Source organism: Nocardia sp. bgisy134 (assembly GCF_057708325.1).
Window position 1 is genome coordinate 113,769 of sequence record NZ_JBYIRW010000001.1, and the last position, 115,343, is coordinate 229,111.

The following is a 115,343-nucleotide window of genomic DNA, read 5'->3' on the forward strand; positions in this document are numbered from 1 at the left end:
TCTTCGATCGGCTGGCGAGCGCGGTGCCGCCGATCGGTCTGTGCTACCTGGATCTGGACGGCTTCAAAACGGTCAACGACGAATGGGGACACACCGTCGGCGACCGGGTGCTGCACGAGGTGGCGCAACGCTTGCGTGCCGCCGCCGAATCGCTCGGCGGACTGACCGCCCGCATCGGCGGCGACGAGTTCATCGTGCTGGTCGAGCGCTGCGCGGGGGAGCCGCAGCTGACCGCGGTCGCCGACGAACTGCGCGCCGCGCTGGCGACGCCGTTGTGGGTGGCAGGTCATCCGGTGCACGTCGGCGCCAGCGTCGGCACCGTGTTCGTGGTGGACCGGCCGAGCGCGATCGACGCGCTCATGCACGCGGTGGACACCGCCATGTATCGCGACAAGACGGGCCGTTCGCCGCGCGGACCGTAGACGGCCTGACGTCTCAGGCGATGTCCGCGACGGGTTCGGCCAGCGAGCTGTCCCCGGCCGCGGCGATCACCGCGCCGTGCTCACTGATCAGCCAGCGCCCGCACACACAGCGCAGATAGCTGATCTCGCCGTGCGCGGACACGACCGTGGGGGAGGGCCAGGAGCAGGAAGGGCAGATGGCGGACATGCCCTCAGCCTGATGTAATGGCTTTGTGCATTTCAACCCTTACGGCGGCACGGCCGCCGAGCTGGCCGCACGCCTGGTGAACGCCGACCCGGACGCGGACCTGCTCGCGGTGCTGGACGCGGCGGGATACAAGCCGCTGGGGTCGCTCGACGCGCGGCAGACCGCCGAATTGCGCCGCTGGATCGCGCGGCTCGGCGAGGTCTTCGACGCGCCCTCGGTACCGCAGCTCAACGCGTTGCTGGCGGAAACGACCAGTCGCCCATACATTTCGACGCACGACGGCCGCGCGCCGCATCTGCACTACGCCCATGAGGACGCGCCGACCGACGAGCGGGTGAAGGCCTACACGGCCGCCGGGCTCGCGGCCCTGTTCTGCGAAGACCCCGACCGCATCGGCCGCTGCGCGCGGCCGGGCTGCGCGCAGGTGTTCGTGGACACCTCACGCAACGGGCGGCGTCGCTTCTGCTCGACTCGCTGCTCGAATCGAGTGCACGTGGCCGACCACCGTATGCGGCGCTCGGCGTGAGCAGGCCGATTCGCGCGACCGGATGCCGCGCGCGTCGTTGGGCTCAGTTGGTGACAACGGGTCCGTGCAGCCGGAAGTGCGGATGCTCCTCGGCGCGCATCCAGCGCCCGTAGGTCGCCTGGCCCGTGTCGTCGTCGCGCTGGATCGGGCTGACCCAGGTGCGGCGCGGAATCTGGCCGCCGCTGCGCGGGCCGTGCGCGACCAGCGGGACCTGCCTGGCCACCAGGTAGTAGTCCTCGTCGGAGTGGGTCTCCGGGAGGTATTCGCACAGTTGCTCGGCGGCGTCGCCGAGATCGGCGCCCGCCACCACGCCGTGGCGCGGACTGGGCCCGTCGGCCTCGACGACGACGGCCGAGACCGTCCACATGCGATTGCCCGGCAAACGGGCAGCGGGCCCGTCCGGGTCGGTGGCGGTGCGATGACGCGGTTCGGTGGTGTCTGCCGCCTCGGCCGCGTACGCGCTCTCGATCATCCTGCACCTCCGGGTGTGGGCCGCGGGTCGGCCGGACCGAAAGGGCTGTAATCGATCATCTTGCCTCCCAACGTAATCAGAAGAGAACAGCCGGTCATAGGTCGGGACATCTTGTGTCCGGGGTCAATTCGGCAATTCGGAGGAGAACTGACCTACAAAACAGTGTATAGCCCCCGCGCGGACGCCGTGGCCGAACCGTCCGGTTGACGTGGTGAAACACGTTCCCCGGCATGATGATTCAACCGTCGAGCGGCTTTCCGGCGTTACAGGCGGCGGGGGTGCGCCGAATCGGCAAATCGCAGGCAATTGGCGTGTGTGATCGAACGTGTTCGGTTCTCCGCGCGTTCGTGCGCGATTACGCGGTGCCGTTGAGCCGCCCGGCCACCGCGGGCAGTCGATCGATCATCGCGATGGTGAAATCCGCGAGCAGATCGATCAGGCCGTCTCGGTCGACGTCCAGTCCGCCGTCCAGCCAGACGAGCACCAGTTCGGCGGCTCCGCCGGTGATGAGCTGGGAGGTCGCCGCGACCGCGGCGTCCTGACCCTCGGGCAGGTCGAGGACGATGCGGGTTTGCTCGATGATCGTCGCGGCGACGCTGCGCATGCCCGCGAAACGGGTGCGCATCAGCACCTCGTCGCCGTAGGCCTGCGCGAAGACGATCTTGGCCCGGCGCGGGTCGTCGGTGAGTTCGGTGATCAGCGCGGCCACCCCGGCGCGGATGCGCCGCGCGGGCGCGCCCTCGGTCTCGGCGATGGCCGTGCGGGCCCGGTCGAGCGCCGAACGCTGCACTGCGAGCAGCAGTTCGGAGGCCAGCGCGCCCAGGTCGGGGAACGCCTCGTAGAAGAACCGGGGGCCGACTTTGGCCTGTTCGCAGACCCCGCGCACGGTCAGCGCCGCGAGGCCCTGGGTGCCGACGATGGCGAGCGCGGCGTCGAGCAGGCGCCTGCGCCGATCCTCGCGGCGCTCGGCGCTGGACACCCCGCGATAGGTGCCGGTGAATGCTCGGGTCACCCGGCCAGCTTGGCACAGCACAAGTTGGGAAACAAACGTATACGGAAACGTACGTTTCCTATATGGTCGATGCATCGCAGCGTCGCGAAGGGAATGGGACCATGAGTCTTCTCGTGCCACAACGAGTCAGTGCGGTGTCCGACGGGGCCCGGCAGCTGCGGACCCAGCTGTCGTGGCGGGTCCAGCGGGTCGGCGTCCGTTTCGTGCAGCACTATCCGACCAGGGTGCGGACGCTGGCCGAACCGCCCGCGGGCAGCGGGCTGCGGCCGACTCTCGGCGACTTCGGACCGCCCGGCATCGGATACACGCTGCACACCCTCGCGGACCCGATCGAGTTCGCGCGCAAGCGTTTCGAACGGTTCGGCCCGGTGCAGTGGATGGGCGTCCTCGGCAGGCCGGTGGTGACCGTCGGAAGCCCGGAGGCGTTCGAGGTCGTCATGCTGGACCGGGACAAGGTCTTCTCTGCGCAACGCGGCTGGGAGTTCCTCATCGGCCCGTTCTTCCGCGGCGGGCTGCTGCTGCGCGATTTCGACGAGCACATGTTCCATCGCCGGATCATGCAGCAGGCCTTCACCCGGCCACGCCTGGTCGGCTACCTCGACCTGACCACGCCGCTGCTGCGCGCAGGCATCGAGAAGTGGCGTCCGGCCCCGGATTTCCCGGTCTACAGCGCCATCAAGAAGCTGCTGCTGCAACAGGCCACCGAGGTGTTCGCGGGCGCCGCGCTCGGTGCGGAGGGCGACCGGCTCGAGCGCGCCTTCGAGGACGCGGTGCACGGCGGGAAGGCGCTGGTGCGCGCCAACCTGCCCGGCGGTGTGTGGGCGCGCGGGCTGCGCGGGCGCCGGGTGCTCGAGGAGTACTTCCGCCGCGAGCTCCCGGTCAAGCGCGCGGGCGAGGGCAACGACCTGTTCAGCGTGCTGTGCCGGGCCAGCACCGTCGAGGGCCACGCCTTCACCGACGAGGAGGTCGTCCAGCACATGATCTTCGTGATGATGGCCGCCCACGACACCAGCACCATCGCCTCCGCCATGCTCGTCCACGAACTGGGCAGGCATCCCGAGTGGCAGGACCGGCTGCGGGCGGAATCCCGTGCGCTGGGCAAGGTTTCGCTCGGCTACGACGATCTGGATCGGCTGCCCGCGCTGGACATGGCGTTCAAGGAGGCGCTGCGGATGTACGCGCCGGTCGCCCAGCAGGCCCGCGAGACCTTGCGCGACACCGAGATTCTCGGCCACTACGTGCCGCGCGGAACGCTGATCATGTGCGGCCTGTACGCGATGATGCGCACCGACGCATTCTGGCGCGACGCGCACGCGTTCGATCCCGAGCGGTTCGCGCCGGAGCGCCGCGAGGACAAGGCGCACCGCTTCGCCTGGTCGCCGTTCGGCGGCGGGGCGCACAAGTGCATCGGACTGTACTTCGGCGGGATGACGGTGAAAGCCGTGCTGCACCAGATGCTGCTCGAGTACCGCTGGACGGTGCCCGCCGGTTACCGGGTGCCGCTGGTGGCGGGGACCGGCCCGACGCCCGCCGACGGATTGCCCGTCCGGCTCGAACGGATCGGGCGGTGAGGCTCGCGGCCGATCGCGGCCGGTGCGAAGGGCACGGCATGTGCGAGGCGCTCGCGCCCGCGCTGTTCCGCGTCGGCGCGGACGGTGTCGTCGCGCCGCTGGTCGACTCGGTGTCCCCGGCGGACGCCGAGGTGGTGGCGCTGGCCGTCGACAGCTGTCCCGTCCAGGCGTTACGGTGGGCAGAGGATTGATTGTGATCGACGAACAAGTGGCTGAACTCGCGAAACCGTCCCTCGGAGGTCCGTACGAGGAGGCTCATGAGCGAGCCGGATGAAGCTGCGTCGTCGAGTGCCGGACGCGTGATCACGCGCCGCACGATGCTCGGCTGGGCGACCACGACCGCCCTCGTCCTTGCCGCGTGCGGCCGCGACGACGAGGGTGCCGCCGCCACGAGCGAAGCCGCCGTCATCGCGGAAGACGCCTACGCCTTCGGCTATCCGCTGGTGCTGATGCACGAGACGCGGGATGCGGCGCTGAAGAGCACACCGGTCAACCACTTCCAGCACTCCGACGCGCTGCCGACGCCGGAGCGGCGCGACATAGTGCGGTTGAACGTGGACACCCTGTACTCCAGCGCCTGGCTCGATCTCTCCCGCGGTCCCATGACGTTGCAGGTCCCGGCGGTGAACCCGGGCCGCTTCTGGCTGATGCAGGTCATGGACGCGTGGACCAACACCGTCCACAATCCGAGCAGCGTGCGCCCGCAGGTGCGGCCGGGGGCGCGCACGCCGCCGTTCAGCTACGTGATCACCGGCCCGAACTGGTCCGGCGCGCTGCCCGAGGAGTTGACCCCGCTGCCGATGCCGACGCCCACCGTGTGGGTACTCGGCCGCATCCAGGTCGACGGCGTCGACGACATCCCCGCCGTGCGCGCGATCCAGCGGGATTTGCGGCTGGCCTCGCTGGACGACTGGGTCGCGGGGCGGCCCGTGCCCGTCGAGCCGATCCGGCCCGCACCGTCGCGGCCGCCCGCCGAGCAAGTCACCGAGATGGACGCCAGGAAGTTCTACGACCGGCTCTGCACGCTGATGGACACCGATCCGCCCGCGCTCGCCGACGCACCGGCGATGGCGCGGTTCGCCGAGATCGGGATCGAGCCGGGCGGCCGGGTGACGGGACTCTCGGACGCGGCCCTCACGACCGCGGCCACCGATGCGAAACGGACGATCGGCGTCTATGTCGACCCGCAGACCCGGTTGGACAACGGCTGGACCTTCGATCCGACAGCGGGCGAGTACGGCACCGACTACCTGCACCGTGCCGCGACGGCGGACAAGGGGCTGGGCTCCAACCTGGCCGAGGACGCGATCTATCCCACCTTCTTCGAAACGGCGGACACCGACGGCACGCCCAAGCGGTTCCGGCTGCGTTTCGCGCCGGGACAGACCCCGCCCGTCGACGCGTTCTGGTCGCTCACCGCGTACGGTGCGGACGGCTTCCTGGTGCCCAATCCGGCGGGCATCTATGCGGTCGGCCATCAGGAGCCGGTCGTGCCGGGACCGGACGGCGCGGTCGAGCTGGCGATTCAGCACCGGAATCCGGGACCCGCGGTGCGACAGGGCAATTGGCTGCCCATCCCGGCGGACGGCGAGTTCTCGCTCATCATGCGGCTGTACGCGCCGCGGCCCGAGGCGATCGACGGTCGCTGGCAGCTGCCCGCCGTCACGACTGCCACGTGAGCGGAGACCGCTTCGCGCTGCATACCGTCCGGGCTGCGTAGGCTGGTCGAGACCCGCCCGCCGATCCGCGACCGGAGCGCCTCGTGACCGATCCCAGTCCCTTCCCGTTGCGTGCGAGCGAGCGTGCGGCGCTCGACCGAGTCACCGAGCTGGCCGCCGAATTCGCCGCCGTCGCAGCCGATTACGACGAACGCGCGGAGATCGCGGTCGCGCATCTCACGGCGTTGCACGAGGCCGGGGTCGATCGCGCGGCGCTGCCGGAGTGGGTCGGCGGGACGGGACTGAGCTACCGGGCGTTCGGGCAGCTGGTGCGCACGCTGGCGAAGGCCGACCCCTCCACCGCGACCATCTGGACCATGCACGCGGGCGCGGGCGTGGCGCTGGCCGAGATCACCGCGGACACGCTGGGCTCGTTCTTCGCCGAGGAGTTCCTGGCGGGCAAGCGATTCGCGAACGCGCTCTCCGAACCCGCCAGCGGCAACCGGTTCCTCCAGCCGCAACAGGAGGCCGTGCCCGCGCCGGGCGGTTGGGAACTGACCGGCGCCAAGCGCTTCGTCTCCGGCGCGGAGATCGCCGACTATCTGCTGGTCAACGCCCTGGTCGACGGAGCGCCGACGTTCTTCGGCCTGGCTCCGGACGCCACGGTGTCGATCATCCCGATCTGGGACACCCTCGGGCTGCGCGCCACCCGCAGCCAGCTGCTGTCCTTCGAGCGGACCGTGCTGCGCGCCGAATACCGCGGCCGTCGGCCCGACGCCGGTGATTTCGCGGTGATCCCCGCCGGGCTGCCCGCCCTCTCGCTCGGCATCGCCGACGCGGCGCTGGACGCCTTGGTCGAGCACGCCAGGTCGCGGGTGATTCTCGGCGCGCCGCTGTCGCACCAGCAGTGGGTGCAGCACGAGGCCGCCGACGCGCAGACCAGGCTGGCCGCGGCGCACGCGCTGTACGAGCAGGCACTGTGGCAGGCGGACAACGGGATTCCGGCCTTCCTGCCGACGCTGGGGCGGGCCAAGTACCTCGCCAACAAGGTGGCTGTCGACGTCGCGCAGCTCGGCGTCCGGGTCGGCGGCGCGTCCGGATATCTCAAGCGCTCGCCCATTCAGCGGCATCTGCGCGACGCCGAGGCGGGTCAGCTCATGGCGTACTCGACCGAGGTGCTGGCCGGCGTCATCGGCAAGGAAGTACTCGGCGTCACCGACTGATCCGCCTGCGCCCCCACCGGATTCGCGTCACGGGGTGACGATGGCGAAGCCGGGATCCGGCTTGTCGAACAGTCCGGGCAGCTGCGCGAGCGCCGCCGCGTTGCCCTCGATACCGATCTCGCCGTCGCGCACCGCCGCCCGCAGATCGCCGCCCGCCACGAACGCCCGCAGCAGCGCGGGGCGGGTGAGCGTGATGGTGGCGTCCGGCGCGGGCAGCCCGTCGTCGGGGCGCCGGTCGTAGTGCACGAGCACCCCGTTGCGCAGTTCGGAGCGGTGCGTGCGATCGCCCTCGTCGCGGAAACGCCAGTCGATGACCAGCCGGGTGTCCCACGCCTTCGGCCCGTCCAGGCGCAGCGACATCGCGTCGAACGCCTGCTCCACGCTGAGCGCGCTCAGCAGGCCCGCGGAATTCGCTTGGGTGGGCGTGCCGAACGGGCCGTTGCGCAGTTCGTGCGCGCCGCTGAGGAAGAAATTGCGCCAGGTGGCGTTCTCGGATCCGTACGCGAGCTGTTCGAAAGCGCTGGCCTGCAAGTGTTTCGCGGTCGTGTCGGCCGGGTCGGCGAAGAGGGCGTAGTCGAGCAGTTGCACCGCCCAGCGATAGTCGCCCGCATCGTAGGCCCGCTGCGCCTTCTTCAGCACTTCCTTCGCGCCGCCCATCGCCTCGACGTGGCGCTCGGCGGACTCGACCGGCGGATGCTGCCACAGGTGCGCGGGATTGCCGTCGAACCAGCCCATGTACCGCTGGTAGATGGCTTTGACGTTGTGGCTGACCGAGCCGTAGTAGCCGTGCGTCGACCAGGATTTCGTCAGGCCGGGGGGCAGCTGCATCATCTCGGCGATCTCGGCCCCGACGTAGCCCTTGTTCAGCAGCCGCAGCGTCTGATCGTTGAGGTAGCCGTACAGATCGCGTTGCACCGAAAGGAATTCGACGATCCGGTCGGTGCCCCAGACCGGCCAGTGGTGGGAAGAGAACACCACATCGCTGGCGCGGCCGTAGCGATTGATCGATTCGGTGAGGTACTTCGACCATACGTGCGGATCCCGGACAAGGGCCCCGCGCAGCGTCACGATGTTGTGCATGGTGTGCGTGGCGTTCTCGGCCATGCACAGCGCCCTGCGGCCGGGGAAGTAGAAGTTCATCTCCGAGGGCGCCTCGGTGCCCGGCGTCAGCTGGAAGACCATGCGGACACCGTCGATCGTCTCCTCCTGATCGGTGCGGACGATGTCGACGGTGGGCGTGATCAGGGTGACGGTGCCGAGCGAGGTGGTCTGGCCGAGCCCGGCGCCGATCTGCCCCTTCGGGCCGCGCGGCAGGGCGGCGCCGTACATGTACGCCGCGCGGCGCGCCATCGCCGTTCCGGCGTAGATGTTCTCGGCGACAGCGTGTTCCAGGAAGCCGACGGGCGCGAGCACCGGGCAGCGGCCCGCGGCGACGTCCTGTTCGGTCGTCACGCCGAGCGCCCCGCCGAAGTGGTCGACGTGGGAGTGGCTGTAGATCAACCCGGTGACGGGGCGGTTCCCGCGGTGCGCGCGGTAGAGCGCCAGCCCGGCGGCCGCGGTCTCGGCCGAGATCAGCGGGTCGATCACGATGACGCCCGTGTCGCCCTCGACCAGCGTCATGTTCGACAGGTCGAGGCCGCGGATCTGGTAGAAGCCCGGCGCGATCTCGTACAGCCCCTGCTTCACGGTGAGCTGGGCTTGCCGCCACAAGCTCGGATGCGCGGACTGCGGGCAGGGTTCGCGCAGGAAACCATAGGAGTCGTCGTCCCACACCACCTTTCCCTGAGCGTCGGTGACGACGCCCGGGTCGAGCGCCGCGCGGAAGCCGCGGTCGGCGTCGGCGAAGTCGGCGGTGTCGGAGAAGGGCATGGTTTCGGCGGCCTGCCGGTTCGCGGCCAGGATGTGGTCGCTGGGGTCGGTCGGTGTGGCCGAGGGGCGCACCGGGTCGTCGTCCGCGCAGCCGCCGAGGCCGACGCCGACCCCGGCGGCGGCGAGCGCCGCGGCGCCGACGCCGAAGACGCCGCGCCGGGACACCCGCCGGGCCGCGGTCTCCTCGTTCTCCCGCTCGACCATGCACGCTCCTCGCTCGTCCCGTCGGCATGTGCCCGACAGCCGCCGTCCGTCGGCGTTCGGTCGACCATACGCACTATTACAGTGATACTGCAATAGTGATCTCGCCGCCGACTGCCGCCGACACCTTCCTGCCCGGTCGCCGCCGCAAGGGCGATCTGTGATCGGATGCGGTCATGGGTGAGGGCACAACCGGCGCGCGACGGCGCCGCAATCCGGAGCAGACCCGGGGCGCGATCATCGACGCCCTGCTGGCCGCAGTGAAAGAGGGCGTCTTCGCGCCGACGGCCAAGGACATCGCGCAGCGCGCGGGCGCCTCCGAGCGCAGCATCTTCGTCCACTTTCCCGGCATCGACGAGCTGCGCATCGCCGCCGTCGACCGGCAGTCCGAACAGGTCGAGGCCCTGATCCGGACCATCGACCCCGAACTACCGCTGGATACCCGCATCGATCTGGTCGTGGAGCAGAGCGCCGACATCTTCGCGCTCCAGCGCAACCCGCGGGTGCTCGGCCTGCTGGAATCGCACAGCCTGCCCGCGCTCGACGCGCGAATGCGACTGACCGACAGGCGTATTCGCGCCGCGCTCGCGCAGGCCTTCCGCGCCGAGCTGACCCGGTCCGGCGAACCCGACGAGCAGCTGCTCGACACGATCGACGCCACCGTCGGCTGGCCGTTCCGGCATCACCTGGTGGAACGGCGCGGACTCTCCCGCGCGGCCGCGTCCGCCGCCGTTCGGCGCGCCCTCGCGGCGCTGCTGCACGCGGACCATCCTGGGCGGTCCGATTTCGGGTAGTCCACTACTCAAGCGATCGCGGCTCGGGTGAGCAGAATCGGCGAGTGACAAGCTGTCCGAGATCAGGGGGTGCCGGATGTCCGACGATCACCAGGCGTTGTCGCCTGCTCCGCACAACGAGCCGCCGCTGCGCGGCTTCCACGCGCCGCCGCGACCCCGGTCGTGCCGGGTGCGCCCGCGCGGCGCGACGCCCGCGGTCGCCGGGGCGGGAGTGCAGCGTGCCGTCCGCGAGTCGCACGCGGCGGACCGGGACGAAATGGTCGTCTCGGCACGAAAGTTCGCCGAGCGCGCGTTGCGCATGACCCTGGAGGTGCTCGATCAGCGCAGGCCGATCGGCCAGCTGGCGTCCGTCGCGGACGGCGCGGTGGTGTCGGCGGTGCGCACCCTGATCGCCGGGGAGCTCGCGCCGGGACGCGGTTTGGGCGTCGCCGTCTTGGCGCGCGTCGCCGTGACGCCGGTCGACGCGCGCACCGCCGAAGTCTTCGCCGGGTACGACCGCGGGCAGCGGCGCTTCGCGCTGGCCGGGCGCATCGTCCACAGCCGCGCCTCGGGGTGGCGGGTGACCGCGCTGCGCGTCCGGTGAACCGGCGGGATGCTCAGCGGGGACCGTTGGTGTTCAGGAACAGCACCGGACCCGCGCCGAAACCGCCGTCGGCATTGCGGGCGAGCAGCGCGGCGAGCGCCTTCGCGGTGTACACCGGCTCGAGGTCGAGTCCCTCGTTGTCGTGGGCGATCGCGGCGGCTTCGGCGGCCGCGGGGATCGGATGGCCGTAGCCGGGGCCGAGCCAGTCCTTGGTGAGCTCGAGATCGTCCGCCGAGATCGCGGGCGCGTCGAATCGGGCGCCGCGCTCGCGCAGCAGGGCGATGGTGCGGTCGGCCAAGCCGAGCAGCGCGGGTGCGTCGAGGCGCAGCGTGTCGTTGACGACGACGCCGAACACGCGGGTGCGCAGCCCCGCCAGCCGCAGGCCGACAACCAGCCCGGCCGCCGTCCCGCCGGAGCCGATCGCGGTGACGACGTGCGAAGGTTCGGGCAGGATGCCCGCGCGGACCTGGGCGGCGATCTCCAATCCCGCCTCGACGTAACCGAGTACGCCGAGCGGCGCGGAGCCGCCTGCGGGCAGGTAGTACGGCGCAGCGCCCGGTCGCCAGTGCTTGGCGTACAGCAGCGGAGCGGTGAGGACGGTCCGCGATTTCGTGTGCGTGCGGTGGATTTCCGCGCCGGAGGCCGCAAGCCGGACCAGCTGTGCCCGCACGTGCTCGTCGACCGGTTGATCGATGAGTGCGAGCACTGTGTGCAGTCCGAGGTCACGCCCGTACAGCGCGGCGGCCAGACCCCAGTTGGTGCCGATGCCGCCCACTGTGAGCAAGGTGCGGCGACCGGTGCGAATCGCCTCGGGTAGCAGCCATTCCAGCTTGCGCACCTTGTTGCCGCCCCAGCCGCCGTCGCCGTAGTCGCTCTCGTCCTTCAGCCAGACCGGAGCGACGCCGGTCGTCAGCCCGGGCAGCGGCCGGACCGGTGTCGGCGCGGCGCCGAGCCGGTGGAAAGGAAGGTTGTCCCCGACCTCGGGAAGGCGCGCGTGCAGCAGCGAGGATGTTGGTCGATTGTCCAGTTTCATGGCGTATTCAGCCTACGACGCGGTGGCCGTCGGTGCGGGTCGAATCGCGCCGCTCGGTCCACTCAGTGACACGCATACGCCGGTAATCGACCGTTTGCCCGTTGACTGAACTACCTTTGACCTGGTGCGACACTGCACGGGTGCGGTCGAGCTGATCACGGCGTTCGTCGCCGCCGTGGTGGGTGGACTTGCGCTCACCACACCGATCTCGCTGGCATTGGTGGCGCACGGGACAGCGACGGTGCAGATGCAGCTGCTGGCGCACAACATGCCGAGGGCGACCGCGATCGGCTTCATCGTCGCCGTGATGGCCGCGGTCTTCACCTACACCGCCGACTCGGCGGTGGTGGCGTGGCTGGTGGCGCTGTTCGGCACGTTCGTGCTACTGACGAATCACATGTTGGGCCGCAGCTTCTCCTCACTGGCCCCGTTGACCACGCTCAACGACATCGATTCGCTGGCGGGCGGGATGCTGCTCGGCGGTTTGATGACGGCGGCGCAGCGGCACATGGTGTACGCGGGCGCGGCCACCCTCGGCGCGCTCACCAGCATCGTCATCGGCGATTTGAGCGTGCCAGGCATCGGTCATCCGGCCGAGCCAGAGGAGCCCGCAGGCTTGGTGACGGACTCGCCGCCGCTGTGGCTGCTCTGGCCGACCGTCGCCCTGGTGCTGATATGCACTCTGCTGCACCGGCACCGGCGCCGCGAATCGGTGATCGCGGTCGAGCTGCCGCTGCGGCCGATCATCGCCGTGTTGCTGACCATGCTCATCACCCTCGGAAGCTCGGAGTGGCTGGTCCGCCGGGGCTCGACGCTGTTCGAGGTGCTGCTCGTCGCCGCCATCACGGTGGTCACGGTGCTGGTCGCGGCGCTGCTGCTGCCCGGCCGCGACGGAGTGATCGTCGTCCTCAGTGCGGCCATCGCGGCGGCCGGTGGCGCGATCCTGATGACCGGTCTGTCGGGGTGGACGGTGCCGTTGCTGATCGGGGCCACGGTGGGCGGCATGATGCTCGGTTTGTACCGCCCGATGCCGATGGCCGGGCTGGCGGCCACCGCGATCCTCAGCGCTTTCGCCACGGCCGCCGCGCGGCCCGAAGGCCTGACGCCCGCGGCAACCATCACCGGCTGTCTGGCGCTGGCGCTGATCACCGGATATTGCTTCGGTACAGCGCAGCCCATCCAGAGCCCGAGCAAGGTGCTCGCCCTCTCGCTGCTGTTCGTGCCCGGCGTGGTCGTCGCGCTCCGTGGCCGCATCTTCGGCGGTGAGCTGGACATCCCGCGCGGCTACGCCAATCCCGACCGGCTGCTCGCCACGGTGCCCGGCCTGACGGCGATCTTGATCACCGGTGGTTGCACGCTCGTGGTGATGCTGCTGTACCGGCTGCGCACCGAGGAGTCCGAGGCGGAGTCCGCCGACGCCGCCCGCCCCGCCGCGCGCTAACGTCGCTGCCATGCGGCTTCACGTGGGATGTGCGATGTGGACGCACGCGGCATGGCAGGAGCGGCAGCTGGGGCCCGCGCAGCGGTTGCGCTGGTACGCCGATCGCTGCACCGCGGTCGAGGGCAACACCACGTTCTACGCGACCCCGGCGCGCCACACCGTCGAATCCTGGGCCGAGCAGACCGCGCCCGACTTCCGTTTCGTGGTGAAGCTGCCCAAGCCGATCACCCATGAGCGCAGACTCGCAGGCGCCGACCGGGAACTGCGTGCCTTCCTCGCGGCGATGGAGCCGCTCGGGCCGCGCCTGCACACGCTCTGGGTGCAGCTGCCCGGCTCGTTCGGCCCGACCGATCTCGGCGCGCTCGCCGCCTTCCTGCGCGAGCTGGCTCCGGCGTACCGGTGCGGCGTCGAGGTCAGGCACCCGGCGTTCTTCGAGGACCATCGCGCGGGCCAGGCGCTGGAGCGCGTGCTCGGCCGCGTCGGCGCGGAGTGGATAACCTTCGACACCACAGTGCTTTTCGACGGCGTCGCGGCGGGCCCCGCGGAGCAGGAGGCACGGTCGAAGAAGCCCCGGGTGCCCCGGCGCACCGCCGCGCTCACCGAACATCCGATCGTGCGATACCACGGTCGCGACGACATCGATCGCACCGTGGCGGGGTGGCGTCCGTGGCTCGACATGGTGACCGCCTGGTTGCGCGAGGGCCGCTCGCCGACGGTATTTCTGCACACCCCGGACAACGCGGGGGCCTTGGACTTGGCCAGACGCTTCCACGACGAGGTTCGCGCCCGGCTCCCGGAACTCGACCCGCTGCCCGAACCGGTGGCGGACGAGCCGATGACGCTGTTCTGAATTCCGCTGCGTCAGCGACTACTTCGCCGCTTCAGGGGATACCGAGCACCGTGGACGCGAAATCCACGAACAGCGGCGCCAATTCGGGCACTCGCGCCGGTCCGTCCGAGACCATCCTGCGGCGGGTCCGCTCGCCGATCGCCTCCGGGATGAGCGCGATCAGCTCGTCCGCCAGCTCCGGCAGGGTGGGATCGGCCGCGCGCGCCTGGTTGTAGAAGACCCGGTAGAGCTCGGCGAAGCGGTCGACGGCGAGGTCGCGGTAGGCCACGGCGGCCTGGTCGACCTTGAACGATTCCACCAGCACGATGAAGGCGAAATCCGGTTCGGCGGCGATCATTTCGCAGTAGGTGTTCACGATCGAGCGGATCTTGATGCGGGCGTCGGCATCTGGAGGGAGCTGGGCCAGTTCCTCCGCGATACGCGTCGCGACGATGTCGATGCCGGTGTGCACGGCCTCGACGAAACACTCCTCCTTGTTGGCGAAATGCTCGTAGAAGGTGCTGCGCGAGACCCTGGCCCGGCCGACGACGTCGGAGAGCGTCGTGGCCGAATAGCCTTTGGCCTGCACGCTTTCCACCATCGCAGCGATGAGCCTGCCCCGCTGCGAGGCGAGGACCGCTTGGCGGGTCGCACGGTGCCGCTCGGCGAATCCGCTTCTCGGCAGCGTCATCGGACGCATGGTCGCCTGCTCTCGGCGCATGTGTGCCTCTCTGTCGAAACGATCGAGATCGGACACGGCCCCGCCGATCGTGTCGCCTCAGCTCCCACCCGGGCGGCGACAGTTCGTGAACCACCTTGTCCGCGACCACCGCCCGTGACCGGCACGCCGTTGCGACGACGCCAACCCCACCGGTGCAGCGAGGGTACCGGAACCGGCACACGGCGTGTGCCGTGTGGTCTTCAGCCCGTCTGCGCCATTCGGCCGTCATTTTCGGCGCATCTGTGCAATCTTGTTATTGCGCAATGGCATTGATACGGAGGGTGCGGCGGAGTCATGGCGTCGAACGCGTTCGATCTCGGCGGCCGCACTGTCGCGCGTCGCGGTGCGCTGCGCCGCGGGCGGGACGCGCCGACGGTGCCGTTGTGGCCAGGCATGATTCCGCCGCAACAGGTCGGGCAGCCGCTACGAGCGCCGAAGCGCCGCAGGCCGCCGCCGCGGCGTGGACGACCGCGAAACCGGCGCCGCCCGTGGCTCTTCGGCGGCGCCACCATCTGCGCGTCGCTCGCGGCGGTGGCGGTGGTGCTGGTGTACGCGGCGGAGGTGACCGAGCCGCGCCAGTCGGCCACGGTCGCCGACCCGGTGCTCGGCGGTGGACCCGGCTGCGAGCCGACCAGATCCGATCAGCTGGTGCGCGGCAACGGCACCGGCTCGCTCGCCAGCGGACCCGACGCGATCCTGGCCTTCCAGCACGCCTACTACGTGACCAAGTCCGGCGCGAAGGCGCGGGCGGTCACCACGCCCGACGCCGCCGTGTCCCGCGTCGACGTCATCGACGCGGGCATCGCCTCGGTCCCCCCTGGCGCGCGGCACTGCGTGCTGGTGCTGCCGCTGCCGGACGGCCGCTTCGACGTCGTGATCACCGAGACCCGCCCGGACGCCGTCGTGCGCACCTACCGGCAGTTCGTGACGGTGACCCCGCGCGGCGACGACGTCCTGATCAGCAAGATCGCCCCGCCGGACCGGTAACTCTCCCTCGGGACTTTCCGCGTCGTTCCCTGTTCTCGCGCGCTCGAGCGCTGATACATTCTCGTATCGAATACACTCCTGTATCGAATACGCTGACGTATCGAACCGCGCATTCGGTATCGAACCGCGCGTCGCCGAGAGGAGTCACCATGGCGTCGTCCCCCGGGGAGACATCGGCGCGTCCGGCCACTCGAAGACGGGTGGCGACCAGGAAACGGCTGCTCACCGCCGCGTACGAGGTCTTCGCCGAGGACGGGTTCGGCCGCGCCACGGTGGAGCGGGTCTGCGAGCGCGCTGGTTTCACCCGTGGCGCGTTCTACTCGAACTTCACCTCGCTCGACGAGCTGTTCCTCGCCATGTGGGAGGAACGCTCGGCGGCGATGCTCGCCGATGTCGGCACTGCTCTCGACGACATCTCGGTCGATGGCGTCGCCGACCTCCGCGACGTGGTGGACCGCCTGCTGCGTGCCGTCCCGCTGGACGATGCGTGGTACCGCATCACGGCGGAGTTCACCAGCCACGCGCTGCGCACACCGGCGCTGCGCCGGGTGATGGCCGCCCGCGAGGACGCGATCGTCGCGGCGCTGATGCCCGCCGTGGTCGGCACGCTCGCCCGGTTCGGGCGCGCCGTGCCCGACCCGGGGGCGCTCGGCCAGGCGATGGTGGCCGTACACGACGGCACCGCGGTGCAGGTGCTGATGGAACCGCGCAGCCGCACCGCCCAGCGGCGGCGCACCGATCTCTTCTGCCACGTCGTGCTGGCCTACAGCACGCCAATCGAAGGATGAACATGACCAATTGCAGTCCCGAATTCGCGCGCGAGGCCGATGTGATCGTGGTCGGCGCGGGCCTGGCCGGCCTGGTCGCCGCCTACGAGCTGGTCAAGGCGGGCCGCAAGGTGCACCTGCTCGACCAGGAGAACCGCAACAACCTCGGCGGGCAGGCCTTCTGGTCACTGGGCGGGCTGTTCTTCGTCGACAGCCCGGAGCAGCGCCGCCTCGGTATCAAGGACTCCTACGAACTGGCGCTGCAGGACTGGCTGGGGTCGGCCGGATTCGACCGCGACGACGAGGACCACTGGGCGCGGCAGTGGGCCGAGGCGTACGTGCGGTTCGCGGCCACCGAGAAGCGGGATTACCTGCACGCCTTGGGTTTGCGGGTGACGCCGCTGGTGGGCTGGGCCGAGCGCGGCGGCGCGCTGGCCGACGGCCACGGCAATTCGGTGCCGCGCTTCCACCTCACCTGGGGCACCGGTCCCGAGGTGGTGCGGGTCTTCCAGGAGCCGGTGCTCGAAGGGGAGCAGCGCGGGCTGGCCGGCTTCAGCTTCCGGCACCGGGTGGACGAGTTGATCGTCGAGGACGGCGCGATGGTCGGCGTGCGCGGCGCGGTCCTGGAGGACACCGACCTGGAGCGGGGTAAGGCATCCTCGCGAACGGAGGTGGGGGAGTTCGAGTTCCGCGCGAAGGCCGTCGTGGTCACCTCCGGCGGTATCGGCCACAACCACGAGATGATCCGGCGCAACTGGCCCACCGAGCGGCTCGGTCCCTGCCCGGAGACGCTCATCTCCGGCGTCCCCGCGCACGTCGACGGTCGCATGCTCGCCATCTCGGAGACCGCGGGCGGCGCGATCGTCAACCGGGATCGCATGTGGCACTACACCGAAGGCATCAACAACTGGGATCCGATCTGGCCGGACCACGCCATCCGGATCATCCCAGGTCCGTCCTCGCTGTGGTTCGACGCCAACGGAAAGCGTTTGCCCGCACCGTGTTTCCCCGGATTCGACACCAACTCCACGATGAAGGAGATCCTGGCCACCGGTTACGACTACTCCTGGTTCGTGCTGACCCAGTCGATCATCGAGAAGGAGTTCGCGCTGTCGGGTTCCGAGCAGAACCCCGACATCACGGGCAAGGATCTCAAGCTCACCCTCAAGAGCCGGGTGGCCAAGGGCGCGCCGGGCCCGGTGGAGGCGTTCAAGCAGCACGGCGTCGATTTCGTCGTCGCCGACACGCTGCGCGAGCTGGTCGACGGCATGAACAAGATCGCGCGCGGACCCCAGCTGGACTACGACGACCTGGAGCGTCAGATCGTCGCGCGCGATCGCGAGATCGGCAACAAGTACGGCAAGGACGCCCAGCTGATGGCGATCACCAACGCCCGCAAGTACTTCGGGGACAAGGCGGGCCGCGTCGCCAAGCCGCACCGCATCCTCGATCCCAAGGCGGGCCCGCTGATCGCGGTGCGGTTGAACATCCTGACCCGCAAGACGCTCGGCGGCTTGCAGACCGACCTCGACTCCCAGGTGATTCGGCCGGACGGCGCCCCGCTGCCCGGCCTCTACGCCGCAGGCGAGGTCGCGGGCTTCGGCGGCGGCGGCGTGCACGGCTACAACGCGCTGGAAGGCACCTTCCTCGGCGGCTGCATCTTCTCCGGTCGCGCCGCTGGCCGGGCGTTGGCGAAGAAGCTCGCCTGACGCCCGGCGGCGACCCGGTCACCGGTGCGGCTCAGCGCACTGGTTCGATCGGGAGCCGCAACGCCGCCGGTGCGCTCGGCGGGACCACCGGGCGGCGCGGCGGGATCGGGTCCATGCGCCGGTAGGGTGCGCCGAGCGCGGGTCGCGGGTCGGCCTCACCCTTGTTGGGCCACAACGAGACCGCGCGCTCGGCCTGCGCGGTGATGGTCAGCGACGGATTGACCCCGAGGTTCGCCGAGATCGTCGAGCCGTCCACGACGTGCAGCCCGGGGTGCCCGTAGAGCCGGTGGTACGGATCGACCACGCCGGTTCGCGGCGAGTCGCCGATCACGCAACCGCCGATGAAGTGCCCGGTCATCGGGATGTTCAGGACACCGGAGGTGGTGCCGAGGGGGAAGCCGTCGATCTTGTCGGCCACCCGCCGCGCCACCTCGTGCCCGGACGGCACCCAAGTCGGGTTGGGTTGGCCCGCACCCTGTTTCGTGGTCATCGTGCGGCGGCCGAACCAGTTTCGCTTGGTGTAGGTCGTGATGGAGTTGTCCACCGACTGCATCACCAGCAGGCCGATGGTCTGCTCCGACCAGTGCCGCGGGGTGTGCGCGCGCAGCACGTCGCGGCGGTTGCGCCACAGCGCGCGCACCCACAGCCCGATGCGCGGGGTGTCGCCGCTGACCATCACGGTCGCCATCAGCGAGAGGGCGTTGCTGCCTTTGCCATAGCGCACCGGTTCGACATGGGTGTCGTCGTCGGGGTGGATCGACGAGGTGATGGCGACGCCCTTGGTGAAATCGCTGTCCCCGCGGCGGCTGCGCGCCCCGAGCAGTTCCTCGGAGTTGGTGCGCGAGAGTTGTCCGAGCATCTCCGAGATCGCGGGCAGCGAGCCGGTGTCGCGCAAGCGATGCAGCAGGCGCTGGGTGCCGAGCGCGGCGGCGGAGAAGACCACCTGCTCGGCCGTGAACTCCCGGCGTCGTCTGCGCACCGTGCGCCCGGTGCGCTGCGTGGTGATCGTGAAGCCGCCGCCTTCGCGGGGACGCACGTCGGTCACCGTGGTGAGGGGATGCACCGTGGCGCCCGCCTTTTCCGCCAGATACAGGTAGTTCTTGACCAGGGTGTTCTTCGCGTTGTGGCGGCAGCCGGTCATGCACTCGCCGCAGTGCGTGCAGGCCCGCCGGTCCGGTCCGGCGCCGCCGAAGTACGGGTCGGGCACGTCCTGTCCCGGCCGGACGCCCGCACCGCCGAAGAAGACGCCGACCGGCGTGCTGCGGTAGGAGTCGGCGACGCCGAGATCCGCGGCGACCTCGCGCAACACCCGGTCAGACTGGGTCGTCGCCGGGTTGGTCGTCACGCCCAGCATGCGCTTGGCCTGGTCGTAGTGCGGCGTCAGTTCCGCGCGCCAATCGGTGATGTGGCCCCACTGGCGATCGGTGAAGAACCGCTCCGGCGGCTCGTAGAGGGTGTTCGCATAGACCAGCGAGCCGCCGCCCACGCCCGCGCCCGCCATCACGAAGGTGTCCTTCAGCAGCGCCAGGCGCTGGATGCCGAAGCAGCCGAATCGTGGCGCCCAGAGATATTTCCTGATGCGCCACGAGGTTTCGGCGAACTCTTCGTCGGTGAAGCGCCGGCCCGCCTCCAGCACGCCGACCCGGTAACCCTTCTCGGTCAGGCGCAGCGCGGTGACGCTGCCGCCGAACCCCGAACCGACGACCACCACGTCGTAGTCGAATGTCATGGACCCGCGCCTTCCTCGTTGCCGCTCACGTTCGTGCACCAACGCTAGGAGCGAGCGGCCCGGTGACAGGACAGACCTGCGGCCAAGAAATCGACATTTCCGGCCATCGGGTGTGCGCCCGCCCGATCGGGCCTAGGTCCGGCGCAGGGCCAGTTCGACGAGGTCGGTCCAGTCGGCGAGCACCTGTTTACGACGAGCGCGGTCGCGGCCGACCATTTCGTCCAGGGTGGCGCCGCGGACGAGGTTGATGGTGAGCCAGAAGGCGGAGTCGAGGCGATCGCGGGAAATGTCGGGGCCGACAAGGGCGGCGCAGCGGTCGAGCAGTTCGACGGTGAGATCGTGTTGGACGCGCAGCATTTCGCGGCGCAGCTCGCGGTCGTTGGCGATCCCGACGTAGAGCTCGACGCAGGCGCGGCCGAGTTTGCCCGCGAAGGTGGCGGTCACCAGCTCGACGAGCACGGCGCCGGCCGCCGTCTCCGCGGGCACGGTGCGCAGGCGGCGGTGCAGCGCCTGGCGCTGGCGCTCGGTGAGATGCCCGATGGTCTGCGCGAACAGCTCTTGGCGGGTGTGGAAGTGGTGCAGCTGGGCGCCGCGGGTGACGCCGGCGCGGGCGGTGATGTCGGCGATGGAGGCGCCGCCGTAGCCCACCTCGGCGAGGCTGTCGATCGCCGCGTCCAGCAGCTGCGCGCGGGTCCGCAGACTCTTCTCCTGGTGCTTGTTCGGCGGCAGCTCGGAAACCATTCGAGCAGTATAACCGGCAAAAAGTACATGCTGCCTTGCATGCAATTGGATGTTGGCCATAATGTGTTGGCAAGCCGACCACACGCCGCGGAGATGATGAGATGCCTGTCGACCGACTGCTGCCCACCGAGGAAGCCCGCGATCTGATCGAGCTCACCAGGGAGATCGCCGACAAGGTGCTGGAGCCGCACGCGGCGGAGTTCGAGAAGCGGCAGCAGTACCCCGAGGAGGCGTTCCGCGCGCTGGGCGCGGCCGGGCTGCTGAGCCTGCCCTACCCGGAGGAGTTCGGCGGCGGCGCGCAGCCCTACGAGGTGTACCTGCAGGTGCTGGAGGAGCTGGCGGCCCGGTGGGCGGCGGTGGCCGTCGCGGTCAGCGTGCACAGCCTCTCGTGTCACCCGCTGTTCGTCTTCGGCACGCCGGAACAGCGGCAGCGCTGGCTGCCCGAGATGTTGTCCGGCAACGTGATCGGCGCCTACAGCCTCTCCGAGGCGCACGCAGGATCCGACGCGGCGGCGCTGCGCTGCAAGGCCACCGCCGTCGAGGGCGGATACCGCGTCGACGGCTCGAAAGCGTGGATCACCAACGGCGGCAGGGCGGACTACTACACCCTGTTCGCCCGCACCGGCGAGGGCTCTCGCGGCGTCTCCTGCTTCCTGGTTCCCGCGGGCACCCAGGGGCTGAGCTTCGGCAAGCCCGAGGAGAAGATGGGTCTGCGCGCGGTGCCCACCACCACCGCCGCCTACGACGGCGCCTTCCTGCCCGCCGAGCGGCTGATCGGCGACGAGGGGCAGGGCCTCTCGATCGCGTTCAGCGCCTTGGATTCCGGACGGCTCGGCATCGCCGCCGTGGCGACCGGCCTCGCTCAGCGCGCCCTGGACGACGCGGTGGCCTATGCCAAGGAACGCGAGGCGTTCGGCCACCGCATCATCGACCACCAGGGCCTCGGCTTCGTCCTGGCCGACATGGCCGCCGCCGTGGACTCCGCCCGCGCGACCTATCTGGACGCCGCCCGCCGCCGCGACGCGGGCCTACCCTATTCGCGGCAGGCCAGCGTCGCGAAACTGGTCGCCACCGACGCCGCCATGAAGGTCACCACCGACGCGGTGCAGGTCTTCGGCGGCTACGGCTACACCCAGGATTTCCCGGTCGAGCGCTACATGCGCGAGGCCAAGATCACCCAGATCTTCGAGGGCACCAACCAGATTCAGCGTTTGGTCATCGCCAGAGACCTGGCCCGCTGATCCTCAGAGGCCGCCGCCACCACCGATCAACCACGGGTTGAAGGCGCACGCCAGCTCCGACTGCGCCGCCGGGTCGAGCGCGCGCAGCGCGATCGAGGTGGAGCGGGGTGAGTACATCATGGTCAGGTGGTCGGAGATGTCCTGCTCGCAGCCCGCCTGGAGGGTGATGTTGTCCACGGTGGCGTCCGGGCCCGCCGTCAGGAAGGTCCAGTCGTAGGGGTTGGAGATCTCGTCCCAGCGCGAGCCGACGGAGGTGTAGGCCACCCCGGGGACGGTGTCGCCCACGGCGTTCAGCGTGGCGTAGAACGACGAGCCGACCGCCTGCTGAATATTCGACAGCCCGACGATGGGCTCGTAGAAGCCGAGGATGTTCACGCCGAGGTTGTTGATCGCCCTGCCCAGCGTGGCGATGCCCATCAGCGAGGTGCCGTGGTGGGTGGCGCCGAAGCTGATCAGCTTGCCGACCTTGCCCTCACCGCCGTCGAACTTCAGGTACCGATTGGCCACCGTGCCGCCCTGCGAGTGCCCGATGATGTCGACCTTGTCCGCGCCGGTCGCGCCGCGCACCTGTTCGACGAATTCGGCGAGCTGGCGCGAGGATTCCTCCATCGGCCCCACGCCGAACCGGCCCGGCAGCACCGCGCCGAGACCGCCGCCTTCCATCAGCCCGGAGCGGCCGAAGTTGAAGGCGAACACGCAATACCCGGCGCGCGCCAGCCGCGGCGACATGTAGGCGAAGGTGTCGTAGGCGTTGAGCCAGGTGCCGTGCAGCAGCACCACCGGGTTCGGGTGTGCGGCGCTCGGCTTGCAGTCCCACCGGTTCGCGCCTGCGGGCGCGGCGTCCGGGTGGGTGAGACCGTAGGCGAACGCGGCGAGCGCCGCGGTCATCTCCGGCCCCTCGCCGATGGCCGCCGAGGAGGTGCTCTTGGCCCAGCCGGAGCCGGAGCCGGTGTCGACGATCGCCTTCGGCTGCCTGCCGTCGGCCGCGGGCAGCAGCCCGGCGTCGATGGCGTCGGCGAGCGCCTGCGCTGTCGACTCGACGCTCCCCTCGACGGCCGGGTTCGCGATCGTCACCCCCGCGCCCGATCCCTGCGCCAGCGCGAGCCCCGCGATCATCGCGGCGCAGGCCATGGCACGCCTGCTTCGTTGCCTCGTTGCAAACATCTTTCGTACTTCCCATCAGCTCGACTGCCGCCCCCCGAGGGAATTACTATGGCGCAGCTCACAATTGGACGTCGTCTGTGACGCGCGCCATCTCGCGACGGCGGTGATGAAAATGTAAGACCGGATGGTCTATCGCGTCACTGCACGCCAGGACGAAGAAAGTCGACGGGCCCTTGTCGCCTGCGACAAAGTTCTTGGCCGTGGCGACGGACGCATTGTCGTCAACCCTGTCGTGGGTAACAATCGGGCCATGGCTGTCGCTTCACCCCCGGTCACCGGGGACCTCCCGCTGGTGTCCCGATTGCTGACCAGGTGGCCGCAGATCGCGGAGCGCATGCTCGCCGCGGGTCTCGGCGCCACGCCGCCCGCGTCGGAATTGCCCGCGGGCCATTTCACCGCCGAGGTGTTGCCGACCATCTACGCCTGCGGCCGCGCCGTGCTCCAGGCCATCGGCGAACGACGCGAGTTCACCAGGGCCGAGGTCGCCGGGTTCGTGGTCCCCGTCGCCGAGCGGCACGCCGAGGACCGCTTCCCGCTGGGTCTCCTGATCGAGGCGATGCACGGCTCGGCGCAGTCGGTGCTCGCCGAGGCCGCCGCGCAGGCCAGGCCCGACGAGAAGGACGAGCTGGTCGTCGTCGGCTCGCGACTGCTCGACCTGCTGATGCACATCAACATCGTCGTCGTCGAGACCTACACCGAGGTCGAGCAGTCCATCTACAACGCCGAGCGCGAGGCGCGCCGCGAACTGTGTACGGCCCTGCTGCGCGGGCTGCCCGCCGACGAACTCGCGGCTCGCGCCGATACGCCGCTGACCGATCGCTACACCGTGCTCGCCATCCACCTGCGCCCGGACGAGCAACCGCATACGGTGGCCGACCTGGTCGCCCGCCGCCGCATCCGCGTCCTGCACCGCACGCTGGACACGCTCAGCAACGGCACCGCGCTGGTCACCTTCGACGGCTCGAGCGGAATCGCCTTGCTGCCCAACCACTCCGAATCCGCCAAAGCGGATGCCGCGCGCCATCGCGGCCTCGCCACCGAGCTCGCCGAGCAGTTCGGCACCCAGGTCTACCTCGCCGAGTGTCGCGGCGTGCCGCGCGCCGATCTCCCCGGCTCCGCGGAGCAGGCCGCCGAGGTGGCGACGCTGGCCAGGCTGCTCAACCGCCCGACCGGCCGCTACCAGCTCGACGATCTGCTCCTCGAGTACCAGCTCACCAGGCCGGGCCCGGCGCGCGACCGGCTGGCCCAGCGCATCGCCCCGCTGCTGCGCAATCCGCACCTGCTGGAGGCGCTGGAGGCCCATCTGGAGTACGGCTCGGACCGCAAGGCCGCCGCCGCGTGCCTGCACGTGCACCCCAACACGTTCAGCTACCGGCTGCGCCGCATCGCCGAGCTCACCGGCATCGACCCCGCCGAACCCACCAACTCGCGGATGCTCGCCGCGGCGCTCACCATCCACCGGCTCTATCCGGCGGTCGATCGCCCCTGAGCGCTCGCGGCGGCCTTCTCGCGGTACATCGCGGTGTCGGCGTCGTGCAGGATCTCGGTGGCGGTGCGCGGATCGCCCGGCGCGATCGTGGTGACCCCGATCGAGGCCCGCATCGCGAGCCGTTGTCCTTGGGCGACAATCGGTTCGGCGACCGAGGCGGCGAGCCGCCGGACGATCGGCCCCGGGCCGATCTCGTGTCCGCAGAGCAGGACGAGGAACTCGTCGCCGCCCAGCCTGCCGACCAGATCGCCGTGTCGCACGGCCCGCCGCAGGCGCTGCGCCACGACCTGCAGGACGACGTCGCCGACCACGTGTCCGTGCCCGTCGTTGATGGCCTTGAACCCGTCGAGATCGACGAACAGCACGGCCGACAGCGTGCCGCCCGCGGGATGGGCGAGGGCGGTGTCGAGGGCGGACAGGATGGTATTCCGGTTGAGCAGCCCGGTCAGCCCGTCGTGGGTGGCCTGATACTGCAGCTCGCGCTGGCTGGCGCGGGTGGCGGTGATGTCGGTGAACGAGCTCACCACCGGCGATGTCCCGTCGGCCGGATCGAGCAGCCTGCAGCTGCCCGTCAGCCAGCGGCGGTGATGATCGGTGCCGTCCACGCCGAAGACGAAGCGGGTGACCGGCTCGCCGGTCGCCATCGTCCGCGCGACCGGATGCCGGATGGCGGGTAGCGGGACGCCCTCGGTGTCGACCATGCGCAGCGGTAGCCTGTCGAACCGGGCGCCGACGAGTTGTCCACCGCGACAACCGAATATGCGCAGCGCGGCCGGGTTGATCGATTCGATCATGCCCTGCCTGCTGATCACGATGACGCCCTCCTCCAGCTGCGAGACGATCGCGCTGAAGTGCTGCTCGGCTCGGCGTTGGGCCTGCTCGGCCGCGTGCTGCGCGCTCAGATCGTGCAGCACCACCTGGTACGCGCGCCTGCCCTGCCAGACGGTGAGCACCGAGACGGTCTGCACCGGTACGCGGCCGCCGTCGGCGTGCAGCAGCGTGAGCACGGCTCGTTCGGACGCGTCGCCGTTGCCGCGCAACCCGTCGATCCTGGCCAGGGTCGAGGCGACGGAATCAGGTGCGATGAAATCGCTGACCGGGCGTCCGACGATCTCGTCCGCGGACCGGGCGCCCACCAGGCGCACGCCGGCCGGGTTGAGATACACGACGACGCCGCGTTCGTGCACGCAAATGGCATCGGGAGAGTGTTCGACCAGCGAACGGTACCGCTCGGCCGCCTGCTCCGGATCGCCCACCATGGTCTTCTTCTCGTCCATGCGAATCCCCGTTCGACGAACGACGCGCGGTCGGTGTCCACATCAATCCACAGTGCTTGGAACCCCGCCGGGTCCGGCGATCGCCCACCCTGCCGATCCGAACGAGGTAACGGTGCTGCCATCCACTAGCCGAGAGCGAGATTATGAGACTAGTTGGTATCGAAGGTCAAGGATACCGCCCGCGGTTAATGAACAGCAATCACCGAGCTCGCGTCGCGGGGCGCCCTGACCAGCGCGCTGCTTAGCCTCGTTAAAGAGGCCGTGCCGTTCACCGGTAAGCTCGCCGCGTCGCAGCATCCCCTTGATCTATCAGTACGACACAGCAGATCGCTTGTGGCGCATGGCTTGGTCGCGCGCGAGTGCGCGCGGCCGCCGGATGCGCTTTGTTCCGAACGCAAGATCGCAACCGTTGGACGATCAGAACCAGGGCATCTACATGACCAATACGACCATCCAGGCTCCGGCGCCGACGCCGGACCTGGCGGCCGAGGCAGGCACGCAGCTGTCGCATCGGCAGATTCTCACCATCCTCTCCGGCCTGCTGCTCGGCATCTTCCTGGCCGCGTTGGACCAGAACATCGTGAGCGTCGCGATCGTGCCGATCGCCAACAGCCTGCACGGATTCGACGAACAGGCCTGGGCGACAACGGCATACCTGATCACCGCGACCATCACCACGCCGCTCTACGGCAAACTCGCCGACATCTACGGCCGTAAACCGTGGTACCTCACCGCGATCGGGCTGTTCGTGGCAGGCTCGGTGGCCTGTACCTTCGCCACCTCGATGTACGAACTCGCCGCGTTCCGCGCGTTCCAGGGTCTCGGCGCGGGCGGCCTGATGTCGCTGGCCTTCACCATCGTCGGCGATATCGTCCCGGCCCGCGAAAGGGTCAGGTACCAAGGCTATTTCATGGTGGTGTTCGGCTCGTCCACCGTGCTGGGGCCGGTGCTCGGCGGACTGTTCTCCGGCTACGACGAGCTCGCGGGCCTGGAAGGCTGGCGCTGGGTGTTCCTGGTGAACGTGCCCATCGGCGTGGTCGCTTTCCTGGTGGTCGCCAAGGTGCTGAATGTGCCGCATCAGCGGCAGCCGCATCGCATCGACTGGTTCGGGGCGCTGACCCTCACGGTGTGCGTCGTCCCGCTGCTGATCGTCGCCGAACAGGGCAGGGAGTGGGGCTGGAGCTCGGATCGAGCGCTGCTCTGCTACGGCGTCGGCGCGGCCGGTCTCGTGCTGTTCGTGCTGGTGGAATTCCTGATGAAGGACGCGGCGCTGATTCCGCTGCGGTTGTTCCGCAACTCCACCTTCAGTGTGTCCATCGTGGGCGGCTTCATCGTCGGCGTCGCGATGTTCGGCGCGATCGTGCTCGTGCCGCTGTATTTCCAAGTGGTGCGCGGATATTCGCCGACCAAGGCGGGCTTGCTGATGCTGCCGCTGGTGGTCGGGATCATGGTCGGCTCGCAGATCGCCGGGATCATCACCAAGCTCACCGGCAAGTACAAGATCCTGCCGGTGGCGGGCTGCTTCCTGATCGCGCTCGGCGCGGTGCTGCACGGCGGGGTGCGCTACGACAGCCCGCTGTGGGAGCCGCTGCTGTACGGCGGTGTGATCGGCTGCGGGCTCGGCGCCTGCATGCAGACGTTGATCATCGCCGCGCAGAACGCGGGTCCGCGCACCGACATGGGCGTCTCGACCGCCGCGGCCACCTTCTTCCGGCAGATGGGCGGCACCCTCGGCGTCGCGATCTTCCTGACCATCCTGTTCAACCTGCTACCCGGCCGCATTGTCGACGCCTTCGGCGGGCGGCTGCCGGACGGTTTCGACGCCGCCAGGCTCGGCGAGTTGCAGAGCAACACCGGCGAGCTCGCCGCCATGCCCGCGGATCTGCGCGTGCCGATCCTGGTCGGTTTCACCGACTCCATGCAGGGCGTGTTCTACGTCGCCGCCGCGGTGGCCGTGCTCGCGGGCGTCGTGCTGATGTTCATGAAAGAGATTCCGCTGCAAGACGATCCGATCGTGCCGCCGGATGGCCCCGACGGCGCGAAGGGCTCGTCGAGCTGGGAGGAGGCGCAGGTGTGGGCTGGCGCCGCCGAGGTCTTCTCCGAACCGGAACCGGTGCTCGCCGCCGCGGCCGAGTCCCGCTCGTTGTTCGGCCGCATCCAGCACGAGGACGGGCACCCGGTGCCGGACGCGGCGCTGACGTTGATCGACAAGGGCGGGCGTCAGATCGCCAGGGCGGTGGGCGACACGAACGGCTCCTACGCCATCGACGTGCCGGACGCGAGCACCTACGTGCTGATCGCGGCCGCGGCCGGACATCAGCCGACCGCGGTCAGCATCGTGGCCGGTTCGTGGCCACAGGAACTCGACGTGAAGCTGAGTGGCTCCGGTGCGCTCTCCGGGACGGTCAGATCCGCGGGCAGCGGAAATCCGCTCGGCGGCGCGACCGTCACGCTGACCGATCGGCAGGGCGAGGTCGTCGGGGCCACCGTCACCGCGGACGACGGCGCCTACGTCTGCCACGGGGTGGTCTCGGGCACCTACACGATGGTCGCGCTCGCCGAGCACATGCGCCCGCACGCGACCACGCTCACCGTGCCGGACAGCGGCCTGCTGCGCCACGACATCGACATGGAGCCGAACGCGGTGCTGGCCGGGTCGGCGCTGGCCGACGGCAGGGCGGTGCCGGACGCGCAGATCATGCTGCTGGACTTGGCGGGCGATCTCACGGCGACGGTGCGCACCGACGCCAACGGCCGCTACGTCGTGCAGGACCTTGCCGAGGGCCAGTACACCGTGGTCGCGCGCGGATATCCGCCGGTGACGAGCCGGGTGACGGTGTCGGGCGGCGAGGCCGTGCACGACGTGCGGCTCGGCTACGGCCGCGACGGTGAGGACTGAGCGCGGCCGGTCAGTTCGCCGGTTCGGATCGCCGCGCCGGATCGCCGCCGCGGCTCACCTCGTAGCCGAGCAGGAGTTCGGCCTCTTCGATGCCGCCCTGGAGGTCGCCGACGGCGTTCATCTTCGACAGATCGAGGCCGATGGTGACCAGGGTCAGCGCGATCTCCGAGGACAGGCCGGTGATGATCACGCTGGCGCCCATCAGGCCGGAGGCGTCGACGGTTTGGACGAGGTGGTTGGCGACGGTGGAGTCGATGGTCGGTACGCCGGTGATGTCGATGACGACGACCTTGGCGCGGTTGTGGCGGATGGCGCGGAGCAGCTGTTCGGTGAGCTGGCGGGCGCGCTGGCTGTCGAGCACGCCGATGATGGGCAGGATCAGCAGCTGTTCGCGGACCTGGAGCACGGGGGTGGACAGCTCGCGGATGGCTTCCTGCTGCTGGCGGATGACGCGTTCGCGTTCCTGCACGAACGAGATAGCCACGGTGCTCGCGATGCGGTTGGCCGCGGGCTCGTAGGCGTCGAGCACCCGGTTCAGCAGGTCGAAATCGGACTGGTACTTCTCGAACAGCGAGCGGGCCAGCACATCTCGCAGCAGGAGCACGATGCCGAGCACCTCGTCGGTCTCCACCCCTCGGGGGAAGATGCGCTCGGACAGGTCGCGCGCGTAGGCCTGCAGCGCCTCGACGCTACCGGTCTCCAGCACCGCCACGTAGTTGTCGTAGACCGCGGTGACCTCGGAGAACATCTCCTCGGCTGTCATCGCGGTGAGCAGCTGCGCCTCGGTGATGAGCCGCGCCCACTCCTCGCGCAGGGCGGTCCGGTTCTGCCTGAGGTGTCGCACCAGTTCCGATAACAGACCGGCCCCGCCGCCGTTCACGCCGATTTCGGTCGCGACGGGGTCGAACACATCGGACACGTGGCCCTCCATCGATTTCGCACCGAGGGGCATCAGCGGTACTCGGGAATCGTATACCCGAGCGCGTTTCGGGCGCGGGGGTTTCACCGGTGCCGCGCCATCCTCCGGACGACATGTCAAGCCCGCGTCGCGGCCAGCTCCACGACGGTGATGTCGGAGGGCGCGCCGACCCGGACGGGCGGGCCCGCCGCACCGGCCCCGCGCGTCACGTACAGCTGTGTGTCGCCGTAGCGCTCCAGTCCGGCGAGCGTCGGATTCGCCAGCGCCGCAATGAAATTCCCCGGCCAGAGCTGGCCGCCGTGGGTGTGTCCCGACAGTTGCAGGTCGACGCCGTGCGCCACGGCGTCGTGAATCTGCACGGGCTGGTGCGCCAGCAGGACAGCGGTGCGCGCACGGTCGCGATCGCCGAGCGCCTTGGCGAAATCCGGTCCGTGCCCGGTGTGTTCGCCCTCCACGTCGTTGACGCCCGCGAGATCGAAACCGGGCAGCTCGGTCCGATCGTTGGCGAGCAGGCGCAGCCCGAGATCCTGCACGTGCTCGACCCATTCCTCCGCGCCGGAGAAGTACTCGTGGTTGCCGGTGACGAAGTACGCGCCGTGCCTGGCGCGCAGCCTGCTCAGCGGTTCCACGGCGGGGCGCAGGTCCTCGACGCTGCCGTCCACCAGATCGCCGACCACCGCGATCAGATCGGGCTGGGTGTCGTTGATCGTGCGGACAACTCGCTCGGCGAATCCCCTGCCGAGAATCGGGCCCAGGTGCACGTCGCTGACGACGGTGATCCGGAATCCGTGCGCCGAACGGGGAAGCTTGGCCAGCGGCACGGTCAGTCGTTTGACCTGCGGCCCGTTCAGCACGCCGTACGTGCCGACGCCGACGGTGGTCGCCGCGGTGAGCGCGGCGGTCCCGGCCACCGCGCGGGACACGAAGATCCGCCGCGAGATCGGCTTCGGCGTGGCGGTAACCGCCTGCGCCGCTTCGGTATCGCCACTCGTACCGGTGTGCTTCCGAGCGCTCGCAGCGTCGGCGGGATCTCGGACTTGCTGCGCCGGAGCTGCCGACGCGGATGTCCGGCCTCGATCTGTTGGTGTGCCTGCTATGTCGGTGGATGCCGCGTGGCTGGTGGCCGGAGTGGCTACGTCGGTGGATGCCGCGTGGCTGGTGGCTGGTGTGGTTGCCGCCGCGGTGGATGCCGCGTGGCTGGTGGCCGGTGCTCCCTCGGTGGATGCTGCGCGGCTCTTATCCGGAGTGGTCGGCATCTCTGCCGGTCCTACGCCGGGTTCGGCCGAAGCGCTTGTCGCGTAGGCGGATTCGTCCCGCCGTGTCGAAGTGCTTGTGCCCTCGGCGGATTTGCGCGCGAACCAGCGCAGCAGCAACGGCCGCATTGCCTCGCCGACCAGCAGCGCGAGCAACAGATACACCATCAGCGCGCCCCACAGATAACCCGGCCACGCGATGGCCCGCACCAACGGGAACGGCAGTCCGGCCGAGTCGCCGACGGACGCGCCGATCAGCAGCAGCGGACCCGCCACCAGCACCGCGGTCCCGATCCGCCGCGCCATCGTTCGCGGCGCGGTGGTGTCCCGCACCAAGCGCCGCCACAAGTACAAATGCAGCCCGGCGAACACCGCGAGCACCCCGACACCGACCAGTACCATCACAACGACCACCGCGCAGCCCTCTCCCGTACCGACCGTCCCGACCTTACGCGGGACCGCCGTGCGGAGCTCGCGACGATGTCGGACACCCTCGGTAGCCTCGAAGCATGTGCCGAAACATCACTGCCCTGCGCGGGCTGGAGCCCGCGGCGACACCGGAGGAGATCCAGGCGGCGGCGCTGCAGTACGTGCGCAAGGTCGCAGGTCTGTCCAGCGTCTCCGCGGCGACGCGTCCGGTGGTGGAGTCCGCGGTGGCCGACATCGCCGCGGTGACGACCCGCCTGCTCGCCGAGCTGCCGGACCGCAAGGTGCCGCCGAAGTCGGTGCCGCCGCTGCGCCGCCCCGAGGTACAGGCCAGGATCGCCGCGCGGAGCTGATCCGCCGCCGAAAAATCGGATGCGCCCGCGGACGCGTTTGGCTTACTGTCGCGCCCATGCGAATCGTGAGCGGCAAGCAGATCCGCGAGGTGGACGTCGGTTAAGCCCGAGAGCTGATCGGCCGCCATCCGGCGGTCCAGATCGACCTCGGTACGGGCGACGGACGCGCGGTGCTCGCCGCGGCGGCCGCCGTCCCGGAGCGGCTGGTGATCGGCGTGGACGCCCATGCGGCGGGCATGTCCGGGGCCTCCCGCAAGGCAGTGCGCGGCAAGCTCACGAACACGCTGTTCGTGGTGGCGGCCGCCGAGCGGCTGCCGCGGGAACTGGACGGCGTCGCCGACATCGTCACGGTGTATTTCCCCTGGGGTTCGCTGCTGCGCGGCGTAATCACCGCGGATCCGGTGATCGTCGCCGGGCTCGCGCGGGTGATGAAGCCGGGCGCGGCGCTGTCGATCCTCGTCTCGGTGACCGAGCACGACCGAGGTTCCGGCCTGCCGCCGATCGACGAGCACGCTCTGCACGGTCTCGCCGAACCTTGTGCGGCACAAGGTCTCACGATCACCGGAGTGACGCCCGCGACGGCCGCCGACATCGCGGCCACCGGTTCCTCGTGGGGCAAACGCCTCGGCGCGGGATCGCAGCGCAGCGCCTGGCGGATCACCGCGTACCGCTCGGACGGTCCAGGCGATCCGGAACCCGCCACCGAGCATCGGGCGGTGCCCGCGTGAGGGCGGTCCGGAAGGCCGATGTGGCGTGGATCACCCGTCCCGGATGTCACGACGGCGAGGACGGGATCCGTCTCGAGTCTGTCAGCGAAAGATCGACAGCGAAGGACGCGACGATGACCGAGATCCTGATCCTTGGCGCGGGCTACACCGGCATGACGGCGGCGATGAGCCTGGCCGCCCGCACCCGCAAGCGTGACGACGTGCGCATCACCCTGGTCAACCCGCAGCGGCGGTTCACCGAGCGATTGCGCCTGCACCAGACCGCGGCAGGCGAAGAACTGACCGATCTCCGGATTCCCGACATGATCGAGGGCATGGGCATCGACTTCGTGCAAGGCCGGGTGACGGCGATCGACGCCGCCGCGCGGACGGTGCTGGTCGACGGCGCCCGGACGCTGGGCTACGACACCCTGGTCTATGCCCTGGGCAGCGTCGCGGACACCGAGTCGGTCCCCGGCGTGGCCGACCACGCGCACACCCTCTACAACCTCGCCGAGGCGCAGCGGCTCTCCTGGCGGCTGCGGGGCCTCGACGCAGGCGCCCGGGTGGTGGTCTGCGGCACCGGGCTCACCGGCGTGGAATCCGCCGCCGAGATCGCCGACCAGCACCCCGGCCTGCGCGTCACCCTGCTCGGCCGGACGGAGCCGGGCGCGGCGCTGAGCGACAAGGCGGGGACGTATCTGCGCGACGGGCTGGCGCGGCTGGGCGTCACCGTGCGCGCGGGTGTGGAGGTCGCGAAAGTCGGGCCCGACACCGTCGAGTTCGTCGGCGGCGACCACCTGCCCGCCGACGTGGTGCTGTGGACGGCGGGCGTGCGGGTCTCGCCGCTGGCGGAGCAGGCCGGGCTGACGGTCGACGACCACGGCCGGATCGTCACCGACACCGTGCTGCGCTCGGTCTCGCACCCGAACGTCTACGCCGTCGGCGACGCGGCCGCGGTGCGGCAGAACTACGGCGTCATCCACGGCACCTGCCAGAGCGGCATGCCGACCGGAGCGCACGCGGCGCTGGCCATCGCCCTCGAGCTGAAGGGCAAGCGGCCCAAGCCTTTCCGGTTCGGGTACTTCCATTTCCCGATCAGCCTCGGCCGCGGCGACGCGGTGGTGCAGTTCACCAGGCCCGACGACAGCCCGAACCGGTTCGTGCTCACCGGCAAGCGCGCGGTGGCCTACAAGGAGGCCGTCAACGCCGCGCCGTGGGATGTGTTCGCCCGGGTCAAGAAGTACGGCGCGCTGGCTTCGGCCGTGTGGCGCAAGGGCGGTCGCAGCACACGAATCGAGGCGGCATGACCGACCGGGATCAGGAAATCTTCGCCGAGTACCGGAATCTGTTGTTCGCGGTCGCCTATCGGATACTCGGGACCGCCGCCGACGCCGAGGACATCGTGCAGGACGCGTGGTTCAAATGGTCGGCGGCGGACCGGTCCTCGGTCGCGGATGCCAAAGCGTATCTGGCCAGAATCGTGTCGAATCTGGCGATGGATCGGCTGCGGTCGGTGCGGCACAAGCGGGAAACCTATGTGGGCCCGTGGCTTCCGGAGCCGATTCTCACCACCGGCGACACCGCCGACGCGGTGGCGGGCGCCGATTCGGTGTCGCTGGCCATGCTGGTCGTGCTGGAGACGCTGAGCCCGTTGGAGCGCTCGGTGTTCGTGCTGAAGGAGGTGTTCGACTTCAGCTACGCCGAAATCGCCTCGGCGGTGGAACGTTCGGAGCCCGCGGTGCGGCAGGCGGCGCTGCGCGCGCGCAAGCACGTGCACGCCCGCAGGCCGCGTTTCGAGGAGGACAGCGCCACCAAACAGCAGGCCACCGAACGATTCCTGAGCGCGGCCACCGGCGGCGACATCAACGCGCTGATGGAGTTGCTCGCCCCGGATGTCACGCTGTGGACCGACGGAGGAGGCAAGGTGCGCCAGGCGCTGCGCCCGATCGTCGGTGCGGGCACGGTGGCGGCCTGGTTCGCCGGGCTGGCCCGCCCGCGGACCTACGAGGGCGTCGAGGTCTCCGAGATGACCATCAGTGTGCTGCCGATCAACGGCGGGCCGGGCATCGTGTTCACCGGAGCCGACCGGGTGATCGCGGTGATCACCCTCGATCTGGACGCGCACGGCCGGATCGTCGCGGTGCACAACATCGCGAACCCGGACAAGCTGGGTGCCATCGCGGGCGGCACCGCGCACGACGTCGGTCCGCACCGCTGATGCGGCACGGACGTCACGTCGCCGCGCCGACGGTCCTGCCGAGGCCGGATCGGGCGCGGCAGTGTCGAATACCGTTGTGCCGCAGTAGAGGCCAGGTGGCACAACGGACTTCGCTCACAGCGACCTTGCGATGATCTCCTTCATGATCTCGTTGGTGCCCGCGTAGATCATCTGCACCCGGTTGTCGACCCACATGCGCGAGATCGGGTATTCGCTCATGTACCCGTATCCGCCGTGCAGCTGGAGGCATTCGCTGGCCACCGACATGGCGCGCTCGGTGGTCCACCACTTCGCCATGGCCACGGTCGGGATGTCGAGTTCGCCAACGATGTGCTTGGCGATGCAGTCGTCGGTGAAGACGCGCGCGATCTTCGCCTCGGTGGCGACCTCGGCCAGCTTGAACTTGGTGTTCTGGAAGCCGAAGACCGTGCGGCCGAACGCCTCGCGCTCCTTGACATAGCGCAGCGTGTGCTCCAGCGCGGTCTCCATGCCCGCCACCGAGCCCACCGCGATGATCAGGCGCTCCTGCGGCAGCTGCTGCATGAGCTGGATGAAGCCCTGACCCTCCTGCGTGCCGAGCAGGTTGGCGACCGGGATGCGCACGTCCTCGAAGAACAGCTCGGAGGTGTCCTGGCCCTTCTGGCCGATCTTGTCCAGCACCCGGCCGCGCCGGAAACCGGGCCGGTCCGCCTCCACGAGCACGAGGCTGATGCCCGCCGCGCCCTGGGTGGTGTCGGTCTTGACCACGACGATGATCAGGTCGGCCTGGGCGCCGTTGGTGATGAAGGTCTTGGAGCCGTTGACGACGTACTCGTCGCCGTCGCGGACCGCCTTGGTCTTGACGCTCTGCAGGTCGGAGCCGGTGCCGGGCTCGGTCATCGCGATCGCGCCGACCACCTCGCCGCTGGCCATCTTCGGCAGCCAGTGCCGCTTCTGCTCCTCGGTGCCGTAGGCGAGCAGGTAGTGCGCGACGATGCCGTTGTGCAGGCTCTGGCCCCACGCGGTGTCGACCACCCTGGCCTGCTCCTCGATCAGCACGGCCTCGTGCGCGAAGGTGCCGCCGCCACCGCCGTACTCCTCCGGGATGGACAGGCAGAGCAGGCCGAGTTCGCCGGCCTTGTTCCACAGGTCGCGATCGACGTGGTGCTGGGCGATGTACTTGTCGACGTTCGGCGCGACTTCCTTCTCGAAGAAGGCGCGCGCGAGTTCGCGCAGCGCGTCCAGGTCGTCGTTCATCCAACACGACCGGTAGGCGGCCATCGAGACTCCTTAGGCTCGGTGTACTACTGGCGATACTTGTGACCAGTATTTACGGGTACAGTGTGTACCATCGGGTGCGCTGGGACAAGACGGAACTTCGAGCGCCGAGGACGTCGGATACGGTGAGCCGCGTGGGACGACAGCGCTGGACCGACACCGCCGAAACCCGCCGCTCGGGCGCGCGGGGACCGGGCGGCGTCGAACGCCGCCGCGCGTTGGTGGCGGCGGCCGTCGCGGCGATCGAGGAACACGGACCCGACGCCTCGATCGGGCAGATCGCCGACCGTGCCGGACTGGTGCGCACGCACGTCTACCGGCACATCGCGGGCAAAGAGGAACTCGACCGCGCGGTCGCGCGCCACGCGCACGCGGAACTCACCGCCCGCATTCGGGCCACCTTCGACGTCGACGGCACGCCGATCGACGTCATCCGCGCTCCCATCGCCGAACACGTCGCCTGGGCGGGGGAGCATCCGAATCTGTATCGCTTCCTCGTGGAGCGCAACTACCGCAGCGGCAACGAGGAGCCGCGCATCGGCGGCAGCGCCTTCGCCTCCGAGATCTTCACCGCCGCAACGCGATACATTCCGCGCTTCGGTTCGGACCGGGCCGCGGCGGAGCGGCTCATCATCGCGCTGCTCGGGTTGATCGACGCCTCCGTGCGCTGGTGGCTCACGCATCGGGAGAGCACGAGGGAGGCGCTGGTCGACCAGCTCACCGCCGAGGCGTGGCTGCTGATCGACCACCGGCTGCGCGCGCTCGGCATCGAGCTCGACCCCGCGGCGCGACTGCGGGACCTGCTGATCGCCGGAGAGGACTACCGCGGCGAGGCCGCCGTGATGTGAGGCCGCGATCAGGAACCGAACTTCCGCCGCGTGTGCGCGACGATCGCGTCGAGCCGGGCGTGATGCGCGCCCTTCCAATAGGTTTGGCCGCAGTCGACGCACTGCGCGAAGGTGTCGTAGGTCTGTTCGGTCTGGTCGGGCAGCCGCCCGCGCATGTCCGCCTTGTCGGCCTCGCGCAACAGGCCGTTGCAGGTGGTGCATCGCGTCCACGGGGCGAGGCCGGGTACGAAGCGGGAGAGCACGTCGTCGAGTTGTTCGGCGGGCTTGTGGCTGTAAACGTAGGCGCCCGAGTAGATTTCGCGTCGCCGTAGCAGTCCGCGATCGCGGGAGAGCAGGATCCGGCGCTCGGCCGCCGAGCGCGTGGCCAGGGCGGCGTCCCCGATGTCGGGGTTCTCGTAGGCGGCGTCGATGCCGAGCAGGCGCAGCCGCCGCGCCAAGGTGCCCAGGTGGATGTCGAGCAGGAAGCGCACCGGCTCGGGCATCCGCTGCGGACGCGTCACCGCCAGCACCGCGAGCGAATCCCCGTGGACGGGCACGTACGCGGGTCCCACCGTCTCGTCGTTCACCACCAACGCTCCCACCTCGGTGAGCGGCGTCCCGAGTGACTCGACCACGTGCCCCACGGTCGACACCCCGTCGACGCGCACGGTCGACGGACCCCCGCGCAGCCCCGCGGCGACGAACAACGTCAGCTCGGCCGCGAACTCGACCGTGATCTCCCCGGTACCCACCAGCCAAGCATGCCAGGCTGGGTACTGTGAGGCAGCCCGGCGAGCCCGCCGGTCGCGCACGTAGCCGACGTACCGTCTGCACTCGCGCTCGATCGGGATGCGTATGCCAATGCCTTGGGCGAGCGTCTGGCGATACCCGGCGCGGCGCTTGTCTGTGGCCTCGGCCCCGCGCTGTCCCGGCGCCGGCGTGCATCGGTGTCTCGGTGCGGCCCCCTTTCGGCGCCGTGGCGCTGCGCCTTTCGGTGTCGCTGCCGTGCAGAGCCGTAAGTCGTCTGAGGATCGGCGCCCTATCGCTGCCGTGGCACGGCGCTCCCCATCAGCGCCTCGGCGAACTCGGCGAACTCCGCGCGGAAATTCACATAGGACGCGCGAAGTTCGCGGCCCGGCCAGTGCGGGGGCAGGAGCTCGGCGGGCAGCATCGGGTCGTTGAGGATGTGGCGCACGGTCGCGGCGGCGACTTCGAAACGGTCGCCGATGAATTCCGCCTGCGCCATCGCGGACAACAGTAACCGGGCGTTCTCGGCCCAGGCGTCCGGCCGGAAAAGCCGTTCGGCCAGTTCGCCGTCCGGTTCACCGGGATGGCCGGTGAACGCGGTCAGGCGGCGTGCCGCGCCGGCGGGGAACTCGGTGCCGAGATTGTCCGGGCGAGTCCACACGCCCTCGCGCAACTCGCCGAACTTCTTGGCGCGCAACATTTCCCGGAAAGCAGCCCGGTCGGTGGAGTCGTCCGCACCGACGGTGACGATGGCCAGCCGCCAAGTGCCGTCCCATGCGCCGGTGGGCGGGTGCATGGCCTCGTCCTGGCGGTGCTGGCGTTCGATCAGCCGCGGCGCGAGGCGGTAGGCGCTGTCGCGGCGCTCCAGATCGCCGCCCGCCACCATCCTGGTCAGCGCCGCGCGCACCGCCGACTCCTGGAGCCCGAGCCCGACCGCCACCCGCACGATCCAGCTCACCGGCGCCTCGGCGGGATGCGCGCCGAGCAGCGCGCTCAGGATCGCCGACCGCGCGGTGAGCTTGCGCACCGGCGTCCCACGCGAATCCATGCCCCGATGCTAACCACTTCCGGTTCCCGCACATCTCGTGCACGCCTCGCACAGCCACCGCCTGTGTGAGGCGTGTGGACGGGTGTGGCAGCGGCAGGGTATTGCAAAGTTGTGGCGCGTGACGCAGGGTTGTAATAGTCGAGTTGGAGGACGGGGTGCGATGGCGACGCATGTGGTGACGAATCAGGTTCCGCCGTTGGTGGATTTCGACGCGGCCGAGCAGCCGGCGATTCTGGAGGCGCTGCGCAGGGCGGGGGCCGAGCGGGCCATCGAGGACGTGCGGTCGGTCGGGAGGCTGGCGGGCAGCGCCGAAGCCCAGGCGCTCGGCGACCTCGCGGAGGCGCACCCGCCGGTGCTGCGGACGCACGACCGCTACGGGCATCGGATCGACGAGGTCGAATACGACCCGAGCTATCACCGGCTGATGGAGTACGCGGTGGGCTTCGGCCTGCACGGCGCGCCGTGGGCCGACAGCGGTCCGAGCCCGCACCTGGTCCGCGCCGCGAAGATGAGCGTGTGGAGCCAGGTCGACGCCGGGCACGGGTGCCCGATCTCGATGACCTACGCCGTAGTGCCCGCGCTGCGCGCCAACGCCGAACTCGCGGCGCAGTACGAACCGCTGCTCGTGGCCAAGGAATACGATCCCGGCCTGCGGGTGCCGTCGACCAAACGCGGTCTTATCGCTGGCATGTCGATGACCGAGAAGCAGGGCGGCTCGGACGTCCGCGCGAACACGACGACCGCCGTGCCGGTCGCGGACGGCACGTACCGCCTCACCGGGCACAAGTGGTTCACTTCGGCGCCCATGTCGGACCTCTTCCTGGTGCTGGCGCAAGCGCCGGGCGGACTGTCGTGCTTCTTCGTCCCGCGCGTGCTGCCCGACGGCACCCGCAACACGTTCAATCTCCAGCGGCTGAAGGACAAACTCGGCAACCACTCCAACGCGAGCAGCGAGGTCGAGTACGACGACACCGTCGGCTGGCTGGTCGGCGAGGAGGGCCGCGGCGTGCCGACCATCATCGAGATGGTGAACCTGACCCGGCTCGACTGCACGCTCGGCTCGGCCTCCGGTATGCGCGCGGGCGTCGCCATGGCCGTGCACCACGCCACCCACCGCCGTGCTTTCGGCGCGCACCTGATCGACCAGCCGCTGATGCGCAACGTCCTCGCCGACCTGGCGCTGGAGGCCGAGGGCGCGACCACCGTCGGGCTGTGGCTCGCCGAGGTGACCGACCGGGCCGTCTCCGGCGACGAGACCGCCGATCGGCTTCGCCGGATCGCCTTGGCGGTCAGCAAGTACTACGTGTGCAAGCGCGGGCCGATGCACGCGGCCGAAGCGCTGGAATGCCTCGGCGGCAACGGGTACGTCGAGGAATCGCGGATGCCGCGGCTGTACCGGGAGGCGCCGCTGATGTCGGTGTGGGAGGGCTCGGGCAATGTGGCCGCCCTCGATACGCTGCGCGCGCTGGCCAAACAGCCGGAGACCCTCGGCGTCTTCTTCGACGAGGTCGAGTTGGCCCGCGGCGCGGACGCCCGGCTCGATGCCGCGGTCGACGACCTGCGCGGCCGATTCGCCGACTTCGACACGATCCAGTACCGCGCCCGCCGCATCGTCGGCGAGATGGCGCAGGTACTTCAGGCCTCGCTGCTGGTGCGCTACGGCCATCCGGCCGTCGCCGACGGGTTCGTCGTCAGCAGGCTCGGTCACGATCGCGGCGATGTGTTCGGAACCCTGCCCAACGGACTCGACACCGGGGCGATCATCGAACGCGTCACGCCCAAGTTCTGACCCGCACCCGTCCGATCCTCGAAGGGAATTCCCGTTGCCCGACTACACCGACCACGCAGGCACCCGTCCGGCCGCCTGGTACGAAGGCCTGACCGAAGGCAAGGACTCCTTGTTCGCCGACCGGGAGCAGGCGCCGTCCGACATCAGGTACCGAACACTGACCTACGAGGTCACCGATCGGGTCGCGCGCATCACCTTCGACCGTCCCGAACACGGCAACGCGATCACCGCCGACACCCCGATCGAGCTCGCCGCGGCGGTCGAGCGGGCCGACCTCGATCCGCGCGTGCACGTGATCCTGGTGTCCGGGCGCGGCAAGGGCTTCTGCGGCGGCTACGACCTGTCGATCTTCGCGGAGAACGGCTTCACGCCCGACGGCGGCGCGGCGCCGGTCGACGGCACCGTCCTCGACCCGGCAGTGCAGGCACGCAACCACAATCCCTGGGGCACCTGGGATCCGATGGTCGACTACCAGATGATGAGCCGCTTCAACCGCGGCTTCGCCAGCCTGCTGCACGCGAACAAACCGACCGTGGCCAAGCTGCACGGCTTCGCGGTGGCGGGCGGCACCGACATCGCGCTGTTCGCCGACCAGATCATCTGCGCCGACGACACCAAGATCGGCTACCCGCCCACCCGCGTGTGGGGCATCCCGGCGGCGGGCATGTGGGCGCACCGGCTCGGCGACCAGCTCGCCAAGCGGCTGCTGTTCACCGGCGACTGCCTCAGCGGCAAGCAGGCCGCCGAATGGGGTCTCGCCGTCGAATCGTGCCCGGCCGACGAACTCGACGAGCGCACCGAGGCGCTGGTCGCCCGCATCGCGCGGATGCCGGTCAACCAGCTCATCATGGCCAAGCTCGCGCTCAACAGCGCGCTGCTCGCGCAAGGCGTGGCCAATTCGGGCATGGTCAGCACCGTGTTCGACGGCATCTCCCGGCACACCCGCGAGGGCTACGCCTTCCAGTTGCGCTCGGCCACCGTCGGATTCCGCGAGGCCGTGCGCGAGCGCGACGAACCGTACGGCGACTGGAAACGCGCGCAGTTCCGCGCATCCGGTGAGGAGGACGCCGAGCACTGACCGTTCAATCCGGCAGCTGACGCATCTCCAGCAGGGTGAGGCCGAGATTGTCGATCATGGCCAGAATGGCGCGCATCGCCGTGGGATCGGACACCGGCCCGAACAGCGAGGTGGTGCCGCTGCTGGACGGCGCGGCATCGAGATCGGGGAAGGCGGCCACGGCGCGGTCGGACAGCTCGCCGTCGATGATGAACTGGTATCTGGTCGGGACCGGCATGGCTCTCCTCCCTGTGGTTGCGCGATGGTCGAGTCTGCCGCGCCGCGCGCGTGGCTCACCTCACACACCGCGGATGAGATTTCCGGAAAGGCGAGCGCGCGTGGTCAGAGCACGCCGCTGCGCCGGGCGTAATCGAGCGCCGCGACGCGGGAGTTCGCGCCGAATTTCGCGTAGATCGACCGCAGATGCGTTTTCACGGTATTGATCGAGACGCCGAGGTCGGCCGCGATCTGTTGCGCGGTCCGGCCCGAGGGAAGGTGTTTGAGCACGGTCATCTCGGCCTCGGTCAGCGCCGGGTGCGTCGAGTTCCTCGCGGCGTTGCGATTCTGCCGGACGATATCGCCGAACGCGTCGAGGCGACCGAATCGGCCCGCGTACACGTCGAGCAGTTCTATCGCGTTCGGAACGTCGAGGAAGGGACGGACCAGGTGATCGACCGCGGCGTCCCGCAACGCGTTCTCCAGACCGCTGTGCGCCTTCGCGCCGTTGCCGAGGCTGTGGTGTGCCGACGAGTACAGCAACCATCCGGTGATCCGGGTGGACGGCCGCACGGCGCCGGCGCACTCGAGCAAGGGCTCGAGCAGCGCCAGCGCGGCCTGGCTGTGCTCGGCCGTCTCCGCCACCGCGGCGCGGGCCACGACGACGTCGGGCAGGTCGCCCAGCAACTGCTGTGCCCGTTCGGCCAGCAGCTGCGCGGCCAAGGGTTCGTGCACGCTCAGCAGGGCCCACACCACGTGCGGAATCACGGTGGCGGTCACGCCGGGCACGCTGTTCTTGTCGAGCAGCAACTGCGTACTGCGCCGCAGGTCGTCGATGGCGGCGCGCTTGTCGGCGGCCTGATCGACGGCCAGTAGTTGTCCGATCACGTAACCGTGCCATCCGGCCAGCGGGCTCGCCGACCCGTCCTGCACCGCGTGACGGGTCAGCGCCGCCGCGACGTGCGCCCGATCGGGCTGCTCGCCGCGCAGGTAGGCGGCCACGCCTGCGGCCGTCATCGCCTGTGCCGCATCCGGTGTGTCGTTCAGGTCGTGCTCGGCGGCGACGACGAGCGCCTTGGCCGCCCTGTCCCGCATCGAGGCGGTGGCCTCGCGTCCGCAGGCGATGAAGGTGAGGCGGGTGAGCGCGCGCAGCGCCAGGCGCGGATGGCCGGTGTGCGATGCCAGCGCGAGACCGCGCAGCAGCACCTCCTCGCCTCGGTCGAGCTGTCCGCCGACCACCATCGCGGTGGCCGACTGAATCGCCAGGTAGCAATCGATATCGGGGTTGCCGGTCGGCGCGGCGTCCATGGCGAGATCGCCCGACACCGATCCGGTGGCGACGGCGGCATCCACCGTCGCGGCGAGGGTCAGCGCGTCGATCCAGTGTGCGGGCACGAACGAGGGCCGGTCCCGGCGCGAGCCCGCGACATCCAGGTAGGCCAGCGCGTCGGCGGCGCTGCCGTGGAAGAGCGCGTCGAGGACGCGCAACAGCCACACGAACGGGTCGTCGAGCAGGCTCGGCCGCGCGCGGTGCAGCTCACCGAACAGCGCCGCGCCGTCTCCGTCGAGGACCATCGTCGTCCCGCATTCGGCGAGGAACTCGCGCAGGTGCCGCGGATCGGCGACGGCGAGTAGATGCGTCAGCGCGTGACGCGGCAGCCCGGCGGCGCGCAGCGCGTTCGCGGTCCGCAGGTGCAGTTCGGAACGGGCCCGCGCGCCGAGGCGGTTCACCTCGGCGAGGAAGTACGCCCGGAGCATCGGGTGGAAGGTGAACCAGATGTCGTCGCCGCGCGCGATCGAGGTGAGCGGGAAGTTCATCCGGTCCAGTTCGTACAGCGTGAGTGCGGACCCGCCGCCGATCAGGTCGTCGGCCAGCCGCTCGGTGAACGAGTCGGGAACGCTGGTGTAGGTCAGGAACAATCGCACGTTCAGCGGCAGGGCGCCGATCAGTTCGCCGACCAGGAAGTCGGAGACGGCGCGCGGCGGCCGGGCCAGCACGGCCAGCGCCGCGGACCGGTCGGGATTGGCGGCCAAGTACATCGCGGCGATGCGGACGAGCGCGGCCCACCCGTGGGTCAGGTCGAGGACCGTGGCGAGTTCGGACTCGTCGAGTTCGCAGTGGTGTTCGCGGCACAGCGCGGCGATCTCCGCGCCGGACATCGCGAGGTCCGTTGCGCCCCAGCGGGTCGATCGCTCGGTCAGCCCGAGCAGATGCCAGCGCAGCGGCGGGGCGAAGCGGCCGGACACCACGGTGGTGACCGTCGGCGGCGCGTGCAGCAGGAAGTGTTCCAGCCCGGCGAGGGCGAGCGGTCCGGTGACGAGGTGGGCGTCATCGATGACGATCACGGTCGGTGTTCCACGTGCGGTCAGCGTCTCGACGAGCTGTGCCGCGTCGAAGCCGGGAGCCTGGACGGACGGGCGTTGCGGCGGTTTCGGCAGCCCCAGCTGGTCGCGCAGCGTCTGCCACAGTGCGGCACCGGGTTCGGGATGCTCGGACACCGAGACCCACCCGAGCGCCGGACGCCGGGCCGTCCGCGCCCGGAGCCGGCTCGCCCAGTCGGCGAGCAGGACGGTCTTGCCGCTCCCGGCGGGCGCGCAAACCACCAGCACCCGCAGTTGGTCGCCCGTGAGGAAGGCGTCGAGTCGGTCGATCAGCGTCGATCTGGCAATCGGCGCCGACGAGAACGTCGGCATTTCCGAAGGAATTCCGCTGTCGTCAGCGGAGATCGAACGTAGAGCAGGGCCGTGCGAGATGGTCACCGTGCCTCCTGGACCGACTGCCGACATAATTTTTCGCGCCTGGCTCAGGAATCTCTGTATTTCGGTTTTCATACTAAAGGTGTCCGGAAGGGAAATAGCGACGGCGCATCCGAATTTCGTGTGGCACGGATCGGAGCATGCACTGGCGTGTCATCGGAGAGATATCACCGCCCGGCATGCGAGGCTTGTCCGGTTGTACCCACGGAAAACGGAAAGGAGACACGATGACCCTCGGTTCCGCCGTGCTCGATCTGGTTACTACGGTGTTCGGAGTCCTCATGGATGTCATCGAGCTCGTCACCGGCTCAGCGGATTAAGAGTCCGGGCGAAGCTGGAGCGCGGGGAGGGGTGTGCGCCCCTCCCCGCGTCCGCGTCACCCCCGCGCGCGGAAAGCGTTCGTGTGGTGGGAGTACAGGTTCAACAGCCCGAGGACCTGCCCGTCCGAGACGAGCGGATGACAGTACAGCGACCGTATGTCGAGTTCGCGCAGGTGGGCGCAGTAGTCGCGCCAGCGCGTCTCCTCGGCCAGATCGGTGATCAGCATCCTCTTGCGCGTCCGGATGACGTCCATGCCAGGCGAATCCGGGAAGTCGGCGAGGGCCTGCTCCAGTTGCGCGGCCTGCCGACTCGACCAGCCGACGACTTCGAGGCCGTCGAGGCCCCAGGCCGTGATGCCGACCAGGGGGTGGTTGGGCAGCAGGCGCGCTATGTTCGCAGCGGCCTGCGCGGGTATCGCCGATGACTTGTTCGGGAAAAGACCGACTGAACCGGGGAAATTCGTCGAAATGGGTCGGGTATCGAGCATTCGGACACCTCACTCCACGGCGCGCACCGGCGGCAGGGCCACACGGGCCGACCTGCTGGTGTCTCCGGACGCGCCGACTTGCTACCACCTTGGAGCTGCCCTATCGGCAGCTTCGCCTCGCCCGTCCCCCGAACGGGCTCCTGCCACCCCGGTGTGACCGGTGGTGGCGTGAACGGTTGTGCGCCTGGGTCTCTCGAACCGCTGCCCAGGGCTTCCGGAGAGAACCGTTCACCTTCACGCGGGTCACATGCCACCGTGCGGCGATGTGACGGCCACCACATTAACACCGGGTGGTCGGTTCGGGTTCGGGTTTTCGCGGCCGAATCCGACCAACTGGCACGAGCATGTTTCGGTTTACGGCCGAGCGCAGTGTCGCAGCATCTGTCTCAGTCGCGCGTCGGTCAATTAGTAACAAGAACTGCTGATCCCTACGAAAATCGCGCCGAAAGGGTGGCGCGACACCCGATCGATTGTGACTGTCTGGGTCACACTTCTACGGTCGCGTAGGAAACAACTTCTACGCCCGAGTAAGTCACGGGAGACCTCGCCAACCAGTCGGTGGCCTGGCTTTCCGTGTGCTCCGACGAAGGGGACGCAGTCACGTGAGCTTGCCTGGACGTGCTCACCATGAGCCCGTTGACCGGCGCGATCTCGGGATTCGCCCCCACGAGGGAGCTGGCTCCGCTGCTGGCCACCTATGACCACTGCTTCCACCAGTTCCTCGACCCCGTCGACGTCGCGTTCTCGGCGCTGAAAGTGGCCGTGTTCGTGCTGCTCTCGACGTTCGTGCAGTGCTACTCCGGGTTCGTCGCCTCGGACGGCCCCGAGGGTGAACTCGCTGTCGGAGACGCTGGTCAGGCGGTCCAAGGCGACGGTGTCTCGCTCAGCGCGCTGATCACCCAGGCTGCGGATCTGGCGAATGGCCAGGGCGCTCGTCACTGGGTTGGACGAGCAGGGCGAGATGCTGAGGGTGGCCTTCGATCGGATCGCCGTCGACCGACCGGCTCGTGAGTCTGGTCGCGGAAATCCAACCGGGCATGGCCCGGGCCCAGCAGTACGCGACCACGGCCCGTGCCCGCGCTGCCACTATCCCGCACGCGCGTATCTGGTCACCACGGTCTTCGACGATGGCACGCACAGCGCGGCCACCGTCGCGACTTGCGATCTGACCTGCGGGTGGAGCGGCCCGGCCCCGCTGACCACCATGACTCCGATTCCGTGCGCGAAACAAGCTGCGCCACAACGAGAATCACATAATCCAGCGCGGAGGATACCTCCCAGCCGACCCCGATGAGGCGTATTGTTCCAGGTGACCAACTTTCCGTCCTTCTTTCTTCCGATTGCCCAGTGACATCGCGGCGCCGTCGCTCGATACTCGGCAGCATCGGTTGATAGCTACTGCACGGCAACGTCGCTGGCGGAACGGAGTGGACATGCTCGCACATCCCTGTCCGGACGGCGAACTGCTCGGCCAGAGCGGCGATGCCGGGGTCGTCGCGAAATTCACCGACCGCGCCTTGCGCCGGTTCGCCCAGACCGTCGAAGGTCTCCCCGAGGCCACCCTGGAAGAGATCCTCGCGGTGGTGGACCTCTTCCGTGTGGCCGAAGGCATTCACATCGGCGTCGGCGACGTCTGAAGCCGGTGCTGCCGCGCGTGTCCGCTACGACCGGCGGCGCGCGCGGTTCCCGGTGGACGCGCGGCGGCGTGCGCCCTCCGAGGAGGGCGGTCGGTGCTCGGCCGCCACGCGGTTGTCGGTCGCGTCACGGAACAGCGCGACGGGCGGACCGTCGCCGATCGCGAGGGCGGCGAGCCGTTCGCCGTTCGCCGGGTCCAGATCCGCGGGGACGCCGACGACGGGGGAGAGGTCGATGCCTTCGCCCGGCCCGAGCACGCGCAAGCCGCGGTCGGCGCAGAATCCGTCGAGATCGGCGTCGGCGGTGAACGAGCCGTACATCAGCCGGACGCGTCCGGCGGCCGCGCGGTCGGCGGCGCAGCGCAGCAGCTTCGCGCCGACGCCCGCGTTGCGGAACTCCGGCTCCACCGCGAGCACGCCCACCTTCATGAGGCCGACGAGGGCGCGGGCCTGCGCGGTGGTTCCCCAGGGCTGGAGGCGTTGCACCACAAACGCTTCCGGTCCCGCGTAGAGCCCGCCGATGACCTCGCGATCGCGCTGGGCGACCAGGACCAGGCTGCGCGCGGCGACCGCGCCCGTCAGCCCGCCCCGGCCCGCGGCCGCCGAGATCGCGCGGACACGCGAGGGCGCCATGCCGGAGGCGAGCAGGCCGCGCCGCTGCGCCTGCGCGAGCTCCTGGCCGTAGTCGCCCAGTGGCGTGTCGCCCATGCCTGCCATGGCGCACCACCGCCGGTAGTTGCCCTCGATCTCCGCCGCCGACGCGTACGAGATCGTCACTCGCTCTGGTGAACTCATGTGCACAACACCTCATCGCTACCGTGGGACCGGCCGTCGGCGCCGTGATCCCCCCGGGGCGGACTCGCGTCCGCCGAGCGCGCCGATCGTGCCCGCTCGATCGCGGCGATGACCGCCGCGTGCGCCACGGTTCGCCGTGGCGCCGACCTGGCGTCACTCAGTGTACAGTTGTGCACCGAATCTTGTGGTGTTCGGTAAGGGCGCCCGCCCCCGTCGGCACGGGTAGGTCAGCTCACCAGGCCTCGGCGAGCCAGCAGCGGTTCGATCTCGGGGGCGCGTCCGCGGAAGGACTCGAAGGCGGTGAGCGGATCCACCGAGCCGCCACGGGAGAGCAGTTCGCGCCGGAAGATCTCACCTTTCTCGCGGACGGGCGCTGCGCCGTCCTCGAACCACCGCACGGTGTCCGCGTCCAACACCTCGCTCCAGATGTAGGAGTAATAGCCCGCCGCGTAGCCGCCGGAGAAGATGTGGGCGAAATACCCGGTCCGGTACCGCGGCGGGATCGTCGCCATGGCCACGCCCGCTTTCTCGAGCGCCTGCTCCTCGAACGCCTCGGCGTCGACGTCGGTCAGCGCGTCGGGACCGGGGACGCGGTGCCACGCCCAGTCCAGCAGCGCCGCGGCCAGGTACTCGACGGTGCGGAACCCCTCGCCGAATCGCCCGGCCGCCGCCATCCGTTCGACCAGCTCGGCGGGCATCGGCTCACCCGTCTCGACGTGCTTGGCGTAATTGGCCAGCACCTCCGGCCTGCTCATCCACATCTCGTTGACCTGCGAGGGGAATTCGACGAAGTCGCGCGGCACCTCGGTCCCGGCGAAGAAGGGGAATCGAACATCCGAGAACAGGCCGTGCAGGGCGTGCCCGAACTCGTGGAAGAGCGTCCGGACGTTGTCCCAGGTGAGCAAGGCGGGCGCACCTTCGGGTGGCTTCGCGATGTTCAGGTTGTTGACCACCACCGGCCGCGTGCCGAGCAACCGGGACTGGCTGACCAGCTCGTTCATCCACGCTCCGCCGCGCTTCGACGGCCTGGCGAAGAAATCGGCGAGGAAGAGTCCCAGCGCGCCGCCGTCGGCGTCGAACACCTCGAAGACGCGGACCTCCGGGTGATAGCCCACCAGATCGTCGCGCTCCGCGAAGGTGATTCCGTAGACCTGCTCGGCGGCGAAGAAGACGCCGTCGCGCAGCACCCGCTCGAGTTCGAAGTAGGGGCGCAGCGCCTCGGTGTCCAGCGAAAACCGTTCCGCCCTGAGCTTTTCCGACTCGAACTGCCAATCCCATGCGCGCAGGTCGGCGTCCGCGTCGTCCGCGCGCATGGCCGCGGTGAGCTCCGCCGCCTCCCGTTCGGCATTGGCGATCGCAGGCGGTACCAGCCGCCCGAGCATGTCCTCCACCGCACCCGCGGTCTTCGCGGTCTGGTCCTCCACCGCGTACGCCGCGTGGTCCGGGTAGCCGAGCAGCGCCGCCCGCTCGGCCCGGAGGGCGGCGATGCGAACGGCCAGGGCGGCGTTGCGGCTGTCCGGGCCGAACCCGCGCCCGAGCGAGGCCGCCAGCATCCGGCGTCGCACGTCGCGGTCGGCGAGCTCAGCGAGAACAGGCTGGTTCGAGACGTTCTGGAGGGGCAGCGCCCACGCGTTCTCCCGGCCCAGCGAGCGGGCGTTCTCGGCAGCGGCGGACACCGCTGCGGACCCGAGACCGGACAGCTCCTCCTCGTGCTCGACCACGAGCGTCGCCGCGTTTGTCGCCGCAAGCAGGTTCTGGCCGAACTCGGTTGCCGCCGTGGCCAATTCCGCGTTGAGCTCGCGCAACCCGGCCTGCCCCTCGGTGTCCAGCCGCGCGCCCGCCCGGACGAACCGGATGTGGTACTGCTCCAGCAGTCGCGCTTCCTCGGCCTCCAGACCCAGCTCCGCGCGCCGCTGATACAGCGAGTCGATCCTGGCGAACAACTTCGGATCGAGGTACACGGCATCCCGGTGCGCGGCCAGCCGCGGGGAGATCTCCGCCTCGATCGCCTCGATCCGCTCGCTCGAATCCGAGCTCACGACATTGAAGAACACATTCAGCACCCGCGTCAGCAGCGCACCCGAACGTTCCAGCGCCACAACGGTATCGGCGAAGGTCGGCGTCCCTCCGTCCACCGTGATCGCCCCGATCTCGGCCAACTGCTCCGCCATCCCCCGCTCGAACGCGGGCAGATAATGCTCGTCGCGGATCTCCGCGAACGGCGGCAGCTCGTAGGGCAGCGCACTGCGCTCGAAGAACGGGTTGCTCGTCATGGGTGAACTCTATGCCCGCCCGGCACACCGCGGACAAGGGTTTCCCGCACGCCCGACCGAACGACGAGGCTGGGGCACACCGTCTGTCCTGACAGTTATACGGCCGCTTATCGAATGTGAGGCGTGTAACAAGCAAGCTGCTGCGGCCGAATAGCACTGCGTCGCCGCTCGATTGCGGTGCCGATGCAATGGGGGTCAGCATCTGGACCGGCTGAACCCGACTGACCGTGATCGCGTGTGCCGAATCGAAGAGGGGTTCTCAGCTGTGACATCTCCGATGCTGTCCAAGGGCCAGAATGTGCCGCTTCCGGACGATGTCGATCGCATCGACGTCGTCATCGGATGGACCGAATCGGAAGTCGAGGTCGACGCGTCTGCGCTGTTGCTCGGTGCAGGCCGGAAGGTCGGTTCCGACGCCGACTTCGTCTTCTACAACCAGCCCGAATCGCAGGACGGCTCGGTACGGTTTCTCGGTACCAGTGCAACCGAGGAGGGCGCGCAGGCACGGATCGCGATCGACTTGTCGTCCGTTCCGAACACCGTCCACACGGTTGCCCTCGCGGGCAGCGTCGGCACCGGAACGTTCGGGGAACTGGGCAAACTCGCGCTGCGGGTGGTTGACGCTGCTGGCTTGTCGCTGGCGGAGTATGTCACTGCGGACGCCACCACGGAGTCGGCCTTCGTCTTCGGGGAGATCTATCGCCGAGAGGGCGAGTGGAAGGTCCGTGCGGTCGGGCAAGGGTGGGAATCCGGTCTGGCAGGTTTGGCAAAGGACTTCGGTGTCGACGTCGACGACGCCGAACACGAAACAGCCACTGCGGAACCGGACGCGCCGAACGTGAGCGAACCGGTGCCATCCGCCATCGTCGCCGATCCCGTCAGCCGCGCTGAGCAGGCGCCTGCGTCGAACGGGCGGACTTCCGGGGTGAGGCGAGGCGTGCGCACAGCCAAGCGGGCCATCAAGAAGGCCAAGCCGATGGAGTTCGAGCTGGCAGAGTTGGACACCTGGCAACCGGCCCGACTGTTCTCGGTGGTCGGTGTCGGTGCTGGGGAGGAACAGGAGCGTCGCGCCACATCGGCCCTGATTGCCGCGATGCAGGCCGTCCGGCCGTTCGCGCGTGCGGTGTGCGCCAGGATGGGCGCTCCGGTCGGCGCCTTCGAGGGGTATGTCGAGGTGCAATACGAACGAGGCGAATCGAAGGTCATCCCGGACGCAGTCCTGAGGGTGTCGCGAGGCGGCAGGGTGTGGACCGCGCTGCTCGAGGTCAAGACCGGAAGCGGGAAGCTCAAGCGTGACCAGCTCGAGAGCTATCTCGATGTGGCGCGCAAGAAGAAGTACGACGCGGTGGTCAGCTTGTCGAACGATGTCCCGGCAAGTCCCGGCGAGCTTCCGGTCGAAGTCGACCGGCGCAAGCTGGCCAAGGTCGCCCTGCGGCATCTGTCGTGGGCGGAAGTGGCTCACGAGGCGCGAATGCTGCTCTCACACGGCGGCATCGACAACGAGCTGCACGCCTGGATACTGAGCGAGTTCCTGCGTTACCTCGACCACCCGCGTTCCGGGGCAGCCGAGTTCGTCGACATGGGACGACACTGGGTGTCGGTGCGTGACGCCGTGACTGCAGGCACCTTGCGAGCAGGCGACCAGAAGGCATTGGCCGTCGCCGACACCTGGGTCTCGTTGTCGCGGCACCTCGCCTTGCGGCTGACCGCCGAGCTCGGCGTCACGGTCAAGCACGTCTTGCCTCGTCGGCACCGCTCCGAGCCCGCTGTCCGCAACGCGGCGGTCGCTGAGCGGCTGGCGGCGGACGGAACGTTCGAAGCGGTGTTGCGCATTCCCGACACCGCGGGAGATCTGGTCGTGGTCGCGGACGTACGCACGAACAAGGTTCGCTGCCGCACCGTTCTCGATGCGCCGAACGAGGGATCGGCAGGTCGACGAATGTCGTGGCTGCTGAGGCAATTGGAGGACGCACCGGGGGACGTCCAAGTCGAGGCCGTCTTCTCGGAGCGCGGCAATGAAGCATGCGAGCACCTCGCGACGGTCCGTGCGAATCCGAAGGTGCTGACCGATGGTCGATCGGGCGTGATCGTGTCGTTCTCGTTGGAGCAGACGTTCCCGATGGGCAACCGGCGATCCGGAACGGCGGCTAGTTTCATCGCCAGCGTGACCTCGGCGACCGATACCTTCTACGGATCGATTGTGCAGCCGTTACGCGGGTGGGTGCCCGCCGCGCCGAAACAGCCGGAGTCGGCGCAGTCCGATATCGCAGTCTCCACGGACGCATGACATCTCGAGATGCGGGGAATGCCCACGTCTAGTCAGCCGGGGCGCGGGGCTATCGTGGAGGTGTGGGCGTCATCGGTGAGCTGTTCCCGAGTAAGAAGCTGACCGACGAGGGCAGTGCGGACAGCGATGGACAGGTGTACGAACCGCGGGTCGACGTGGATCTGGACGCGGGCGTGGTGCGGCTGTCTCGCCCGGCACGTGTGGAGGACGAGCTGAGCGAGTGAACTCGCGTCGCCCGGCGGGTAGTTGCGTCGTATCACTTCGCCTTGCGCGATCAGGCTGTGACCTCGGGACTCATGTTCGACCGGTGGTCCACACTGCGCTGATCGGCAGGCAGGACAGGCCGTCGCCGAATGGAAGTTGCTGGTCACCGCAGTAGAGGACGAAGCCGGCGTGAAAACGTTCGCCCAAACGACGTTGCAGCACGCGTAAGCCTCGGAAGTCGTCGGTTCGAATTGTCTCGGCTGCTTTGACTTCTATGGCGACGATCCGCCCGGCATCGTCCTCGAGAACAGCGTCGACTTCGTAACCGTCTCGGTCGCGGTAGTGATGAAGCGGAGCCATGGTCTGGCTCCAAGTGAGCCGACAAGGTTGCTGTCGATCTGCCGAAGGTTTGGGCGTTGTTTTGCCGAGAGGTATGCCGTCGATCTGCCGAAGCGAGTGCCGACGATCTGCCGACCGTATTGCCGTCGATCTGCCGATCGCTCGTCGGCCGCGAAAGCGCGAGATCGACCGCGAGCGGGTGCCGAAGGAGTGACGCGCGGAGGACGAGCCGAGCGAGTGAATTCGCGCCGTCGGCGGTCGAGTTGCGTCGTATCACTTCGCAGTGGTCCGACCGGGCCGTGACCCCGGCTGGGACGTCGATCAGCCGTCGGTCTGCCGATGGGTGGACGCGCTTCGTTTGCGGCGGAGGGCGGCGGACGAACGAGCGGACAGCTATCGTCGTCGGCGGAGCCGGTTTTCGGGCGCCGGCCCGGTTCGATGAGGGCCTGGCTCCCTTGCGCCTCAGGCGGTTTCGGCGAGGGCGGGGCGGGGTTGGCGTCGGGTGAGGAGCCAGCCGACGATGGTCGCGAGCGGGAACATCAGGACGCCGTAAACGGCTGCGGGTACGGCCATTTCGGTGCTGTCGAGGACGCTGATGGCGATGGTGATCGCGATGGTGCTGTTGTGGATGCCCACCTCCATGGAGCAGGCGATGGCCTGGCGGTCGTCGACGCCGAGCCACCGGGGGACGAAGTAGCCCGCGGTCAGGCTGACGAGACAGAACAGCGTCGTGACCGCGCCGACGTCCAGGGCGTAGTCGACCAGGTTGTCCCGCTCGGCGGCCATGGTGCCGACGATGACGAGCAGGAGCGTCAGCGCGGACCCGATGCGCACCGGCCGATCCATGCGATCGGCGAAGTCGGTGGACAGCCGCCGCACGGCCATCCCGATCGCGACCGGAACCAGCACGATGGCGAACACCTGGACCACCTTGCCGAATTGCAGGCCGACGGTGCCCGCGCCCTGCTCGGGTTCGAAGTAGTCGATCGCGAAGTTGGTCGCCAGCGGCACCGTGACCACCGCGATGATCGAATTGACCGCGGTGAGCGACACATTGAGCGCGACGTCACCGCGGAACAGGTGGCTGAACAAGTTCGCGGTGGTCCCGCCCGGCGAGGAGGCGAGCAGCATCATGCCGACCGCGAGGATCGGCGGCAGATCGAACAGCAGCACCAAACCGAACGCGGCGACCGGCAACACCAGCAGCTGACAGGTGAGCGCGATCGCGACGGTCTTCGGGTTTCGTGCGATCCGGGTGAAGTCCGCGACCGTCAGCGACAAGCCGAGGCCGAACATGATCACCGCCAAAGCGAGCGGCAGGGCGACGGATACGAGCGGAGAGTCCATATTCTTCCTCGACATTCCGCGGGTAGGGCCCGCATCTGAGACCAATTCGTCTCAGAATGAATGGAGGGTAGCGGGATGTGACCTACGTCGCAACCAGTTCGGAGCGAATCGGGCCGCCTGGGAACGAGAAACCCCTTCCGGGCGAGCGGAAGGGGTTTCGGCATCCGACCCCGGGGTCGTCGGAGATTCCTACTTGCCGGAACCGCTCGCCGACAGCGAGCTCAGCAGGCAGCCCCAGTGCGGAGCGCCGCCGGGGCAGCCCGGATTGGCGACCTGCTCGGACTGCTGGGCCGGTTCGGCGGGGCTCCAGCGGGATGGCCGACGCGGGCACGGCTGTGGCCAAGGGGGCCAGCAGGATGGCGCCGGTGAGCATGCCGGCGCGAAGGTACTTGCGCATCGAGAGATTCCTTTCGAGCGGCGAGGGGTGGCCGCTGCCGGAGACGCTATCGATGGCGATGGTCGCGGACAGACGAGGAAAGGTGGGCCACCGAAACTGGGGTCGGCGTACCAGCGTCTTCGCGCGATGCGTCCATCGACCGGGCATTACCGCTTTTCGCGGCCACCGATCTTGCACAATCGGTATATGGCCAAGCCCTGCTTGCTCTTGCAGTTGCGGCCCGAGCGTGCCGCGGCGGACGACGAGTATCGCGCGATCCTGCGCGCCGGCCTGCTCGACGCCGGCGATGTGGTGCGGGTGCAGATGGACGAGGAGTTCCCGCATATCGAGCTGGACGACTATTCGGCGGTCATCGTCGGTGGCGGGCCGAGCAACGTCAGCAGCCCCGACGCCGACAAGTACGACTATCAGAAGCGCTTCGAGCCCCGGCTGAAGAAGCTGATGATCGAGATCATCGGCCGCGATTTCCCGTATTTGGGCGCCTGCTACGGGCTGGGCATTCTCGCCGACGCGCTCGGCGGGAAGGTCGGCGACGACCGCTACGGCGAGACAGCGGGCGCGCAGACCATCGAGCTCACCGAGCACGCCGATGACGACCCGCTGCTGCGTGATCTCCCGCAGTTGTTCCGCGCCTTCGTCGGGCACAAGGAGGCCTGCCAGGAGGTGCCCCCGGAGTCGACCTTGCTGGCGGGCTCGTCCGGCTGCCCGGTGCAGATGATCCGGACCGGGCAGAACGTGTACGCGACCCAGTTCCACCCCGAACTGGATGGCGAGGGCCTCGCGATCCGCATCGATGCCTATCGCCACGCCGGGTATTTCGCGCCGGAGGAAGCGGACTACCTCACCGAACTCGGCCACCGCGAATCGATCACGGTGCCGCCCGAAATTCTGCGCCGATTCGTCACCCGATACCGCAGCGACTAGGTGAGGCGCGGCTCGGCGTCGAACCGGAGATTCGCTCCTAGGCCGTCCGAAGCTACCTCCAGGCGATCCACCACGGTCTGTGACCTGCATCGCCTCCGAGATCGGCGTGGATGTCCCGACGCCGCGGCTGCGTCTCGACCGCCTCGTCGCCGACCGCCCCGTGCCGGTCGGGTGTCTGGGTCACGTTGCCCTGTGGCTAAGATCTGGCAATCGTTGAGGCAGGCCCCTGCCTGGGCATATGTCGCTGACACGTCACGACGTCGCGACCTGTGGTCTGATAGGGGCCGAAATTGCCCCGACAAATCGATTCCTTCTTGCTTTGTTCGACACCGGGCCGCCCGACGGCGGACCGGATCCGGCCGGGTTCGTGGGTCTCGACGAAACCCGTCGGCTGGATGTGAGAAGGATGTTGTACTCGGATGGATGGAGTTCGTCGTGCTGTTCGGGGTCGAATTCGTCGCAGGTCGAGTAATCCGCTCTTCGTTCAGCTGCTGACGGCCACGGTCGAGTCCGCGCCCGATTCGATAGCAATCTCCTATGACCCCACCGGTGCACCGGGCGCCCGGCGCGAACTCAGCTACACCGGGCTGGACCAGGCTTCGTCGCGGCTGGCGCGTGAACTGATCGACCGCGGCGTGGGTCCCGGCGATGTCGTCGCCGTCGGCTTCACCCGTTCGATCGAGTCGGTGCTGGCCGTCTGGGCCATCGCCAAGACCGGGGCGGCCTACGTGCCGGTCGACCCCGCCCTGCCTCCGGAGCGGATCGCCTATCTCGTCGCCGACTCCCGCGCCGTGCTCGGCCTCACCGACTCCACGCATCGCCCGCGGCTCGGTGACGGCGTCGAATGGTTCGAGCTCGACGATCCGCAGCACGCGGAGCAGATCGCGGCACGGCCCGCACACCCGATCTCCTACGTCGACCGGGTGCGCGCGCTGAGCCAATTGCATCCGGCCTACGTCATCTACACCTCCGGCTCGACCGGTCGCCCGAAGGGCGTCGTCGTGACGCACGCCGGTCTCGCGAGCCTCGTCACCGCCGTCCGGGAGCGCTACGCGGTGGACGCCGGTGCGCGGGTCCTGCACGTGTGCTCGCCGAACTTCGACGTCTCGGTGCTCGAACTGCTGCTCGCCTTCGGCTCGGGCGCCACGCTCGTGGTGTCGCCGCCGACGGTGTTCGGCGGCGCCGAGCTCGCCGACCTGCTCCGCCGCGAGCGCGTCACCCACCTGCTGATCACGCCCGCCGCGCTGGAGTCGGTCGATCCGGCCGGGCTCGACGCGTTGCAGGTGGTGGTCGTCGCCGGTGACGCGTTCGGTCCCGCGCTCGTCGAGCGGTGGGCGGTCCCCGGCCGGTCGTTCTACAACGGCTACGGCCCCACCGAGGCCACCATCCTCGCGACCGGAAGCATCGCGCTGGAGCCGGGCCGTCCGATCACCATTGGCGCCGCCCTGCCCGGCGTCGGCGCGATGGTGCTCGACGCGCGGTTGCGTCCGGTGCCACCCGACGTGACCGGCGAGCTGTACCTGTCCGGTCCCGCGCTGGCGCAGGGCTACCTGGGGCGGGCGGCGCTCACGGCGGAGCGATTCGTGGCCGGTCCGTTCGGCGGGGAACCAGGCGCGCGCATGTATCGCACCGGTGACCTGGTGCGCCGCACCGCGGACGGCGACTTCGAATACCTGGGCCGCACTGACTTCCAGGTGAAGATCCGCGGCTTCCGCATCGAACTCGGTGAGATCGACGCCGCGCTCACCGCCCACCCCGATGTCGACTACGCCGCGACGCTCGGCAAGGTCGCACCCTCGGGCGCCACCGTGCTGGTTTCGTATGTGCTTGCCAGGGAAGGCGTTTCGCTGGACTTCGGCGAACTGTCCCGCTTCGCGGGGGCCGCGCTGCCTGGCCACATGGTGCCGTCCGCGTTCGTGACGCTCGACGCGATCCCCTTGACTCCCAACGGAAAACTCGATCGGCAGTCCTTGCCCGAGCCGGTGTTCGAGGCGGTGTCGCGTGCACCGCGGGGTGAGGTGGAATCCCGCATCGCCGAACTGTTCGCCCAGGTGCTCGGTGTGCGGCGGGTCGGGGCGGAGGATTCGTTCTTCGCCGCGGGCGGCGACAGCATTCTGTCCATTCAGCTGGTGTCGCGGGCCAGGGCGGCGGGAATCTCCTTCACCCCGCAGGATGTGTTCGAACACCGCACGGTCGCCGGGCTGGCGCGCGTCGCGGTGCTCGGCGCCGAGTCCGCTCCCGCGCTCGCCGAATTGCCGGGCGGCGGGGTCGGAGAGATTCCGCTGACGCCGGTGCTGGCCGCCTATCTGGCAGACGGCCAGTCGTTCGGGCGCTTCACCCAGCACATGGTGCTCGCGCTGCCCGAGCACATCGATCGTGCGGGCCTGGTGGCCACGCTCGCCGCGGTGCTGGACCACCACGACATCCTGCGCGCCCAGGTCCGGTCCGTCGACGGGCACTGGCGGCTGCGCACTCTCCCCGTGGGCGCGATGGACGTGGACGCGCTGATCACCCGCGTCGACGTCCCCGCGGGTCTCGGCCTCGAAGAGCTATGCGAAACCGCCAGCACCGCAATGGATTCCGCCATCGACATGTTGGAACCCGCGGCGGCCCGGATGATCGCCTGCACCTGGCTGTCCCGCCCGGACGGCCGTGACGCGCTGATCATCGCCGCGCACCACTACGTGATCGACGGTGTGTCGTGGCGAATCCTGATCGCGGACCTGGTGGCCGCGTGCGCGCAGCACACCGGCGGGCACCGGATCACCCTGCCCGCCGTTGGCACGTCGTTCCGGCGGTGGGCGCACGGCCTGGTCGAGGCGGCCGCCGACCGCGCCGACGAATTGCCCTACTGGCGGCGAACTCTGGCCGTCGCCGACCCGCCGCTCGGCGCGCGGGCGCTGAATCCGGCCGTCGACACTTCGGACACGGTGCGGCGCTTCACGATTGCCGTGCCCGCCGACGTCACGCGCGCGGTCCTGACCGAGCTGCCGACGGTGTACCGGGCCGGGACCAACGACGGTCTGCTCGCCGCGCTGGCGCTTGCAACGCGCGTCTGGCGGGCGAACAGGGGCGTCGACGCCGCGGCGACAAGGGTGCGGCTCGAGGGGCACGGCCGCGAGGAGGCCACCGTCGCGGGCGCCGATCTGACCCGCACCGTCGGCTGGTTCACCACCATGTACCCGGTGGCGCTCGATCTGTCCGGTATCGACGCCGAGGCCGCTTGGCGCGGCGGTGAGGCGACGGCGGCGCTGGTCAAGGCGGTGAAGGAGCAACTGCTAGCGGTGCCGGACAAGGGCATCGGTTTCGGCATGCTGCGGTACCTGAACCTGGACACCGCGCCCGAACTCGACGGTGCGCTCGGCCAGATCGGCTTCAACTATCTCGGCCGGATCTCCGCGGGCGACCTGCCGGAGGCGCTGACCGATCGGAGCTGGCTGCCGACCGACGACTGGGGCGCTCCGGACGCCGCGCAGGACGCGGCCATGCCCGCCGCCGCGGTGGTCGACATCAACGCGCTCGTCACCGACACCGACGCGGGCGCGCAGCTGACCGCGTCCTTCGCCTATGCGTCCGAGATCCTCGACGCGGACGCCGTCCGGGAGCTGGCCGAGCACTGGGTGGCCGCACTCACCGTCCTGGCCGGGCACGTGCGCGATTCGTCCGCGGGCGGTCTGACCCCGGCCGACGTCCCGCTGGTGCGGGTCGAACAAGCGGAGCTCGACACCTGGCGGCGGGAGCGCCCCGGGCTGGTCGACGTGCTGCCGCTCTCGCCGCTACAGCTCGGATTGCTGTTCCTCACCCAGATATCGCCGACCGCGGACCCCTATCTGCTCCAGCTGGCGGTGGAACTGTCCGGCGACATCGATCTGGAGCGCCTCCGGCGGGCGGCGCAGGCGGTGCTGGATCGGCACCCCATCCTGCGATCCGCGTTCGGGTCCTCGGCCGCGGGCGCCCCGGTCCAGTTCGTCTGCGAGGAACTGGAGGTGCCGTGGCGGGTCGTCGACACGCCGGACACCGATCCGGCGGCGTTCTTCGCCGCCGAGCAGCGCCTCGGATTCGATCCGGCGCGGGCGCCGCTCGTGCGATTCACGGTGTACCGCGGCGATTTCGGGCGCACGCACCTGGTGCTGACCGTGCATCACATTCTGCTCGACGGCTGGTCGATGCCGTTGCTGATGAAGGATCTGCTGATTTCCTATGCCGCGGACGGTGTTTCGTCGCCGCTGCCGGTGGTCCGGCCGTATCGCGACTATCTCGCGTGGCTCTCGCACTACGACCGGGACGCCGCCCTGCGCACGTGGGGCCGAGCGCTGGACGGCCTGACGCCGACCAGGCTGGCCGCCTCCGTCGCACCGCCCGTCCACCCCGCCGAGGGCTACGGCGTGTGCGCCGCCGACCTGTCGCGGGACGAGACCGCGGCCCTGACGGCGTTCGCCGCGGCGGCGGAGGTCACCGTGAACACGGTGGTGCAGGCGGCGTGGGGCCTGGTGCTCGCGGCCTGTGCCGGACGCGACGACGTGGTCTTCGGCGCGGTGGTGTCCGGGCGGCCGCCACAGCTCGACGGCGTCGACGCCATGGTCGGCCTGTTCGCCAACACCGTCCCGGTCCGGGTCCGGTTCGACGCGGACACCTCGCTACGGCAGCTGCTGACTCGGCTTCAGGCCGAACAGGTTTCGCTGCTCGACGGTCATCACGTCGGGCTGGCCGACATCCAGCGTGCCGCCGGTGCGGGCGAGCTGTTCGATTCGCTCCTGGCCTACGAGTCGTACCCCGTCGACGCCGACGGCCTGCGGCAGGCCTACGGGACGATCGACGGCCTCGAGATCGTCGACCTGCAAGCCGTCAACTTCACCCACTACCCGGTGGCCGTCCAGGTCGACATGGGCGCCGAGCTGCGGCTGCAAGTCCAGCACCGCCGCGACACGATCACCGCCCCGGCCGCACGGGCCCTCACGGACCGATTGCGGACGCTGATCGGCGAATTCGTCACGACGCCGGAACGCACGGCGACGGAAACGCTCGCGCTGCTGGACGATGGCAACGATCTGATCGCGCAGACGAGGTACTGGCGCGACGCGCTCGCGGACCTGCCGGACGAGCTGAACCTGCCCACCGATCGCCCGAGGCCCGCGGCGCCCACCGCTGCGGACGGCCGGATCGGCTTCTCGATCGATGCCGACCTGCACCCGCGACTACACCAGGTCGCGCGGACGGCCGACACGACCGTGTTCACCGTCGTCCACGCGGCTTTCGCGGTCCTGCTGGCCCGACTATCCGGCGCCGACGACATAGCGATCGGCACACCGGTCGCCGACGGATCGGGCAACACCCTGGTGTTGCGCACCCGGGTGCCGGGTGACCTCCCCTTCGACCATCTGCTGGCGCACACGAAAGACGTTGCGCTACAAGCCTTCGCGCGAACCGATTTGCCTTTCGACGGCCTGGCGGCGCTGCTGGATTCGGACCACCCGCTGGTGCGGACGATGTTCTCGGCCGGAGATCGGGCTCCCCATGCGGCCGAGCCCTCCGGTTCCGGTGACCCTCACTCGAAATACGACCTTTCCCTGCACATTCGGGAGCACGCGGCAGGTGTCGCGGCCGACTTCACCTTCTCGCGGGCGCTGTTCGACGAGCGCACCGTTCAGGTGTTCGCCGAGCGCCTCCTCCGGCTGCTCGCGGCCGCCGTGCGCCGACCGGAGGTTCCCGTCGGCGACCTTCCGCTGCTCGACGCGCACGAGCAGGCGCTGCTGACCCGAGTCGCCGCCGACGACGTCATGGCCACCGGCCTCTTGCCCGACCTGTTGACCAGCGGCGTCGCGCTGGGTCGCGATCGCATCGCGGTGCGCGACCGGAACCGTTCGATCGGCTACGGCGAACTCGACGAGCGCACTTCGCGATTGGCACGCTTGCTGATCCGCCGCGGCGTGGGCCCCGAGCGATCGGTCGCCGTCGCCCTGCCTCGCTCGGCCGACCTGGCGGCCGCGGTGCTGGCCATCGCCAAAGCCGGTGGCGCGCACGTGCCGATCGATCCGGGGTATCCCGCGGAACGGGTACGGCACATGGTGTCCGACTCCGGCGCGGTGCTCGGCATCACCAGCGCCGAGTACGCGGATCGGCTGCCCGGCGGCGTGGACTGGCTGGTGCTCGACGACCCGGCTACCGAGCGGGAATGCGCCGCTCAGTCGCACGACCCGGTGACGGACGCGGATCGCCTTGCGCCGCTGCGCATGCGACACCCGGCGTACGTCATCTACACGTCCGGTTCGACGGGTGTGCCCAAGGGCGTCACCGTGACCCACGCAGGTCTGGGCGGCATGCTGGACGAAACGGTGAAACGCTATCGGCTGGAGCCGCATCACCGGTTCCTGCAGGTCTGCTCGCCGTGCTTCGACCCTTCGGTGCTCGAGTGGCTGTGCGCGTTCTCCGTGGGCGCGACGTTGGTCGTCGTGCCGCCCGGTGTGGTCGGCGGGGCCGAGCTCGGCGACCTTTTGCGCGACGAGGCGGTCACGCACACGATCATCACCCCGGCGGTCCTCGGCACCGTCGACCCGGCCGGGCTGGACGCGCTGGCGGTGGTGGCCGTCGGCGGCGACGTGACGACCCCGGAGCTACTGGCGAAGTGGCAGCCGGGCCGGCGCTATCTCAACGCCTACGGCCCGACCGAGGCGACCATCGTCTCGACGTTCGCGGAATTGTCGGCCGGACAGCCCATTACGATCGGCACGACGGTACACGGCCTGTCCGCGCTGGTCTTGGACGCGCGGCTGAACCCGGTGCCGCCGGGTGTGGCGGGCGAGCTGTATCTCGCGGGCGGCGCCCTGGCCCGCGGCTACCGCAATCGGGCCGGCTTGACCGCCGAGCGTTTCCTCCCCAACCCGTGGGGCGGACCCGGCGCGCGGATGTACCGCACCGGCGACGTGGTGCGCCTGCGTCCGGCATCCACCTGCACCGCCGCGGGATCGCACTCGGCGCCTTGGGATCTCGACTACGTGGGCCGCGCCGATACGCAGGTCAAGGTGCGCGGCTTCCGCATCGAGCTCGGCGAGATCGACGCGGTGGTCGCCGGACACGACGACGTCGACTTCGCGGTCACGATCGGACGGACGATGGCGTCGGGATCGACGGCGCTGGTGTCGTACGTGCTCGCCGCGCCGGGCCGCACGGTGGATCCGGCGCTGGTCACCGAGCACGCGGCGAGGATTCTGCCGCCGCACATGGTGCCTTCGGCGATCGTCGTCCTCGACGAACTCCCGCTGACCACCAACGGCAAACTGGATCGAAAGGCGTTGCCGGAGCCGGTCTTCGAGACCGCGCCGACTCGTGCGCCGCTCGGCCCCCTCGAATCGCGCCTCGCCGAGCTGTTCGCGCAGGTGCTCGGTGTGCAGTCGGTCGGGGCGAACGACTCGTTCTTCGCGGTCGGCGGCGACAGCATCATGTCGATCCAGCTGGTGTCGCGGGCGAAGGGAGCCGGAATCGTCTTCACGGCGCGCGACGTGTTCGAACACAAGACCGTGGCGGGACTGGCGCGCGTCGCGACGGCCGGCGCGGACGCGGCGCCGACGGTGCTGGCGGAGTTGCCCGGCGGCGGTGTCGGGGAGGTGCCGCTGACACCGGTGCTCGCCGAATTCCTCGCCAACGGTTCCTGCGATCGCTTCGCCCAGACCGTCGTGCTCGCACTGCCCGATGGCATCGACCGTGCCGGACTCGTCGCGACGATCGCTGCGGTACTCGACCGGCACGAGGTGCTGCGTTCCCGGGTGTGGCAGGACGACGGCCGGTGGCGGTTCGAAACGCTGACGCGCGACGCGGTCGACGCCGACGCATTGGTCATCGAGATCGACGCGACTGCCGTGGCCGACTCCGAGTTGACCCGAACAGGTAGTGCGGCAATGGCTTCGGCGCTGGCCGCGCTGGATCCGGCCGCCGCCGAGATGATCGCCTTCGTGTGGGTGCGCAGGACGGGCGCGCGCGACGTGCTGGCCGTCGCGGCACACCACTACGTGATCGACGGGGTGTCCTGGCGCATCCTCATTCCCGATCTGGCGCTGGCCTGGGCGCAGCGTGCGGCGGGGCAGCCGATCGCGCTGCCCGCGGTCGGCACGTCGTTCCGGCGCTGGGCGCACGGCTTGGCCGACGCGGCCGCGGGCCGGGCCGCCGAAGCCGGTTACTGGCAGCGGGTGCTGGCCACGCCGGATCCGCTGCTCGGCGCGCGCACCGTCGACTGCGCGATCGACACCGAGCCGACCATGCGATCGATCACCGTGCAGGTGCCGGTCGAGGTCACCGAGGCCATGCTGACCACGATTCCCGCGCTGTATCGCGGCGGCGTCAACGACGGACTGCTCGCCGCGCTGGCGCTGTCCGTGCGCGCCTGGCGTGCGCGGCGGGGTGTCGACGCACCGACGACCCGAATCCGGCTCGAAGGCCACGGACGCGAGGAAACCGCCGTTCCCGGAGCCGATCTCACGCGCACCCTCGGCTGGTTCACCAGCATCTACCCCGTCGCCATCGATCTGTCCGGCATCGACACCGAGCAGGCGCTCGCCGACGGCGCGGTACTCGCCACCGTACTGAAGACGGTCAAGGAACAACTGCTCGCGGTGCCGGACAAGGGCATCGGCTTCGGCATGCTGCGCCATCTCGATCCGGGCACCGCCGGACGCCTCACCGGCGACATCGGACAGATCAGCTTCAACTATCTCGGCCGCGCCTCGGCGGGCGGCGCAGTCGACCAGATCGACGGAAGCTGGCTGCCGACAGCCGATCTCGGCGAGATCGAGATCGAATACGATCCCGCACTGCCCGCCGGGGCGGTGATCGATATCAACGCGATCGTCGCCGACACCGCGACCGGCCCGCGGATGGAGGCGAGCTTCCGCTACCCGAGCGGAATCCTCGACGAGGCGGCGGTGCGGGAACTCGCCGACGACTGGACGGCCGCGCTGGCCGCGGTCGCCGGGCACGTGCGGCACCCGGCCGCGGGCGGTCTCACGCCCTCGGATGTGCCGCTGACGCGGGTCTCCCAGGCCGAACTGGACGGCTGGCGCCGGACGTATCCCGGCCTGTCGGACGTGCTGCCGCTCTCGCCGTTGCAGTCCTCGCTGCTGGTGCTCATCGAGCTGCTCGCCGGGACGGTCGACGCCTACATCATCCAGTTGGCGGCCGAGCTGACCGGGGAGCTGGATACGAACCGGCTGCGCAGGGCGGCCCAGACCATCCTGGACCGGCACGCGAACCTGCGCTCCGCCTTCGTCGCCACGGCCGACGGGACGCCGGTGCAGCTGGTGATCGACGGCATCGAGATGCCGTGGCGGATCGTCGACGGCGTCGCCGATTCGGATCTGCCCGGCCTGCTGGCGGCCGAACAGCGCACCGAATTCGATCCGGCGGTGGCGCCGCTGCTGCGATTCACGCTGTACCGCACCGATTCCGGGCGCGGCCACCTGGTGCTGACCGGCCACCACATTCTGCTCGACGGCTGGTCGATGCCGCTGCTGATGAAGGAGCTGCTCGTTCTGTACGCGACCGGCGGCGACGCGTCGCCGCTGCCGCCGGTCCGCCCCTACCGCGACTACCTGCGGTGGCTGTCGCAGCAGGATCGCGCGGCCGCGGAGCGGGCCTGGTCGGAGGTGCTCTCGGGTGCCACGGCGACCATGCTCGCTCCCGAGCTGACCTGGCCCGCGGCCTCGGGCGACGGATTCGGCCTCTGCGAATTCGAGCTGTCCGCCGCGCAGACCGCCGAACTGACCGCGTACGCGGCCGCGACCGAGGTCACCGCCAATACGGTGATGCAGGTCGCGTGGGGTCTGGTCGTCGCGGCGGGCACCGGACGCGACGATGTCGTGTTCGGCGCGACCATCTCCGGCAGGCCCGCGGAACTCGACGGCATCGGCGAGATGATCGGCCTGTTCGTGGACGCGATCCCGGTGCGCGTCCGGTTCGATCAGGGCACGACGACCCGTTCCCTGATCGACGGCGTGCAGGCCGAGCAGGTTTCGCTGCTGGATCACCACCACCTCGGGCTCGGCGCCATTCAGCGCGTCGCGGGGCAGGGCGAGCTGTTCGACACGATGCTGGTCTTCGAGTCGTACCCGGTCGACGTGGAGGGCCTGCGGCAGGCGAGCGGCGCACTCGACGGAATGCGGGTGGACGGACTGAGCGGGGCCGACTACACCCACTATCCGATCACCGTGCTGGTCTTCCTCGGCAGCCGCACGCTGGTGCAGCTGAAGTACCGGCGCGACGTCGTCGCCGACACGACGGCGCAGGCCGTCGCCGACCGGCTGCGTCGCGTGCTCGGCGATCTGGTCGACGCACCCGACCGCCGCGCCGCCGAGACCGCGCTGCTGCTCGACGTCGAATCGGACGACGCCATCACCCGATCCCGGTACTGGCGCACCGCATTGGCGGGCTTGCCCGAACTGGAGTTGCCCGCAGCCGGGCCGACCACAACGCATTCGAATGATCGTGGGCGAGTGGACTTCTGGCTATCCGACGAGACGCAGCGTGGTCTGCGCCTGCTCGCGGACGCGGAAGGGGTGACCTGGTCGGCGGTCGTGCGCACGGCATTGGCGGCGCTGCTGGCACGGCTGTCCGGCGTCGACGACATCGCGATCGGATCGCCCGTGCGGGACGGCCGGTGCGCCGAACTGGTGTTGCGCACCAAGGTGGATCGGCGCGCGCGTTTCGTCGACCTCCTGCCGGACGCGCACCGGGTCGAGCTGGAGGGCTTCGCGCACTCGGGCATTCCGTTCGACGACCTGGTCGATTTGCTCGGCGTGCGGCGGTCGTCGGCTCGGCATCCGCTGTTCCAGGCGGCGCTGTCGTTCCACGGACCCGCGGAAGCGGTGGGGGATCTCGCCCTCTCGCTGACGGACGACGCCTTCGGAGTCCGTGGCGAGATGTGCTATGCCCGTGATCGTTTCGGCGACTTCGACGCGGATGCGTTCGCGCAGCGGTTCGTTCGAGTGCTGACCGCACTCGCGGACCGGCCCTACTTGCCGGTCGGTGATCTGCCGCTGCTGGCCGCGGACGAGTACGAGCGGTTGACCCGGATGGGTGGCGGCTGTCCGGCCGCGGTCGGCACGCTGCCGGAACTGCTGGTCCGTGGCGTCCGCTTCGGTCGTAACCGGATCGCCGTGCGCGACGCGGGGCGGTCCTACACCTACGGCGAACTCGACGAGTCGTCCTCGCGGCTGGCGCGCGTCCTGATCGAGCGCGGCGTCGCGCCGGAAACCGTTGTCGCGTTGGCGATGCGGCGCTCCTACGGGATGGTCGTCGCGGTGTGGGCCGTCGCCAAGGCCGGTGGCGCGTACCTGCCGGTCGATCCGACCTATCCGGTGGAACGGGTGCGCTACATGGTCGCCGATTCCGGTGCGGCGATGGGCATCACCGTCGCGGACGAAGCCGCCGGCCTGTCCGGCACCGTGGACTGGCTGGTGCTGGACGATCCCGCGGTACTAACTCGCTGCGCCGCGACTTCGGCCGCGGCGCTGAACGACACGGACCGGCGCGCGCCGCTGCGCATGTCGCATCCGGCGTATGTGATCTACACGTCGGGATCGACGGGTCTGCCCAAGGGCGTCGCCGTCACGCACGCCGGGCTCGGCGGACTGGTCGGCTACACGGTCGACATGCTCCGGCTCGCGCCGGAACACCGGATGCTGCATGTGTGTTCGCCGAGTTTCGACCAATCGGTGGAGGAGCTGTCCAGCGCCTTCCACAGCGGGGCCACGCTGGTGATCGCGCCCCCGGACACCGTCGGCGGCGCGGAACTGCGCGAACTGCTGCGCGCCGAGCGGGTGACGCACACGATCATCACGCCCGCCCTGCTCGGCACCGTCGACCCGCGCGGGCTGGACGACTTGGCCGTGGTGTCCGCCGGTGGCGAGGCCACCACCCCTGAACTGGTGGCCAGGTGGCAGCCGGGTCGCCGATTCATCAACGGCTACGGCCCGACCGAGGCGACGATCGGCGCTACCTACACGACTCTGGCCGCGGGACAACGCGTCACGATCGGCCGCCCGGTCCCGGGCGTGGGTGCCATGGTGCTCGACGAGCGATTGCATCCGGTACCGGCGGGCGTTGCGGGCGAGCTGTATCTGGCGGGTCCGGCGCTCGCGCGCGGCTATCACGGACGCGTCGGTGCGACGGCGGAACGTTTCGTCGCGCATCCGTGGCTGCCCGGCCACCGGATGTACCGGACCGGCGACCTGGTCCGGTGGGTGCCCGCCGCCGAATCGAGTGGCTGGGAGCTGGAATGCCTGGGCCGCACCGACTTCCAGGTGAAGATCCGCGGCTTCCGCATCGAGCTCGGCGAGATCGACGCGGTGCTCGCCGGTCATCCCGATGTCGAGTACGCGGTGACCGTGGGGCGTGAGAATTCCAGCGGAGCAACGGTTCTGGTCTCGTACGTGACCGGTCGCGACATCGAATCCGACCGGCTGGTGGGGTGGGCCGCGCGGACGCTTCCGTCGCACATGGTGCCCGCGGCGGTTGTAGTGCTCGACGAGTTTCCGCGGACCGCGGTCGGCAAACTCGACCGAAATGCCCTTCCGGAACCGGAGTTCGCGGCCCGCGCCTACCGGGAACCGGCCACGGAACTGGAGCGGACGGTCGCCTCGGTGCTCGCCGAGGTGCTCGGCGCCGACCGGATCGGCGCGGACGACGACTTCTTCGAGCTGGGCGGCAACTCGCTGCTGGCCACCAGGGTGACCGCGCGCCTCGGCGCGGCGGTGGACGCCAGGGTTCCGGTGCGGCTGCTGTTCGCCGCACCCACCGTCGCGGGTTTCGCCCGCGAGGTGGCGAAGCTGACCGGCGCCGGAGGCCGTCCCGCCCTGGTGGCGGGCCAGCGGCCGGAACGTGTTCCGCTGTCGCCCGCCCAGCGGCGGATGTGGTTCCTCAACAGGTTCGACACGGCGTCGGCCGCTTACAACATTCCGGTCGCGATCCGCCTGACCGGCGACCTCGATGTCGACGCGTTGCGGCGGGCGTTCGCCGATCTCGTCGCGCGACACGAGATCCTGCGCACGGTGTATCCGCAGCTCGAGGGCGGACCGGTGCAGGTCGTCCTGCCACCCGACCACCCCGATGTGCCGCCGCTGCGGGTACGGCCGGTCGCCGATCTCGAATCTGCTGCGGCGGAGGTGCTTTCGACGGTCTTCGACGTCACCCGCGAGGTGCCCGTACACGCCGTCCTTCTCCAGGCAGGCACCCGCGAGTTCGTCTTGGCCATGGTGATCCACCACATCTCCGGCGACGGTTTCTCGGGCGGCCCGCTGACCCGTGATCTGGCGGCCGCCTACGCGGCCCGTGCGCTGGGGCAGGAACCGCGGTGGGCGCCGCTGGCGGTGCAGTACGCGGACTACGCGCTGTGGCAGCGCGCGTTGCTCGGTCGCGAGGACGAGCCGGGGTCGGTGGCGGCCGAGCAGATCGCCTACTGGCGGCAGGCGCTCGCCGACCTGCCGGATCAGCTGGAACTGCCGAGGGATCGGCCGCGGCCCGCGGTGCAGTCCTTCGCGGGCGGCCGCGTGCCGCTGCGCATCGAGCCGTCCACCCACGCGGCGCTCGCGGAGCTGGCGCGGGCGCGGGGCGCGACGCTGTTCATGGTCGTGCACACCGCGTTGGCTGTGCTGCTGGCCCGGCTGTCGGGCACCGACGACATCGCGATCGGCACGCCGGTGGCGGGTCGCGGTGACGCGGTGCTGGACGATCTGATCGGCATGTTCGTCAACACGCTGGTGTTCCGCACCCGGGTGGACCCGGACGCGAGCTTCACGGAATTGCTCGAGCGTCAGCGCGACGCCGATCTACAGGCCTTCGCCCACGCGGACGTGCCGTTCGAGCGCCTGGTCGAGGTGCTCGATCCGGCGCGTTCCACCGCCCGGCATCCGCTGTTCCAGGTGGGTCTGTCGTTCCAGAATCTGGCCGAGGTCCGCATGGAACTGCCGGGCTTGACGGTCGCCGCGTGGGAAACGGATCGGCGGCTGTCGCAGTTCGATCTGCACGTCATCGTGGCGGACGGCTATGACGAGCAGGGCGCGCCCACGGGTATCGGCGGCTTCCTGACCTACGCCGCGGATCTGTTCGACGAGGCGACGGTGCGTGGTTTCGCGGACCGGTTCGTCCGGCTGCTGGGCGCGGTGGTCGCGGACGCGACGGCGCCGGTCGGTGCGCTCGAGCTGCTGGTGCCGCGCGAGCGCGCTCGGATTCTCACGGCCTGGAACGACACCGCCCATCCGCTGGACACGAGCGCCACGCTGGTGTCCCTGCTCGACGCCACCGTCGCCGCAGCTCCGGACGCGGTGGCGCTGGTCACCGCCGACGGTATGCGATCGAGCTATGCGGAACTGGATGCGCGCGTCAATCGTCTTGCGCGGCATTTGATCTCGCTCGGCGTCCGTCCGGAATCGCGGGTGGCGCTCGCCATCCGGCGTTCGGTGGATCTGGTCGTCGCGATGTACGCGGTGAGCAAGGCGGGCGGCGCGTACGTGCCGGTGGATCCGGATCAGCCCGCGCGGCGTTCGGAGTACATCCTGGAGACGGCGGCCCCGATCTGCGTACTGACCGATGCCGACACGGATTTCGCCACCTCGGTCGCGCCGGTGGTGCGTCTGGATCGGGTCGATCTGTCCGGGGTGGACGCTTCGGTGATCACGGACGCGGACCGCATCGCGCCGTTGCGCGCCGAGCACACGGCGTATGTGATCTTCACATCCGGCTCCACCGGGCGCCCGAAGGGCGTCGCCGTGTCCCACGGTGCGATCGTGAACCAGTTGCGCTGGAAGACAGCCGAATTCAAGATGACCGACGACGACGCGGTGCTGTTGAAGACGGCGGCGACCTTCGACCTGTCCGTGTGGGAGTTCTGGTCGGCGGCGACGTGCGGCGGCCGGTTGGTGATCGCCGCACCCGATGGTCATCGGGACCCGGCGCACCTGAACGGGCTCATGGCGCGCGAGGGCGTCACCACGCTGCACACGGTGCCGTCGATGCTGGACGCCCTGCTGACCGGCCCGTTGCCGGATTCGCTGCGCCGGGTGCTGGCCATCGGCGAGACCTTGCCCGCCGCACTCGCGCGCCGGTTCGCGGCGGCGGCGCCGGGAACCGCGTTGTTCGATGTGTACGGTCCGACCGAGGCGGCGGTGTCGATCACCAGCCACGCGGTGTGCCCGGCCGACGAGGCGGACGTGCCGATCGGCGCTCCGGTCTGGAACAGTCAGGTGTACGTGCTGGATTCGCGATTGCGGCCGGTGCCGGTCGGTGTGCCGGGCGAGCTCTATGTGGCGGGTGCGCAGCTGGCCCGCGGATACTTCGGCCGGGTGGATCTGACGGCGGAGCGATTCGTCGCGAACCCCTTCGAGCCGGGTGCGCGGATGTACCGCACCGGTGACCTCGTCGCGTGGAATGCGATGGGGGAGTTGGAGTATCGAGGCCGCACCGATTTCCAGGTGAAGATCCGCGGCTTCCGCATCGAGCTGGGGGAGATCGACGCGGTGCTCGCCGAGCACGCGGACGTGGACTTCGCCGTCACCGTCGGCCGGGAGAATTCCGCCGGGGCAACGGTTCTGGTGTCGTACGTGGTGGCGGCTCCTGGCCGGGCCATCGATCCGGATCGGCTGACCGAATGGGCGGCGCGAATCTTGCCCGCGCACATGGCGCCCACGGTGATCGTCGTCCTCGACGACGTGCCGTTGACGTCGGTGGGCAAACTCGACCGCGCGGCGCTGCCGGAACCGGAATTCGCCGCCCGCGCCTATCGCGCACCGTCGACGGCGCTGGAGACCACCGTCTGCGCGGTGTTCGCGGCCGTGCTGCGCCGCGATCGGATCGGGCTGGACGACAACTTCTTCGAGCTGGGCGGCAACTCGCTGATCGCGACCGCGCTGACCGCGCGGCTGAGCGAGGCGGTCGGCACGACGGTCCCGGTGATGTGGGTGTTCACCGCGCCCACTCCGGCGGGCATCGCCGCCGAGCTGCGCGCGGGCGGCGCCGACAGCGCGGGCGCGGCCTTCGATGTGCTGCTACCGCTGCGGACCTCCGGCGCCGCCGAGCCGCTGTTCTGCGTCCACCCGATCGGCGGCATCGCCTGGTCGTTCGCCGGACTCGCCGCGCACGTGGACGCGGACCGGCCACTCTACGGACTCCAGTCACCCGCCTTGAGTTCCGCCGACCCCCTTCCCGATTCGATCGAGGACTGGGCACGGCTCTACGTCGAGCAGATCCGCGCCGTGCAGCCGGAAGGGCCCTACCACCTGCTGGGCTGGTCGCTCGGCGGCGTGCTGGCGCACGCCATGGCCGTGCGGCTCCAGGGCGAGGGTGAACGGGTGGCGCTGCTCGGCATGCTGGACAGCCACCTGCGCATGGGCGCGGACCTGTCCGGCGCGGTGCCGGTGCCGGAACTGCTCGGCGGACTGCTCGGCGATGGAGTTGTGGATTTCGACCTGGACGACACGGTGGATCTGCCGCGGCTGGCCGAGCGGTTGAGCGCCATGCCCGAACCGTTCGCCTCCTTCGGGACCGCGCGGATCGAACGAGTGGTGGACGCCGCCGGTGCGTCGGCGGCCGTGGCCGCGGCCTACCGCCCGCGACCGTTCGAGGGTGACCTCGTGTATTTCACCGCCGCCCAGGACGATTCGACGGGATCCGACGGCGCGTCGACCTGGCACGGGGCGATCACCGGCGCCGTGCACAACCACACGGTGGACGCCACGCACTGGCGTATGACCACCGACGGTGCGCTGCGACGGATCGCGGAGGCGCTGCGCGTCTGGCTGTGAGGATCGGCGGGATCGGCCGGGGTGCGTACCCGTCCGCCGATCCCGCCGCCCACGGTCTATCGTCCGGCCTTCAGCGCGGCGCCCCGCGCCCGGAGGTCGTCGGCCAGCTGCTTGCCCTGCGCCCGCGCCTCGGCCCGCACCTGCGCGATCTCCTGCTTGGTCGGCCGGACGAAACCCTGGGCCTCCTCGATCCGCAGACCGGATCGCGCCTGCGCCGCCTCCGCCGAGGCCATCCGCTGATCGGCCTTCGCGCCGGCGGTCTCCATGCGGGCGGCGACCAGGTCCGAGAGGGTGTTGTGCGACATCGTTCTTCTCCTTGTGTTGGCGCCGGATCTCGTTGTTTCCGGCTGACAAGAAAGACAATGACCGCCGCCGCTGACAGCGCACCGACAGTCCGCTGACAGCCCCGCGGGCTCAGTAGTCGCAGAGCATGATCCAGCACGTCAGGGGTCGGCGCCGGGCAAACGCTGAAGAAGTCCTTGCAGCGTCGTCGAGTGCGATCGCTGTGGGAACCGGCACACGCATGCATCGTCGAGTAACGCTGGGCGGGTCCGTATTTGATATATCCATCGCCGCAGTCGACCTGCCGGAGCGATCGGAGATCACGACAATGCCAGTCATGCCAAGAACTTTCGGTCAACGCGAACCAACCCTCCGCGCGTCGACGAGGCGATTCGCCGTCATGCTCGCGTCGGCGTTGGCGCTCGCGGCCCTGCCGGCGATCGCGACGGCCGATACGCCGCCGTCCCCCGGCTCGGTCGTCGCGACCGAGCTGCTCCCCGAATCCCAGCGGCTCCCGGGATCGGCGGCGTCGACGAAAGTCACCTATTGGACAGCTGATTCGCGCGACCGGCCTCGGCTGAGCTCCGGGGCAGTCTTCGTCCCCGAGGGTTCGCCTCCGCCCGGTGGCTGGCCGACGATCTCCTGGGGACACGGCTCCAACGGCCTGGGCGACCAGTGCGCGCCCACCGTCTTGGGACGGCCCGCACCGGAGTCGGCCTACCTCGCCGGCCTGCTGGCCGACGGCTTCGCGGTGGTCGCGAGCGACTACATCGGGCTCGGCACCGAGGGGCTGCCGAACTACCTCGACAGCGGCGGTGAAGCGAACGCCGTGATCGACATCGTGCGTGCGGCGCGCGAGCTCTATCCCGCGATCGGCCCAGTCTGGCTGGCGCAAGGCCATTCGCAGGGCGCGCACGCGGCATTGAACACGGCGCCGCGGGCGAAGAGCTATGCGCCAGAACTCGACTATCGCGGCACAGTCGCCACCAGCGCGCCGCCCCAGATCGACGCGGTCGTCGGCCTGATCGGCCCGCAGATGCCGCCGATCCCTGCTCCCACTTCGCTGTTCGTGATGGCCATCGCCGGATTCCGCGACCTGCGACCCGACCTGGACGTCGACGGTTACCTCACCGAACTCGGGCGCCGCACCGTCGCGCTCGCCGAAACCCTGTGCAGCCCAGAGCTCGACGAGCGGACCGAGCACCTCTCGATCAGCGAGCTCGTCTCACAACCCCTCGGTGAGCTGACCGCACCGTTCCAGGACTATCTGCGGCTGCCGGTAGCGGGCTACCACGGCCCGCTGTTCCTCGGGCACGGAACGCACGACGAGACCCTGCCGTATCCGCTCGTCTTCACCCTGCTCACCGGTCTGCTGATCAATGGCGTTGAGGTCGACTTCCACAGCTACGACGCCGGTCACGACAGCATCATCCCGATCGCCGCCCCCGACGTGCGCGCCTTCCTCGCCGCTGCCGTGGACTAGCCGAGGTCGCGCACCGGTAGGACTCAGCGCTTGGTCGCGGCCCGCGCGACGGCGCGGAACGCGCGTTGCTTCAGGTGCCGCCGCGCCCTGGTGAGCAATGGCGCTTCCGGCAGCGGCGCCGCACCACCGAGCCGGGGAAACAGCGCGGCCGCGTTCGTGCGCTCGATGCCGCGGCGGGCGGTCTCGTCGAGGTGCGGGTATTCGTGGAGCCCGGCATTGAAGTAGTGCACCGCGGGTGCGGGGGCGAACGGCCAATCGCTGCCGTACAGGACGTGCCCGGGCTCGGCGAAGGCGAGCAGGCTCGGCAGCGCGGCGGCGCTGGCGGACAGCGCGGTGTCGAAATAGAAGCTCGCGAAGTCGTCGAGGACGTCCACGGGACTCGCGCCGGTCTGGTTGACGATGCTCAACGCCATGCGGTGGGAGGCGAACGGGACGAAGCCGCCCGCATGGCCGAGGATGAAGCGAATGTTGGGGTAGCGGCGGCGGATTCCGTTGCGCACCAATAGATACGCCGCGCGCGTCGTGTCGAGCAGGAAGTCCGCGGCGAAGGGTGGGATGCCGGGCACCGTCTCGGCGGGCAGGTCCGCGGGATGGACGAGGACCACCGCCGAGCGGTCGTCGAGGACGCGGAACAGCTCGTCCTGCCCTTCCGCGCCGAGGTAGGTTCCCCGTGCATTGCCCAGGAGGACGACGCCGTCGGCCGCCAGATCGTCCAGGGCCCGTCGGGCCTCGGTGGCGGCCGCGGCCACATCGGGCATCGGCAGCGTGGCGAAGAAGCCGAAGCGCTCCGGGTGATCGGCGGCGAGTTTCGCGGTGTAGTCGTTGACCGCGCGGGCGAGTTCCGCGGCCTCGGCGGTATCGGCGAGGAACGCGGTGCCGGGAGTCGACACCGAGAGAACGGCGGACGCGATGCCCGCCTCCGACATCAACCCGAGCGCCGCCTCCGGCGTCCATTCGGGCAGCTCACGGCCGCCGGCCGCGTCGATGCCGTGCGCTCGCAAGGCCGCTAGGTAGACGGGCGGGATCAAGTGTTGATGCACGTCGATGCGGTTGCTCGACACGTCGATTCCTTCCTGCGCTGCCGACGAGCGAGGCGACGTGGTGCCTGCACGACTCCGCGACGCTACAGGTGCCGGGCCCTCGGCCGGAACTGCCGAGGGTGCCGTCGGCCGACATGTCCCAGGTCACACCGCCTCTCTTTGTGACGATATCATCAATAAAGACGAATCTCTAGATTCATGATGAAAGAATCAAATGACTTCGCGGTACCGCACCCGCGCTCCGGTGTACGACGGATCGAGGACGCGCGTGAGGAAATCGAGCTGGTCGGCCAGGACTCGCTGCTGGAACGGACCTTGGTAGACGTCGAAGTGGTCGACGGGGTACTCGCTCAGTTGGGCCAGCTGTCCGGCCTTCGCGGCGGTCCGGCGGGCCGCGTCCGGCGGCGCGACACGATCGTTCGTGCCGACCTGCATCAGCATCGGGCACGGCACGCGGCGCGCGAAGGTGGTCGGCCGGTTCAACCCGACCTCGAGCGCGGTGCGCGCGCACACCTCGTTGCGCCAGGTCGGCCCGGCCATCGAGAGGCAGGCCTCCTCGGCGCCGGGGGTGCTCATCATCGCCGCCGACCCGGGCTGCCCGACGATCGGTACGTGATGCGGTGACAGCTTCACGAGGACACGGGCGACATCGAGCAGCCCGTGTCCGGCCGCCCGCGCGAGTCGGCCGACCCCTCCCTGACGCACGAGATGGGCCAAGGTGGCGAGTCCGTCCGTCGCCGGTGTCAGCGAGACGATCGCGGCGATACGCCGGTCCTGCGCCGCGACCGCGATGGCGTGACCGCCGGAGTACGAGGTGCCCCACAGCGCGATCCGGTCCGGGTCGACGCCGGGCAGATGCCGGGCCGCCGCGATGGCCGCGTGATAGTCCTCGCGCTGCCGACGGACCGAAACATCTTGGCGCGGTGTGCCTTCGGAGTCGCCGAAGCCCCGGTAGTCGAAGACGAGCACGTCGAAACCGGCGTCGGCGAAGGACTCGGCATAGCCGAGCAGGCCGGTGTCGCGGGTGCCGCCGAAGCCGTGTGCCATGACCACGCAGGGGCGACCGCCCGCGGTGTCTCTGCCCGCGGTGAGATGCCAGGCCGCACAGCGGACGCCGTGGCTGGTGAAGGAGATCTCGTTCTTCTTCATCGCGTTCCTTCCTGGGCGGACGCCGACAGAGCGGGCGCGGCGGCGGTGAATCGCAGCGCGCTGTCCTCGACCGGACCCTCACGCAGCCGCTCGGCATCGTCTTCGTAGGCCATCTCGACCGTCCACGAGCCTTTGGTCCCGGCCTTCGGGAACTGCGCGATTCCCCGCTGGACATAGCCCGAGCTCAAGTCGTGCACGAGCGGTACGCGCTCCATGTGCGGGTCGGTCAGGACCGGCTCGACTGTGCGGTAGCCGTGGGAGTCCATGTGATCGAGCAAGCGGCAGAAGTGCTCGCAGACCAGATCGACCTTGAGTGTCCAGGAGATATTGGTGTAGCCGACGACGAATGCGAGGTTGGGCACCCCGGAGAGCATCATCGACTTGTAGACGGTCGTGTCCGGCAGATTCACCTGCCGTCCGTCGACCTCGAACCGGATCTTGCCAAGGGGCGACATGGAGAAACCGGTTGCCGTCACGACGATATCGGCGGCCAATTCCTGGCCCGACTCCAGCAGAATGCCCGTCTTGGTGAACCGGGCGATCCGGTCGGTGACCACCGAAGCCCGTCCGGTCGAGAGCGTCTTGAACAGGTCGCCATTGGGCACCATGCACAGGCGCTGCTCCCACGGGTTGTAGCGCGGGGTGAAGTGCGTGTCGACGTCGAAATGGGCGGGCAGCTGCCTGCGCACGGCGGCGATCAGCAGCTTGCGCGCCAACCTCGGAGCGCGGTGGCACGCCTTGTAGATCGCGCGGGAGATCATGATGTTCTTGCGCCGGATGATCCGGTAGGCGCGCTCGTGGCCGAGCGCCTTGTTCAGCGCGCCGGCGGTGACGTCCTCGGCCGGAAGCGAGAACACATAGCTCGGCGAGCGTTGCAGCATGGTGATGTGGCTCGTCTTGCCTGCCATCGACGGGATGAGCGTCACGGCCGTCGCGCCGCTGCCGATCACGACCACGCGCTTACCGGTGTAGTCCAGATCTTGCGGCCAATGCTGGGGGTGGACGAGTCGGCCGTCGAAGTCCTCGACACCGGTGAACTCGGGCGTGAAACCCGTCTGGTGGTCGTAGATCCCGGTGCCGAGGAGCAGGAATCGTGCGGTGAATCGCGTCGTCTCGTCGCTGCCGGAGTGCTGTGCGGTCACGGTCCACAGCCCGGTGGCCGAGGAGAACTCTGCGCCGATCACCCGGTGGCCGAAACGGATATGGTCCGTCAGCCCGTTCTCGGCGACGGTCTCCCGCAGGTAGTCCAGGATGAGGTGCCCGTCGGCGATCGACTTGCGATGTGTCCACGGCTTGAAGCTGAAACCGTAGGTGGGCATGTCCGAGTCCGATCGGATGCCGGGGTACTGGAACAGGCTCCAGGTGCCGCCGATCGAGTCGCGGCCCTCCAGGACGGCGAACGACGTGCCGGGGCGGCGGGTTTTCAAGTGATAGGCAGCGCCGATACCGGAAATTCCGGCGCCGATGATCAACACATCGAAATCGGCGGTCTGGGTATGGCTGATGGTCGCGATCGTCACTGATCTTCTCCTGGCCGCGGGAAGGGCGGGGTTGTGATGCGGTTCACGCTAGGTCCGGAGACGTCCCTTCGGTATGTCACTTCGCCTAGGCTTTGTTTCGAAATATGTGCGGTGGCACACTGAAGGTCATGAGCGATCCGACGTTGCCGCCCGAGATCGTCGAGCTCATGGGCGACGTGGCCGAGTTGATGCTGGCCGACGTCGACGAACTGGTCGCCGAGATGGACGCCGCGGAAATCGAACTGACGCCGATGGTGGGCGCCGACGCGGCGCTCATCGCGGACATGTCGGCGAGCAATCGCGCCAACGCCGTACGCCTGCTGACCACGTTCGCCCGCCGCGACGCCGGGCCGTTGCCGAGCGACGTCCCACCCGAGGCGCTCGACGTCGCCCGCACCGTCGCCCGGCGCGGCATCGACCTCGACGTGATCTTCCAGTCCTACCGGCGCGGGCAGAACATCGCCTGGCGGCGGTACATGGCGCACGCCACCCGCGTCGTCCCGTCGGGCCCGCTGCTCGTGCAGCTCCTGGAGATCTCGTCGCAGCGCATGTTCGAGTACGTCGACCGCGTCATAGGCCGGGTCATCGCCGCCGCGCAGCGCGAGCGCGAGGAGGTGCTCGGCGGTGCGCTCGCGCGGCGCACCGAGACCGTCCGGCTGATCCTCGACGGCGCGCCGATCGACAGCAGGCGGGCGGGCGAGCGGCTGGGATACGAGCTCGGCCGTCTGCACACCGCGCTCGTGCTGTGGGCGCAGCCGCCCGGTGAGATCCAGGGTGCGCTGGAGTCCGCCGCCACCGGGCTGGCGCGTTCCGCCGGGGCGCGGACTCCGCTCACGATGTCCGCCGGTGCTTCCGCGCTCTGGGCCTGGCTGGGTACCGACTCCGATCCCGTGGTCGACGCGCTGCGCGATGCGCTCGACCGAGTGCAACCGAACATTCGCGTCGCCGTCGGCCCCACGCGTCCTGGCATCACCGGGTTCCGCCGCTCGCACGACGCGGCTCTGGCCATCCACAATCTGCTCGCGGGGCACCCGGGCGGCGCTCGGCTCGCGCTCTACCGTGACCTGGAGGTCACCGCGCTGGCCGCGCAGAACAATGATCGCGCGGCCGAATTCGTCGCGGCGACACTCGGCCCGCTCGCCGCGGACACACCGGGCGCGGCGCGCTTGCGCGAGACCCTCCGGGTCTTCCTCGACGAAGCCGAGAACGGGCCTCGCGCCGCCGCTCGCCTGCACACGCACCGCAACACGGTGTTGCAGCGCATCGCCCGCGCGACCGAGCTGCTCGGCCACCAGCCCGGCGAGCGCAGGCTGGCGGTCGAACTGGCTCTCGAACTCGCCCATCAGATCGGTCCCCGGGTTCTGACACGGGTTTGATCAGCGCGAACGCGATCTCGTTCGCGCGACTGTTACGATTTCGAATCGTGTTCGATAACCGGCCGACGTCGCGGGCATCCGCTCGCCCCGCTCCAGTGCAGCGGCGCGGAGTCGAGCGCGTGCAGGCCATCCTGGACGCGGCCGAGGCGCTGCTCGTCGAACAGGGCTACGAGGCCGCCACCCTCAAGGCGATCGGCGAGCGGGCGGGCATCCCGATCGCGTCCGTGTATCACTACTTCGCCGACCGGCATCAAGTCGACGCCGAGCTCGCGCAGCGCTATGTGCGCGAGCTCGACGAGCGCCTCGCCGCGACACTGGACCGCGCCGAGTCGCGTACTGTGCGCGAGGCTTGCGACGCGGTCATCGACGTGCTGCTCGCCTACTTTCGCGAGCACCCGAGTTTCGTCGAGCTCTGGTACCCAGGACGCAGCTCGACACTCAGCGAACTGGCACGCGCGTTCGACGTGTCGCAGGCGGCGCAGCTCTGGCGCTTGCTCATCGAGCGGAACCTGATCCGTGCCGACACCCCGCAGTTCGTCCTGGAGCTGGCCTTCGAGGCCGGTGACCGACTCTTCGACGTGGCGTTCCGGCGTTCCCCGACCGGGGACGATGCGACGATCGACGAGGCGCGACGACTCGTCACCGCCTACGTCGAGACCTACGCGCCGTAAGACTGACGTGAGGCCCTACGCGTCGCAGGGCTGACGCGAGGATCCGCTCGCCGCGTGCATTGATGGGGATCAGCGCCCGGCGCTCATGAGTGCGAAGTGTCCGGGCCTGCACCGTCGTCCGGGCCTGAACCGACAACTGTTGACAGCGTCACGCATTTTTCCTAAACTCGAACTCTATTCGACATCGAATTCTCTCGCGCAGGCCGTCGAGCCGATCGCAATTCGACAATCGCCTTCTGTACGGCGATGCCAAAGAGAACGGAGCGGGCCAATGGCCAACTGTTATGACAATGCGCTGACCGGTCGCGGCCTTGCCCAGGTGATCGCATGACCGCGCGCAAGGGCCGACGCGCGGCGGCGGAGCAGGGTGGCGGCGCGGCGCCGCGGCGGGTCGTCTTCATCGGCGCCGCGGGCGAGATGTGCCGGGTGGCCATCGAGCGCTTCGCCAAGGCGGACGGCGATGGGGAGTTGGTCCTCACCGATATCCGGCCCGAGATTCTCGAGCCGCTGGCCAAGCGACTGCCCGCCGGGCGTGCCACCATCCGGCGGCTGGATCTGTTCGATCAGAAGGACCTCCGCGCGGCGATCGACGGCGCGGCGCTCGTCGTGCTGGGCGCCGGGCCTTACATCCGGACTTCCAGCCCGGTGATCGAAGCGTGCCTCGAGGCCAAGGTGCCGTACCTCGATTTCGACGACGATGTCGAGAGCACCGAGCACGCGCTGTCGCTGCACGAGAAGGCGAAGGCGGCGGGCATCCCGATCTACGTCGGCTGCGGCGCTTCGCCGGGGATGAGCAACGTGCTGGTGGCCGACGCCGCCGCCGAGCTCGACACCGTCGAGAACATCGAGGTGGGCTGGCTCGTCGGCGACGAGCGGCCCGATGTGGGCCGGGCGGTGCTCCATCACCTCATGCACATCTCCGCCGGGCCGTGCCTGACCTGGGAGAACGGTGGCCCGGCCACGCACGAGAGCTACGTCGAGACCGGCATCGTGCAGATGGGCGGCATCGGCGAGGTCCTGCTGTACGAGACCGCGCACCCAGAGCCCGTCACCCTGCCCCGCCGCTATCCGGAGGCCAAGCGCATCCGCTGTATCGGCGGCCTCGCGCCCGCACCGTTCAACGGCATTGCCCGCGGTCTGGGCCTGGCCGTGCACGAAGGCAAGCTGACCGCGGACGAGGCGGTCGACTTCATCCTGGACATCCTGAAGAACCGCTACTTCACCAATGCCAAGGCCTTGCGTTACGCGCTGGGCGGGATGCTCGGCCAGGTCCGCCGCAAGGAGAGCGGGGCGGGCACGTTGGTCGAGTTCCTCCTGAAATCGGCCGTGCGGCGCACCTATCGTTGGGAAGGCGGCCTGCTGGCCCGCGTCACCGGTACCCGGAACGGGATGCCCGCGGTGGCTGTCCGGCGCACGCCGATCAGCGGCCCGGAAACGTACGCCGTGCGCAGCATGGGCGCCTTGACCGGGACTGCCTGCGCCGCGTTCATGGTGCTGGCGATCGACGAGAACGGCACGCGCGCAGGCGCGTTCGCCCCCGAGGACTGGGCCGACCCGAAGGCGTTCTACAACGCCCTCGAGCGTGTCGGCACTCCACGCTCCGAGATCGTCGAGGCCGTGCTGTAGCCCGGCATTCCTGACAACGCCAGGGGTCGGTGACCTCCGGCGCCCCCAGATCCCGAAGTTTCCAGAGGAAAGACCATCACGATGCTCGTAGCCACTCCGCGCCGCCGCACGGAGGCCGCCCAATGACCGGTGCAGTCATCGAAATCACGCGCTCGCGCAATCCTTTCGAGCGATGGGGTTCGACGCGAGACGCGAACGGCGTCACGCACTACGCGGGTGTGCCCGCGACGCTGCTCGACATGGTGCGGGCGCACGTCGACGCGCGACCCGATGCCGAGGCGATCGCCGAGATCGGCGGTGATCGGCTGACCTACGCGCAGCTCTGGGAGCGCGCGTCGCGAGTGGCCGGTGGGCTGCGGGCCCTGGGGATTCAGCGCGGAGACCGGGTGGCCCTGCGGTATCCGGCGGGGACGAACTGGGTTCTCGCCTTCTGGGGCACGATCATGGCGGGCGGCATCGCGGTGCCGGTCAATACGCGGTCGGCGCAACCGGAGGTCGAGTTCGTCCTCGACGACGCAGGCGTGACAGTCGATCTGGCGTCCGGCACCCCACTGCCGGACGGCGACCCCTATGTGGCAGAGGGTCTGCGCGCCACCGATGTAGCCGCCCTCTTCTACACCTCGGGCACGACCGGACACCCCAAGGGCGTTCCGACCACGCACGAGGCCTTCGTCACCAACGCCGAGAACATGATTCGGTCCCTCGGCATGTCCCGCGAGGTCGGGCCTGCCCTGCGCACGCTGATCTCCGTGCCGCTGTTCCATGTGACGGCGTGCAATTCGCAACTGCTGGTCGCCGCGTACGTCGGCGGCGCCTCGGTGATCCTCCCCGCGCTGGACCTGCCGACTGTGATCGAATCGCTTGCCGCCGAACATATTTCCTTCCTGGTGACGGTACCCGCGGTGTATTCCCTGCTGCTTCGTCACCCCAGGTTCGCCGACGCCGACGTGTCCGGGGTCCGCACGGTCGGATACGGCGGCGCCCCGATCGCGCCGTCGCTGGTGCGATCGCTGAAAGCGGCGTTCCCGCGGGCGACGGTGATGAACGGGTACGGCATGACCGAGACGGCGTCGCTGATCACCGTCCTGCCGGACCAGGACGCGGTCGAGCACGCGGATTCCGTGGGGTACGCGGTGCCGTCGGTGGACCTCGGCATCGTGCCGATCGACGACGACCCGAACACCGGCGAGCTGGTGGTCCGTGGCGCCAATGTGGCGGCCGGATACTGGAATCGGGCGCAGGCCACGGCGGAGACGATCGTGGACGGCTGGCTGCACACCGGCGATGTCGTCCGGGTCGACGACGCCGGACGTGTCCACATCGTCGACCGGATCAAGGACATCATCAATCGCGGCGGCGAGAACATCTCCAGCGTCGAAGTCGAGGCGGTGCTGCTCTCGGCTCCCGGCGTCGCCGACGCCGCGGTGCTCGCCGTACCCGACGACGTGATGGGCGAGAAGGTCGGCGCCGTCCTCTACGGCGACCAGGCGCCGATCGATATCGACGGCGTCCTGGCACACTGCCGAAACCACCTCGCCGACTTCAAGATTCCGCAATATGCCGCGGTCGTCACCGAGGCATTGCCGCGTAACGCGGGCGGCAAGCTCCTCAAGAACCACTTGCGCCGGCAAGTGCGGTGGGGCGCACCGCTGCGATAACGACCGATTTCGAGTCAGAGACAAAGGATCAACGTGCAGGTTCACAGCAAGCTCGGTGCGCATCGCCATCGAGAGTTCGAGCAAGTGTCGCGACACCGTGCCGGTGTCTCCCGACCGCGTCGAAGGCCGCGTTGATCCACCTCACCGAGCAACTGGCGCTCGAACTGTCGTTGTGGGTGCGGGTCAATGCCATCGCGCCGGGTGTCGTGCGCACGAAGCTGGCCGAGGCGCTGTGGAAAGACCAGGAAAGCCAATTGAATTCGGCCATAGCGTTGTCGCGGATCGGGGAACCCGAGGACGTCGGCTCCGCCATCGCCTTCCTCGTCTCCGATGCGGCGAGCTGGGTGACAGGGGAGACGTTCGTGATCGACGGCGGCCAGCGCCTCGGCGACGCCGAGCTTTTCCGGACGGAGGCGATCGCGCATGCTTGAGACCGGGGAAGTCGTCGGCGTCGACGCCGAGGCGGTGTCGCGGTGGTTCACCGAACTCGGCATCGAATACGCGGCGCCACTGCGTTTTCAGCGGATCGGTCTCGGTCAGTCGAACCTCACCTACCGCGTCACCGACGCCGCTGCCGGAGCCTGGGTGCTGCGTCGCCCACCGCTGGGTCATCTGCTGGCCTCGGCCCACGATGTGGTGCGTGAGGCGCGGATCATCGCGGCGTTGGCAGGCACCGGCGTACCCGTCCCTCGAATCATCGCTGTGACAGAGGATTCCGAGTTCGCCGAGGTGCCTTTGGTGTTGATGGAGTTCGTCGACGGTCCGGTCGTCGACACGATGGATGCCGCCGAGGAGCTGACACCGCCGCAGCGTCGGCAGATCGCCCTGACACTGCCGCGCGCCCTGGCGAAGATCCACGCCGTCGACCTCGAGAAAGTGGGTCTCGACGGATTGGCGAGCCACAAGCCCTATGCACAGCGCCAGCTCAGGCGATGGGCGGGGCAATGGGCCGTGTCCAAGACACGGGACCTGCCAGAACTGGACGATCTCACCCGTCGACTCGCCGCCGCCATTCCCGAGCAACGCGAAATCAGCCTGGTGCACGGCGACTTTCACCTGCGCAACCTCATCTTCTCCCACGCGACCGGCGAGGTGGCGGCGGTACTGGACTGGGAACTGTCGACGCTGGGTGACCCGCTCGCGGACATGGGCAGCCTGCTCACCTACTGGCCGGAGCCCGGTGAGACGACAGGCGGCGACTTCGCGCCGTCGACCCTGGACGGGTTTCCCGATCGCGCGGAGATGGCGCGGCTGTACCTGGCCGAGACAGGCCGCGACGCAGCGGCTTTGCAGTACTGGCACGCACTAGGGCTGTGGAAACTGGCGATCATAGGCGAGGGCGTCATGCGCCGCGCGATGGACCGGCCGCAGAACAAAGCAGCCGCGGGCACACCCACCGCCGCCCGAATAGACGCCCTGGTGCACAAGGCGCGGGAAATCGCCGACACCGCGGGGATTTAGGCGATACCTTCTCGACCGCGGATTACCACGAACCTCCGGTAGCCCGCTCCTCCCGACGGCTGCACTCCTAGCAAAAGGACCCTGTGCACGGTGGCGGTGGAGTTGTGGTCGGCGGCGGTATCTCCACGATGTCATTCGCGTCGACCGCGATGAAGCCGTCGGCGACTTCTGGTGCTGAGCTCGAGACGGTGAAGGCTACCGAGTAGGTCTTGCCGCTCGCCGAGACGATCGTGAGATGGTGCTCGCCTTCGCCGATGTCGGTCGGCACCGTGAATCGTACTGCGCCGATACGGCTCTCGTCTGTCGTGAAGGTGCCGACCTCGACCGGAGTCGACTGGAGGACGCACCGATGCTCGCTGTTCGGCTCGGTGAGTTTGCCGATGCAGAACACTTCGGCGCCTGGACGGAAGGCTCGTACGGCGGGCGCGGGTGATGGTTCGGGAAAGCTTCCCGAAGGCACCGGATAGCCGAATGCGTTGAGCGCCAGCGCCGCCGCGCAATCGGTCGCGGTGATGGTCAGCCCTGCGGCGGGTAGCCCCTGGGCGTGACACGACATATCGCGACTCGAGTAGCCGTTGTGGATGGACACGCCGATCGAAACATTGAAGACATTGTTCGGTCCCAGGAACGGCGCCAGTTTCAGGTTTGCCGAGGTATCGCACACGACGTCGAAAGCAGCGCAGAACGACGTGACCATTCCCGGGTGCGTCGAGATCCACGTATCGGTGGCGGGATCGACCGCCAGCGGCGCACCTGTCTGCCTGCGTATCCCCAGTCCGTCGGTGTTGAGTACCTCCGTCGTCTGGCCACCGATCCGCGCCGGATTCCCGAAATAGAACACAGCTTTCACGTTCTGGAAGGCGGCCGAGCCCGCGAGAACGATCCGCACCGATTGCCCTACGCAGGCAGCGTTGATGCGCTCCAACTCGCCTCGCAGGTTGGCGGCGCCGTGCTCGATCGAGTTCTGGTAGTCCTCACCGTATTGGCCGAGATTCAATGGGTTGGCGTCGACCGGTATCGCTCTGTACACCACCCCGCCACCACGGGCAACGGCGGGCTGATCGTGTTCTCCAGCGTTTTCCTCGTGATGGTCGCCGTGTGGTGCTTCGCCGGGCGCCTGTTCGCTTCGCACCCGCTGATCGCGCGGTCGCTGTCGCGGTGGGGACACGTCATCGTGCCGATCGTCCTGATCGGACTCGGTCTGATCATCCTCGTCGAAGGCGGCGCGTTCGGGCTCTGAGCCGAACTGCGATCACGACCTTCCGCGCACCGCCATGCCGAGAACCGCGAGGATGCCCAGCGCGCCGAGCACGATGCCGATCCCGGCCAACCAGCGGGCGGTCGTGTCGTGCTCGGATGCGGTATCCGAGCCGGTCGCCTGGATGTCGCCGTGGTCGTGCGGGCCCGCGCCCTGCCCGTCCCGCAGCGTCAACGAGGGCGCCGGAAACTCGGGTTCGTCGCCGGAGGCAGGGTCCTGATCCCAGCGCACGACCTGCCCGTCGGCGTAGGTCTGCACGGCGGGCATGGTCAGTTTCTCGGTGTCGGGCAGGCCGTTGGCCAGCACAGAGAACTGCCCGAACTGCTCCGACCCGATGCCCGTGCCGGGATCCGCGGTCCAGGTGACGGTCGTGACGTTTCGGCCGGAGTCCTTGTTCACCGCGGACTTCCACCCCGGCGTCGCCTCGGTATCGACGGTCGTGACGCCGGGAATCTCCACCGCCAACCCGACGGTCGGGCTGCCGCCGGCCGACTCGTTCGGTACCCGGAACACCAATACCGCCGATCCGCCCCTGGAAGCGTCCGACGCCGACACCGTGACGTGGGCGAGGGCTGTGCCGGTGGCTCCGGCGACGGCGATCGCGGCCGCCACGGCCGCCACCGCGCTACGCGCAAATGCAGAACCGTTCATCGATCAGCCTCTCCTTCGACATGAGGAAACGAACACAACCGATGCGGACCGACAATAGGCCATCGCCGGGTTCTACCTGCGGATATCGCCCAAGATGCCGGACTGCGTCAGCTGGGACCAATAGTGGTGCGCCCTGCCCGGCGACGCAGGTCAGCGGACTGTTCGGCCATGCCGAAGTATGTGCCGGCGAGCTGTTGACAGCATCGCTCCCGACTTCTAAAGTCGAAACTCGATTCGAAATCGAATCTCTCTCGCGGAAGCCGTCGAACCGGCCGCGATTCTGAAGTCGCCCGGCGTGCGGTGACGCCAAGAGAATGGAGTGGGCCTATGGGCAACTATCAGATGTCGGCAGCGACGAACCCGTACGAGAACGACATCCTGGAATTCGCCACCGAGTGGGCCCCTTACGGCGGCAACGACGACGAAGCCTTCGTGCGATTCGGCCTTTCTTCGAAGGAATTCCACACTCGCCTGATGCGCCTGCTCGGTTCACCGGCCGCTCGCGCGCTGAGCAAGTCGACCGTCGTCGAACTTCGTGACCAGTGCATCGATCGATTGACCCGAGCCGGCGTCCGGTTCGATCGCTGATCGGGCCTGCGGGCACATCGAACATCCGGCATTCCTCGCCGATCGTGCAGGTCCAGGGTTTGTGAAACGGTGACACTGCGATCCGGCGAGTGCGAACGCGGGATCGGCCGAAACCTGTGTACTGTCCCTGCCGAGATCCGCTTCGATGTCCTTTCCGGCGGCGAGTCGCGCGAGATAGTCGAAATTCCGTCGGCCACTGTTCGGCGGCTGCGTCCGCGTTTGTGCATACCACCTGTTCGGCAGACCTTTGCTCTGGAAAACGGAGGCGTTGTGGACTGGGAATCGTGGCAGTGCAGTTGGGATCGGCAGCAGGAGCTGTATCTACCCGAACGCGAGGAACGGTTCCGGGTGATGATGGATGTGGTGGCGGCCGCGGTCGGGCCGACGCCCCACGTGCTGGATCTGGCGTGTGGGACGGGCACCATCAGCCGACGGCTTTTGGAGCGAATGCCGCGAGCGAGGTCGGTCGCGGTCGACGTGGATCCGACGATGCTGGCGATCGCCCGTGGATCGTTCGCCGGGGATTCGCGGATCACGGTCGTGACGGCTGATCTGGCCGATCCCGCCTGGACGGAGTCGTTGCCGATCGAGCCGTTCGACGCCGTGCTCACCGCGACTTCGTCGCATTGGATGACGAGCGAATCGGTGACGCGGCTGTATACCGATCTGGCGAAGCTGGTTCGACCGGGCGGAGTGTTTCTCAACGCCGATCACATGCCCGATCCGGAGACGCCGATGCTCAACGCCATCGACGAGGTCATCCAGAACGCACACCAGGAGCAAGCCCGCGTCGAGGGTGCGCTGGATTGGGAGCAATGGTGGGCGACGGTGGCCCGCGACCCGGGCTTGGCCGAGGAACACGCGGGCAGCCGAGCGATTTTCGACCGGCACGGTGGCGGCGAGGAACATCCGATCGGGTGGCACTGCCTGCGGTTGCGGGAAGCCGGGTTTCTGGAGACGGGCGTGGCGTGGCGGTCGATCAACGACGCGATGGTCGTCGCGATCAGGTGACTTCCGCCGTACGCACCGAGTGTGCGGCGGTGTGAGCGCGCGGATCGTCGACCAGCGCGGCGAGTTCGGCATCTGCCCGAGATCTCCTGGCTCACCGTGAATTCGCGCCGCGATTGCTGATCCGGCGCTGAATTCGCGTCCCTGCCTTTCGCATCGCCCAGCGCAAGGGCGCGGACTGTGAACCGCTGCGCCGAGATTCGACACCTGCGCCCGAAGACCCTTTGGGCGACAATGGATCCTGCGGTGCGGCAGCGTTGCGCGTCATCCGCGCACGTGGCCGTCGCCGGAACGACTGGTCGGCTATATCGTGCCGTGCATGGGTGATTTCGTCGGACGGGTGCGCGAGTCGGAGTTGCTCGCCGCCCGTCTCGACCAGGCGGTCGCCGGTCACGGTCAGGTGGTCCTGATCGCCGGCGAGCCGGGAATCGGCAAGACCCGCCTCGCCCAGGAGATCGCGGCGCGCGCCGAGGCGGCCGGTCTGCCGGTTTCCTCGGGACGGGCGAGCGATGACGAAGGCAGTCCGCCGTACTGGATCTTCCACCAGGCCGTCCGCGCGCTCGATGCCGGGCTGCCGCCCGCGCTGACCGGCGGTGGCACCGAAAGTGGTTCGGCCACTGCACGATTCGAGGCATTCGAAGCGTTCGCCGAGCGGCTGCGGGAGATCGCCGAGCCGTGCGGGCTGCTCGTCGTGCTCGACGATCTGCACTGGGCCGACGCCGGGTCGCTGGGACTGCTCGTTCACCTGGCCCGTGGTATGTCCGGATCCCGCCTGATGCTGGTGGCGACCTATCGGGACACCGAGCTCGGCGACCGTGCGGCGCTGACCGCGGCATTGGCCGCGCTCACTCACGAGGCGGGGCAGACCCGGATTCGCCTGACCGGGCTCCCTCCGGCGGATGTGCGACGCAGGCTCGAACTCGTCACCGGCCGCGATGTATCGGCCGATATCGCCGCCGAGGTGAGCCGCCGCACCGGGGGCAACCCGTTCTTCGTCGACGAACTCGCTCCATTGATCGGCGCGGACGCGAGCACGCTGCCCGGCGGTGTGCTCGACAGCGTCCGGGCGCGCTTGGACCGGCTCAGCGAACCTTGCCGCGAATTGCTCTGCACCGCAGCCGCTCTCGGAGACGATCTGGACTCGTCGGCGCTTGCCGCAGTGACCGATCATCCGGTCGCGGCGGTGCTGAGCGCGCTCGACGAAGCGGGCGCGGCGGGTCTGCTGACCCACGCGACAGGCTGGCGCTTCCGGCACGACCTCATTCGCGAAGGGGCGCGGGCGAGCCTGCCGGCAGCGGCGCGAGCCGTCGCCCACGCGCGGTTCGCGGCCTGGCTGACCGACCGGTCCGATGCCATCGAGCGGGCCGCCGAAATCGCCCATCACTGGTTGACCGCTCTTCCCGTCGGCGAGCCGCGGCAGGCCGTGGAATGGGCCGAACGGGCGGGCGACCGGGCGCTGGCGGGCTTGGCCTGGGAGCAGGCCGCCGACTTCTACCGACGTGCCTTGGAGGTGGAGGCGAAGCTGGCCCCTGGCGACCGGGCACGCTTGCTCCTCCGCCGCGGCACCGCGTTGCTCCGCAATGGCGACATCCGCACCGCCGCAACGCTTCTGGCCAGATCGGCCGAGACAGCGCGCGCTGCGGGCGACCCGTACGCGCTCGGTGCGGTCGCGTTGGCGATGGAAGGCATGTCCGACCCTTGGGACACCTTCAGCGGCGAACAGCTGGCGGCCGAGGCGCTGGCCCGACTGCCCGACGGGGACAACCCGATGCGGGTGCGGCTGCTGGCTCTACAGGCGGGCGAGACCGGATTCACCGGCGGCGCAGACGGCGATCGGATCTCGGACGAGGCGCTCGCGATGGCGCGCAGGCTCGGCGATGCCGCGGTGCTGCGTTCGGCGCTGCGGTCCCGGCAGATGGCCCGCTCCGGTCCGGACGGGGTGCACGAACGGCTCGGTCTCGGCGACCGGATGCTCGTCCTCGGCGCGGCCGAGCGCGACGACGACACGCTGCTCTGGGGCCGAATGTGGCGCTTCGACGCGCTGATGATGCTCGGCAGGCTGGACGAGGCGGAAGCGGAACTCGCACCGATGCGGCAGTTGGTGCGACGCCTGCGCACGCCGCTCGCCCGATGGCACTACCTGCGCTGTACGGCGGCCACGGCGATCTCGCGGGGCCGATTCGACGAGGCCGTCACGGACACCCGCGAAGGATTGCGCCTGATCGAGGGTCGCTCGCACGAATCGCTCGTCGGCACTTCTGTTTTCGCGCTGATCATCATCGACGGCCTCACCGGCCGCGGCCTCGTCGACGTTGAGCAGTTCGAGGAAAACGACCGCAACGTACCGGGATTCCTCGTGCCGGCCCACGGCGTCCACTGGGCTCGGCGCGGTGACGTCGAACGTGCCCGTCGGCTGTTCCGCGCCGCCCCCGGCATCGAGACGGTTCCGCCGCCGGCGCTGCTGACCGCCCTGGCGACCAGGATCGAACTCGCGGCGATGTTCGACGCCCCCGATGCCGCCGCGGACCTGGCGGCCCGGCTGCGCCCGCATGCCGATCTGTTCGTCACCGGCGGAGCCTCGACACTGGTGAACTTCGGCTCGGCTCGCGCCTACCTCGGCATCGCGCTCGGTGCCTGCGGGCGCCTCGACGAAGCCGTCACCGAACTCCGGAAAGGCGTGGCCGCCAACGACAGTGCCGACACTGCGCCGTACGCGGCGCTCGCCAGATTCGAGCTGGCCCGAATCCTCGCCCGCCGACGTCGGCCCGGCGATGGCGACGAGGCCGCCGCACTGTGCGCGAGCGTCGGCTCGGCGGCAGCGCAATTAGGCATGGCACCGCTGCGGGGCCGCGCCGACGAGCTCGCGACCGCCCTCCGCGGCGATCCTCCGAGCGGACTGACGCGTCGCGAGGCCGAGGTCGCGACGCATGTCGCGCAGGGCCTCACCAACCGGCAGATCGCCTCACTCATGCGTATTTCCGAGCGCACGGCCGAAAGCCACGTCCAGCACATCCTCACCAAGCTCGGATTGGTCAACCGCACCCAGATTGCCGCCTGGGCCGCGCGGCAGCGCTGAACCTCCGTACCGCTCCTCCGTGGCTGTACGGATTTCCCGCTCGCGCGATTCGGACACGATTGATCGCGGCGAGGCGTTCGGGCGTCGCCGGAACCGAAATCCGAGGGGACAACCATGAATTCACCATCCATGCCGCGCCGCCTGGTATCCGTCGCGTTCGCCGTCCTGGCCTGCGCGGCGATCGGCACCACCATCTCGGCCGCTCCGGCATCCGCGGGATACGGCTACGGCTGTCCGGGCGGAACATTCTGCGGTTGGGACGATCCCGACGGCACGGGCAGCATGATCGTGCAGGTCGATGCGAACTGCGTACTGCACGACATCGGCAACGGCGGCGTCGGCGACCGCCTGACCTCCTACTGGAACCGCACCCGCAAGACCGTGGCGGTCTACAACTGGACCGGCGATCACTGGCAACTGCTCGTATCCATCCCGGACAACGGCCGGGGGAACATGCCACGTGGCACCGACAACACCGCCGACGCGGTACGTGTCTGCGCCTGAACCTCGGACCGGTGATGCTCCAGGACTTCTCGGCTCTCGCGCCGAATTCCCGGGGCATCGCCGGATCGTGCTGGGGTGCAAGGACTATTGCCGTCCGGCATCTGTCGAACTGCCGTGCCGTGGAGGAACTCGAACACAAGCCGGTCGTCTTCGTTGCCGCTGATCTCGGTAAACGCCACACATTGATCGGGTACGCAATGCGCGGGCCGATTCACGCGTCCGGCTGTGGATCTGGTGGCAGTGGCGCACAGCGACAGCCGCCGAACCCATTGTGAGCGGAAGGTTCTTCGTCGGAGACCGACTGCCTTTGCCTGTCCTCGAGGAGATTCCAGGATGCCGATAGCCGCGAGTGGTCGCTGATACCCCCGATCGACACGGTCAGGGAACTGGAAACGGCAACGGTCTGCGGTGCAACCGGATGTCGATACACTCGTCGCCGCGGTGACCGGCTGTAGCGCGGCGACCGGCGACGACGAGGTGAACCCTGTGAACAATCAACCTGTGCCCGTAGTGCAGACCTTGGATTGCCGCACCGTGTCCGAGCTGATCGGCGACCATCTCGCCGGCCTCCGGGTGTGGCAACGGGACACCGAGCCGGATCGAATCGAGGGCACGGTCGCGTGCGCGTGGGAGGAGGACGGCGGGCCGCGCAGCATCCAGGTGACGATGGTGCCGACAGAGACCTCACAGGATGAACTCGGCCGTATCCGCGCGGGACAGGTCTATGCCGGAAACTATCCGCCCTACGAGATCATCGACACCGAACGGCTCCGCGCCGCCGATGCCGTGGGCGCCCTTGTGGTGGACGCGGATTCCGGTGACACGCCCGAGGAGATCGCCAGCATCCGGCTGATCACCATCCACAACCCGCACACGAAGATCGTGGTGGTCGGCTGGAAAGCCGCCCAGATCATCGAGATCGGTACCCGGGTGGCTGAGAAGCTCCAGCAAACGCGGCCGCGCTGAGACTTACGGGAACCGGCGACCGGGCGCTACGGAGAAAGTAGCCTGCGCCGTAACCCCAGAACCAACGCCAAACCGGCACCCACCAGCAGTGCGGCGACCGCGAAAGCCCAGTGTGTTCCCCGCGCCATCTCGGTGGGTGTGCCCGTGGCGACATCCCGCGTCCCCGCGGCGCGCGCGAAGACGGCGCCTATGACCGACGCGCCGGTCATCAGCCCTAGGTTCCGGGAGAGGTTCAGCATCCCGGACACCAGCCCGCGTTCTTGTGCGGCAACGTCTTTCATGACGGCGGTGTTGTTGGCCGCTTGGAATGTCGCGTAGGAGGCGGTGCAGACGATCAATGGCAGGACGTAGCCGAGCACACCCGCCGCTGTGGGCATTACCGACAAGGTCAGCGCGGCGCCGATGATGCCGACGAGTCCGACGATCACCATGGTCCTCGATCCGAAACGGTCGGTGACGCGCCCCGCAGGGACGCCGGTGAGCGCCGACACCGCCGGACCCGCCGACATCACGAGCCCCACCATGGCAGGCCCGAGCCCCAGCGCCCCGGCGAGGTGGAACGGGCCGACGATCAGGGTCGTCATCATGACGGCGGAGACCACGGTGCTCGTCGTCAGTCCAACGGCGAGCACCGGATCGCGCAACATGCCGAGGGTCAACAGCGGGTACGCGACCTTGCTCTCGGTGACACCGAAAAGCACCAAGCCCGCACCGGCGACGCCGAGCAAGCCGATGGAGAGCGGCCCGAAGGCCCCGACCGTCATGGCGAGCGCATAGGCGCCCAGCGTGACGGCCAGCAATGCCGTGCCCAGTGTGTCGAAACGCCGTGGCGTTGACCCGGCCGCTGTGTCGGCCGACATCGGGAGGGTGAGCGTCAGCGCGAGCACGCCGATCGGCACGATAGCCAAAAAGATTGCCCGCCAACCGAAAGTCGCGATCAGCACTCCGCCGAGCGAAGGCCCGAGCGCCGTTCCGACGGCCGACATCGTGCCGAGCAATCCCATCGCGCTACCCGTGCGATGTTCGGGCACGACCGCGCCGACGGAGGCCATCGTCAGCGCCATCATGCAGGCGGCACCGACCCCTTGCAGCGCCCGCGCGGCGATCAGGAGGAACAGATTCGGGGCGAGACCGCACAGCAGCGTCGCGACCGTGAACACGCCGATACCGATCACCAGGAGGCGACCGCGGCCGACCAGGTCGCCGAGCCGACCGACCCCGACGATCAGCGTCGTGATGGCCAGCAGGTAGGCGATCACGACCCACTGCACCTCGTTGAAGGACGCGCCCAGTGCCGCCGCCATCGACGGCAGGCCCACGTTGGCGATGCTGATGCTGAGCGAAGGCAACAGCATGGACAGCGAGAGTGCGGTGAGCACCCAGGTCGGTGAGCGACGGCCCGCAGGCTCGAACCCGACGCCGGGAGGCGCTGCTGATCTGGACATGAAGGTCTTCCTCCTGGCCTCGACGGTAGGTATCGACCGTAAATTCCGTTCTGACCTGGCGGAAGACGCAAAGAAGTAAATGTAATTGTGCACTGGACGCCATATTTTGGCGCCTCTGTGCGATCCTGTGCGCATGGCGCGGCCCGATCTGAACTTGCTCGTCACACTGGATGTCCTGCTCGAGGAGGGCAGCGTGACGCGGGCGGGTGAACGGCTCGCGCTGAGTCCGTCCGCGATGAGTCGCGCGCTCGCGCGGCTGCGGCGCGCCACCGGCGACCCGTTGCTCGTACGCGCGGGACGAGGTCTGGTGCCCACGCCTCGCGCCGTCGAGTTGCGCGCACGCGTGCGCGGGCTCGTCCAAGAGGCCGAAGCGGTGTTGCGGCCGGTCGAGAAACTCGATTTGGCCACGCTGCAAAGGACTTTCGCGCTGCGTGGCAGCGACGGATTCGTGGAGAGATTCGGGCCCGCGCTCGTCGCCGAGGTCGCCGCCGCGGCGCCGGGCGTGCGATTGCGGTTCCTGCAGAAGACCAAGAAGGACACCGCCCCCCTGCGCGAGGGCGTCGTCGACCTGGAAACCGGCGTGATCGAGGACGCGCTGCCGCCGGACGTGCTCAGCACACCACTGTTCACGGATCGCTTCATCGGCGTGGTCCGCGACGAGCATCCCCTCGGTACCGGCGCGATGACCGCCGCACGGTACGCCGCGGCGCGGCACGTGCACGTCTCCCGTCGCGGACTGACCGCCGGTCTGGTGGACGAGGCGCTACAACCGACCGGCCACCGACGCGACGTCGTGACGGTCGTGGACGGCTTCGGTGCGGCGCTGGCCCTGGCGCGAGCCACCGATCTCGTCGCGACGGTCCCGCGGCGGCACACGGCGAACCTGCGAGAGGGACTGCGCTCCTTCGAATTGCCGTTCCGCGCACCCGAAGTGACGATCTCGCTGCTGTGGCACGTCCGGCTCGACGCTGACCCGGCGCACCGGTGGCTGCGTGATCGCGTGGCGGCGGTGTGTCACTTCGACGACGCGGACTGACATGACAGACTGAACCCGCTCCGCACGCACACTCGAAGGGAAACAATCGGAGGACATCGGGTGCGAGCCGCATACATCGAACGAATCGGGGCGCCGGAGTCGATTGTCTACGGCGAGTTGCCGCCGCCGGTGTGCGGACCGGACGACGTTCTGGTCGAAGTCGCGGCCACGTCGGTGAACCACGTCGACACGTTCGTACGCTCCGGGCGATATCCGACCGCGATGGAGTTTCCTTTCGTGATCGGCCGCGATCTGGTTGGAAAAGTCATCGGATCGTGTTCGCCGGAATTCCTCGCCGGCGACCGAGTCTGGTGTAACAGCCTCGGGCACGAGGGGCGGCAGGGGGCGGCCTCCGAACTCGCTGTCGTTCCCGTCGATCGCCTCTACCATCTGCCGCACGGGGTGTCTCCCACGCAGGCAGTGGCCCTCGTCCATCCGGCGGCCACCGCCTATCTCGCCGCGTTCACGCACGGGGATCTCCGGTCCGGCGACACGGCGCTGATCGCGGGCGCGGCAGGCAATGTCGGCAGCGCGCTCGTCGCCATGATCGCCCGCGCCGGGGGTACGGTCATCGCGACCGCTCACCCCGGCGACCACGATTACTGTCGGCGCATCGGCGCCGCGCACACGATCGACTATCGCACGCGGAAAATCGTCGAAGAAGTGCGTGAGATCGCCGAAAAGGGAGTCGACCTCTATATCGATACCTCGGGCCGGAACAACATGGTGGACGCCGTGGAATTGCTCGCGGTCGGTGGCCGGGTCGTCATCGTCGCGGGCACCGGTTCTCGCACCGAACTGCCCACGGGAACGCTGTATCTGAAGGACGGTTCCATTCGCGGTTTCGTGATCTCCCGCGCGACCACCGCGCAATTACGGGACGCCGCGACCGTGATCAATCGCCTTCTACTCGACCGGGCGCTGCGGCCGCGAGTGGTCGAAGTTCTTCCGCTCGCCGCCGCTGCCGAGGCGCATCGCCGAATCGAGACGGAGCAACTGCACGGCACGCGTCTCGTGTTGGAAATCTGAGGCGGCGCTAATCGGGCCAGACGGGCGGGCGCTTCTCCAGGAAGGCCGCCATCCCTTCGCGGGCGCCGGGAAGTTGCGCGGCGGCGGCCATCACTTCCAGGGCGAGGGCGTAGGCGTCTGCTTCGGGGCGGTCGAGCTGGGCGTAGAGAGTGCGTTTGCCGAGCGCCTTGTTTGCCCGGCTGCCCCGGGTAGCGCGGGCCAGCAACTCGTCCACGGCGGTGTCCAGCTCGGCGTCCGGCACCGCTCGGTTGATCAAGCCCCACTGTTCGGCGGTGCGGGCATCGATCGGGTCGCCGGTGAGGGCCAGCTCCATCAGGCGTTTACGGCCCACGGCGCGGGCCACCGGCACCGCCGGGGTGTGACAGAACCAGCCACCCTTGCCGCCGGGGAGCGCGAAACCGGCCGATTCGGCGGCGACGGCCAGATCGCACGAGGCCACCAGCTGGCAGCCCGCGGCCGTGGCCAGACCGTGCACCCGGGCGATCACCACCTGCGGCACCGACTCGATGGTCGACATGAGCTCGGTGCACAGCGTCAGCAACTCCCGCACGCCGAGCAGGTCGCGCGCGGCGACGTCGGCGAAATCATGTCCCGCGGAGAACACCGGACCGTGCGCCCCGAGCACTATCCCGGTGGCGTCGGTCTCGCCCGCGGCCCGGAACGCGGCGAGCAGTTCGCCCAGATGCTCGCCCGACAGCGCATTGCGCCGATCCGGCCGGTTCATGGTGATGCGTACCGTGTCGCCGTCCCGCGCGACGAGCACGTGCCGATACTCCAAGGCGGTCATATCTCCACCGTAGATCTCAACGGGCAACGACACGACACCTCTGGAAATAAGCGACTTCCGGCTCGCCGGCTGCGGCGGTGACGGCGGCGGGCTGGTCGTGACGATGCGCGGTCGATCGCGCTTGGGCAATACGCTCGGGCGGTGACAAGTATCGAACTTGCCGACCGAAACCTTCAGCTTGCGCTGCTCGACGAGGTTTACACCGATCGTGTCGATGATTACTACTGGCTGTCGTCGCTGCGCGAGGAATACACCGCCTATCAGGCGTCGGCCGGGGGCCCGGTCTGGGACGAGATCTGCGGTCGCCTCGGTATCGACCGCTTGCCAGAGCTGGAGAATTTTCTGCTCACACTCCCGTTGACCTCGGAAGACCTGGCACAGGTGGAGAATCTGTGCCTGGACGGCGATCGGGAGATCTACACGCTCTACCCCGGGTGGTGGCACTTCGGTCGGCACTTCTCGATCACGAGTCTGGACGGGATCGGTCGGTGCACGGCGCTGGTCGATCTCGATCTCAACTCGATGGTCGAAGCGTGCAGTCTTGCCCCACTCGCCGGGCTGACCAGGCTGCGGCGCCTCGGAGTGGATGCAGTCCAGCAGTATTCCGACATCGATGTCATCCTCGGTCTTCCCGCCCTGACCGAGCTCGTGGTCTTCAACAAAGCCATCTCAGAAGACAAAGGGGAGTGGATCGACGTCATGAGTGCGCTGCGGGCGCGGGGCGTAGCGGTGCACGGGTAGTCGCGCATCACCGCGCCCATCAGCAGGCAGCGGGGTCGACGGGGTTCGGGCCGGTTATCGCTATGGGGCGCCTGCGTTTTGAGTGGCCATGGCCAGCAGTATCAGAGCGTCGTGTTCGGCTGTGCCGGGCGGAGCCTGGTAGAGCAGCACTCGCTGCCCGCCGCCTGCGTGGTGGAGTATTTCGTTCGCGAGGGTGACCTGGCCGATCAGCGGATGCCGGAATGCCGTCTCGCCGCCGCGCTTGACCAATACTTCGTGCCGTCGCCACAGCGCGGCGAATTCATTACTGGCCGCGGATAGTTCGTCGACCAGCGCGGCGACGGGGACCGGAGAAGTCGGTTCGGCGGAGTGCAGGTGCGCGACGCAGTTGCGGGCCACCCGGTCCCAGTCGGCGAACAGTGTCCGGGCGGCGGTGTGCAGAAAGGTGTAGCGGATCGTATTGCGTACCGCGGGAGGCCAGTCGCCGAGCCCCGGCATCAGCGCCAGCCCCTCCGGGTTGGCGGCCAGGACATCATTGACCTCGTCGAGCACGTACGCCGGGCTGGGCCGGACCGAATCCAGCAGCAATCGCAGGCCCGGGCGGACGGGCTCGGGGTCGGCGGCGCGCCCGCGCGGCGAACGACCGGCGGTCCGGTCGGCGAGGGCGAGCAGATGAGCGTGCTCGTCATCGGTCAGCCGCAAGGCCCTGGCCAACGCGCCGAGCACCGCGTCACTGGGTGCGGTTTCCCGGCCCTGCTCGATGCGGGTGTAGTAGTCCACGCTCACCCCGGCCAACGCGGCCAGCTCCTCACGACGCAGCCCCGCGGTCCGTCGAATGCCAGGTCCGGTCGGCAGGCCCACCTCGGCAGGGCCGATCGACCCGCGCCGGATCCGAAGGAACTCGGCCATCGCGTTCATCCGTCGAGTGTGCCAGCGGCCGAGCGACTCTGGGTGGCCGTGTCGCACCCAGGAACCGCGCGGCCTTCAACGATCTTCGGCGAGGGCGCAGTTTTGGAGCCATGACCGAGACAATGATCATCGGCGGCGGTTCCGGGATGGGATTCGCCCTCGCCCGTGTCCTCGTCGCCCAGGGTGAGGATGTGACCATCGTCGGCCGATCCGTCGACCGGCTCGACGCGGCGCGTGCGGAGCTGGAGCAAGCCGGGAACGGCCGGGTGCGGACCAGACGAGCCGACATCGGTCGGGAGGACGACGTCGCCGAACTGTTCGCCGGGGACCAGCAGATGGATCACGTGGCTGTCACCGCGGCCGATGCCACCGGTGTGTACGGCCCGACCGCTCGGGTCTCCACCGACATCGCCCGTTCCGTCCTGAACACCAAGCTGCTGGGCGCGTGGCTGGTCGGCAAGCATGCGGTCGGGAAAGTGACCGGATCGCTCACCTTCACTTCGGGCATCAACGCGTATCGACCGAACGGATCGAACACGATCATGGCCGCGGCCAACGGCGCGCTGGCCTCCCTGGTCTCCGGGCTGGCGATCGAAATGGCGCCGGTGCGGGTGAACGCGATATCACCCGGCTGGGTGGACACTCCCATCTGGAACCAGCTCGGCATGGACAAGCAAGCCGCATTCGCCGAACTGGCCCAGCGACTGCCCGCCCGCCGCATCGGCACTCCCGACGACATCGCCCAGGCGTTCCTGGCGGTGATGCGCAACCAGTTCATCACCGCGACCGTGCTCCATGTCGATGGCGGTCACCGTCTCACCTGATCGGCCATCCGAACCGGCCAGGTCGATGTGGGTGTTCATGCCGTGGAGCGCCAGTGGTCGCTGGTGATCGCGTACTCGACTTCGCCCTGCTCTGCCCCAGGGATCGGGTGCTCCCACTGAAGGTGGAAGGTGCGGACGTATTCCATCCCGATGGATGCCATGGTGGCACGGAATGCCGTGTTGATCATCATCGTTTCGGCGAAGATTCGTGTGAGTCCGAGGTCCTCGAAGCCGTGTCGGAGCAGTTCCCGGGCTCCTTCGCGGGCCAAGCCCTGTCTCCAGTGCTGTGGCAGCAATCGGTAGCCGAGTTCGGCCTGTCCCTCGACGGGCCCCTGGTCCGGTCGTTCGGGAGCTGCGAGAACCCACCATCCGACGAAGTGGTCGTCGACGAGCCCGATCCAGTACCCGAGGCCGGGCGTGAGTGCCGCAGCGGTGAGCCGACGGCGGTGGGCCTCTTCGACCTCCGGGTGGGACCGCGCCGTGCCGTTGCCGAGATAGCGCATCACCTCGGGGTCGGAGTCCAACTCGACCTCGTAGTCGAGATGTTCGTCGGCGAGCGGAACCAGCGTGATCCGGGGTGAGCGCAGCGCGGCTTGTGGCATGGGCCGATCCTCGGCCCCCGTGTGCGGAGTTGTCCACGACGTGTGCGTGACGTCTGGCTGTGTATTGGGACCGGGGTTCGAGCGGAAATCGGTTGCGCATGAATATCGGACTGCGCGACGCTGCGTGACGTGGACATGCACCCCGACCAGATGGTCGGTGACCGTCAGGACCGGCGCCCGCGCCGGTGGTGGTGATGGCGGTGTCGATCCAGTTGACGCCGGAGGCGATGGCGTGCCGGATTGCCGCGACCGACTCGGCATCGTCGGTGGCGCCCAGCCGAAATGCCAGCCCGAACCCGAGACGGCCCAGGAGCCGAAACCGAGTCGGGTGATGTCCATCCCGGTGCCGCCGAGCGGACGGGTAGGCAGTGCGGTGTTCTCGCACATGTTCCTCTTTCATTTGTACTTCTGTTGTCCCACATGCACGTCGGTGTCCGGTGGCGTCGGAAATCGAGATGCCGTACGCCGCAATCGATCCAGGCGCAAGATCGTGTGGATCAGCTCCCGAGGAGTGCTGACGTGATATCGGCCGGTGATGTGCGGATCGTCCGATGTCCCGCTGCGGCATCGGCGGTTCGGCGTGCGCGGAGGCCGCCGATCAGGCAGAGCACTGCGCCGAGCGTGACCCAGGCGACCAGGACCGCGACGGCGTGCGTGGCGCCGCGGCCGTCGAAGAAGGCGGTCGACCGCAGCAACCGGCCACCGGCGCCTGGCGGCAGTAACTGGCCGAGGTCACCGGACCAGCCGGGCAGCATCTCGGGCGCGGTCGCCGTACCGGAGAAGGGGTTGCCGATGAGCATCATGACCACGGCGCCGATCCCGATTCCGGCGTATCCGAGTAGGGATTCCAGTCCGAGCACCGTCAGGGAGGTGGCCGCGATACTGAGGGCGACCGCACCGGCGTTGGCCGGGTAGGACCCGCTGAGCGAGCCGAGCCAGAACTGCAGGATCGCTGCCACGGCCAAGCCCCCGGTCGCCGCGAAGGCGAGAGCCCCGGTGACCCGGCGTGCGGTTCCGCGAACGAGCCTGGTCAGCAGCACTGCGGACAGCAGACCGCCCATGACCAGTGGCAGGGCGCCCGCGGCCAGGCCCGCGCCGCGCGGATCGTCGGCGGGGAGGGCGGCGAGGTCGTGGACAGCGACCGGTGCGCGGAGTTTCTCGGTCTGGCCGAGGCCGGTCGCCATGGTCTGCAAGGTCTGCGCGATCGCGGTGCTTGCGGCGGAGGCGAGGATGACTTGCGGTGTGCCGGAACTGAAGTCGATCGCCCCGTACACCTGCCGGTCGCGGACGAGTTGTTCCGCGGCGGCGGTGTCGGCGACTTCGGTGATCTCGAAGCCGCCCGGCAGACGCTGATCGAGTGCGGTGCGGATCTGCGCGACCGCGGTGGTCGGCCCGGCGACGGCGATCGGCACATCGTGGACCGACGACCGCACCGATGGCCAGGCGAAGGCGATGAGCAGGCCACTGACGATCGCCGTGAGCAGGGCGACGGCCGTGGCCACCGTCTGCCATCGCGACGGAAGCGCATCGGTGGCGAGCGGGGTCCGCGTGCTCATGTCTACTCCTCGAACAGTGGGGTTGTGGCCGGTGTTCATCGCAGCGTGAGTGGGGTCTCGGATTCGATGTGGCTCAGTTTGTGCGGGTTGCGCACGTAGTAGAGGCCGGTGATGCGGGTGTCCTCGACACACATCGCGATGACGCCGTCGAGTTGTCCGTCGACGTGCAGAGCCAGCGCGGCGCTGCCGTTGACCGTGGTCGGCTCGACGGACAACGCGACGCCGTTCTTGGTGAGACCACCGACGATGAACCGGGCCACCTTGTCGGCGCTCATGATCGGCCGCGGTGTGGCCTGCTTGATGCCGCCGCCGTCGCTGATCGCCACGACGTCGGGTGCGAGCACGTCGAGCATGCCCTGCAGGTCGCGGGTCTCGAGCGCACGCCGGAACGCCTCGACAGCCGCCTCGGCCTGGCGCGCGGTGACCGTGCGGCGCGGCCTGCGGGCTTCGACGTGGCGGCGGGCGCGGTGGGCGATCTGATGCACGGCCGCAGAGGTTTTGCCGACCGCGGCCGCGATCTCGTCGTAGCCGATCCCGAATGCTTCGCGCAGCACGTACACCGCCCGTTCGGTCGGGGTCAGTGTCTCGAGCACGAGCATCAGCGCCATCGAAACGCTTTCGGCGAGTTCGACGTCGGCGGCCACATCCGGAGTGGTGACCAGTGGTTCCGGCAGCCAGGAGCCCACATATTCCTCCCGGCGGCGTTTCATCGAGCGCAGCCGGTTGAGCGCTTGGCGGGTGGTGATCCGAACCAGATAGGCGCGCGGGTCGTCGACGTGCGCCGCGTCGACCTCGACCCAGCGCAACCAGGTTTCCTGCAAGACGTCGTCGGCGTCGGCCGCCGATCCGAGCATCTCGTAGGCGACGGTGAACAGCAGCCTGCGGTGGGCGACGAACGTCTCGGTCGCCTCGACGGTGGCGCGGTCGCTGCCGGTGGATTCAGGTGGGGTGTCCATGGGGCCCTCTCCCGTGCGTTGTGAGGTCCGAGTTCGGGTCGCCGATGACGCACGATGCGCGGCAGCGTCCGAGGGGATCCGGGCGATGACGCACATCGTGCGGCCGAGATCACTGACAGCCAACAATGGTTTCGGTGTTCTACGCGACCGGTGCCACCGCGTCGGCGCTCTGGGCCAGCAGCAGCGCCGGCCGGTGCTTGCCGTCCTTGGGCCAGTGGTGCGAACCGGGCTTACGGGCTTCGTTCACCAGATGTTTCACGCTGGCGGCGCAGGAGAACTCCTTGAGCTTCTTGCCCGCGAACCCGCTGAAGTACAGCCGCATCGCGGTGTCGTCTTTGTGGCCGAGCTGGAAGATCCCGGCGCCCCTGCCGAAGCTGATGCACATCGCGGGGAACGACAGGTCGATCGCCGACGGCTGCTCTTCCGCGATTCGGCTCAGCACCGTGTCGGCGGCGTGCGCGCCCAGGCATCCCGCGGCGTAGGCGCTCATCCGGAATGGCAGGCCCGAGGGCGCCGACGAATCGCCCGCGGCGACGATGCGGTCGTCATCGAGGCTGGTCAGAGTTTCGTCGGTGAGCAGACGTCCGGCGGCATCGGTGCGCAATCCGCTACGGTCGGCCAGATCGGGCACACCGAAGCCCACCGTCCAGATGGTGACCTCACTCGCCAGAACGCGACCGTCAGAGAGTCCCACGGCCGCCTCGGTCACCTCGGCGACCGAGGCGTCGGGGCCTTCCAGCACCGTGACGCCCAGTCTGGCAAGGTATTTGCGGGCGGTGCGCCGCGCCCTCGGGTGCAGGTACGGACCGAGGAGACCGCCGCAGACCAACGTGACCGCGCGCCCCTGCTCCGCCAGTTCGGTAGCGGTCTCGATGCCCGTCGGGCCGCCACCGACGACCGTCACCGGGGCCGACATCGGCGTGTCGAAGAGCGCCGACCGCAGCCGCTGGGCCGCCTCCAAAGTGGCGACCGGGTAGGAGAACTCGGCCGCGCCCGGCACCTGCGGGCCCGCGCTGCCGCTGCCCACCGCGTAGATCAGGTAGTCGTAGCCGATCGTGCCGCCCTCGGCCAGGGTCACACTGCGCCCGGCCGCATCGATCCGCGTCACGTTGTCGACGACCAGCCGCACACCATCGGCCAGCACTTCCGCATAGTCGACGACCGCGTCGTGCGTCCCACCCACCAGCTGATGCAGACGCAGCCGCGGAACGAAGACCGGGCGCGGATTGATCACGGTCACCGTCACGTCCTCGCGCTGCGTCAGACGATTGGCCGCCATCACACCGGCATATCCGCCGCCGATCACGACCACATCGATGTTCTTGCTCATGGTGTCTCCTTCGCTCCGAGAGGCTCGAGAACTAGACACCGCAGCGCCGAAGAACCTGACATCCTGTGATGCAGGTCACTGAATGGCTCGCGCGATCGCCGACCGGAAAGCGGACGCCCGGACCGGTCGTGAGGCCGATGCCGACCGGTACGCCGAGGCTGGCGCAGTGGTTCGAGCACTACCTCGACGACACCGGGTGGTGGGTCGCGGCCGAGGAGGGTGAAGACGTCGACGAGATGCCGCGGTGGCCGCACGCGCGAAAACGCGCCGGCTGAGCACAGCCCACGCGGACGCGCCGAGACTCGAGAGCGTGGTGGTTACGCGTTCGGGGTGAGGTGTGTGGTCAGGAAGTCGATCTGGTCGGCGACGATCTGCTCGACCGCGGGCGGGTGATAGACGGTGAAGTGGTCGGCCTCGTAGTGCTTCAGGACGGCCCCCGGCGCGGTGGCGGCCACCCGTCCGGCGATGGCGGGGTCGATGAGGTTCTCGTGCTCGCAGGCACACACCAGCAGTGGGCAGCGTACGCGTGGCGCGGCGGATGCGGCGTTGTAGAACAGCATGCCGAGGCCGGAGGCCGCCGTGATCCGATTGTCGAAGCGGTAACCGGGGGGCGTCACCGACTGCCACCCTTCGAGGGCGCCGGGTTGGGTCACGAACGCCGGTTCGCCGGGCTTTCCGACCAGTGGGACGTAGCGGCGTGGCCGTCGGAGTGCGGCGCGTGTCAGGTCGGCGGCGATCGGGACCGTGAACCGCAGTAGATGCCGTACTCCCGCTCGGGACACGACCGCGCGTCCGCTGAAGACCGGGCACTGGACGACCGCGGCACACAGGTCGTGGTGGCGGGCGGCTGCGGCCAGGACGTGGCTGGCGCCGAAGGAGGTGCCCCAGAGTGCGATCCGGTGCGGATCCAGTTCGGGCCTGGAGCGGGCGAAGGCCAGTGCGGCGTCGACATCCTCGGCGTAGCGGCGCTGGCTCACCAGCTGGCGCGGGTGACCACCTGATTCGCCGAGGTGCCGAAAGTCGAAGGCCACCACGGCGAATCCGGCCTGTGCGAACCACTTCTCGTACTGCGCGAGCATCATCTCGTGTGTCGCGCCGCCGCCGTGGACGAGAACGACACCGGGGTGCGGGCCGGGGCGCTCGGGCAGCGTCAGCCACGCCGCGCATTCGTCTGATCCGGACGGGAACGTGGTGCGTATGGTCATGCGAACCTCCATTTAGGTACGTTGTACGTGAACGATCGCCAGTTAATCACGTACGACGTACTTGAACAAGGGAGGGTCATGCCGGCACCCAGAAAGTTCAGCCGGGAACAGCTCCAGACGGCCGCACTGGCATTGGTGGACGAGCAGGGGCTCGCCGGTCTCACCATGCGCAACCTCGCCGCCGAACTGGGGACAGGGGCGATGACGATCTACAACTACGTCGACGGTCGCGACGGTCTCGAAGAATTGGTCACCGAGGCCGTGATGGCCGAGACGCAGTGGACGGACGAGGGCGGCGATTGGGAGACGCGCGTTTTCGCGATCGCCGAGGCCATGTGGCGGGCGGCGCGCGCGCACCCGCACGCCATCCCATTGGTCCTCACTAGGCGCACCTTCGACATCCCCACTCTCGCACCCGCAGAGGTGCTGCTGCAGGCACTCGCCGACTCGGGAAGATCGGGGCTCGATCTGCTGGTCGCCTTCCGTGTGGTGTCCGGCTTCGTGACCGGCTTCGCCCAAGCCGAATTCGCCAACCCCCTCTCGGCACCCGCTGGCAGGGACCGCGCCGCTGCCACCGATCGCGTCGCGCAACTACCCGCCGACCGATTCCCCAGACTGATCGAGATCGCCCACGCGGCCGCCGCTGGAGATCCGGAAATCGAATTCCGCGACGGACTGGAAGTCGTCCTGGCCGGACTTCGGGCCAAGCTCTGAGATCGGATTTCGGCGACGCAGCCCGCCCGGCCGACGCATTGACATGACGGACATCATGCGAGAGTGTAAGTCGCATGACGGTCAACATGCGAAAGTCAGCCAGTGGGGAGGGGCAGCGAGCGCAACAGAAACGAGAGTCATTGACCCGTATCCTCGACGCGGGCGCCGCACGGCTGCGGGCGGATGGTCCCGATGGCGGCGCCATCGGCAAGGTCATGCAAGACGCGGGACTGACGCACGGAGCCTTCTACTCGCACTTCGCGAACAAGGACGAGCTGGCCATCGCGGCCTTCCGGCACGGGCTCGCCGGAACCAGGCCGCGCTGGATCGGTAAGACGCGGGACGCATCGTGGGGCGCCCGTGCCGCCCGGCTCGCGCGTGGCTATCTCAACCGGACGCACCGCGACGATCGCGCCGATTCGTGTGCGTTCTCGGCGGTCGGGTCCGACGCCGCGCGCATGCCCGCCGAGTTCCGGGTTGCCTACGAGGAGGAGTTGCGCAAGACCCTCAACGCGATGGGCGGACGCCCGGTGGACGATGCGTGGGAGCACGAGTTCTACGACGAGGCCATCGCGACGCTGGCCTTGTGCATCGGTGGACTCGTGTTGTCGCGGGCGGTGGAATCCGAGTCCTTCTCGACGCGGATTCTCAGAGTCTGCCGGAATGCGGTGGCGCAGATGGGTGCTGCGGTCGACGAACACACCGGCCGCGGACATGGGGCAGAGGCATGAGCTGTCAACGCGAGGCACAACAACTCGTACGAGCCAGCCGAAGCCATGACGGCCGCGAAGGTGTTCAGGCCTTCGTGCAGCGGCGTCGACCTGCCTTCGCAAGGCACTGATCAACTAGGAGAATTCTCGATGTCCTACAGCACAGAGCCTTTCGCGCCGAAGAAGTTCGCGGATGTTCGCGGGCAACGTATGGCCTACATCGACGAGGGGCAGGGCGACGCCATCGTCTTCCAACACGGCAACCCCACCTCCTCGTACCTGTGGCGCAATGTCATGCCCCACTGCCAGGGGCTGGGGCGGTTGGTCGCCTGTGACCTCGTCGGCATGGGCGATTCCAGCAAGCTTCCGGACTTCGGCCCCGACCGTTACACGTATGCCGAGCACCGTGACCATCTCTTCGGCCTGTGGGATGCGCTCGACCTCGGCAACAACGTGGTGCTGGTCCTGCACGACTGGGGGTCGGCACTGGGATTCGATTGGGCGAACCAACACCGCGACCGGGTCCGGGCGATCGTCTACATGGAAAGCATCGTCATGCCGGTCACCTGGGAACAGTGGCCGGAGGGTGCGCGCGGTGTGTTCCAGGGCTTCCGGTCGACTGCCGGTGAGGGAATGGTGCTGGAGAAGAATATCTTCGTGGAGAGGGTACTTCCCGGATCGGTGCTGCGGCCACTGAGCGACGCGGAGATGGCCGAATACCGGCGGCCGTTCGCGTCCCCGGGTGAGGACCGCCGACCCACTCTGAGCTGGCCTCGCCAGATACCGATCGACGGAGAGCCGAAGGATGTCGTCGAGGTGGTCGAGAACTACGGACGATGGCTGAGCACAAGCGAAATCCCGAAGCTGTTCGTCAACGCGGAACCGGGTTCCATCCTCACCGGCGACCAACGCGAATTCTGTCGCACCTGGCCCAACCAGCGCGAAATCACCGTCTCCGGATCACATTTCATCCAGGAGGACAGTCCGGATGAGATCGGCTCTGCCATAGCGGGATTCGTCAGGGAACTGCGCCGCTGAGGTAGCCGGACAATCCTTCGAGATGGGGTGCGATAGTCGTAGCGTCGTCCTGGCTACGAGGGTGGCGGCGACCGGTCGCCGCCACCCCCGGGCGGGTCTAGCGGGGGAGGAAGATCATGCAGGTTGTGGTGGCGTGCGCGACGAGTTTGCCGTTCTCGTCGAGAGCCTTGCTCTGGGCGGTGGCGACCGTGCGTCCGACGTGGATCACCGTGCCCTCGGCGGTGATTCGTCCGGCGTCGAGCGCGACGGCGCGGATGTAGTTCACCTTCAGCTCCAGGGTGGTGTAGCGGGCTCCGGCCGGAAGGGTGGTGTGTACCGCGCACGCCATGACCGAGTCGAGCAGGGTGGCGGCAATGCCGCCGTGGACTTGGCCGAGCGGGTTGGAGAAGTCGGGCTGGGTTTGTATCGACATGGCCGCGTACCCCTTTTCGACCTCGTCGATCCGGATGCCGATGAGCCGGCCGATGGACGGTATGTCGGCGGGCCGTTCCCGCTGGGCCCAGCGAATCAGCTCCAGCCCGCTCATCGAGGTGAAGTCCGAAGTGCTCATGGTTGTTTCCTGTTGATGTCGGCGAAGCAGGCCGTCGGCTGGCTCACGGTTGCTCGGTGGCGATGGTGGCGGGGCGAACGAAGACGGGTTTGTATCCGACCTCGAGGATCGCTTGGTCGGCGCTGTCGAACGGGATCACGTCGCTGATGATCAGTTCCGGACGCAGGCGGCCGCCCGACAGCAGGTTCAGCACCTCGGGCATGTGCGCGCGGGCGTTGCTGAGCGCGCTGCAGAAGTGGATGCCCTTCATATGCATCGCGGGTACCGGCAGTTCGACATCGGTGAAGTAGAACGAGCTGCTCTCGACATGACCGCCGGGAGCTGTCGCCGAGATCGCGTCCCGGAAGGCGCGGCGTGATCCGCCGGAGTGGTTGAGGGCGATCTGATATTCGTGCTCGCCGGGCTCGAACTCCTCGGGAGCGCTGGTCCGGGCGCCCAGCTCGGCGGCGATGCGGCGTCTGTCAGCGTCGCGGTCGACATAATGCACGAGACCGGCGCCGCAGGCACGAGCGACGTCGGCGCTGTAGAGGCCGATGGCGCCGCCGCTCATCACCAGCACGTCGGCGCCGGGATCGCGGCGTAGATGCGGAACCACCGAGCGCCACGCGTCGGCGAGGTTGTCGCCCGCCGAAACAGCCTGGACCGGTGACACGTTCGGTGGTAGCGGCAGTAGTGAATAGTTCGCGAACGGGATTCGCACGAGTTCGGAGAACAAACCGCCGTAGCCGCCGCCGAACGGGATTCCGTAGGCCGCCACACCGTGAGCGGCGGTTGCCCGGCAGTAGAGCGGCAGACCCGCCAAGCATCGGTCGCAGCTGCCGCAGGACACGTGGTAGGGGATCGCGACCAGGTCGCCGGGGGCGATGCCGGTGACCGCGTCCCCGACCTCGACGACTTCGCCTACGCCTTCGTGACCGAGGGCGAACGGTGCGTCGACACCCGGCAGGGGCACCGAGCCGCGGATCACCCGCTGATCCAGGTCACAGGTCGAGACCGCGACGGGTCGCACCAAGGCGTCGGTCCGGCTTCGCATCACCGGCTCGGGATCGTCGCGCCATTCCAAACCTCCGGCACCGTTGTAGTAGAGCGCTCGCATGCTTGCTGCTTTCGTCTCGGTCCGGCGGCACTGCCGGACTGGTTGGGGTATGTCATTCGGTCATGCTCGATGGGTGATGATCGGCGGATGCCCGACATCGACAGGTGTCGCGGATTGTTCGAACGACTCCGGCGCTGTGGTTGTGGCACTGCTGCTCACCCTCGATCGACCGGCGAGTCTCGCTTCGGCCACCGGTGCAGCGCGTGCGGATGCTCAGGCGCAGAACTGTGCCGTTTCGAGAAGCCATAGTGAATGAGTTGATTATTCTTTGGTGCATTGTCACGTTTGCGACGCTAACCATCGGCAGGGATGGGATTGCGACAACGAGACCAAGGTTTGCGACAGAATGTGTGGCCTACGCTGCTGAGAACTGTCCAAGTCGGTGTTTCGACGGGTTGTGCGTAGCCTAGTGCGCTAGATAGCGTCTTGGCCTCGGCTATCGTGGCCCAAGTAGTAAGAATGTTGACTTTGTTGTTAGTCGAGTAGACGCCCGGAGAGGGCTTGCCATGGCCGTCCGGCACGCCTTGCCGCGCCGCCGAATTCATCCCGTGCCCGAGGGCGTCGTACGCAGCAAGGAGAGAAATCCGTTGGCTCAGAGTTACTTCCAAGTGATCGCGCACTACCACGTGCAACCGGAGCACTTGGCGGCCGTGCTCGAACTGCTGGCCCGGTTGCGCGCCGCCAGTCGCGAAGAACCGGCCAACCTGTCCTACGACTACTTCCAAAACGTCGACGACCCAGCGCATGTGGTGATCCTCGAGCGCTACATCGATGCCGAAGGCTTCGCCGCCCACCGCGAATACGAGCACTTCCGGACGCTTGGAATCGACGGAATCATTCCGCGCTTGGACCGCAGGCAGGTCGACGCCTATCCGGTCGTGGCCGACTGACACCGCATTCCGGCACTGCACCGCAGAAGCCGCGCGGGAACAGCGGTGCAACGCTCGGTTGATCCGGCTGCATCCGGCGTCAGTCCGACGTCGACGACCCGCATTCCTGGTGGAGCGTTAGCTGCACCAGGAATGCGGGTCGCCATAGCAGGACGTCCACCGACTTGGACACCTTCACGAGGCGCGTGGCCGACAAAACAGCACATTCACGCGCGCACTCCATCGGAGGCCCTATCGGCTGTGTCCCGCGCGGGCGTCGCGTGCCGAGGGGGCCGGATCCCGGCTCAGGCGCGGGCGAGGGATGCCGTCCGATCCACGGTTGATTTCGCTTGCCGTGCAAGCAGATACGCCGCGATCGCGGCCGGGCCGGCCATGACGATGCCGTAGGTCGCGCCCGGCACGGCCATGGTTTCGTTCCCGAGCGCCGACACCGCGACCGCAATGGTGAGCGTCGCATTGTGGATGCCGATCTCCATGGACGAGGCGATGGCCTGGCCGGTGCCGACCCCGAACAATCGCGGCACGAAGTACCCGATCGACAGGCTCAGCACCGACAGCGTCAGCGTGATCGACCCCAGTCGCCCGAAATTGTCACGCAGCGTGTCGAATTCGGACATCACCGCTGCGATGATGGCCATGACCAGCACCACCACGGAACCGGCCTTCACCGGTCTGCGCATCCGCTCGGAAAACCTGGGGAACGCGCGATCGACCCACATACCGATCGCCACCGGCACGAGCACGATCACGATCACCTGCACGAACTTGGCCGGTTGCAGCCCGACGGAGGCGTCGTCGTCCATGAACTCGGCGACCGACAGCGCGATCACGATCGGCATCGTGAACGCCGCGAGCACCGAATTGATCGCGGTGAGCGTGATGTTCAACGCCACATCCCCACCCGCGAGGTGACTGAACAGATTCGCCGACGTGCCCCCCGGCGAGGCGACCAGCAACATCATGCCCACGGCCAGCGCTCCGGTCAGCCCGAACAGCTTGACCAGCAGCAGACAGAGGGCGGGCAGCACCACCATCTGACAGCCAAGCGCGATCAACGCCGCCTTCGGATACCGCACCACCCGGTGAAAATCTCCGGGTGTCAGCGTCAGACCCAACCCGAACATCACCAGCGCCAGTGCGGCCGGTAAGAGGATCGTGAAAATCGAGAAACCCATCATCACTCCCGTTGCGCCCAGTCACCCACCCGGGCAACAAATCTGTGGGTTTGCCTCTTCGACTCCGTCACACGCTGTCACCGGTTTCGTGAATCGACGAGGACAACGCGTCTGCGACCATCAACTGGCCTAGGGCAATACCTCCGTCGTTGGGGGGGACTTGGCGGTGGCTGTAAACCTCGAAGCCCTCTCGTTCGAGCATCGTGATGCAGTTGACCAGGAGGAATTCGTTGAGGAACACACCGCCGGAAAGCACGACCCGCCGTATGCCGGTTTCGCGGGAGATCTCGCCGCACTGCCGTCGCACCATGGCGACCACGCCGGAATGAAACCGACGGCTGATCTCGGCGAGCGATATGTCGGCAGCGAGGTCCGCCGCGATCGCACGGATCACAGGTCTGAAGTCGACTTCGGTTGTGTTGTGCTCGAATTCGTATCCGTCGACCAGGTCGAGGTCGCGGTTGAGCAAGCCCTCCAACTCGATCGGGCCTTGGGCTTCGTACTCGGCATGCGAGCACACACCCAGCAGGGCAGCCACTCCGTCGAACAGCCGACCCATGCTCGACACTTCGGGCGAGTTGATGCCTCGCGCTCGCATCGTCGAATACGCATGTCGGCGGTCCCGTTCGAGGCGACCGATTTCCGGGAAAGCCTTCACTGCCACGTCGATGTCGCCGAACGTGTCCAAAGCAATGGATACCCCGGTTCGAATCGGTTGGCGTACCGCGTGGTCACCGCCGATCAGCGCCAAGCGTCGCAGATGCGTTGCGCGCTCGAACCGTTCGAAGCCCCCGACCAGGAATTCCCCGCCCCAGATGGTGCCGTCGGCGCCGTAGCCTGCCCCGTCGAAGACCACGCCGATGGTCTCTCCGGCGAGTTGATTCTCCGCCATGCACGAGGCCATATGAGCGTGATGGTGCTGGACGAACATCGGATCGCCCTGTTCGCCGATACCTTCGTGCGCACCACTGCCGCGGAACTCCGGGTGCATGTCGTAAACGCCCGCCGAGGGGTGTAATTCATAGAGCGAAGCCAGGTGTGCCGCGGTCTTTCGATGAGAGGCAAAGGTTTCGTCGTTCTTCAGGTCGCCGATATGTTGGCTGAGGTAGACGCGGGAACCGGCGGACAGGGCCACCGTCGTCTTGAGTTCGGCACCATAGGCGACGAGAGGAGCCAGTGGACGGCCGACTTCCACCGGATACGGTGCGTAACCGCGCGCTCTCCGCAGGAATGTCAGTAATGGGCCGTCCAATTCGGGATGTGAGGACAACCGGACCACGGAATCGTCTACTCTGATCTCGATTTCACGGTCGTGGTAGAGGATCACATCAGCGATCTCGAAGAGCTGGTGAAGGGCATCCTCGTTCCGATGGACGATCGGATAGCCGGAGATGTTTCCACTGGTCATGACCAGTACGTCCAAGCCGGATTCGTCCAGGAGCAGGTGATGATGCGGTGCCGAGGGCAGCATCAGACCCAGATTCGGATTCCTCGGAGCGACACTTTCCGGGAGCGAACCGGGGCGCTTGCGAGCGAGCAGGATCGGCCTCGCAGGCGACCGCAGCAGTTCTTCCTCCGCCGCGGATAGTTCCACGATCCGATGGGCGGTGGCCAGATCCCGAACCATGACGGCGAAGGGTTTCGAATCCCGGCGTTTGCGCCGGCGGAGCAAGGCCACCGACTCGGCGCTCCGCGCATCCACGGCGAGGTGGAAGCCGCCGACACTCTTGACAGCCGCGACACGTCCTGCCATCAACTCCCGTGCGCACTGCCGCAATGCCGCCTCGCCTTCGAGGACCGTTCCGCGCCTGTCGGCAAGAAACAGACGAGGTCCGCATTCCGCACAGGCATTGGGCTGAGCGTGAAAGCGCCGGCTTTCCGGATCCCGATACTCCTTGTCGCACCTCTCGCACATCACGAAGGAATGCATTGTGGTTTGCGACCGATCGTAAGGTAGCGCGCGAACGATCGAATACCGTGGGCCGCAGTTCGTGCAGTTGATGAACGGGTACCTGTAACGGCGGTCGGTTGGATCGCGCAACTCGGCGAGACAGTCGGCACACACGTGCGTGTCAGCGGGCACCAGGGCCACTTTTGCCCCGGTGTGTTCACTGTTCACGATTTCGAAACTGGTGGCCGCCGACTGCCCCGCCGACGTGCTGAGGGCTGCCACGTGATCGACTCGGGCCAGCTCCGGAGCCTCGCTTGCCAGCTCCTCGCAGAAAAGGTGCAGCGCCGACTCGCGGCCACTCGCCTCGATGAGCACGCCCTCCGGATCGTTGCGAACCCATCCAGCCAGTTGCCGCTCACGGGCAAGCTTGTAGACGAACGGGCGATAGCCCACTCCCTGAACGACGCCGGTAACCCTGATCTGCCAGGTTGCTTGTTCGGTCATGACGATGGGTCAGCACAGCCGGGGCAGCTCTGCGCCCCGGAGAGGTTGCAGCGTCGACTCGTGGCCCTTGGAATCCCGGAGAACTACCGCGGCGCCATGTCGGGAAGTTACTTCGCCGATCGCTGCGGCGTGCCTGCCGTACTCGTGCCCGTGCAGTGCGGCGAGCACGTCATCGGTCGCGTCGGGATCGACAAAAATCGCCAGGCAACCTTCGTTGGCGCAGTGCAGAGGATTGATCCCCAGCATGTCCGCCGCCATCGCGGTCTCGTGCTGGATGGGCAATGCCGGTGCCTCGATCACGATGGCTTTGTCCAATTTGCCTGCGTACTCGTGCAGTACAGCGGAGAGCCCGCCTCGCGTGACATCACGCATCGAGTGAACCGACCCGGCAGGCACGGCGGAGAACAATCGGTCGATCATGGTGTTGAGCGGTGCGCAGTCGCTGAGGACGCGGCTTTCGAAGCCGAGACCTTCCCGGATCGACAGCAGATGAACCGTGTGGTTACCGAGGGGGCCGGACAGGATGACCGCATCTCCGGGGCGCACAGAATCCATCCGCAGGGGTTCCCGTGCGAAGAAGCCGACCCCACTTGTGTTGAGGTACAACTGATCCGCTTCGCCGGCGCGGACGACCTTCGTATCGCCGCACACAATCTGCACACCTGCTTCTCGCGCAGTCTCCCGAATGGAGGTCAGCACACGGAACAAGTGGTCGAACGACAGTCCCGTCTCGAGGATCATTCCGAGCGTGAGATAGCGGGGGGATGCTCCTGATACGGCGAGATCGTTGACGGTCCCGCAGACCGCGATCTTTCCGATGTCGCCGTTGCCGAAGAACGGCGGGTCGACCACGAAGCTATCCGTAGTCATCGCGATACGGCTGCCTTCTACAGGGAGGACCGCGCTGTCCTCCATCTCACCCGCATAGACATCGCTCAATGTCTCCGCGATGAAGTCCACGAGCTCGTTGGACAGTGCCGCACCCGTGCCGTGGTCGAGTTGGATCTGCTGGGTGGTGAGAGTCATGGTGTCTTGGTCTCCTTCCGAGGGAGGCCGCCGTTCTCATCTATCGTCCGAAGGATCTCTTCGGAACTGGCAACCGTGGCGCAGTAACCGTCGAGCCATTCGAGTGCACGCTGACGGTCGGCTTCGAGAGCGGAGAACACGCAGTCGCTCGGCACCCCGACGATGTATCCACGAAAGAATGCGTCGGCTGCCGTCGTCTGAATACAGATCTGTGTTTGCAGACCGACGAGTACCAAGGTCTCGACCCCCAAAGCTTGGAGCCTTTCGTGCAGGTCGGTCTCGTAAAAGCCGCTGTCTTTGCTCCTCTCCTGAACAACATCCTCCGAGTCGAGGAACTGGCGAACCACGTCGGCGCCCGCTGTGCCTCGCAGGGCAGGGACGCGGCCGTCGTACCTCTCGGCGAGGGGATCGTCCGGTTCGTTGAGGAGTTGCAGGTGAAACACGGGATGGCCGCGTCGCCGCATGGCGGACAAGAATCCTGACAAATGCGGAGTGGCCGCGACAATTGCCGCCTCACGCTCCGGATTCTTTCCGACGATATCGTACTGCAGGCCGCTGGTTATAACTGCAATTTTTGACATGCCGACTCCACTGGTAAATGTATGAGCCCGTCGCCGAGCCCTTGGTGAGTGGTTCCAAAAGGAAGTACTTTGCAGATCTCAAGCCGACATGGAATTCGGCGAGCTGTTCTTCGCGGTATGCGGGCCAGTTTGCAGGTCCTGGGCGATCCTCGACCAATTGGCGGCGCATTGTTGCGCGAATTCGATCATATGGTCGCGGGAATGGGGCCGAATGGTGTCGGCTATCTTCTGGGCATCGTCGCTGTTCACTGCGCGCTGATGCAGCCAGCGAAGGAGTTCGCGACCGCTGGCGCTCATCCGTAGCGCTGGGTCACGTGAGAGCAACGCCAGTAGGGCATCGAGATCAGCGGTCTTCTTGGGATAAGGAGAGGGCGTACATCGATCGGCCGCGTCCGATAGCTCGCTCTCTGACGCCGATCGTGTACGGGGGGCCTTGTTTTCGTCTGACTGGATGAGCGGATCCTCCCCGCGTTTGAGCCTGGCGCGTACGTCACGAACGGTTGACGGAGAGAGACCCACCTCTTGGGCAATGCTACGCAGG

Annotated in this window: 94 protein-coding genes (2 of these 94 cut by a window edge); 51 read left to right on the forward strand and 43 right to left on the reverse strand. The window is 68.7% G+C overall.

Annotated features, from left to right (window positions below; all coding sequences use genetic code 11):
• On the forward strand, positions 1 to 422 hold the 3' portion of the coding sequence (locus AC3ERS_RS00530; protein ID WP_431962288.1) for a diguanylate cyclase domain-containing protein. Its footprint begins 853 nt before the window's first position; 422 of the gene's 1,275 nt are visible here — the last part of the coding sequence; its start codon lies off the left edge, out of view; it ends in the stop codon at positions 420 to 422.
• A gap of 13 nt (positions 423 to 435) precedes the next feature.
• Here the strand turns inward: AC3ERS_RS00530 and AC3ERS_RS00535 are convergent, their stop codons facing one another.
• Complete coding sequence (locus AC3ERS_RS00535; RefSeq protein WP_431962290.1) at positions 436 to 609, reverse strand: hypothetical protein; 174 nt, start codon at positions 607 to 609, stop codon at positions 436 to 438.
• Positions 610 to 634: 25 nt separating this feature from the next.
• Here AC3ERS_RS00535 and AC3ERS_RS00540 point away from each other — a divergent pair, with 25 nt between their 5' ends.
• Positions 635 to 1,135, forward strand: a complete 501-nt coding sequence (locus tag AC3ERS_RS00540) for a CGNR zinc finger domain-containing protein (protein ID WP_431962292.1) — start codon at positions 635 to 637, stop codon at positions 1,133 to 1,135.
• 43 nt (positions 1,136 to 1,178) lie between these two features.
• Here the strand turns inward: AC3ERS_RS00540 and AC3ERS_RS00545 are convergent, their stop codons facing one another.
• Complete coding sequence (locus AC3ERS_RS00545) at positions 1,179 to 1,607, reverse strand: hypothetical protein (RefSeq protein ID WP_431962294.1); 429 nt, start codon at positions 1,605 to 1,607, stop codon at positions 1,179 to 1,181.
• Positions 1,608 to 1,962: 355 nt separating this feature from the next.
• Complete coding sequence (locus AC3ERS_RS00550) at positions 1,963 to 2,619, reverse strand: TetR/AcrR family transcriptional regulator (RefSeq protein ID WP_431962296.1); 657 nt, start codon at positions 2,617 to 2,619, stop codon at positions 1,963 to 1,965.
• Positions 2,620 to 2,720: 101 nt separating this feature from the next.
• Between AC3ERS_RS00550 and AC3ERS_RS00555 the strand changes: the two genes are divergently transcribed.
• The 4 genes from AC3ERS_RS00555 to AC3ERS_RS00570 all read left to right on the forward strand — a co-directional run bounded on the left by AC3ERS_RS00555 (position 2,721) and on the right by AC3ERS_RS00570 (position 7,071).
• Positions 2,721 to 4,190 carry a cytochrome P450 gene (locus AC3ERS_RS00555; RefSeq protein WP_431962298.1) on the forward strand — a complete coding sequence of 490 codons (1,470 nt, stop codon included), beginning with the start codon at positions 2,721 to 2,723 and terminating at the stop codon, positions 4,188 to 4,190.
• Positions 4,187 to 4,381: a ferredoxin gene (locus tag AC3ERS_RS00560; RefSeq protein WP_431962300.1), complete on the forward strand. Its 195-nt coding sequence runs from the start codon at positions 4,187 to 4,189 to the stop codon at positions 4,379 to 4,381. The genes AC3ERS_RS00555 and AC3ERS_RS00560 overlap by 4 nt, the downstream gene beginning before the upstream one ends.
• A gap of 66 nt (positions 4,382 to 4,447) precedes the next feature.
• Complete coding sequence (locus tag AC3ERS_RS00565) at positions 4,448 to 5,869, forward strand: DUF1254 domain-containing protein (RefSeq protein WP_431962302.1); 1,422 nt, start codon at positions 4,448 to 4,450, stop codon at positions 5,867 to 5,869.
• An 83-nt stretch (positions 5,870 to 5,952) separates the two neighbouring features.
• Positions 5,953 to 7,071, forward strand: coding sequence for an acyl-CoA dehydrogenase family protein (locus AC3ERS_RS00570; protein WP_431962304.1), 1,119 nt, complete (start codon positions 5,953 to 5,955; stop codon positions 7,069 to 7,071).
• A gap of 27 nt (positions 7,072 to 7,098) precedes the next feature.
• Here AC3ERS_RS00570 and AC3ERS_RS00575 read toward each other — a convergent pair whose 3' ends face one another.
• Positions 7,099 to 8,940, reverse strand: a complete 1,842-nt coding sequence (locus AC3ERS_RS00575; protein WP_431963538.1) for an alkyl/aryl-sulfatase — start codon at positions 8,938 to 8,940, stop codon at positions 7,099 to 7,101.
• A gap of 377 nt (positions 8,941 to 9,317) precedes the next feature.
• On the opposite strand from AC3ERS_RS00575, the gene AC3ERS_RS00580 reads away from it, so the two are divergent.
• Complete coding sequence (locus AC3ERS_RS00580) at positions 9,318 to 9,935, forward strand: TetR/AcrR family transcriptional regulator (RefSeq protein ID WP_431962306.1); 618 nt, start codon at positions 9,318 to 9,320, stop codon at positions 9,933 to 9,935.
• 76 nt (positions 9,936 to 10,011) lie between these two features.
• Entirely contained in the window at positions 10,012 to 10,518 is a 507-nt protein-coding gene (locus tag AC3ERS_RS00585; protein WP_431962308.1) for an Rv3235 family protein, read from the forward strand.
• A 13-nt stretch (positions 10,519 to 10,531) separates the two neighbouring features.
• Here AC3ERS_RS00585 and AC3ERS_RS00590 read toward each other — a convergent pair whose 3' ends face one another.
• Positions 10,532 to 11,551 (reverse strand): 1-aminocyclopropane-1-carboxylate deaminase/D-cysteine desulfhydrase, encoded by a 1,020-nt coding sequence (locus AC3ERS_RS00590; protein WP_431962310.1) that lies wholly within the window; start codon positions 11,549 to 11,551, stop codon positions 10,532 to 10,534.
• Between the two features lie 124 nt (positions 11,552 to 11,675).
• Here AC3ERS_RS00590 and AC3ERS_RS00595 point away from each other — a divergent pair, with 124 nt between their 5' ends.
• Together AC3ERS_RS00595 and AC3ERS_RS00600 are read left to right on the forward strand one after the other, a co-directional pair.
• Entirely contained in the window at positions 11,676 to 12,992 is a 1,317-nt protein-coding gene (locus AC3ERS_RS00595; RefSeq protein ID WP_431962312.1) for a hypothetical protein, read from the forward strand.
• A 10-nt stretch (positions 12,993 to 13,002) separates the two neighbouring features.
• A complete protein-coding gene (locus tag AC3ERS_RS00600) occupies positions 13,003 to 13,842 on the forward strand; it encodes a DUF72 domain-containing protein (protein WP_431962314.1) in 840 nt (279 codons plus the stop codon).
• A gap of 31 nt (positions 13,843 to 13,873) precedes the next feature.
• Here AC3ERS_RS00600 and AC3ERS_RS00605 read toward each other — a convergent pair whose 3' ends face one another.
• Positions 13,874 to 14,512 carry a TetR/AcrR family transcriptional regulator gene (locus AC3ERS_RS00605; protein WP_431962316.1) on the reverse strand — a complete coding sequence of 213 codons (639 nt, stop codon included), beginning with the start codon at positions 14,510 to 14,512 and terminating at the stop codon, positions 13,874 to 13,876.
• Positions 14,513 to 14,836: 324 nt separating this feature from the next.
• Here AC3ERS_RS00605 and AC3ERS_RS00610 point away from each other — a divergent pair, with 324 nt between their 5' ends.
• The 3 genes from AC3ERS_RS00610 to AC3ERS_RS00620 all read left to right on the forward strand — a co-directional run bounded on the left by AC3ERS_RS00610 (position 14,837) and on the right by AC3ERS_RS00620 (position 18,005).
• A complete protein-coding gene (locus AC3ERS_RS00610; protein ID WP_431962318.1) occupies positions 14,837 to 15,529 on the forward strand; it encodes a DUF8176 domain-containing protein in 693 nt (230 codons plus the stop codon).
• 149 nt (positions 15,530 to 15,678) lie between these two features.
• Complete coding sequence (locus tag AC3ERS_RS00615) at positions 15,679 to 16,317, forward strand: TetR/AcrR family transcriptional regulator (RefSeq protein WP_431962320.1); 639 nt, start codon at positions 15,679 to 15,681, stop codon at positions 16,315 to 16,317.
• 2 nt (positions 16,318 to 16,319) lie between these two features.
• Positions 16,320 to 18,005: an FAD-binding dehydrogenase gene (locus AC3ERS_RS00620; RefSeq protein WP_431962322.1), complete on the forward strand. Its 1,686-nt coding sequence runs from the start codon at positions 16,320 to 16,322 to the stop codon at positions 18,003 to 18,005.
• Positions 18,006 to 18,036: 31 nt separating this feature from the next.
• Here the strand turns inward: AC3ERS_RS00620 and AC3ERS_RS00625 are convergent, their stop codons facing one another.
• Both AC3ERS_RS00625 and AC3ERS_RS00630 read right to left on the reverse strand, forming a co-directional pair.
• Positions 18,037 to 19,734 (reverse strand): GMC oxidoreductase, encoded by a 1,698-nt coding sequence (locus AC3ERS_RS00625; RefSeq protein ID WP_431962324.1) that lies wholly within the window; start codon positions 19,732 to 19,734, stop codon positions 18,037 to 18,039.
• A gap of 132 nt (positions 19,735 to 19,866) precedes the next feature.
• Entirely contained in the window at positions 19,867 to 20,475 is a 609-nt protein-coding gene (locus tag AC3ERS_RS00630) for a TetR/AcrR family transcriptional regulator (protein WP_431962326.1), read from the reverse strand.
• A 101-nt stretch (positions 20,476 to 20,576) separates the two neighbouring features.
• Between AC3ERS_RS00630 and AC3ERS_RS00635 the strand changes: the two genes are divergently transcribed.
• Positions 20,577 to 21,716: an acyl-CoA dehydrogenase family protein gene (locus AC3ERS_RS00635; RefSeq protein WP_431962328.1), complete on the forward strand. Its 1,140-nt coding sequence runs from the start codon at positions 20,577 to 20,579 to the stop codon at positions 21,714 to 21,716.
• Between the two features lie 3 nt (positions 21,717 to 21,719).
• Here the strand turns inward: AC3ERS_RS00635 and AC3ERS_RS00640 are convergent, their stop codons facing one another.
• On the reverse strand, positions 21,720 to 22,847 hold the full coding sequence (locus AC3ERS_RS00640) for an esterase/lipase family protein (protein WP_431962330.1): 1,128 nt from the start codon (positions 22,845 to 22,847) through the stop codon (positions 21,720 to 21,722).
• Between the two features lie 283 nt (positions 22,848 to 23,130).
• Here AC3ERS_RS00640 and AC3ERS_RS00645 point away from each other — a divergent pair, with 283 nt between their 5' ends.
• Complete coding sequence (locus tag AC3ERS_RS00645; protein ID WP_431962332.1) at positions 23,131 to 24,369, forward strand: PucR family transcriptional regulator; 1,239 nt, start codon at positions 23,131 to 23,133, stop codon at positions 24,367 to 24,369.
• Here the strand turns inward: AC3ERS_RS00645 and AC3ERS_RS00650 are convergent.
• Complete coding sequence (locus tag AC3ERS_RS00650; protein WP_431962334.1) at positions 24,345 to 25,646, reverse strand: diguanylate cyclase domain-containing protein; 1,302 nt, start codon at positions 25,644 to 25,646, stop codon at positions 24,345 to 24,347. The genes AC3ERS_RS00645 and AC3ERS_RS00650 overlap by 25 nt on opposite strands.
• Positions 25,647 to 26,082: 436 nt before the next feature.
• On the opposite strand from AC3ERS_RS00650, the gene AC3ERS_RS00655 reads away from it, so the two are divergent.
• Positions 26,083 to 28,545 carry an MFS transporter gene (locus AC3ERS_RS00655; protein ID WP_431963540.1) on the forward strand — a complete coding sequence of 821 codons (2,463 nt, stop codon included), beginning with the start codon at positions 26,083 to 26,085 and terminating at the stop codon, positions 28,543 to 28,545.
• A 10-nt stretch (positions 28,546 to 28,555) separates the two neighbouring features.
• Here AC3ERS_RS00655 and AC3ERS_RS00660 read toward each other — a convergent pair whose 3' ends face one another.
• Together AC3ERS_RS00660 and AC3ERS_RS00665 are read right to left on the reverse strand one after the other, a co-directional pair.
• Entirely contained in the window at positions 28,556 to 29,476 is a 921-nt protein-coding gene (locus AC3ERS_RS00660; RefSeq protein ID WP_431963542.1) for an STAS domain-containing protein, read from the reverse strand.
• A gap of 104 nt (positions 29,477 to 29,580) precedes the next feature.
• The gene (locus AC3ERS_RS00665) at positions 29,581 to 31,131 is read right to left on the reverse strand and encodes a metallophosphoesterase (protein WP_431962336.1); all 1,551 of its coding nucleotides are present in this window, start codon (positions 31,129 to 31,131) and stop codon (positions 29,581 to 29,583) included.
• A gap of 95 nt (positions 31,132 to 31,226) precedes the next feature.
• Between AC3ERS_RS00665 and AC3ERS_RS00670 the strand changes: the two genes are divergently transcribed.
• The 4 genes from AC3ERS_RS00670 (at position 31,227) to AC3ERS_RS00685 (ending at position 34,424) form a co-directional block, all read left to right on the forward strand.
• Positions 31,227 to 31,496, forward strand: coding sequence for a DUF2277 domain-containing protein (locus tag AC3ERS_RS00670; protein WP_431962338.1), 270 nt, complete (start codon positions 31,227 to 31,229; stop codon positions 31,494 to 31,496).
• Between the two features lie 116 nt (positions 31,497 to 31,612).
• On the forward strand, positions 31,613 to 32,224 hold the full coding sequence (locus AC3ERS_RS00675) for a methyltransferase domain-containing protein (protein WP_431963544.1): 612 nt from the start codon (positions 31,613 to 31,615) through the stop codon (positions 32,222 to 32,224).
• A 113-nt stretch (positions 32,225 to 32,337) separates the two neighbouring features.
• Complete coding sequence (locus AC3ERS_RS00680) at positions 32,338 to 33,513, forward strand: NAD(P)/FAD-dependent oxidoreductase (RefSeq protein ID WP_431962340.1); 1,176 nt, start codon at positions 32,338 to 32,340, stop codon at positions 33,511 to 33,513.
• Positions 33,510 to 34,424 carry an RNA polymerase sigma-70 factor gene (locus AC3ERS_RS00685; protein ID WP_431962342.1) on the forward strand — a complete coding sequence of 305 codons (915 nt, stop codon included), beginning with the start codon at positions 33,510 to 33,512 and terminating at the stop codon, positions 34,422 to 34,424. The genes AC3ERS_RS00680 and AC3ERS_RS00685 overlap by 4 nt, the downstream gene beginning before the upstream one ends.
• 114 nt (positions 34,425 to 34,538) lie before the next feature.
• Here AC3ERS_RS00685 and AC3ERS_RS00690 read toward each other — a convergent pair whose 3' ends face one another.
• Positions 34,539 to 35,684, reverse strand: coding sequence for an acyl-CoA dehydrogenase family protein (locus AC3ERS_RS00690; protein ID WP_431962344.1), 1,146 nt, complete (start codon positions 35,682 to 35,684; stop codon positions 34,539 to 34,541).
• Positions 35,685 to 35,815: 131 nt separating this feature from the next.
• Here AC3ERS_RS00690 and AC3ERS_RS00695 point away from each other — a divergent pair, with 131 nt between their 5' ends.
• Complete coding sequence (locus tag AC3ERS_RS00695; RefSeq protein ID WP_431962346.1) at positions 35,816 to 36,529, forward strand: TetR/AcrR family transcriptional regulator; 714 nt, start codon at positions 35,816 to 35,818, stop codon at positions 36,527 to 36,529.
• An 8-nt stretch (positions 36,530 to 36,537) separates the two neighbouring features.
• Here AC3ERS_RS00695 and AC3ERS_RS00700 read toward each other — a convergent pair whose 3' ends face one another.
• Entirely contained in the window at positions 36,538 to 37,260 is a 723-nt protein-coding gene (locus AC3ERS_RS00700) for a Mut7-C RNAse domain-containing protein (RefSeq protein WP_431962348.1), read from the reverse strand.
• Positions 37,261 to 37,547: 287 nt separating this feature from the next.
• Positions 37,548 to 38,303: a PaaX family transcriptional regulator C-terminal domain-containing protein gene (locus AC3ERS_RS00705; RefSeq protein WP_431962350.1), complete on the reverse strand. Its 756-nt coding sequence runs from the start codon at positions 38,301 to 38,303 to the stop codon at positions 37,548 to 37,550.
• Positions 38,304 to 38,463: 160 nt separating this feature from the next.
• Here AC3ERS_RS00705 and AC3ERS_RS00710 point away from each other — a divergent pair, with 160 nt between their 5' ends.
• On the forward strand, positions 38,464 to 40,092 hold the full coding sequence (locus AC3ERS_RS00710) for an acyl-CoA dehydrogenase family protein (protein WP_431962352.1): 1,629 nt from the start codon (positions 38,464 to 38,466) through the stop codon (positions 40,090 to 40,092).
• A gap of 34 nt (positions 40,093 to 40,126) precedes the next feature.
• Positions 40,127 to 41,170: a crotonase/enoyl-CoA hydratase family protein gene (locus AC3ERS_RS00715; RefSeq protein ID WP_431962354.1), complete on the forward strand. Its 1,044-nt coding sequence runs from the start codon at positions 40,127 to 40,129 to the stop codon at positions 41,168 to 41,170.
• A 4-nt stretch (positions 41,171 to 41,174) separates the two neighbouring features.
• Here the strand turns inward: AC3ERS_RS00715 and AC3ERS_RS00720 are convergent, their stop codons facing one another.
• The 3 genes from AC3ERS_RS00720 to AC3ERS_RS00730 all read right to left on the reverse strand — a co-directional run bounded on the left by AC3ERS_RS00720 (position 41,175) and on the right by AC3ERS_RS00730 (position 44,930).
• A complete protein-coding gene (locus tag AC3ERS_RS00720) occupies positions 41,175 to 41,387 on the reverse strand; it encodes a hypothetical protein (RefSeq protein WP_431962356.1) in 213 nt (70 codons plus the stop codon).
• A gap of 104 nt (positions 41,388 to 41,491) precedes the next feature.
• Complete coding sequence (locus AC3ERS_RS00725; protein WP_488186830.1) at positions 41,492 to 44,125, reverse strand: LuxR C-terminal-related transcriptional regulator; 2,634 nt, start codon at positions 44,123 to 44,125, stop codon at positions 41,492 to 41,494.
• Positions 44,126 to 44,498: 373 nt separating this feature from the next.
• The gene (locus AC3ERS_RS00730; RefSeq protein WP_431962360.1) at positions 44,499 to 44,930 is read right to left on the reverse strand and encodes a GAF domain-containing protein; all 432 of its coding nucleotides are present in this window, start codon (positions 44,928 to 44,930) and stop codon (positions 44,499 to 44,501) included.
• A 627-nt stretch (positions 44,931 to 45,557) separates the two neighbouring features.
• Between AC3ERS_RS00730 and AC3ERS_RS00735 the strand changes: the two genes are divergently transcribed.
• Together AC3ERS_RS00735 and AC3ERS_RS00740 are read left to right on the forward strand one after the other, a co-directional pair.
• Positions 45,558 to 45,941 (forward strand): ABC transporter permease, encoded by a 384-nt coding sequence (locus AC3ERS_RS00735; RefSeq protein ID WP_431962362.1) that lies wholly within the window; start codon positions 45,558 to 45,560, stop codon positions 45,939 to 45,941.
• A gap of 422 nt (positions 45,942 to 46,363) precedes the next feature.
• The gene (locus tag AC3ERS_RS00740; RefSeq protein ID WP_431962364.1) at positions 46,364 to 46,567 is read left to right on the forward strand and encodes a hypothetical protein; all 204 of its coding nucleotides are present in this window, start codon (positions 46,364 to 46,366) and stop codon (positions 46,565 to 46,567) included.
• Positions 46,568 to 46,591: 24 nt separating this feature from the next.
• On the opposite strand, the gene AC3ERS_RS00745 is transcribed toward AC3ERS_RS00740, so the two are convergent.
• Complete coding sequence (locus AC3ERS_RS00745; protein WP_431962366.1) at positions 46,592 to 47,359, reverse strand: GNAT family N-acetyltransferase; 768 nt, start codon at positions 47,357 to 47,359, stop codon at positions 46,592 to 46,594.
• Positions 47,360 to 47,586: 227 nt separating this feature from the next.
• A complete protein-coding gene (locus AC3ERS_RS00750) occupies positions 47,587 to 49,632 on the reverse strand; it encodes a M3 family metallopeptidase (protein WP_431962368.1) in 2,046 nt (681 codons plus the stop codon).
• 265 nt (positions 49,633 to 49,897) lie between these two features.
• On the opposite strand from AC3ERS_RS00750, the gene AC3ERS_RS00755 reads away from it, so the two are divergent.
• Together AC3ERS_RS00755 and AC3ERS_RS00760 are read left to right on the forward strand one after the other, a co-directional pair.
• Positions 49,898 to 51,919 (forward strand): TerD family protein, encoded by a 2,022-nt coding sequence (locus tag AC3ERS_RS00755; RefSeq protein ID WP_431962370.1) that lies wholly within the window; start codon positions 49,898 to 49,900, stop codon positions 51,917 to 51,919.
• Positions 51,920 to 51,981: 62 nt separating this feature from the next.
• Complete coding sequence (locus AC3ERS_RS00760; protein WP_431962372.1) at positions 51,982 to 52,143, forward strand: hypothetical protein; 162 nt, start codon at positions 51,982 to 51,984, stop codon at positions 52,141 to 52,143.
• 70 nt (positions 52,144 to 52,213) lie between these two features.
• Here the strand turns inward: AC3ERS_RS00760 and AC3ERS_RS00765 are convergent, their stop codons facing one another.
• Entirely contained in the window at positions 52,214 to 52,705 is a 492-nt protein-coding gene (locus AC3ERS_RS00765) for a DUF4143 domain-containing protein (RefSeq protein WP_488186835.1), read from the reverse strand.
• 219 nt (positions 52,706 to 52,924) lie between these two features.
• Positions 52,925 to 53,809: a bile acid:sodium symporter family protein gene (locus AC3ERS_RS00770; protein WP_431962376.1), complete on the reverse strand. Its 885-nt coding sequence runs from the start codon at positions 53,807 to 53,809 to the stop codon at positions 52,925 to 52,927.
• A gap of 583 nt (positions 53,810 to 54,392) precedes the next feature.
• Here AC3ERS_RS00770 and AC3ERS_RS00775 point away from each other — a divergent pair.
• Both AC3ERS_RS00775 and AC3ERS_RS00780 read left to right on the forward strand, forming a co-directional pair.
• Positions 54,393 to 55,130: a glutamine amidotransferase gene (locus AC3ERS_RS00775; protein WP_431962378.1), complete on the forward strand. Its 738-nt coding sequence runs from the start codon at positions 54,393 to 54,395 to the stop codon at positions 55,128 to 55,130.
• A gap of 419 nt (positions 55,131 to 55,549) precedes the next feature.
• A complete protein-coding gene (locus AC3ERS_RS00780; RefSeq protein WP_431962380.1) occupies positions 55,550 to 71,911 on the forward strand; it encodes an amino acid adenylation domain-containing protein in 16,362 nt (5,453 codons plus the stop codon).
• 56 nt (positions 71,912 to 71,967) lie between these two features.
• Here AC3ERS_RS00780 and AC3ERS_RS00785 read toward each other — a convergent pair whose 3' ends face one another.
• Complete coding sequence (locus AC3ERS_RS00785; RefSeq protein ID WP_431962382.1) at positions 71,968 to 72,216, reverse strand: hypothetical protein; 249 nt, start codon at positions 72,214 to 72,216, stop codon at positions 71,968 to 71,970.
• 314 nt (positions 72,217 to 72,530) lie between these two features.
• Here AC3ERS_RS00785 and AC3ERS_RS00790 point away from each other — a divergent pair, with 314 nt between their 5' ends.
• Positions 72,531 to 73,676, forward strand: coding sequence for a lipase family protein (locus AC3ERS_RS00790; RefSeq protein WP_431962384.1), 1,146 nt, complete (start codon positions 72,531 to 72,533; stop codon positions 73,674 to 73,676).
• A 23-nt stretch (positions 73,677 to 73,699) separates the two neighbouring features.
• On the opposite strand, the gene AC3ERS_RS00795 is transcribed toward AC3ERS_RS00790, so the two are convergent.
• From AC3ERS_RS00795 to AC3ERS_RS00805, 3 genes are all read right to left on the reverse strand, one after another.
• Positions 73,700 to 74,737, reverse strand: coding sequence for an amidohydrolase family protein (locus AC3ERS_RS00795; protein WP_431962386.1), 1,038 nt, complete (start codon positions 74,735 to 74,737; stop codon positions 73,700 to 73,702).
• Between the two features lie 189 nt (positions 74,738 to 74,926).
• Entirely contained in the window at positions 74,927 to 75,865 is a 939-nt protein-coding gene (locus AC3ERS_RS00800) for an alpha/beta hydrolase (RefSeq protein ID WP_431962388.1), read from the reverse strand.
• Positions 75,862 to 77,385 carry a flavin-containing monooxygenase gene (locus tag AC3ERS_RS00805; protein ID WP_431962390.1) on the reverse strand — a complete coding sequence of 508 codons (1,524 nt, stop codon included), beginning with the start codon at positions 77,383 to 77,385 and terminating at the stop codon, positions 75,862 to 75,864. The genes AC3ERS_RS00800 and AC3ERS_RS00805 overlap by 4 nt, the downstream gene beginning before the upstream one ends.
• Before the next feature lie 128 nt (positions 77,386 to 77,513).
• Here AC3ERS_RS00805 and AC3ERS_RS00810 point away from each other — a divergent pair, with 128 nt between their 5' ends.
• From AC3ERS_RS00810 to AC3ERS_RS00835, 6 genes are all read left to right on the forward strand, one after another.
• Positions 77,514 to 78,761 carry a PucR family transcriptional regulator gene (locus AC3ERS_RS00810; protein ID WP_431962392.1) on the forward strand — a complete coding sequence of 416 codons (1,248 nt, stop codon included), beginning with the start codon at positions 77,514 to 77,516 and terminating at the stop codon, positions 78,759 to 78,761.
• A gap of 119 nt (positions 78,762 to 78,880) precedes the next feature.
• A complete protein-coding gene (locus AC3ERS_RS00815) occupies positions 78,881 to 79,432 on the forward strand; it encodes a TetR/AcrR family transcriptional regulator (protein ID WP_431962394.1) in 552 nt (183 codons plus the stop codon).
• A gap of 327 nt (positions 79,433 to 79,759) precedes the next feature.
• A complete protein-coding gene (locus tag AC3ERS_RS00820) occupies positions 79,760 to 81,058 on the forward strand; it encodes a saccharopine dehydrogenase family protein (protein ID WP_431962396.1) in 1,299 nt (432 codons plus the stop codon).
• 122 nt (positions 81,059 to 81,180) lie between these two features.
• A complete protein-coding gene (locus tag AC3ERS_RS00825) occupies positions 81,181 to 82,716 on the forward strand; it encodes a class I adenylate-forming enzyme family protein (RefSeq protein ID WP_431962398.1) in 1,536 nt (511 codons plus the stop codon).
• A complete protein-coding gene (locus AC3ERS_RS00830; protein ID WP_431962400.1) occupies positions 82,695 to 83,147 on the forward strand; it encodes an SDR family oxidoreductase in 453 nt (150 codons plus the stop codon). Before AC3ERS_RS00825 ends, AC3ERS_RS00830 begins: the two co-directional genes overlap by 22 nt.
• Positions 83,140 to 84,177 carry a phosphotransferase family protein gene (locus AC3ERS_RS00835; protein ID WP_431962402.1) on the forward strand — a complete coding sequence of 346 codons (1,038 nt, stop codon included), beginning with the start codon at positions 83,140 to 83,142 and terminating at the stop codon, positions 84,175 to 84,177. Before AC3ERS_RS00830 ends, AC3ERS_RS00835 begins: the two co-directional genes overlap by 8 nt.
• Positions 84,178 to 84,244: 67 nt before the next feature.
• Here the strand turns inward: AC3ERS_RS00835 and AC3ERS_RS00840 are convergent, their stop codons facing one another.
• Positions 84,245 to 85,066: a hypothetical protein gene (locus AC3ERS_RS00840; RefSeq protein ID WP_488186831.1), complete on the reverse strand. Its 822-nt coding sequence runs from the start codon at positions 85,064 to 85,066 to the stop codon at positions 84,245 to 84,247.
• 3 nt (positions 85,067 to 85,069) lie between these two features.
• On the opposite strand from AC3ERS_RS00840, the gene AC3ERS_RS00845 reads away from it, so the two are divergent.
• Positions 85,070 to 85,417, forward strand: a complete 348-nt coding sequence (locus tag AC3ERS_RS00845) for a cadmium resistance transporter (protein WP_488186832.1) — start codon at positions 85,070 to 85,072, stop codon at positions 85,415 to 85,417.
• Positions 85,418 to 85,429: 12 nt separating this feature from the next.
• Here the strand turns inward: AC3ERS_RS00845 and AC3ERS_RS00850 are convergent, their stop codons facing one another.
• Entirely contained in the window at positions 85,430 to 86,086 is a 657-nt protein-coding gene (locus AC3ERS_RS00850) for a YcnI family copper-binding membrane protein (protein ID WP_431962406.1), read from the reverse strand.
• A 327-nt stretch (positions 86,087 to 86,413) separates the two neighbouring features.
• On the opposite strand from AC3ERS_RS00850, the gene AC3ERS_RS00855 reads away from it, so the two are divergent.
• The 5 genes from AC3ERS_RS00855 (at position 86,414) to AC3ERS_RS00875 (ending at position 92,228) form a co-directional block, all read left to right on the forward strand.
• On the forward strand, positions 86,414 to 86,674 hold the full coding sequence (locus AC3ERS_RS00855; protein ID WP_431962408.1) for a DUF3263 domain-containing protein: 261 nt from the start codon (positions 86,414 to 86,416) through the stop codon (positions 86,672 to 86,674).
• Between the two features lie 270 nt (positions 86,675 to 86,944).
• The gene (locus AC3ERS_RS00860; protein WP_431962410.1) at positions 86,945 to 87,685 is read left to right on the forward strand and encodes a class I SAM-dependent methyltransferase; all 741 of its coding nucleotides are present in this window, start codon (positions 86,945 to 86,947) and stop codon (positions 87,683 to 87,685) included.
• A 316-nt stretch (positions 87,686 to 88,001) separates the two neighbouring features.
• The gene (locus tag AC3ERS_RS00865) at positions 88,002 to 90,758 is read left to right on the forward strand and encodes an ATP-binding protein (protein ID WP_431962412.1); all 2,757 of its coding nucleotides are present in this window, start codon (positions 88,002 to 88,004) and stop codon (positions 90,756 to 90,758) included.
• A 114-nt stretch (positions 90,759 to 90,872) separates the two neighbouring features.
• Positions 90,873 to 91,262: a peptidase inhibitor family I36 protein gene (locus AC3ERS_RS00870; protein WP_431962414.1), complete on the forward strand. Its 390-nt coding sequence runs from the start codon at positions 90,873 to 90,875 to the stop codon at positions 91,260 to 91,262.
• 534 nt (positions 91,263 to 91,796) lie between these two features.
• Positions 91,797 to 92,228 carry a hypothetical protein gene (locus AC3ERS_RS00875; protein WP_431962416.1) on the forward strand — a complete coding sequence of 144 codons (432 nt, stop codon included), beginning with the start codon at positions 91,797 to 91,799 and terminating at the stop codon, positions 92,226 to 92,228.
• A 26-nt stretch (positions 92,229 to 92,254) separates the two neighbouring features.
• Here the strand turns inward: AC3ERS_RS00875 and AC3ERS_RS00880 are convergent, their stop codons facing one another.
• Complete coding sequence (locus AC3ERS_RS00880; protein ID WP_431962418.1) at positions 92,255 to 93,673, reverse strand: MFS transporter; 1,419 nt, start codon at positions 93,671 to 93,673, stop codon at positions 92,255 to 92,257.
• Between the two features lie 133 nt (positions 93,674 to 93,806).
• Between AC3ERS_RS00880 and AC3ERS_RS00885 the strand changes: the two genes are divergently transcribed.
• Together AC3ERS_RS00885 and AC3ERS_RS00890 are read left to right on the forward strand one after the other, a co-directional pair.
• Positions 93,807 to 94,709, forward strand: a complete 903-nt coding sequence (locus AC3ERS_RS00885; RefSeq protein ID WP_431962420.1) for a LysR family transcriptional regulator — start codon at positions 93,807 to 93,809, stop codon at positions 94,707 to 94,709.
• A gap of 60 nt (positions 94,710 to 94,769) precedes the next feature.
• A complete protein-coding gene (locus tag AC3ERS_RS00890; RefSeq protein WP_431962422.1) occupies positions 94,770 to 95,738 on the forward strand; it encodes an NADPH:quinone reductase in 969 nt (322 codons plus the stop codon).
• A gap of 7 nt (positions 95,739 to 95,745) precedes the next feature.
• On the opposite strand, the gene AC3ERS_RS00895 is transcribed toward AC3ERS_RS00890, so the two are convergent.
• Positions 95,746 to 96,525, reverse strand: a complete 780-nt coding sequence (locus AC3ERS_RS00895) for an enoyl-CoA hydratase-related protein (protein WP_431962424.1) — start codon at positions 96,523 to 96,525, stop codon at positions 95,746 to 95,748.
• Positions 96,526 to 96,666: 141 nt separating this feature from the next.
• Between AC3ERS_RS00895 and AC3ERS_RS00900 the strand changes: the two genes are divergently transcribed.
• Positions 96,667 to 97,266 (forward strand): DUF6892 domain-containing protein, encoded by a 600-nt coding sequence (locus AC3ERS_RS00900; RefSeq protein WP_431962426.1) that lies wholly within the window; start codon positions 96,667 to 96,669, stop codon positions 97,264 to 97,266.
• 60 nt (positions 97,267 to 97,326) lie between these two features.
• Here the strand turns inward: AC3ERS_RS00900 and AC3ERS_RS00905 are convergent, their stop codons facing one another.
• The gene (locus AC3ERS_RS00905) at positions 97,327 to 98,163 is read right to left on the reverse strand and encodes a helix-turn-helix transcriptional regulator (protein ID WP_431962428.1); all 837 of its coding nucleotides are present in this window, start codon (positions 98,161 to 98,163) and stop codon (positions 97,327 to 97,329) included.
• A 101-nt stretch (positions 98,164 to 98,264) separates the two neighbouring features.
• Between AC3ERS_RS00905 and AC3ERS_RS00910 the strand changes: the two genes are divergently transcribed.
• Positions 98,265 to 98,978, forward strand: a complete 714-nt coding sequence (locus AC3ERS_RS00910) for an SDR family oxidoreductase (RefSeq protein ID WP_431962430.1) — start codon at positions 98,265 to 98,267, stop codon at positions 98,976 to 98,978.
• A 35-nt stretch (positions 98,979 to 99,013) separates the two neighbouring features.
• Here AC3ERS_RS00910 and AC3ERS_RS00915 read toward each other — a convergent pair whose 3' ends face one another.
• The 4 genes from AC3ERS_RS00915 to AC3ERS_RS00930 all read right to left on the reverse strand — a co-directional run bounded on the left by AC3ERS_RS00915 (position 99,014) and on the right by AC3ERS_RS00930 (position 103,422).
• Positions 99,014 to 99,580 (reverse strand): GNAT family N-acetyltransferase, encoded by a 567-nt coding sequence (locus AC3ERS_RS00915; protein ID WP_431962432.1) that lies wholly within the window; start codon positions 99,578 to 99,580, stop codon positions 99,014 to 99,016.
• 497 nt (positions 99,581 to 100,077) lie between these two features.
• Positions 100,078 to 101,136: a hypothetical protein gene (locus AC3ERS_RS00920; protein WP_431962434.1), complete on the reverse strand. Its 1,059-nt coding sequence runs from the start codon at positions 101,134 to 101,136 to the stop codon at positions 100,078 to 100,080.
• A gap of 35 nt (positions 101,137 to 101,171) precedes the next feature.
• Entirely contained in the window at positions 101,172 to 102,092 is a 921-nt protein-coding gene (locus AC3ERS_RS00925; protein ID WP_431962436.1) for an RNA polymerase sigma-70 factor, read from the reverse strand.
• Between the two features lie 139 nt (positions 102,093 to 102,231).
• The gene (locus AC3ERS_RS00930; RefSeq protein ID WP_431962438.1) at positions 102,232 to 103,422 is read right to left on the reverse strand and encodes an NAD(P)/FAD-dependent oxidoreductase; all 1,191 of its coding nucleotides are present in this window, start codon (positions 103,420 to 103,422) and stop codon (positions 102,232 to 102,234) included.
• A gap of 137 nt (positions 103,423 to 103,559) precedes the next feature.
• Between AC3ERS_RS00930 and AC3ERS_RS00935 the strand changes: the two genes are divergently transcribed.
• Positions 103,560 to 103,697 carry a hypothetical protein gene (locus AC3ERS_RS00935; RefSeq protein ID WP_431962440.1) on the forward strand — a complete coding sequence of 46 codons (138 nt, stop codon included), beginning with the start codon at positions 103,560 to 103,562 and terminating at the stop codon, positions 103,695 to 103,697.
• Between the two features lie 42 nt (positions 103,698 to 103,739).
• Here AC3ERS_RS00935 and AC3ERS_RS00940 read toward each other — a convergent pair whose 3' ends face one another.
• Positions 103,740 to 104,627 (reverse strand): alpha/beta hydrolase, encoded by an 888-nt coding sequence (locus AC3ERS_RS00940; RefSeq protein ID WP_431962442.1) that lies wholly within the window; start codon positions 104,625 to 104,627, stop codon positions 103,740 to 103,742.
• Between the two features lie 78 nt (positions 104,628 to 104,705).
• Between AC3ERS_RS00940 and AC3ERS_RS00945 the strand changes: the two genes are divergently transcribed.
• From AC3ERS_RS00945 to AC3ERS_RS00955, 3 genes are all read left to right on the forward strand, one after another.
• Positions 104,706 to 105,341, forward strand: coding sequence for a TetR/AcrR family transcriptional regulator (locus AC3ERS_RS00945; protein ID WP_431962444.1), 636 nt, complete (start codon positions 104,706 to 104,708; stop codon positions 105,339 to 105,341).
• Positions 105,342 to 105,481: 140 nt separating this feature from the next.
• Positions 105,482 to 106,072, forward strand: a complete 591-nt coding sequence (locus AC3ERS_RS00950) for a TetR/AcrR family transcriptional regulator (RefSeq protein WP_431962446.1) — start codon at positions 105,482 to 105,484, stop codon at positions 106,070 to 106,072.
• 129 nt (positions 106,073 to 106,201) lie between these two features.
• Complete coding sequence (locus tag AC3ERS_RS00955) at positions 106,202 to 107,089, forward strand: haloalkane dehalogenase (RefSeq protein ID WP_431963548.1); 888 nt, start codon at positions 106,202 to 106,204, stop codon at positions 107,087 to 107,089.
• A 97-nt stretch (positions 107,090 to 107,186) separates the two neighbouring features.
• On the opposite strand, the gene AC3ERS_RS00960 is transcribed toward AC3ERS_RS00955, so the two are convergent.
• Together AC3ERS_RS00960 and AC3ERS_RS00965 are read right to left on the reverse strand one after the other, a co-directional pair.
• On the reverse strand, positions 107,187 to 107,639 hold the full coding sequence (locus AC3ERS_RS00960; RefSeq protein ID WP_431962448.1) for a PaaI family thioesterase: 453 nt from the start codon (positions 107,637 to 107,639) through the stop codon (positions 107,187 to 107,189).
• A 43-nt stretch (positions 107,640 to 107,682) separates the two neighbouring features.
• Positions 107,683 to 108,735, reverse strand: a complete 1,053-nt coding sequence (locus AC3ERS_RS00965; protein WP_431962450.1) for a zinc-dependent alcohol dehydrogenase — start codon at positions 108,733 to 108,735, stop codon at positions 107,683 to 107,685.
• Between the two features lie 587 nt (positions 108,736 to 109,322).
• On the opposite strand from AC3ERS_RS00965, the gene AC3ERS_RS00970 reads away from it, so the two are divergent.
• Complete coding sequence (locus AC3ERS_RS00970) at positions 109,323 to 109,625, forward strand: putative quinol monooxygenase (RefSeq protein WP_431962452.1); 303 nt, start codon at positions 109,323 to 109,325, stop codon at positions 109,623 to 109,625.
• Between the two features lie 284 nt (positions 109,626 to 109,909).
• Here the strand turns inward: AC3ERS_RS00970 and AC3ERS_RS00975 are convergent, their stop codons facing one another.
• The 5 genes from AC3ERS_RS00975 to AC3ERS_RS00995 all read right to left on the reverse strand — a co-directional run.
• Positions 109,910 to 110,800 carry a bile acid:sodium symporter family protein gene (locus tag AC3ERS_RS00975; protein WP_431962454.1) on the reverse strand — a complete coding sequence of 297 codons (891 nt, stop codon included), beginning with the start codon at positions 110,798 to 110,800 and terminating at the stop codon, positions 109,910 to 109,912.
• Positions 110,801 to 110,867: 67 nt separating this feature from the next.
• Entirely contained in the window at positions 110,868 to 113,195 is a 2,328-nt protein-coding gene (hypF, locus tag AC3ERS_RS00980; protein ID WP_431962456.1) for a carbamoyltransferase HypF, read from the reverse strand.
• Positions 113,196 to 113,204: 9 nt separating this feature from the next.
• Complete coding sequence (gene hypE / locus AC3ERS_RS00985; protein ID WP_431962458.1) at positions 113,205 to 114,221, reverse strand: hydrogenase expression/formation protein HypE; 1,017 nt, start codon at positions 114,219 to 114,221, stop codon at positions 113,205 to 113,207.
• Positions 114,218 to 114,802, reverse strand: coding sequence for a cysteine hydrolase family protein (locus AC3ERS_RS00990; protein ID WP_431962460.1), 585 nt, complete (start codon positions 114,800 to 114,802; stop codon positions 114,218 to 114,220). The genes hypE and AC3ERS_RS00990 overlap by 4 nt, the downstream gene beginning before the upstream one ends.
• A gap of 78 nt (positions 114,803 to 114,880) precedes the next feature.
• Positions 114,881 to 115,343 carry the final stretch of a ParB/RepB/Spo0J family partition protein gene (locus tag AC3ERS_RS00995; protein WP_431962462.1) on the reverse strand. It continues 548 nt past the right edge of the window, so only the last 463 of its 1,011 coding nucleotides appear in the window; its start codon lies beyond the right edge, outside the window — the gene reads right to left on this strand; the stop codon is at positions 114,881 to 114,883.

Bases quoted from the DNA above. Each gene is read 5' to 3' on its own strand.
- AC3ERS_RS00535 (WP_431962290.1), bottom strand. From the start codon at position 609: ATGTCCGCCATCTGCCCTTCCTGCTCCTGGCCCTCCCCCACGGTCGTG.
- AC3ERS_RS00545 (WP_431962294.1), bottom strand. From the start codon at position 1,607: ATGATCGAGAGCGCGTACGCGGCCGAGGCGGCAGACACCACCGAACCG.
- AC3ERS_RS00555 (WP_431962298.1), top strand. From the start codon at position 2,721: ATGAGTCTTCTCGTGCCACAACGAGTCAGTGCGGTGTCCGACGGGGCC.
- AC3ERS_RS00565 (WP_431962302.1), top strand. From the start codon at position 4,448: ATGAGCGAGCCGGATGAAGCTGCGTCGTCGAGTGCCGGACGCGTGATC.
- AC3ERS_RS00575 (WP_431963538.1), bottom strand. From the start codon at position 8,940: ATGCCCTTCTCCGACACCGCCGACTTCGCCGACGCCGACCGCGGCTTC.
- AC3ERS_RS00580 (WP_431962306.1), top strand. From the start codon at position 9,318: ATGGGTGAGGGCACAACCGGCGCGCGACGGCGCCGCAATCCGGAGCAG.
- AC3ERS_RS00585 (WP_431962308.1), top strand. From the start codon at position 10,012: ATGTCCGACGATCACCAGGCGTTGTCGCCTGCTCCGCACAACGAGCCG.
- AC3ERS_RS00590 (WP_431962310.1), bottom strand. From the start codon at position 11,551: ATGAAACTGGACAATCGACCAACATCCTCGCTGCTGCACGCGCGCCTT.
- AC3ERS_RS00600 (WP_431962314.1), top strand. From the start codon at position 13,003: ATGCGGCTTCACGTGGGATGTGCGATGTGGACGCACGCGGCATGGCAG.
- AC3ERS_RS00605 (WP_431962316.1), bottom strand. From the start codon at position 14,512: ATGACGCTGCCGAGAAGCGGATTCGCCGAGCGGCACCGTGCGACCCGC.
- AC3ERS_RS00610 (WP_431962318.1), top strand. From the start codon at position 14,837: ATGGCGTCGAACGCGTTCGATCTCGGCGGCCGCACTGTCGCGCGTCGC.
- AC3ERS_RS00615 (WP_431962320.1), top strand. From the start codon at position 15,679: ATGGCGTCGTCCCCCGGGGAGACATCGGCGCGTCCGGCCACTCGAAGA.
- AC3ERS_RS00620 (WP_431962322.1), top strand. From the start codon at position 16,320: ATGACCAATTGCAGTCCCGAATTCGCGCGCGAGGCCGATGTGATCGTG.
- AC3ERS_RS00625 (WP_431962324.1), bottom strand. From the start codon at position 19,734: ATGACATTCGACTACGACGTGGTGGTCGTCGGTTCGGGGTTCGGCGGC.
- AC3ERS_RS00630 (WP_431962326.1), bottom strand. From the start codon at position 20,475: ATGGTTTCCGAGCTGCCGCCGAACAAGCACCAGGAGAAGAGTCTGCGG.
- AC3ERS_RS00635 (WP_431962328.1), top strand. From the start codon at position 20,577: ATGCCTGTCGACCGACTGCTGCCCACCGAGGAAGCCCGCGATCTGATC.
- AC3ERS_RS00640 (WP_431962330.1), bottom strand. From the start codon at position 22,847: ATGGCCTGCGCCGCGATGATCGCGGGGCTCGCGCTGGCGCAGGGATCG.
- AC3ERS_RS00645 (WP_431962332.1), top strand. From the start codon at position 23,131: ATGGCTGTCGCTTCACCCCCGGTCACCGGGGACCTCCCGCTGGTGTCC.
- AC3ERS_RS00650 (WP_431962334.1), bottom strand. From the start codon at position 25,646: ATGGACGAGAAGAAGACCATGGTGGGCGATCCGGAGCAGGCGGCCGAG.
- AC3ERS_RS00655 (WP_431963540.1), top strand. From the start codon at position 26,083: ATGACCAATACGACCATCCAGGCTCCGGCGCCGACGCCGGACCTGGCG.
- AC3ERS_RS00660 (WP_431963542.1), bottom strand. From the start codon at position 29,476: ATGGAGGGCCACGTGTCCGATGTGTTCGACCCCGTCGCGACCGAAATC.
- AC3ERS_RS00670 (WP_431962338.1), top strand. From the start codon at position 31,227: ATGTGCCGAAACATCACTGCCCTGCGCGGGCTGGAGCCCGCGGCGACA.
- AC3ERS_RS00680 (WP_431962340.1), top strand. From the start codon at position 32,338: ATGACCGAGATCCTGATCCTTGGCGCGGGCTACACCGGCATGACGGCG.
- AC3ERS_RS00685 (WP_431962342.1), top strand. From the start codon at position 33,510: ATGACCGACCGGGATCAGGAAATCTTCGCCGAGTACCGGAATCTGTTG.
- AC3ERS_RS00690 (WP_431962344.1), bottom strand. From the start codon at position 35,684: ATGGCCGCCTACCGGTCGTGTTGGATGAACGACGACCTGGACGCGCTG.
- AC3ERS_RS00705 (WP_431962350.1), bottom strand. From the start codon at position 38,303: ATGGATTCGCGTGGGACGCCGGTGCGCAAGCTCACCGCGCGGTCGGCG.
- AC3ERS_RS00710 (WP_431962352.1), top strand. From the start codon at position 38,464: ATGGCGACGCATGTGGTGACGAATCAGGTTCCGCCGTTGGTGGATTTC.
- AC3ERS_RS00720 (WP_431962356.1), bottom strand. From the start codon at position 41,387: ATGCCGGTCCCGACCAGATACCAGTTCATCATCGACGGCGAGCTGTCC.
- AC3ERS_RS00730 (WP_431962360.1), bottom strand. From the start codon at position 44,930: ATGCTCGATACCCGACCCATTTCGACGAATTTCCCCGGTTCAGTCGGT.
- AC3ERS_RS00735 (WP_431962362.1), top strand. From the start codon at position 45,558: ATGAGCCCGTTGACCGGCGCGATCTCGGGATTCGCCCCCACGAGGGAG.
- AC3ERS_RS00740 (WP_431962364.1), top strand. From the start codon at position 46,364: ATGCTCGCACATCCCTGTCCGGACGGCGAACTGCTCGGCCAGAGCGGC.
- AC3ERS_RS00745 (WP_431962366.1), bottom strand. From the start codon at position 47,359: ATGAGTTCACCAGAGCGAGTGACGATCTCGTACGCGTCGGCGGCGGAG.
- AC3ERS_RS00750 (WP_431962368.1), bottom strand. From the start codon at position 49,632: ATGACGAGCAACCCGTTCTTCGAGCGCAGTGCGCTGCCCTACGAGCTG.
- AC3ERS_RS00770 (WP_431962376.1), bottom strand. From the start codon at position 53,809: ATGGACTCTCCGCTCGTATCCGTCGCCCTGCCGCTCGCTTTGGCGGTG.
- AC3ERS_RS00775 (WP_431962378.1), top strand. From the start codon at position 54,393: ATGGCCAAGCCCTGCTTGCTCTTGCAGTTGCGGCCCGAGCGTGCCGCG.
- AC3ERS_RS00780 (WP_431962380.1), top strand. From the start codon at position 55,550: ATGGATGGAGTTCGTCGTGCTGTTCGGGGTCGAATTCGTCGCAGGTCG.
- AC3ERS_RS00785 (WP_431962382.1), bottom strand. From the start codon at position 72,216: ATGTCGCACAACACCCTCTCGGACCTGGTCGCCGCCCGCATGGAGACC.
- AC3ERS_RS00790 (WP_431962384.1), top strand. From the start codon at position 72,531: ATGCCAAGAACTTTCGGTCAACGCGAACCAACCCTCCGCGCGTCGACG.
- AC3ERS_RS00800 (WP_431962388.1), bottom strand. From the start codon at position 75,865: ATGAAGAAGAACGAGATCTCCTTCACCAGCCACGGCGTCCGCTGTGCG.
- AC3ERS_RS00810 (WP_431962392.1), top strand. From the start codon at position 77,514: ATGAGCGATCCGACGTTGCCGCCCGAGATCGTCGAGCTCATGGGCGAC.
- AC3ERS_RS00820 (WP_431962396.1), top strand. From the start codon at position 79,760: ATGACCGCGCGCAAGGGCCGACGCGCGGCGGCGGAGCAGGGTGGCGGC.
- AC3ERS_RS00825 (WP_431962398.1), top strand. From the start codon at position 81,181: ATGACCGGTGCAGTCATCGAAATCACGCGCTCGCGCAATCCTTTCGAG.
- AC3ERS_RS00835 (WP_431962402.1), top strand. From the start codon at position 83,140: ATGCTTGAGACCGGGGAAGTCGTCGGCGTCGACGCCGAGGCGGTGTCG.
- AC3ERS_RS00850 (WP_431962406.1), bottom strand. From the start codon at position 86,086: ATGAACGGTTCTGCATTTGCGCGTAGCGCGGTGGCGGCCGTGGCGGCC.
- AC3ERS_RS00855 (WP_431962408.1), top strand. From the start codon at position 86,414: ATGGGCAACTATCAGATGTCGGCAGCGACGAACCCGTACGAGAACGAC.
- AC3ERS_RS00865 (WP_431962412.1), top strand. From the start codon at position 88,002: ATGGGTGATTTCGTCGGACGGGTGCGCGAGTCGGAGTTGCTCGCCGCC.
- AC3ERS_RS00870 (WP_431962414.1), top strand. From the start codon at position 90,873: ATGAATTCACCATCCATGCCGCGCCGCCTGGTATCCGTCGCGTTCGCC.
- AC3ERS_RS00880 (WP_431962418.1), bottom strand. From the start codon at position 93,673: ATGTCCAGATCAGCAGCGCCTCCCGGCGTCGGGTTCGAGCCTGCGGGC.
- AC3ERS_RS00885 (WP_431962420.1), top strand. From the start codon at position 93,807: ATGGCGCGGCCCGATCTGAACTTGCTCGTCACACTGGATGTCCTGCTC.
- AC3ERS_RS00895 (WP_431962424.1), bottom strand. From the start codon at position 96,525: ATGACCGCCTTGGAGTATCGGCACGTGCTCGTCGCGCGGGACGGCGAC.
- AC3ERS_RS00905 (WP_431962428.1), bottom strand. From the start codon at position 98,163: ATGAACGCGATGGCCGAGTTCCTTCGGATCCGGCGCGGGTCGATCGGC.
- AC3ERS_RS00910 (WP_431962430.1), top strand. From the start codon at position 98,265: ATGACCGAGACAATGATCATCGGCGGCGGTTCCGGGATGGGATTCGCC.
- AC3ERS_RS00915 (WP_431962432.1), bottom strand. From the start codon at position 99,580: ATGCCACAAGCCGCGCTGCGCTCACCCCGGATCACGCTGGTTCCGCTC.
- AC3ERS_RS00920 (WP_431962434.1), bottom strand. From the start codon at position 101,136: ATGAGCACGCGGACCCCGCTCGCCACCGATGCGCTTCCGTCGCGATGG.
- AC3ERS_RS00925 (WP_431962436.1), bottom strand. From the start codon at position 102,092: ATGGACACCCCACCTGAATCCACCGGCAGCGACCGCGCCACCGTCGAG.
- AC3ERS_RS00930 (WP_431962438.1), bottom strand. From the start codon at position 103,422: ATGAGCAAGAACATCGATGTGGTCGTGATCGGCGGCGGATATGCCGGT.
- AC3ERS_RS00935 (WP_431962440.1), top strand. From the start codon at position 103,560: ATGCCGACCGGTACGCCGAGGCTGGCGCAGTGGTTCGAGCACTACCTC.
- AC3ERS_RS00940 (WP_431962442.1), bottom strand. From the start codon at position 104,627: ATGACCATACGCACCACGTTCCCGTCCGGATCAGACGAATGCGCGGCG.
- AC3ERS_RS00945 (WP_431962444.1), top strand. From the start codon at position 104,706: ATGCCGGCACCCAGAAAGTTCAGCCGGGAACAGCTCCAGACGGCCGCA.
- AC3ERS_RS00955 (WP_431963548.1), top strand. From the start codon at position 106,202: ATGTCCTACAGCACAGAGCCTTTCGCGCCGAAGAAGTTCGCGGATGTT.
- AC3ERS_RS00960 (WP_431962448.1), bottom strand. From the start codon at position 107,639: ATGAGCACTTCGGACTTCACCTCGATGAGCGGGCTGGAGCTGATTCGC.
- AC3ERS_RS00965 (WP_431962450.1), bottom strand. From the start codon at position 108,735: ATGCGAGCGCTCTACTACAACGGTGCCGGAGGTTTGGAATGGCGCGAC.
- AC3ERS_RS00975 (WP_431962454.1), bottom strand. From the start codon at position 110,800: ATGGGTTTCTCGATTTTCACGATCCTCTTACCGGCCGCACTGGCGCTG.
- hypF (WP_431962456.1), bottom strand. From the start codon at position 113,195: ATGACCGAACAAGCAACCTGGCAGATCAGGGTTACCGGCGTCGTTCAG.
- hypE (WP_431962458.1), bottom strand. From the start codon at position 114,221: ATGACTCTCACCACCCAGCAGATCCAACTCGACCACGGCACGGGTGCG.
- AC3ERS_RS00990 (WP_431962460.1), bottom strand. From the start codon at position 114,802: ATGTCAAAAATTGCAGTTATAACCAGCGGCCTGCAGTACGATATCGTC.